Genomic DNA, 115,343 nt, shown 5'->3' with positions numbered 1-115,343 from the left:
CGTTCGATACATAGCGTCTCAATCCGATATCCGGTCTGCGGCGACAACAACGCGCTTCAAACCGACGTCAGGGCTGTCCAAACGGTGGCAACAGCCAGAATCATAAATAGAAGGCTGGCTCCAATTCTGGCCGTCGCCAGTGGTAACCGCTCCATCAACCATTTACCAGCCATGATAACCGGTATATTAGCCAGCAGCATACCAACGGTGGTGCCCATAATCACCCAGAAGGTGTCCGTATATCGCGCGGCCAGCACCACGGTTGCAACCTGGGTCTTGTCGCCGATCTCCGCCAGGAAGAACATCACTGTCGTGGCCATGAAGGCGCCCATCCCCAGGAACGCCGAATCGCCGTTGTCATCCTTGTCCGGAATCAACAACCAGAGCGCAATGGCCACGAAGCTGGTAGCCAGGATCCAGGGTAGCCAGGCTTGCGGAATCCACTCTGCGATCCAGGCACCCAACAGCGCTGACAAGGCATGGTTCAGCAGGGTGGCGACAAGTATGCCAAGAATGATGGGCGCACGCTTGGCGTAACGGGCAACCAGGAAGAGAGAGAGTAGTTGGGTCTTGTCGCCGATCTCCGCAATGGCGACCGCAAACGTTGAAGCGAGAAAAGCGTCCATGAAAAGCTCCGGGGCGGACATTCAGACATGAGACAGCCCACCTTCCGCCCTGGGAGGTGAAACTGCCTCAGGTCTTGCCAATTTCACCAATGTACCGGTGAAACATGATAGCCACGGAGATTGAGCCCCAAGTATGTTGACTACCATCCGCCCCTGGAAACGGGTTCCGTTGCGGAGGCTACTCCCCTGAAGAGTGCCGAAATGTTAATCAATACCTGGGCGGATGGCAACTATACGCGCATTTTCCACACTGGAATGGCCGCCATCGCCACGAATACAGCCACCAGCCACCAGGCTGAATGAAATGCCCCAATGGTGGGGATGCCGCCACTGTGGTCACCAAATTCAATGGTCAGGGCCACGATATTGACGCCAAAGGCCCCACCCAGCTGGCGGGTAAAGTTAATGGTGCTCGAACCGGCACCGAGTTGCTCCGGCGCCAGTGGATTCAGGGCACCCGTTGAGAGGGCTGGCAGCATGAAGCCGATACCGATTCGCCCCAACACGGTCCATAGCGCCAGCCAGCCGAAGGCGAGCTCAATGTCCGATACCGCAAACAACATGGCAGACATGGCGAACAGGACAATGCCGAATATCACCAGCTTACGGGCGCTCAGGCGGTCCGCCAGTCTCCCGGCCAATGGAAAGGTCATGCCCAGCACAATGCCTGCTGGCAACATCAGCAAACCGGCTTCGGTGGCGGTGAATTCCAGGGCCGTCTGCACAAACAGGGGTACCAGGTAGGTGGAGCCAAACAAGGCGAGCCCCAACGCCATGGCGCCCACGTTGGCGTAAACGAAGGCCGGATTGCGTAGAAGCTCTATGTTCACCAATGGGTGTCGGGCGCGTCGCTCACGAATCACAAACAGCACCAGGGCGATGACCGCAACAGCGCCCTCGATGGCAATTCGTGCTTCCTGTCCCGCCAGTTCCTGAAGCCGGTTGAGGGTGTCCAGCGACAGACCGATGGCAGCGCCCAGGAGCACCAACCCAGGAAAGTCAAAACGGTAGGGAGCCGGGCGGGAGACCGGCAGCGGCAGAAAGCGCCATGCCATAAACACCCCGGTCAGGGTGACGGGCACGGGGGCGAACATCACATAGCGCCAGTCCAACTGATCCACCAGGAAGCCCCCGAGAACCGGGCCCAGGGCTGGAGCGAGAATCACACCCATGCCGTAGATACCCATGGCCTGCCCACGACGGTTGCGGGGGAAAATCCGGAACACCAGATACATACCCATCGGCTGCATGAGCCCCGCCATGGCACCCTGGCCAATGCGGGCGGCAATCAACTGTTCCGGGGAGGTGGCAAAACCACCAAGGAGGGAGATCACCGTGAACAGGAACATGGCCGTCGCCAGGGTCTTGCGCACGCCAAAGTGATCCAGAAGCCACGACGAGGCCAGCATGGTGGTGGTCATGGCCGCGATGAACCCGGTGGCCAGCCAGTGCACCTGGCCCTGCCGAATACCGAATTCCAGCATGATGTCGTGCAGGGCAACATTGACCACGGTTGCGCTGAGCACCGTTGCCATGGTGCCCAGCATGACCGTGGCAACCGCCAGCCAACGCCAGCGTTCGCCGTAACGGGCCCTTAACCCCTCAACCGTGTTATCACTCAGACCAAGACCCCTTCAGGCCGAGATATCGACCGCACACCATTACCGTTGCCGCTCCGCATTCTCCAGTATCCTGTGGAACACCTTGACGGCACCTTCGATGTCCCGGTCGCTAATACCCTCCAGCATCTCTTCACGCAGGCGGGCCGCACGCTCGGTCAGGACGTTCATGAATTCGGTCCCGTCCTTGGTAAGGTGAAGACGGCGGGCACGACGATCATTGGGACAGGGACGGCGCTCAATCAGGCCCTGCTGTTCCAGGCTGTCCAGCAATCGCACCAGCGTCGGATTCTCAATGGCCATCAGGCGGGCGAGCTCACGCTGGGTCAGCCCTTCGCCCCCTTGTTGCAGATAGACCATGGTGGTCCAACGAGCCTGGGTGACACCCAGATCCTTAAGGCGTTCATCCAGCAATTTGCGCCAGCGACGGGTGACCCGGGCTACGGCAAAGGGAAACTGATCTCTCATGATCTGGGACTCCGGTAATGGGGTATCGACTGCTGTACTACCTGTAACGAATACCACTGCCGAAACGGTGCAGTGACGGACAACGTTACCAATAGTAAGCTAACCATTACGATAAAAACAGATATGCAAGGTGAAACAAAATTGGGGAAAACCGAGAGACGCGGCCCGATAGGCGAGAAAGACCGGCCTATCAGCCGGTCCTGTGTAGGTCTTCGTGACGCTCCTGAGCCGCTGGTGACTCGTGAAATTCCTCGTTACGGGGGTCCATTTCCGTCAGCACCGGCGAGGTCTCAGGCATGGCAGGTATGAAGTGTTCCTGCTCCGCCACCGGCACGTCTTCCGTGTGGCTGATGCGATAACTGGTGATAATCGCCAACACCACCAGGAAACCGGCGTTGCCGAAGAACAGCCCCCTGGGGCCCAATATGCCCACCAACTCGGCCATCACGATGGGGCCAATGACACTGCCCACGCCGTAACTCAGCAGCAGTGTTGCGCTGGCGGCCACAATACGATTACTTTCCATCCGGTCGTTGGTGATTGCAACCGCGATCGGATACAGCGTGGCCGAGAGGCCCGTAAACAGGCCAACCAGCAGGGTCAGTAGCCACATCCGTTCAGCCCCGAGGATGCCAACCGACACCGCCGCGGTGCCCGCTGCCACCGCCACCCAGAACATGACGCGGCGACGATCAAACCGGTCACACACCAGCCCCAGCGGCCAGGCCAGGAGCATGGCCGCCACAATGGCACTGGCCATGAAGGTGGACACCCGGCTGACCTCCAGACCCACCAGGGTGGCGTATACCGGGCCGAGCGCATAAAAAGAACCGATCATGACACCGCAGATCAGCGCACCGGAAACCCCGGTGAACGACTCACGGGCCAGGGTGAAGAATGACAGTCGCTCGGACTGCTCAATCACCGGGGCATCCATACGTGTCAACGACAATGGAATCAGCGCCAGCGTCAACAGGACAGCGGCGAGCGAAAACGGTATGAACGAAGACGGCTCACCGACGTTGATCAGCAACTGGCCACCGGCGGCGGACAGGTAGAACACAATCTGGTAAACCGCAAAAAGGGCGCCCCGGTTGGCGTTGGTGGCGCGACTGCTGAACCAGCTCTCAATCACCACCAGAACGCCGGCCACACTGAAGCCTGACAAGGCACGCAAAATGGCCCAGAACACCTCGGACACCGCCATGGGATACAGCAGGGCGCACACCGCCGCCATGGCGGCAAAGACCGCGAAAGCCCGGATATGCCCGACACGACCGATGATGAGATGGACGTAGAGCGTACCCAACACGAAGCCAATGGAGTAACACACCAGGATCCAGCCGATAATGTTCGGCGAGACCGCTTCAATACTCAGTCGCACACCCAACAGAGTCATCAGAAAGGCGTTGCCACTGACCAGCAGGACAATACTGAGGATCAGGGCTGAAAGCGAGGTGACCATTCGGGTCATCGGTCTGGCTCCGGCGTACTTTAAACAGGTTGATACAGGAATGTAATGAAACTAGCAGCAACGCCGGAACATTGCAGAGCACGAATTAGAACAGGGCGTAATTCACAAAACCACTACGCAGTTCCCGAAATCCCCAATACCGCTTGCAGCGCCGTGATGACTGGATTTAACATCATTTTACATTAAGGTGACGTAACACACGCTGGCGGCCTGAAGGGTTAACATGTGGGTAGTTTGATCGCTGCCTATTTGAACCCACGAGAGTCTCTCATCTCATGCAATCCACGCTAACCATGAGCGCCTGGTTATGAAAAAGACGGACTGGCCCATTCGATGGGATCTGTTGCTTCGCTACCGGCTGATTGAAATCATCGCCCTATGGGAAGGACGGCTCACCACCAATCATATCTGCCACAGTTTCGGCATTGGGCGACAGCAGGCTTCCAAGGATATCAACACCTACCTGCGGGAACTGGCACCGGACAATCTGGTTTACGATCGCCACCTTAAAGGCTATGTGCCATCGTCCAGTTTCCGGCCGGTGGTCACCGCCGGCAACGCCAGTGAATACCAGGATCTGCTGGCTCGCCAGGACGCCCTCAGTGACACCTTTGAATCGCTTAATATCAGCTTGCCTGACAGCACCATCGTCCGTGGCCCGGAACGGGTTGTTAAGCCGGAAGTCATGCGTGCCGCAGTTGCAGCAGCTCGCCACGGCCGGGTGATGAAGGCAGAGTATGCCTCCCTAAGCCCTGCTGGCGTTTCCCAGCGCACTCTGGAACCCCACACTCTGGTGTGTGTCGGCCAGAACTGGCACCTCCGTGCCTGGTGCGACGCCAACCGGGAATTTCGGGACTTCGCCCTCAGCCGTTTCCGCGGCAAGCCGGAAACCACCCGGCAACGCAGCCGTCACACCATCCAGCATGATGATGACTGGAACCGTCAAGTCTCACTGGTGATGATGCCTGATAGCCGTTTGAACAAGGCACAGCAGGATATTGTTGCCACCGATTACGGCATGGTCAGCAACCGGCTCGAACTCACCATTCGCGCGGCCCTTGCACCCTACGTACTGTCCCGGCTCGGCCTGGGTTCAGACAGCCAGCACCCGGACCCAATGGTCCAGCAGCTGGAACTGGCCAACGAGGAGCAGCTGGGCATTGCCGAGTCGGCTCGCGAACGGGCTATTAAAGCAGTAGCGGGGCTCTGCTAGACTGAGCGGGTGATCACAACCAACCCTTTCCTGTTCTGGCGCCTTGCCCTCGCCCTACTCATAGGCCTGCCCGCTGTCGCGGCGGGGGATTGTGGTACCGGGGTTATCCCGGTTTCCCGCATTCAGGGCACGGGCGATCATTCCTCTTTCGCCGGCCAGACCGTTTCCGTTGAAGGCATCATAACCATGGATGCTCGCCAACGAGGCGGCTTCCGCGGTTTTTATCTGCAACAAGCCGATGGCGAAACGGACAACGATCCGCAAAGCTCCGAGGCCCTGTTTGTTTACACCCATCGCACCGACGGACAGCACGGGGATAGGGTGCATGTCTCAGGGCGGGTGAAAGAGTTCCATGGCCTGACCGAGCTCACCGATATTACCTCCATCACCCGTTGCGGGAATGGCCGTCTGCCTGAGCCTGTCTCCGTCACGCTGCCGTGGCAGGATGGCGAACCTCCGGAACACCTGGAAAACATGCGGATCAACGTCGCCGGCGAGCTAACGGTGATCAATCACTATAACCTGGCCCGTTACGGTGAACTCACCCTCGCGGCAAAGCCTCAGACGATGGCCACGGAAATCCTGGAACCAGGGCCGGGCGCTCAATCGCGCCACAGGTGGCAGGCGATCAACCGACTGTTGCTGGATGACGGCCTGGGGGCGCGCAACCCGCGCCCGATTCCCTGGCCTGGGCCACAACTGTCCGCAAACAACACGGTTCGCACCGGCGACAAGGTCAGCGGGTTAACAGGCATACTGGATTTTCGGTTCGGCGCCTGGCGACTGCAGCCGCAATCAACGCCGGCGTTCAGCCCCGCCAATCCACGCGCACCAGCACCCGAGCGACCGGAGTCGGCCACGCTCAGGGTGGTCACACTCAATCTTGGCAATTTCTTCAATGGCGATGGCCGTGGCGGCGGTTTTCCGGCAGCTCGGGGGGCCCGATCCGCCACTCAGTTTGAGCAACAGAAAGCACGGCTGGTTGCCGCGCTGACGGCGCCGAACCCGGACATCATCGCTGTCACAGAAATGGAAAACGACGGCTATGACGGCGACAGCGCCATTGCCGAATTGGCCGGCGCCTTGGGTTCACACTGGCGCTACGTGGGAACAAGCGACAACACTGGCAGTGATGCCATACGCACCGATCTGCTGTACCGCAGCGACCGTGTGGTCGCGGAAGGCTCTCCCAGCCGCCTGACAACAACACCATTTGATCGTCGTGGCCGGCCACCAGTCGCTCAGGTATTCCGCCTCATTCACAGTGATCGAGCCCTGAGGGTTGTCGTTCCTCACTTGAAATCAAAGGCCTGCCGTGGCGCCAGTGGTCAGAACCGGGATCAGGACGACGGCCAGGGCTGCTACAATCACAGCCGCGAACAAGCGACCCGGGCCATTATCCGCTGGACCAATGCCCTGCCGCACCCGGATGGCCTGTCCGGCACCCTGATCACCGGGGATATGAACGCCTACGCCCGGGAGACGCCGCTGCAGCTGCTGGAATCGGCAGGCTTTATCAACGCTGTTCGTCACATCCACGGCTGCACCAACACCACCTGTAAGCACACCAGCTATAGCTATCACGGCCGTAGCGGAACCCTGGACTACAGCCTGGTCTCGAAAAGGCTGCTCCCACGGATCGTCGATGCCCGCACCTGGTCGATAAATTCCGATGAACCCCGGGCGCTGGGCTACAAGGGGCCGGTTACCGTACCCACCGGCCAGCCCTGGCGCTCATCGGACCACAACCCGGTCATCACCGACCTGTCACTCTGATTCCACCTTGCCCGCGAGCCGCAGCATCAGGGCAGGCAGGCCAAAGCCCGGCGCGGGATACGCGGTACACTGGCTCCAATCCAGTTGAAACGGAAACCGACCGTGAAAATACCCACTCCAAACTTATGGCCTGCCGCCCGCACCAGTCAGCGATGGCTGGTACAGGCAAAACGTCGTGAAACCGTGATCGATGGCCACCGCATGGTGTATCTGGAAAAAGGGACCCCTGCCGGGGACCAACCCACCGTTATACTGATGCACGGTTTTGCCGCCATGAAAGAGAACTGGGCGCTCTGGCTGCAGCGGCTGCCCGAACACTGGCACATTCTGGTTCCGGACCTGCCAGGGCTTGGAGAAAGCGAGTATCGTTCGGGCGCCGATTACGGCTACGAGGCCCAGGCGTCAAGACTGGGAGCCTGGATCGATACTCTGGCCACCAACAACCTTCACCTGGTCGGCAGCTCCATGGGGGGTGCCATTGCCACCGTCCTCGCTCACAAAATGACGCCCGCACCCGCTTCCCTGACGGTGCTGAACAGCGCCGGCATACCCGAACATACAAACGTGGACCTCGATGCCCCCTTCGAGTCCGACCGCGACGCCATTCTGATTCCCCGGGACTGGGCCGGTGTCTACCGGATGTTCAATAGCGTCGGCACTGGCAGGCCAACGGCTATGGGCGTCGCCATGACGGGGCTCCTGGGGCCGGACCTGCTGCAACGAACCGCGTCCTTGCGTCACATTTTCAACGATATGCTCGCCGACGCATTGGCACCAGCACGCTACCTTGGCCCCAACACACCTCCCCTTCAGGTCCAGTGGGGGGACCGGGACGTGATCACGCCCACACGCTGTGTGGACTGGTATCGAAAGGTGACGCCCCAGGCCGATATCCACGTGTTCCGGCGGGTAGGCCATCTTCCCATGCTGGAGAATCCCGGTCGCTCAGCCCGTAAACTGGCAGCCTTCATCGACCGCCACTCAGCGGGCGGCCAGCTCTGTTAATTGGCCTGCATATCCTGTTGACCCGTCAGCGAAGTCATGGGGTGGGAGGAACATTGCGTTCATAATCGTGGAAGAAGTTTCATCCCTGACATAACAACAACAGGAAACACGAGGAAATCCCATGCGCGCCTCAGTATCTACCACTCAGGATCTGGGCATGCCGGCCATTTACCTGCACTTGCTGGCGGAGTTGCTTAGTACCATCGGCGTCGATGAAAAAGCGCTGCTCAAGCGTGTCGGCCTGGACCCGGTGCGCCTGCAGTCAACCGATTTAAGAGTCAGTCAGTCACAGGCCAGCGAGTTCGTGACCCGAGCCATCATCGAAAGCGGCGAGCCCGGGCTCGGCATCATGCTGGCCCGGGAGCTTCGACTGCCACTGCACGGAGCCCTGGGCACCGCGGTCATGAGCAGCCGCACTCTGGCAGAGGCTCTGGACCTGATGACGCGATACCTGACCCTGCGCGCCCCGCACCTGCACGTCAAGCGCCGGCAGCAGGATGGCCAGTCTATCTACGCCATCTCGTGTGGCATTGATCTGGGCCCATTGCAGGGCTTTATCATGGACGCCATGCTGTTCGGCTGCGCGTCCATGGGCGCGCAGCTAACAGGCTCACCGGTCGCCGGCTCGTCGATTCAGCGACGCGGACCGGAACCGGCCTACTTCCATCGCTTTCGCCAGCAAATTCCCATCCCCGTGGTGTACGGCGCTGGCGAAGATGCGATTGTTATTCCCGATCCGCAGCTGGCATTGCCCATCCGCTTCTCTGACGATCAGTTGGCCGCCTCGTCGAAAGCCCAGTGTGAGGAGGCCTTACGCCTTCTAACGGAAGATGCCGGCTTTGCCTGTCGGGTCAGGCGGGTGATTGAAACCAGTCACCCGTTCCCGCCGAAACTGGCCAGGGTAGCCACAACGCTGTTTGTGTCGGAGCGCACCCTGAAACGGCGTTTACAGGCGGAAGAAGCCAGTTTTCAGCACCTGGTGGATCAGGTGCGACTGGAAAGAGCGGGGGAGTTGCTGCAGCAAACTGCCATGAACCTGAGCCAGATTGCCGACGCCCTGGGCTACGCCGACGCCGCCAACTTTACCAGGGCGTTCAAGCGCTGGACCGGACAGAGCCCCAGCCAGTACCGAAACCAGGAGTCATTGCCAACAACAACGTCGATCAAGAGAACACCAACCAGTGCGATGGCCTGAAACACTCAGTCGATGCCTATGATCTTGTGCATCTGCAGGGTCAACCGCCACTGCGGGTGGGTCAGGCAGTAATCCGTGGCTTTGCGGGTGTTACTTTGCTTGACGGGGTCAGTCTCACCCTCTGAGACAGTCGGCGACGCCATTGGCGAGAGGAAATAGTGGCTAGCGTTAATGTCGGTGAAACGCTCCGGCATCGCCAGGGGCTGAGGGTACACCACTTTCAGCTCGTCACACTGGCGCAATACCACCGGCGCGTCCGCCTTGGGGCTCACACACAACCAGTCAATACCGGACGGTGCCGGCAGTGTGCCGTTGGTTTCCACGCCCACTTCAAAGCCGGCCCGGTGAAAGGCATCCACCAGCTTGTCATCCAGTTGCAGTAGTGGCTCACCCCCCGTGCACACCACATAGGGTTGCCCAGGCGCATCCGGCCAAAGGCGACGAATATGCGCCGCCAGCGCATCCGCGGTTTCAAACTGGCCGCCGTTCTGACCATCGGTACCTACGAAGTCGGTATCGCAGAAGCTGCATACGGCATTGGCCCGGTCCTTTTCACGGCCAGTCCAGAGATTGCACTTGCTGAAGCGGCAAAACACCGCTGCCCGCCCGGCCTGGGCACCCTCACCCTGCAATGTATAGAACGCTTCCTTTACCCGATACATCAGGTTTCCACCTCATACCGCAAGGGATCAGAAACGCCGTTGGCGGCAAACGCCTCCAGGCGCTCCACGCAGGAACCACAAACGCCACAGGCCCGGTCCCGACCGTTGTAGCAGGTCCAGGTTTTGCCGTAATCGAGCCCCAACTTCAGGCCCTCGGCCAGGATGGCCCCCTTATCCGAGCCCATGAAGGGCGCTTCTATTTTCACCGGCTCATAGTTCGCCACCTGACAGACGGCGTCCATTTTCTCCACGAACTCCGGTCGACAGTCCGGATAGATCGCGTGATCGCCGCCATGGGCGCCGTACCAAACAGCAACAGCACCGGCGGTAACCGCATAGCCGGTGGCCAGCGACAACAGAATCATGTTGCGGTTGGGCACCACGGTGGCCTTCATGTTGTCTTCTTCGTAGTGCCCCTCGGGCACGTCCACTGCGTCCGTCAGGGCCGATCCGGCCATGACTTCACTGAGCGCACGAATATCGATCACCTTGTGCGGCACCGATAATTCTTCGCACACCTGGCGGGCGCATTCCAGTTCGCGAACGTGCCGCTGGCCGTAGTCAAACGACAGGGCATGAACCTTATACCCTCGGGCACGGGCAAGGTGGAGCAGGGTGAACGAATCCATTCCCCCAGAGTAGATTACAACGACGGTTTCGGTCATCAGGTCATCCCGGTTTCAGACAGCCAGCAGGGCGTCACTGGATTGTTATAGGGTCGGAGTAACATCCGTGGACACATTGTAACAGTGGAATGCGACGATGGGTTCGCGTCTGCAGTAGCGTGCGGGTAAACTCTGATGACGGCACATCAACAAAAACCAGGCGGAATGAGAACCAGAACCAGCCCAGCCTTTATTGACTTCGAGGCCTCCAGCCTCGATCTGATCGCCAGCTATCCGATCGAGGTGGGCATATGCTTGCCCGACGGCACCTTGCACAGCTGGCTGATACAACCCCATGTACTTTGGCAGGACTGGTCAGAAAGTGCCGAGCAGGTTCACGGAATCACCCGGGAAACCCTGGAAACGGAGGGTACACCGGTGTCGGAGGTTGCGGCACACCTGAACCAGCTGCTCTCGGGGCAGGTATTCTGCGATGCCTGGACGTTTGACAGCTTCTGGCTTCATCGCCTGTTTCGAGCCGCCAACACCCGCGCCGACTTTCAACTGGAATCCATTTCCATGTTGCTGGATGCCAATCAGGTAAGGCACTGGTCGGCATCGCGTCAGCAGGTTATCAAGCGTCTGGGGTTGCCCGTGCACAGGGCGGCAAACGACGCGCTTATCCTCCACAGAACCTGGGAAGAGATCCAACTGTTCGCTGCGGACGACGAACCGCTTCACGGACGCAGCCGGCAGGTCTGAGGTTTCCATCATGGAGCACAGCGCGCCGGCATGGAACTCAGCGCTGGGAACTATTTACCTTGGGGACGAGGACTTCGAGTCACCTTGAGGGCGAGGACTTCGAGGCCATCACGCAAGGTGTTCAGTGTCCAGTAGGTCACCAGCACCATCAGCGCCGCCCCAATGACGGTAAAGGAAAAATTATCACCCACCATCTGGCTGCGGGCGATGAACAGGTATACGGCGAGCGCGAGGACAAGCAGCACTTCGACTATGGCGTGTGACTGTAACCGGTTTTTTGCAGATCCGTTTTCTTCGGACATCTTACTGGGTTTCAACCTCTCATTTCTGACGATACATTGCATTGATTAGTGTGCAAATTATCGCCAAATATGGTCCGGGCGTCTGTACGAACTAGTGGCTACGAGGTTTCCACGATGCCGTCAGGAACACACTTTTCGGACGGCCAAAAAAACGCAGCCCCGAGGGCTGCGTATAAAGGAGAGATCCATACGGTACGCCACAGATAAAAGGTGGGCACCGGAGGATTGCACAACGTAAAACACGTGACAGGACAAATTATGATCGCTTCGAGGAGCCGCGTCTGTAGGGGTTTGCCGAAGCACTCTGCCCCTTGCAAAGCCATGGGCACGCGATACACTGATGACAGTACCGAAACCGATATGCTCGGCAAACGATGCCGGAAAAGGCCCATGACAATGCTTCAGAAATACCAGTATCTGATGATTGACGCGATTGCGCACCGCAAGGGTGAGGCGTGTGCGCACTCCATGGTGAACGACATCTAACGGCTTTCGGTCAGTCCCGGGAGCCTTTGGAGCGACCGGGCAAGCTTCTCCGCGAGACCCCGGTTGCCCAGAGCGCCGGGGTTTTGTTTTTGCAGCCGCAAAACGACAAGGAGAAGATCATGAAGAGACATCCGACAAAAGCAGCAAACCAGCCGGCAAGCAGCCGCACGGGGCCTATTCGGCGCCCGGAAAAGCTGCCTCTGCTGGATGCCATCTGCAAAAAACTGAACCAGCGCGTCAACCTGGACGACGAACAACGGGTGCTGGGGCTGTATGAGCGAGGCTGGATATTCAAGGGTGTTCTGGGCAATCTGAACGATGGCGAAGCACGATACGTGCGTGCTCTTGCCACTCGCTACGGTTCCTGGATCGCCCGCCAGGTTGCGTAATGGGAAACCCGATGGGCCGAACCGTCAATGCTGGCGGTTCAGTCCCTGTATCATGGCGGCATCGCCGCCGTGCACCATGGCGTAGTTGTTCACCACGTCGTGAATTTTTTCCTGGGAATAGGGTTTGACCACGTAACCGTTGGCCCCGGCACTGATTGCTTTCTGGATGCTGTCGATGGAGTCATCCGCTGTCACTAAAACAATGTGCTGATCCTTGCGCTTGGCCTTGAACTCCTCCATCAACTGATGACCGTTGCCATCCGGCAGCCCCAGGTCCAGCAAGATGATCTGGAAGACGTCAGCCTCAAAGGCAGCCCTGGCACCCGCAATGTCCGGACACTCAACCACACTGCTTGCACCTGCCGTGTAGAGCATGTCTACCAACCGCTCCCTCATGACCGGCTCGTCTTCCACCACCAATATTCTCATATCACTCATACCCCGCCTCCTGATTCTATTTTATACCCGGCCCCACAAGGCACTTCAAAGGGAATCACCGCCGGTTCGCCGGGGAATCGCCAGCGGCTCATGCTGGGCAGTGGCTGGCGCAGGTTCTCCAGTCTCGTCCAGGCGAGCCCCAGCAGTGCGGGACGAACTGGCGTTTACCCCGCCGGACCGGGTCAGAATATTACTGATACTGACGGCCGTGGTGTAGAGGGAAATCGCGATGATCAGCAGGATAGGCTGAACAAACGCCACGAACCCGGGCACTTCGCGATGACCAGCGATACTGAGCATAAGGATGATGGCCGGCCCCAACACTACAAACAGCGTCAATGCGATAAAGAACACAATACGCTCCTTGAAACGGCCCAAGTCGCGGTTACTGACCAGCCCCAGCACGAATTTTCCGATGGCCAGCCCGGCCAGTATCGCAGCCGCAATGCTCAGATCGGGCCTGAGTAGCGTCTCATAAAGCTGGCCATCCCATAACCGTTGCATGCTGATGACCAGGAACGGAAAGAGGACAAACAGAATGTCGGCGTAGGTGCCATACATCATACTCAGCGAGTGCTGTTCGCTTTGCTGGAGGTTTTCACTCATCAATCACGATTCCTGTTTTATCGGTAGCCGAAATGTCGGTTGTCATAGACGTGCCTCCCGCCCCTGCAATGCCCTGTCGATCATGTCAGCCAGGGCTTGCAGCTGGCTGTGAACGTGGTCCCAGTCACGGTCTTCAACGTTCACGCAAGCCTCCAGTTTCCCTGCCTGCCGTGTCATGTCAGGGTAGCCCATGGCGCCGGCGGTGCCTTTGATCTGATGGGCTTCCGATGCCAATCGCTGCTGATCACGACGCGCGGCTGCGGCTTCCATGGCCACTTTTCGGGACGCCAACCCATCGAGGAAGCGTTCGACCAGGTGACCAATGTCCTCATCCTCCGTCGAGTCTCTGCTCGGGCCATTGGACTCTGGGAGGAAATGGTCTAGCGTGCTCAGCAAATGCCTACTGTCGATGGGTTTGTTCAATACGCCATCGCACCCGGCCGCCATCAACGCATCGGTTTCCGACTGGTCACCGGCGGTGAAGGCAATAACTGGCCGGCGGAAGCCCGTCTGCCGCAGTAACCGGGTAGCCTCCACTCCGTCCAGACCCGGCATATGGCGGTCCATCAGCACCATCTGCACCGATTCGGACAGCGCCGTTCGGACCGCATCATCGCCACTGGCAACGGTTATGACATCCAACCCCTGGGACCCGAGCATGCGCTCCACCAGACGACGGTTGTCCTCGTTGTCCTCCGCGACCAGTATTGTGCCGCAATAGCGCCGGTGGCCATCGGATTCACTCTCCGTCCGCACCACCAGATATCTGGCCATGACTTCGTAGAAACGCTGTTTGTCGATGGGTTTGGCCAGATGGTCATTACAGCCTGCGAGGCGATAGTCTGCAATATCCTCCGCCATCACGTTTGCCGTCAACGCAATGACCGGGATATTCAGGCCAGCTTCACGAATGGCCGCCGTTGCATCCCGACCGTTCATGACCGGCATCTGTATGTCCATCAGAATCAGATCAAAGGGCTCCCTCAGCGCCAGATCCAGTGCTTCAGCGCCATTGCCGACATGGACCAGCTCAGCGCCCGTGCGACCCACCAGCAGGGACACCAGGCGACGATTCACGTCATTGTCCTCCGCCAGCAGGATACGGCCGGAAAGCCTTGGCGCAAGCACCATGGGAATGCTCCGCCGACGTTGCGACAATTCCGACGCGTCGCGCAGAAAGTGGACATCCTCCAATGGGCCGGTGGCGATGGAAAGCTCAAACTCACTGCCTTCGCCATACGTGCTGGAAACGGATATGTTGCCACCCAGCAACTCCGCCAGTCGACGGGAAATGCTCAACCCGAGACCGGTTCCTCCATATTGCCGGGCAATCGCGGCGCTACCCTGGGCGAACGGGTCAAACAGCCGGCCCAACTGTTCGGGTTTCATGCCGATGCCGGTGTCCACCACCCTGGCCACCAGGGCCTGGCGCTCACGACCACATCGAACATTCAGAGAAATAGAACCATTTTCCGTGAATTTAAGCGCATTTCCGCACAGATTGATGATGATTTGGCGAAACCGGGTCGGGTCCGTCGCAACCTTTTCGGGCAGGGGATACTCGCAGATGATATGAAATTCCAGCCCCTTTTCCCGCGCCCTGGGTGCGAAGAAAGCGCGGATTTCGTCAAGCAGTTCCGGCAAATTAACCGACACTATATCCACATCCAGCTTATTGGCGTCGATCTTCGAGTGATCCAGGATGTCGTTAATCAGGTCCAGCAAGTGACGGCCACTGCGCACCACCGTTTCCGCACTGGTGTGTTTCTCCCTCTCGGTCAGGTCGGGATCGAGCAGGGTTTCGCCATAACCGATAATCGCCGCCAACGGTGTGCGAATTTCGTGGCTCATGTTGGCCAGGAACTGGCTTTTTGCTTCGGCCGAATTGCGGGCCAGTTCTTTTTCCAGACGTTCCTGCTCCCTCTCCCGCTCGATACGCTGGCGCTGATGGCGCTCGGTGGCGTCAATGCAGGTGCCCTCAAGATGGGCGGGATCGCCATCGGGGGTATACACGGTATGTAACGAAATGGTGGCCCAGCGCTCTTCACCGGAACGGGTGTAATAGCGTGCTTCGATACCCTTGACGGTGCCTCGGGATTCCAACTGCCCAATCACCCAGCGGCGCACTCTCTCATCCGCAAAACAGGTTTCCAGGACGTCCGGGTCAAGATCCAGCAGCTCCCGGCTGCTGGTGTAGCCCATCAACCTTGCCATGGCGGGGTTGGCGGTGACGAAACGCCGGCCCAGCGACATCTGGAACACGCCCTCTATGGCGTTGTCGAACAGCGACTGGTATCGACGCAGGTTGGCCAGAGCCCGCTGGCTCCAACCCAGGGCTTCGCCCTGCACCTGTTTGATCCGGTCAGCCAGGGCAAAGGAAAACAGGATAATCTGGGCCGTCAGGCCGAACTGCGGGGCGTAGGAAGTGAACATGTTCAACGGCAGGTAGCCCATCACGGTCAGGCCATAGATACCGAAACCCACCAGCGCCAGGGTCCAGGCAAAAAAGTAGGAGCGCGCAGCCGGGTTGTAATAGCGCCACGACAGGTAACTGACCACAATCAGGATGATGCTGAGCAGGATCGACGCCAACACGATCCATTCCATCGCCGTGTGATAGGGCAGGAACAGGGATAGCACAAAGGTCGCCACAATGGCGTACAGGCAAAGCTGGATCACCTTGTCCAGGTCCGCCGACCGCTCCCGGGTTTCCAACAGGGACCGGGCCATCAACAGGCCCCAGAACCAGGTATTGATGATCTGGTAATGGAGGTATTCCTTGTGCAACAGCGCAGGACGATTCTCCAGTAGCTGGATACCGTGCACCTGCTCGGTGGCGATGAATACCGTGGCTGATACCAGATACATCACGTAGTAGATATTGCTGCGCTCGCGAACCGACACGGCAACAAACAGGTTGTAGGCGAGAATGGCCAGGATGCTGCCTAGCAGAATGCCCCGCACGGCTTCATCGACCGACACCTTCTCAATATAAGCATCGGGGTGCCACAGGGTGATCGGCAGGCGGAAAGTGTTGGTATTGGTGATGCGCAAATAAATGCGGGTTGAGCTTCCTGGTTCCAGTGACAAACGGAACGTGGGGTTGGGTACGGCCAGGTCACGCCCGGACCAGTCGCCCTCGTAGCCAGCACGGCGCTGCTCTATCAGCTCACCATCCTGGACCAGATAGAGCACCACCTCATCCACCAATGGCAGGGCGAGCTCCAGTATCCAGTCTGTAAGTGCTGCGCCAGCTCCTACCTCGACATCAAATCTGGCCCAGTATGCAGATTCCGTGTAGCCAAAGTTCAGCACACCGCCTTCGTGACGGGTGAAAGGCGCGGTATCGCCACTCAGTATATCGTTGAAATCGACGGCGTGTTCCGGGTCCTCCAGGTACCAGATACAACTACCCAGATCACGCACACTGCTGGTGGCGCTGTTCAGAACAATCTCGCCATCCTGGCATCGCTCCTGCGCCGCGGCGGAGGCCGGAATAATAATAGCCAGAACCGCAAGCGCGATGAAACGGAACCATCGGGCGTGGCATTCCCATTGCTGCAAAATGTGATCTCCGCGAGGGCAGATGCCTTTTTTATGGTTTATTGTCAGCAGTCACGCAGGTGCCGAATGAATTCAGCGGCACCCTGGCTAAACACTTTAGCGTTTTACCGACAACGACGCATCTCAGGGTCACTTGAAATGAGACATTCCTGCATTTTCACCACCGTTCCCCTGTTTGCCCTGACATTGGCCGGCTGTGGGCCAGATGATTCTTCAGACAGTAATTTCATCAACCCGGCAACCAGCGTGGCGTTGACGTTCGAAAGCTTTGATATCCAGAACGAAGATGGGCTGCCCCCCGTACTGCCTCAAACCATATTCTACGATTTTTACCGGGGCGTTGAGCCCGCTGACGGGGAGGACGACGAGGGAATAGCAACACAGCTGCGTGAGCGTCTTAATACGCTAATGGGCCTGACGCCAAGCAACGATGGTACCCGCTACACCAGTGCCCGCAATCCGATGGACTTCCTGCAACATGTCATTTCATCGAACCAGGTGGACTCATTCAACCGGGGCCGCCGACTGATGCGGGACAGCATGAACAGCGGTGACCCCGCTACCTACAACACACCGGACAAGAACGCGCAGATCCACTTTACCGAAACCGGTGGCAACAATGGAACCGAGCCTGAACCTGACCAGATCTGGGTCTATCCGCTACTGGACTGGACCAGCAACCCGCAACTGAACAAGATTTTCCGGTCCTTTCAGTTTATCGCCAGGGCGCCCGATCAGAATGACAGTTCACCGTCAGAGATTGCCAGTGCGTTCTGGAGTGGCCGCTTTGCAAATGAAAGCTTCTCGGTGAGCGGTTACAACCGGCCAGAGTTTGCGTCGCTGAGTTTTACCGGTCGCTCACTGGGCCACGGGGAACTGTTTCAGGAGTTCATCAGAAACAAATCAGACATGCTGACATTCCTGGACACATCCGGCATTACCGTTGACGGCCAGGAACCGGACTGCATTCGGGTCAGAGTGGACTATGAGGCTGCAGAAGTGCGCGTTTTTACATCCAGTGGCGAAGACCCTACCATCGAGGATGACGAAACCGGGGAAACCTCTCCCAATCCGGCACATTGCGGAAACCAGCAGAACGGCAGCGAGGCCATTTTCTACCAGTCCGTGACTATCGATGAGCGTCAGTAACCGGTATTGCCCTGCATATCCCAGTTCTTGAGGAACCCCTTCTTGCGGTCGATCATGCGCTCGTAGGTCGAGATCATGATGGCGGCATGAGGGGCTTTGGTCAGTCGGAGGGTTTCAATACGGCGCTCAAGGCGCGCCACTTCGGTACTGACCTGCTGGCAGACGTGGGACCGAACACTGTCGTGATGGTCAAGCTTGACCGGGCGCGGCTGTTCCGGCCCAGGCTGTGGCTGCGTGTGTTTATCCATGATCGTCCTCTTCCACTGAGTATCCAATGATCAATACGCCGAAACCGATGATTCCGCCCATGTTTTAGTGGCTCTTTTTGGCCGGGCTGGAAGTCCTTTTATCCTTCTGTTTCGTCGGGCTTTTCCAAAGCCTCAGTACATACTGTAGCAGGCTTTGTCCACGTTGTATGATTTGGCGTAATTCTGCACAACTGTCGGACAAAACACAATAAAAATGAATAGAGTTTCATATTTTTTGCAGCGAATACGACGCTGCTACCCAAACTACACGAACAAACCCCTGCTATAGTTCCCTTCAGATCACCATATATGCGCAGCCATTTGCCGTAACAGCCCCATTCCATCCCGGCCAGGAAGACCGCTTATGAACCAGACATCCGTTGCCGACACACTAAGGGAATACCTTTCCCTGCTGGAGCTGCTTGACGATGCGTACTGGGAGGCGAGCTCCATTCAGCACAAGGACATGCTTTACGACATCATCAGCATCTTCAGTCAGGAAGTGGCTGAGATCAACAAACTCAGCATCATGGACCACCATTACCCCTACGAAGTTATCACTGAGGGAATCCGGCGGGTGGTCCCCAAGCTGGAGCGGCTGGATGAAAGTCGGGAGGATGTGATCCAGCGAACCCAGACACTCACCGACTTCCGGGATATCCTGTCGTCAGTGCTGGGGATACTGGAGGAACAGCTGGCGACCCTTTAAGGGGTCAGGCCGCCACCAGGGGCCTGCGGTTTTCCGGTATCAACGGGAAACGGTCGCACACTGTGTAGACAAACCGCGCCAGCGCCGGCAGGTGGTGGCCAACAATGGGGATGCCGGTGTTGAGCAGGCTGACGGAAATGTCCCGGGCTGCATCGGCCCAGCACAGCTTGTTGATCAGACCAATGTGACCAAAGGCATGCCTGCTTTGCTGGCCCCAAAGCCCCACGGGGTTGCCTCCAAGCATCATGCCCGCACTGAAGCGCATGGGGATCATCATCGTGCGGTCAATCTGTAGCGAGCCAAACTGTTGGATGGAGCGCCTCACGGTCATCTCGCTGCAAATACGTTTGCCATTCCAGACCCCACCATTAAGCATCATCTGAAAGAAACGCCCCATTTCCTCGGCGGTGCCACACAGGTTGCCTGCAGGGATAACCGCCTCCTGGAAGCGGGGATCATTGGAGACTCGTTCCACGGTGCGTATATCGCCTCCCAGCGCCCGGTTCACAATCCAGGATACCGGAAAGCGAGGCGTTGGGCCGGTGGCATAGTTGCCGGCCAGCTTATCCACGTCTGCGGGTGCAATCCCATAGGTAAACCACTTCATACCCATGGGCTTGCGGAGGTGTCGGTCGATATACGCCTCAATGGTATCGCCGGTCACTTTCTCCAGTACCCGCTGCAACACAAAGCCCCCGGTGATGGCGTGGTACGCCACTTTGGCACCATCCACCTCCACCGGCTTCGCTTCACACAGCAGGCGCCAGATTTCGTCCCTGTCCCAGAGCACATCAATGGGGGTTTCCCGGGGAATAGCCGGAATGCCGCCACGGTGGGACAACACCTGGTGAATGGTAATGGTGCGCTTACCACCCCCCGCGAACTCCGGGCAGTAATACGACACCGGGTCCATTAGATTGACCAGTCCCTGTTCCGCCAGGATGTGGATTAGCAGGGCCGTGACTGCCTTGGAGGCGGAGAAATAGCAAATGGGAGTCTCGGTGGTCATCGGCACCTTCAGCGCGTCCACGGCGTCATGGGGCCCGTTGCCACTGGCATGGCCGATGGCTCGATGCAGGATCTGTTCGCCCCGGTGCCTGACCGACAGCTGTATGCCCGGATGCACTCCGGTTCGGTACAACCGCTCAACGCTGTGCCAGATGGCCTCGACAACCTCGGGGCTCACTCCGGCCAGCTCCGGTTTCTCGCCAGCCTCATCGCGGTGGGTTACTGACGCCAGGTCAGTGGGAACGGCGGAGGTGTGGAGCGCACGGCGGGCAATTCGGTTCATCGCTTGACCTTTGATTCCGGAGACTGTCTTTTCGCACATCCTGACGCTGGATATCACCCGGCACATTGGCCGGATAGCGGGCCTGGCTGCGTCAACTCATCCAGCACATCGTCTTCAGGGATTATGGGCTTCCTCGGTCAAGGGTGCCAGTACCACCTGATTGCGGCCATCGGCCTTGGCCTGATACATGGCCCTGTCGGCCGCCGCGCACAGGGTATCGGCGCTTTCACCATGGTCGGGAAATACGGAAACGCCGATACTGACGGTCAGTGCGACCGTGTTGCCATTCCCCAGAGATTGTGGGGCATCACCCACCAGCCGGCGCAGTCGTTCTGCGGTATCCAGCGCCTCGCGATAGTCCATTTCCGGCAACAGGATAACAAACTCTTCGCCGCCAAACCGACCGACACTATCCGCACTCCGCACGCTCTCTGCCAGCAATGCACTAACCGCCTTCAGCACGGCATCGCCGGCGGCGTGCCCATACAAGTCATTGATGTTCTTGAAATGGTCAAAGTCGATCCAGAGCAACGCCAAGTTTCGACCATAGCGCGTGGCACGGACAATTTCCTCATCCAGCAACCGAGCCATCTCCCGACGATTCAGCAACCCTGTCAGCGGGTCCCGGGCCGCCATCTCGGACAACTCGTTTTCAAGCGCTTTACGGTCAGAGATATCCAGCACAATCCCCTCAAGCACCAACTCACCCTCACCCTCGACACTGCGACCGCATTCCCAGACCCAGATCCGCGTTCCATCCTTGCGGACAAGGGAATACTCGATGGAAAACAGCTCCGCATTGCCGATGGCCAGGTCCACAGCTTGCAGCGTGGCCTCATCAATGCCTTCTGCGATCAGTTCGGCAAAACTGATCACTTTGTTGTTGATCAGTTCATCCGGCTCGTAGCCGGTCAACTCACGACAGCCTTTGGAGGCGGATAGCAAGGTCCAGTGCTCATCGTATAGGCACCGGTAGGCCATGCCAGGCAGGCTATCCAGTATGGTAGCCAACTGGCGCTCGCGCTGACGGGCCGTCGTCTCTGCCCGGCGGATATCGGTAATGTCCTGTCCAATAGCGATTGACCCTGCGAGTTCACCCGCTTCATTCCGCAGGCTGCGGGAGTTCCAGGACAGTTGTCGCTCACGCCCGTCGCGGGTGGTTATCCAGGTTTCGTAACCGACAACCTCACCCTCATCACGAAGGATCTCGTTCGCCCTCTCACGGATTCTGGCCCTGTTTTCCTCATCGGGATACAACAGCTGCCAGATCTCATCGGACCCGATCACTGCCTCCCTTGGATAACCGCTGATGTCTTCCGCGGCCTTGTTCCAGAGTACAACCCGGCCCTCCGGGTCCAACACGTTGATCCAGACATTGGCGCGCTCAATCACGCTTTCACGGAACTGGCTCAGTTCCCGGTTTTCCTTGCGTTGATGGCGATATAGCGACAACAACTTCCGATCATTGGTGAACTGTCGAATCAACAACAGGAAAAGCGCGAGCCCGGTCACCAGGACGAAAAGCGTGCCCTTGTAGGTTTGTATCCGGCTAAGTACGTCCGGATCGGGAAACCATTGCTGCACCAGATAGTCGGAAAACGTAATCCACAACCATCCCACCAGTATGTAGGTTCCAACAATCCACAACGAACGCCGAAGCGGTGTAGGGCGGCCTTGAAGTCTCTCCATTTGATGTTTTCCCCGGGTTCCGGCTGCTTCCCTGTCGGTGTGAACACCTCGGGCCAAAATCGAAGGCATTACACCCTGAAAATAGTCACAGACAGCGCTGCCGTCGAGGGAATAGTGCAATTGATGAGGCATAAAAAAACCCGGAGGGTGTTTCCACCGTCCGGGTTTTGCCAGGCTTTGTAAGCTTACTTCACCTGTGCGCGAGCCTCTTCAAGAATGCGGTTGAAGGTCTCGCTGGGCTGCATGATCTTGCAGACTTTCTCGGCCGGTGGGTGATAGTAACCACCGATATCGGCCGGATGGCCCTGGATCACACTCATTTCTTCCAGGATCTTGTCCTTGTTGTCTTCCAGTTGCTTCGACAGCTTGGCGAAGAAGTCCTTCAGATCCTTGTCGTCATCCTGGTTGGCCAGTTCCTCCGCCCAGTAACGGGCGAGGTGGAAGTGGCTGCCGCGGTTGTCCAGCTCACCGGTGTTGCGCGACGGCGACTGGTTGTTCTCCAGCAGGCGTTCAGTGGCTTTGTCCAGGGTCAGGCCCAGCAGGCGCGCCCGCTCGTTGTTCTGCTTTTCACCCAGTTCTTCCAGGGAAACAGCCGTGGCCAGGAACTCGCCCAGCGAGTCCCAGCGCAGGTGATTTTCCTGCAGCAGTTGCTGAACGTGCTTCGGCGCGGAACCGCCAGCACCAGTCTCGTAAAGGCCGCCGCCGTTAAGCAGGGGCACGATGGACAGCATCTTGGCACTGGTGCCCAGCTCCAGGATCGGGAACAGGTCGGTAAGGTAGTCGCGCAGGACGTTACCAGTGACGGAGATAGTATCCAGACCACGAATCAGTCGCTCCATGGTCCAGCGAATGGCACGTACGGGCGACTTGATGAGGATGTCCAGGCCGTCGGTATCGTGTTCCTTGAGATACATTTCCACTTTCTTGATCAGCTCGGCGTCGTGCGGGCGCTCATCGTCGAGCCAGAACAGGGCTGGCATGCCGGTAGCGCGGGCGCGGTTAACCGCCAACTTGACCCAATCGCGGATTGGCAGATCCTTGGTCTGGCAGGCACGCCAGATGTCGCCCTTCTCGACCTTGTGCTCGGTCAGCACGGCGCCGTCTTCAGCGATGACACGAACGATGCCGTCTTCCTTGATTTCAAAGGTCTTGTCGTGGGAGCCGTACTCTTCAGCCTTCTGCGCCATCAGGCCAACGTTCGGCACCGTGCCCATGGTGGTGGGATCAAACGCGCCGTGGGTCTTACAGAAGTTGATCACTTCCTGGTAGATGGTGGCGTAGGTGCTCTCAGGCATCACCGCTTTGGTGTCCTTGAGCTTGTTGTCCCGGGCCCACATCTTGCCGGAGTTACGGATCATCGCCGGCATGGAGGCATCAACAATGACGTCGCTGGGTACGTGCAGGTTGGTGATGCCCTTGACGGAATCTACCATGGCAATTTCCGGACGATGCTCATAGCAGGCGTGCAGGTCTTCCAGAATCTGCTCCTGCTTGGACTCCGGCAGTTGCTTGATTTTGTCCGTCACACTGGAAAGACCGTTGTTGGGGTTCACGCCCAGCTCGTCGAACAGTTCACCGTACTTGTCGAACAGTTCCTTGTAGAAGATCTTTACCGCGTGACCGAAGACGATCGGGTGGGAGATCTTCATCATCGTGGCTTTGACGTGCAGGGAGAACATCACGCCGGTCTTCTCGCAGTCTTCGATGCAATCATCGAAGAACTTGCGAAGTGCTTTGCAGCTCATGAACATGCCGTCCAGCACTTCGCCTTCCTGCAGTGCCAGTTCACTCTTGAGAACGGTCTGCTTACCCTTGGCGTTCTCAAAAACGATACGGGCGTTGGTGGCCTTGTCCAGTGTCAGAGACTGTTCGTTGGAGTAGAAATCACCGCCGCGCATGTGGGCCACGTGGGTGCGTGACGCCGGGCTCCACTCGCCCATGGTGTGGGGGTGTTTGCGGGCAAAGGCCTTGACTGCTGTGGGGGCACGACGGTCGGAGTTACCTTCACGCAGCACCGGGTTTACAGCGCTGCCCAGTACTTTGGAGTAGCGGGCATGGATTTCTTTCTCTTCGTCAGACTCAGGGTGTTCCTTGTACTCGGGAACGTTGTAACCCTGGTCATTGAGCTCCTTGATGGCAGCCCGCAGCTGGGGAATTGAGGCACTGATGTTGGGAAGCTTGATGATGTTGGCTTCCGGGTCCTTGGTGTAGTCACCCAGCTCTTTGAGGTCGTCCGGAACTTGTTGCTTTTCTTCCAGGTAATCAGGGAAGAGCGCGAGAATACGGGCAGCAAGCGAGATGTCGCTGGTGCCGAACTCGATGCCTGCGGGCTTGGCGTAAGTTTCGAGGATGGGAAGAAGTGACCGTGTCGCGAGGGCGGGGGCCTCATCGGTCAGTGTGTAAATGATCTTGGCTTTGGATGATGTCATTTTCGTCCTCAGGCTGATGGGTGAGTTCAGGACGGTCACCGCAGGGTCAGCCGTCTTGTGAACGTCTGGCTTGAGCGATGACTGATTCGGGAACTTTTGATAGACCTACTAAGATAGCATTTTTTTGCCAATTCTGGTTACGATCTTAGTATAAGAACCGACTAAAAGTTCGCTAAAAGCCGTTACAGGGTGATGAAAAGGCAGGAATTTACGAAACTTTCGGACATTTGGGTTTGGGAGTGTCGCGCTGGAGGTGGGGACAACCAAAACACGCTCAAGCACGTCCGTGTGGCGCTTGGGCTCCGCCATCCATGGCTCCGCACAGTTTTGGTTGTCCCCACCTCCAACGCTCGGCAAACTCCTTGCATGCCCGCCACGGGGCCGATACAAGATTGGATTGGCCGAAGGCGTAATCCCCGACAGCCGATCCAACGGCAAATTCACCCCTTCGGCAACAACTCCACCTCTTCCAGGCAATCACGAATCCGGTCCAACGCCTCCGGATTGCCAAGAGCATCCCGGTTGTCGGCTTTGTTGGAACCGTTGATCAGGCGCGCCACCGCCAGCTCCACTTTCTTACCGCTGCGCGTGTAGGGAATATCCGGCACCTGGATGATGTGTTTCGGTACGTGGCGGGGGCTTGCGCCCTGGCGGATGCGGGTTTTGAGGTTTTTCTGAAGGTCGTCGGTGAGGGCCTGGCCCTCTGCCGGGACCACCAGCAAGACCACTTCCACGTCACCTTCGATCTGACGACCAACAACCAGGCTGTCTTTGACTTCCGCCACGGTTTCCACCTGGCGGTAGATCTCAGCGGTACCGATTCTCACACCGCCCGGGTTAAGGGTGGCATCTGAACGGCCGTAGATGACGGCGCCGCCGTGTTCGGTGAATTCGATGAAGTCGCCGTGGGCCCAGACATCCGGGAAGGTGTTGAAGTAGGCGTCTTTATAGCGCTCGTTGCCGGGGTCGTCCCAGAAGGCGACGGGCATGGAAGGCAGCGGCTGCCGGCAGACGAGTTCGCCTCGGCCGCCACTGACGGGCTGGCCGTCGTCGCCGTAGGCCACGGCGTCAACGCCCAGGAAGCGGCACTGGATTTCGCCACGGCGCACCGGCAACAGCGGTGTGGAGCCCACGAAGCAGCCGCAGATGTCGGTGCCGCCGGCGATGGAGCCCAGCAATACGTTGGGGGCGCCGTCACTGTAGATCCAGTCATAGTCTTCCGGCAACAGGGGCGAGCCAGTGGAGAAGACGACTCTCAAGGCCGTCAGGTCCAGGTTTTTCGCCGGGGCCAGTTCAGCCTTGCGACAGCCGGCGATGAACCGTGCGCTGGTGCCGTAATGGGTGACTTTCTCGTCGGCCACCACCTGCCATAGATAGTTCAGGTCCGGGTAGCCAGGTGAGCCGTCGACGGTGATGACGGCCGCGCCAGTCAGTAGGGCAGACGCCTGCCAGTTCCACATCATCCAGCCGCAGGTGGTGAAGTACAGGAAGCGGTCGTCGGGGCCGACATCGCCATGGAGCATCAGTTCTTTGGCGTGGTTGACCAGCAGGCCAGCGTTGCCATGCACGATGCACTTGGGTTTGCCGGTGGTGCCGGAGGAATAGAGGATGTACACCGGGTGCTCCGGTGGCAACGGTGTGAAGGAGGGCGCCTGGCCCTGTCCCTCGGCAAGGGCCTCATCCCAGTGGGTGACCTTGTCGCCAGCGACGGCGGGTTCGCCTGGCAGCTGTTCGATGCTGACAACGCAGCGCAGGCTGGGCAGGCCGTCAATCAGGCCGGCGAAGTCATCCTGGCGGTTGAAGACCTTGCCGCCATAGCCGTAGCCGTTGACCACGATCAGCGCTGCCGGCTCAATCTGGCCGAAGCGATCAAGGATGGCGCCCACGCCGAAATCCGGTGACGCGGAACTCCAGACGGCGCCCAGGCTGGTGGCCGCCAACATACCCACAAGGGCCTCATAACCATTGGTGACCACACCGGCCACGCGGTCACCCTGTCGAATCCCTTTGTTGCGCAGGAAGGCTTCCAGGGCACCGGTGTCCGCTTTCAATTCAGCGTAGGTGCGGCGCAGTACCGGGCGGGTTTCGCAGTAGGCCACAACCGCTTCGCGCTCGGCGTGGTCGCCTTCCGCCAACCGCAGCAGGTTGGCCGCAAAGTTGAGTTTCATACCGGGGAACCACTCCGCGCCGGGCATATCACGTTTGCCCAGAACCGCATCGGCTGGCGTGTCGCATACCAGGCCACAGTAGTCCCATACCTTTTGCCAGAAGGTCTCTAGGTTCTCAATGGACCACCGGTGGAGGGCGTGGTAATCGGCAAACGGGCCGAAACCCTGTTGCTCCAGCCAACCCTGGAACTGGCCCATCTGGCAGTGTTTCAGTGTGTCCTGCGAAGGAGACCAGACCACTGGTGATTGTTCTGTGTTGCTCATCCGTCTCTCCTGTTGCTTACTGCATATGCCAGCCGTGACTGACCACAATGGATTGGCCAGTGAGTGCCGCCGAGGGGAAGGCCGCCAGGTGCACTGCCAGCTCGGCGACGTCTTCCAGGGTGGTGAATTTGCCATCGACGGTATTCTTCAGCATAACCTTACTGATGACCTCTTCTTCGGAAATGCCCAGCTCCTTGGCCTGCTCCGGGATCTGCTTGTCCACCAAGGGCGTTCTGACAAAACCGGGGCAGATGATGTTACTACTCACACCATGCTCGGCCCCCTCTTTCGCCACCGCCCGGCACAGGCCCAGCATGCCGTGCTTCGCCGCCACGTAGGGCGCCTTGAGGGGAGACGCTTCCAGGGAGTGGACAGACCCCATGTACAACATGGTCCCGCCCCCACTGGCGTACATCTGTTTGAGGGCTGCTCGCGTTACCAGAAACGCCCCGTCCAGATGAACATTCATCACTTTACGCCAGTCGGCAAAGGCCAGTTTATGCAATGGGTCGATATGCTGGATACCGGCGTTGGCCAGGGCCACGTCGAGGCCACCCCATTTTTCCACGATGGCGGCCACGCCTTGGTCAACCGCCTTCTCATCCGTAACGTCCATGGCCAGGGCCATGGCGGTGCCCCCTGCCTTTTCAATGGCATCAACGGCGTCCTGGGCGCTTTCCAGGGTTAGGTCGGCCACGGCCACCCGGGCGCCCTCACGGCCATATTGTTCGGCTATGGCCCGGCCAATTCCGCGCCCTGCCCCGGTGATCAGGGCTATCCGGTTTTCTAGACGCATGTTTCTCTCTCCTTAGTCGTAAGCCACGCTAGGCAGCCAGGTCGCGATTTCGGGCACCAGGAAGACAATCGCCAGAGCCACCAGCTGAATAATGATGAAGGGTATGACGCCCTTGTAGATGTCGGTCACCTTGATTTCCGGCGGCGCCACACCCTTGATGTAGAACAGTGCAAAGCCGACAGGTGGCGTCAGGAACGACGTCTGCAGGCACATGGCGAAGAGGATGGTGAACCACACCAAATCAAAGCCCAGTTGCTGAACCACCGGTGCCACCAACGGCAGGATGATCAGGGTGATCTCAACCCAATCGAGGAAGAATCCCAGCAGGAACACCCCGAACAGAATGGTCAGAACCACGCCATAGGGACCGAACGGCAGGCCGAGCAGGGCCTCTTCGATAACAGCATCACCGCCAAGGCCCCGCAGCACCACGGAAAACGCCGTTGCGCCGAGGAAAATTGCGAAGATGAAAGCGGCCGTGCGGGTGGTTTGCTGCAACGACGCATTCAGCACTTTCAGCGTCAGTCGTCGGGACATCAGAGCCAGTAGCAACGCACCCAGAGCACCAACACCAGAGGCTTCGGTGGGAGTGGCGATGCCAGCGAAAATAGAGCCCAGGACACCGAGAATCAGCGCCGCCGTGGGCAAAACCGCCTTGGCAACTTCCCAGACAATACTCCAGGACACTTTCTCCGTACCCTCGGGCACCGGAGCAATATTCGGCTGCAACATCGGACGAATCATCGCATAGCCAACGTACATCGCACCCAGCAGCAGACCGGGCAGAAACGCGCCCATAAACAGATCGCCCACAGAGGCTTCCGGGACCGCCAGTCGATCCGCCATCAGCACCAGCATGATGGACGGTGGAATCAGGATACCCAGAGTGCCGGTGGCACAGGCGGTACCGACGGCAAATCCCTTGTCGTATTTGTTCTCCATCATCACCGGCAGGGACAACATACCCAGAAGCACCACCGACGCACCGATAATGCCGGTGGTTGCGGCCAATAGTACGCCGATCACAATCACCGTCACGGCATAACCGCCACGCACGGCACCAAACAGTTTTACCATGCTGTTCATCAATCGTTCGGCAACGCCGGACTGATCCAGCATGATGCCCATGAAGATGAACATGGGCAGCGCCACCAGGGTCTCGCTGTTAACGATGCTCCAGATTCGTTCTGGCACGAGGCCCATTGATGAGGGGTAATCAAACCAGAGGTTGGCACCAAAATTCTCTACCGCAACAACACCGACCACCGTCCAGATGACGGCCGTGCCACCCAGCACCCAGGCCACCGGATAACCGGTCATCAACAATGTCCCGAACGTCAGGAACATGCCGATTACAAACAGGGTTTCAAGCTCCATCAGGACGCATCCTCTTTCTTGTTATTCCCGGACTCGACCCGGACTGGCTTTGGAAAACCGAACAGCAATGCCGTCACTTTCAGCAGGCGCGACAGTGCGGCCAAGGCGATAAGGATAAATGACAGCGCCAGGACGGCTTTCAGGAACCAACGATGTGGCAGCCCGGCCGGTGCCTGACTGGTTTCGCCCTGTTGCCAGGAACTGAAGGCGTAGGGAACCATCTCGTAAATCGCCAGCCCCAGGAAGGGCATCAGCAGGAACAGCAGGCCAAGCAGTTCAACCCAGCCCTGACCTCGCAGAGACAGCCGCTCATGGAGAACGTCCACCCGAACGTGGTCATCCACCACCAGGGTGTAGCCCAGCCCCAGCAACCAGCCGATGCCCGCCAGGTGCCACTGGACCTCTTCTAGCGTGACCGAACCCTGACCGAACGCATAACGGCCAACGACGGCCCAGATAATAACGCCAGTGACCACCACCCAGAGCCACGAAGCTCCCTTGCCGATTGCCGAGATCACGCGGTCCATCCATTGACTGACGCGGGTTGTCGGCAGCTCCGTATGGTGGTGGAGAAATTCGTCGGTGTCAGACACCGATGGCCGCACGTTCTGCGGTGAGCCTTTACCAGACACCGTCATACAACAGTTCCTCACTCAGAAAGCCGATTGTGAAACAAGGATGGCCCCGAAGGGCCATCCAGACTTGATCAGAGAATACCGACGCTCTGGCCGGCATCTCGGGGTCGGCCCCGGACCTTACAGATCCGCCGGAACATAAGCGCGGGTGTCCCACACCTTGTAGGATTCCATGAACTCCTGCTGGCTTTCATAGACGCGCTTGAAGTCGGCATCCTTGGAGGCTTCTTCCTCAAGCACTTCCTGAGTTACTTCCTTCAGCTTGAGCAGAACGTCGCGGGGGATCTGGTCGGCCTGAACGCCCTTGTCCTGGAACTCGGCCAGAACCTTGCCGTTCTTGTACTCGCCTTCTGCGAGACCACGCGTGGTCGCTGCGGTGCAAGAAGCCTCAACCAGCGCCTTCTGGGCGTCAGTCGCACGAGCCCACTCATCCTTGTTGATCAGCATATACTGAGCCGTGAACTGCTGGTGCCAGCCCGGGAACAGGTTGTACTTGACCACCTGATTGAAGCCGAGAATCTGGTCGATGGCGGGCATGGAGAATTCGGTGGCATCAATGGTGCCTTTCTCCAGTGCCTGGTAAAGCTCGCCGCCGGGCATCATGGTGACGGACGCGCCAAGCTTCTCCAGAACCTTGCCACCCAGACCGGCGAAGCGGATCTTCAGGCCTTTGTAGTCTTCCAGGGTTTCGATGGGGTCGGAGTACCAACCCGCTGTTTCAGGCCCAATGATGCCGCACAGTTGTGCGTGTACATCGAAGCCTTTATTGGCATAGGTTTCCTGCAGCATTTCATGCCCACCGCCGAAGTAATACCAGCCGATATAGGCAGGTGGCTTCATGCCGAACGGAACGGCGGCAAACAAGGGAATCGCTGGCACCTTGCCCTGATCGTAACCAATCCAGGTGTAGCCGGCGGATACCTTGCCATCGGAAACCGACTGCAGAATATCAAACGGGGGAACCAGCTTGCCGGGCTCGTAAACACGAACCTGGATGCTGCCATCGGAAGCGGTATTGAGGTTTTCAGCGACCCAGGCGGCAGGTGACCCCAGGCCAGGCAGGTTAGTAGCGAAGGCGACCGGCATTTTCCAGCGCAGGTCATCTGCGAACGCCGATCCGGTAGTCAGGGCGATCGCACCGGCGATACCGGTAAGTGCCTTGAAGAGTTTCATTGGCAAGTCTCCTAGCATTGTTGTTGTATTCGGCCAAACAGGAACGTTCCCGACGGGCCTTATCTGAGTGTAGTCAGACATCGCAGGAAACGAGACAGACAAGATGTGTTTTGGGTCCAACGATAGCGCCAGTCTTGTTTTCTGCGTTGTTCTGACGTCCTGCATCCGGGATATAGCAGGCACTGTGCCAATCACAATATTTTGTTATTTATCAAACAGATAAAAACGAGGCAAGACATCGCACATGATAGATAGTCCGGAAAACCGGACGCATATAGACATCCGTCGTAGGGGTTTGTACGGATAACAGGACAGGCGTCCTGATTTCAGGACATCTTGGCGAGTTTTTCGTAAAGCACCGAACGCGAAATACCCAGCAGTTTGGCTGCCCGGGTACGATTACCACGACTGGCGACCAACGCTTCTTCAATTGCCTGGGCTTCGGCATCGGCCAGGGTTTTAGCCAGTGGACGCACTGGCTGTGGCACCAGCGATGAGGCTGGCCGGTTGCCATTGCGGGGCAACACCTTGAAAATGGCATCGGCGTCCAGCAGACCACCGTCTTCACCCATGGTCAGGGCCCGCTCCAGCACATTGCGCAGCTCACGGATATTACCGGGCCAGTCGTAACCGCCCAAAGCTGCCACACCAGCGTCGGTGATTTCACCCCGCATCTCCAGACCGTCGCAGATTTCACCCAGCAGGGCCTCACACAGCACGCCCAGATCGGCCAGGCGGTCCCGCAACGGAGGAATAGGGATTTCCAGCACGTTCAGCCGGTAATACAGGTCCGACCGGAACTCACCTTCGGCAATCATCGCCTCCAGGTTGCGACTGGTCGCGGCAATGACCCGCACATCCACCGAGGCCACCTTGTTGGAGCCCAGAGGCTCAATCTCACCTTCCTGCAACGCCCGCAGCAGTTTTGCCTGCAACGGCAGTGGCATATCCCCGACTTCATCCAGAAACAGGGTGCCGCCGTTGGCGAGCTGGAACTTGCCTTCCCGGGTGCGGCGATCCGCCCCGGTGTAGGCTCCGGGTGCTACGCCGAAAAATTCAGCTTCCAGCAGGTTGTCTGGAATCGCAGCCACGTTCACGCCCACAAAAGGCTTGTCGGCACGGGTAGAAACGGAATGAATGGCCTGCGCCAGCACCTCCTTGCCGGTGCCGGTTTCACCCAGCAGCAGCACCGGCATGTCACGGCCGGCCGCCAACCGGGCCCGGCGCTTGACCTCCAGTGCTGCGGGGCTGGCACCCACAAAGTCGGCGAGGTTGTAGCGAGTGCCACGCGCCTTCTTGGCCAGCGCCTTACGAGCAGCCGCCAGATCCTGATGCAGGCGACGGTACTTGGCCACCAACGGCGTCAGCGGTTGCAGGTCGTCATACAGCACAAACGCCACCGCCCCCATGATGCGCCCTTCGTCGTCATAAAACGGCAGCCGGGTCACCACCAGTTGTTGCTTGCTGTGCTCCATAATGTCGAGCAGCAGGGGTTTACCGGTTTCCACCACTTCCGGCATACGACTCTGGGGAATCACCTGGCGAACAGGTTTACCGATGACGGCCCTGGGGTCTTCCAACCCGAGCAGATGGGCATAACTGTTGTTGATCCAGGTAATACGGCTTTGATGGTCAACCGCAATCGCGCCGGCACTGGCTTCCTCAAACATGGGAAACAGTGCCTCGATCAGATCCCTGGTCAGGCCACTCTTGTTATTCTCGGTAAACAGCTCTGTCATGTACCCTGTACCACCGGGTTGGATGTTATTCATGGCAATATCCAGAGCACCCGGCGAACCGGGTGCAGAGACGGAAGTATATGGCGCCCCCGGAACAGGGGCAAACAATGCCGGCCCGGAACCTGCCCGGGCCGACCGACAGGGGTGTCAGTCTGGAATCTGTACCTGATCGTCAGCGAACACGATGCGGTCGCCGGCATCCGGGGCAGGATCGATCGGGGTCAGGTTAGCCTCAGACAGAGGGGTGGCCATATCGCCACGCGGTACCGTTCTGACCACCTGACTGGGCGGCAATGCCTGCTTGTCGGCAAGGTTCGCCCACACCAGATCCAGGGCCTGGAAGAAGTAGTGATGCAGCGGCACATACCGGTCCGCAATACCCGGAAAGCCGTTGAGGACATCCAGGTGATGGGCATTGAGAATCTCGTAATACCTCAGCTTGCTGTTGCTGCCCTCAACCCGCTGGTTCAGCCCGAAATAGGGCCGCGAGGTGTGGTTGATGGGCAGGATGGCGTCGGCACGACCGGTCACAAAGACCGTTGGCTTGCCCCGCAGGTTGCCAGACGCGCGAATTTGCTCAACGCCATCAGCAATACGCTCTGACCATTCCGCGGCATCACCCGACAGCGGGCTTCCGGTCACGGCATCGGTGCCCAGGGCAAGGCTTCTCAGACACAGCAGAGCATCCAGACCGTAATCCTGCTGACTGGTGCTGGGCGATGCACTGGCACTCAGATTGGCGGGCTGGCCTTCGGCACCGTCGTACACCAGATTCACCCCGGCACTGGGGGGAATACCGTTACTCGCGGAGAACAGCGCTGCTTCCTGCGCCGCAGTGATCGGCGTGACCGCTCCGCCAGCCCCCGTAGCCGCCAGGCTGATATCACACAACCTGTCCTCAACACCGGCCTGACCGTAGGCGTTGGCATAGGTGGTGGAGATGCTCTGGGCAACCGCCAGCCCGAAATGAACCGGTGCCAGCAGGTTCTGCTCCGGCTGGATACCCACTTCCTCTTCCAGGATGCGCAGCGCATCGGAGGCGCGGTCGTCGGTGGTAGCGCCTGTCACCAGGCCCTTGTTGGCCAGTGAGTTACAGATGTTCTCCGCAATCGTGAAGTTGTTGAATGTGGCGTTCAGTGGCGCCACATCACGCACTTCCGGTGCAATGTTCGCGCAACCCTGATACACCGCCAGCGCCGTGGTGTAATCCAGCAGGCTGCGGCTGTGTTCGGCCAGTTCGGGGCCACTGCCTTGGCGGATGGTAAAGCTGGTATCCACCTGCGGATTGACGTTGGGCTCCGACACCGCCACCCCGTCGATCAGCCCCTTATCGTCAAGCTCAGCGGCACGGACCGAAGCCCCACCGCCGTTGGAAACGCTGGACGCAATCACCAGGGTATCCTTCGGCTTCACCTTGATCACTTTGCGACCATTTCCGGTTTCCTGCCCGAATTCCTCGTTCAGCACATAGAAGCCGAATTCAATCGACTGCAGTACATGCCGCCCCCAGTCAGCCTCGGGGTTGGCCTTGGAGTGAGCGTGCTTGTAGGCGAAACGGTCCGGCCAGGCGGCATCAAAATCAGCCCGCGCCTGGGCATCCAGATCGGCCCGGAACTGCACCGGCTCATCCGCCTGGGTAAGAGTACCGTCGATACGCTGGGCAGAGTTGGTGGCCAGGTTGTGGGAACCGGTTCCCGTGCCCTTGTCGGTGTAGACCACGGCGCAGCCTTTCTTCAGGCCCCATTCGCCGGCGGTACCGATTGCGCCGTATATGCCGCGGGAGCCGGACGAGGGCGCCGTTACCATACAGGCGTGCTCGGGGTCGAAACTGGCCGGAACCTGGACCATCACGGTCACCGGCACATCACTGCCATTAACCGCCATGTAGGCCAGGTATTCATTACCCGCAATCAGCCCCTCGCCACTGCTATCGACCTGGGGACCAAAGAATTCGCCGTAACCACCACCGGGCACGGTGTCCACAAGAGCCCGATAGTTGTTGTAGATGGCCAGCGTCCGGAGTTCTTCAGGCGTGGGGTTGAGCGGATCATCAAAGGCCGGTGCCGTTGCACTGGCCAGGCCGCTGGCGCCAAGGCCACCGGTCAGGAGATCATCGGTGACGCCATCATACTGAGTGGAATGGACCTCTCCCTGGATGAATCCCGGGAGCTGGTTGAACGGTTTCTTGCTGCTGCTGTCGTTGCAGGCGGTACCCGTCAGAGCCACCGCACCAATCAGCGTGTACTGAAATAGCGTTTTCATAGGTTGTTCCCTGTTGTTTTTGTTAGACATGAGAACCCGGCGTACACGAACGAAGCCGGGTACCATGACAGGGGCCATGCGTATCCTGTGCCAATACAGCAGAACGTTGATTTTCATTGCTTTTTCTTGGAATTGCACTAATTCTCAAGCACTATTTCCGGATTTCCGGACAGTGGTCAGAGGGGGAGGTGGGCGGAAATGCCCTCTACGGGCCGTCTCGCGACATTGTCCTGAAGACAGGACAGTGTCCCGTTTTCAGGACAGCGCTGAGCACCGCACAATGCATCCGTGGTCATATTCGAGACGTATAAGTCTTCGTTTCCGCCCAGATGAACGGAGAGTCCATGCACGTCAACCGCCTGCTGGCGTTGGCCGCCAGCACCTTGCTATCTGCCTGCGCCTCACACCTGAACGCGCCAGCAGAAACGGTGTCGGTCCCCGATACCGGCTTTCGCACCACAACTGGCATCACCTATTCCCCGGACAGCTGGCCTCAGGAGCTCCAGGCGGATCTTTATCTGCCAGACAGCCCCGACCCCGCACCTGCAGTACTCCTGGTGCATGGCGGTGGTTGGGAACGGCGTTCGCGGAAGGACATGACATGGATCGCAGAGCACCTCGCTGGCCGGGGCTTCGCCGTGATGAACATTGATTATCGGTTTGCACCTGAACACACCTTCCCGGCGCAACTCCACGATCTTCAGATAGCCATGAACTGGCTTCATGCCAGGGCGGGAGCCTACAACCTGGACCGGAATGCGATCAGTGCATTTGGCTTTTCTTCTGGCGCTCACCTGGTCAGCTTGTTGGCCGTGATTGCCGAAAGCCAACACACGTTGAACCAACCACACGGAGGCGCGGACGCGCGGCCGGAGGCTGTTGTTGCCGGTGGCTTGCCAGCCGACCTGCGAACCTTCGGGTCCGGAAAGCTGATCCGTCAGTTCCTGGGCGGTGATCAGCAGGACATTCCGGGTGTTTATGAGGCCGCCTCGCCGATCACCCACATTACCGCCGGCACGCCTCCGTTTTTCCTGTTCCATGGCGCCCAGGATATGCTGGTGCCTGCGGATCAGGCGCGGGATTTTCGGGCACGCCTTGCGGAGCATCACGTTGAGAGTGAACTTTACCTGATGCACCTACGAGGCCACATCACCAGTTTCCTGACGGCCGGCAATGCCGTTGAGAAAGCTACAGACTTCCTGATCCGGCACGCGGAAAAGCAGCCGAAGTGACTAAAGAGTCACAAACGGAGCAATTGTTAATGCCAGGATGACAACGATGGCCAGGCAAGCCGCCAGGGTCGTCACCGGCTTGCGGCGAAGCCGATGCCAGAATCCGCCGACCCGGCCCGCCGCCAGATCCTCCTCGTAAGCGTCACGCTGACGCTGCAGGCGCTCCTTCTGGTAGGTCTGCAGCAATTCCCGGGCTCGTTGGGCCTCCTCATTGTCGTGGACCCAGAATCCACCCATGCTGATACCCCAGCGACTGGGAGGCGTCTCGTAGTAGGACACGTTGTGCGTCTCGAACAGCTCGCGTATTTCGTCCGCCTCGTCGTCGGGGACGTGACGAAGGTTCATGAGGTGGTTGGTCATGGTAGGTCCGACACCGGTTTATGGGATACCCTTATCATCCTAGACCCTTATCCTAGCATTCCGCGGCGGCTCTCACCGCCCAGTCGATCAGGATACTCGATGCCAGACAGCGCCATTCGACGATTACTGGAGTTCGACAATCAGGTTCAGCGCGACCGCGACCAGAACCCGGTGTTCCTGCACCGGCGGGATCGCCGTTTTGCCCTGGACTGCCACAACCAGGGCGTCAGCCCGGGTCCGGATCGGTGGCTTGAACATGTCAGGCGCCTGTCCCGCCGTAGACCGACCGATGACCCGTTGAAATTCTGGCGAAGGGTGACCACAGGTTTTGCCCTGGCGGGGCTCGTTGCCGGAACGCTGGCCATGCTGGGGCTACTGTTCTACGACGGTGGCCAGCGAATCAATCTGACGGTGATCCTGGCCTTCGTGCTGCTCCAGTGCATCCTCGCTGTGGTTACCACTGTCCAGGCCTTTGCCGGCTGGCAGCCCTGGCGCTGGCTGCTGAGGAAGTTTGCGGTCGCACGCCCCTCGGGCGCCCTGCGAACACTGCAACCACTGTTAATGGCCCGTGCCGCCCATACCGGCGGACTGGTGTTTGGTGTCGCCGGACTGATAACCCTGCTGGTACTGGTGGTGATCCAGGATCTCGCCTTTGGCTGGAGCACCACCCTGAATACCGGCACCGACAGCTACTACCGCATGCTATCCGCCATCGCCACACCCTGGCAGCATCTGTGGCCTGCGGCGATGCCGGACCGCGAACTGGTGGATGCCACCCGGTTCTTCCGCAGCCAGTCTTCCACAACGACCGATCCGGGCCTCTGGGGGAGTTGGTGGCCGTTCGTGGCAATGGTCTGGATGATCTATGTCGTCCTGCCCCGGCTCGCTCTGCTGGTGGTGGCGATCGTTCATCCCCAAATACGCGCGCGTAAGGCGCTCCGAGCCCATCATGGCTGGGTCGCCCTCCAGTACCGCATGGAGACACCCACCGTGGACACGGGCAACCTCCACAACGACTCCGCCGACCAACCGGATACGACAACGTCTGCGAAATTGCAGCCTATCCCCAGGGCCCAGGCTATTATTCGCTGGGCGGAAGCCGGCAGGCCAGCGCTGCCGCAAACGATCATCGCAGGAGACCAGGAGCCCCTCGCCGCCGGCGGTAGCGCCTCGCTCGAGCACGACCATCACATCATCGAACTGGCAAACCAACGACTGACCAGTGCTCTCACTCCAGCGGCAATCATCGTCACCCGCAGTTGGGAACCACCCACCGGTGAGCTTGCGGATTTTCTACAACAGGCTCGCGAAACATGGCCAAGGCAGACCACCATTGCGCTGGTACCGATGGCAGCTCAACCAGACCAGTCGCCACCGGACCATCAACTCAGCCAGTGGCTGCGGTTTGCGGAGCGTACGGAGGATGAGAGGATGGTGGTCAGCACGCCGATGACAACACCGCCGGATATCCTTATGCACCGCGCACTGCAGGACCAGGACGAATAATGAAAACCCCCGTGTTTGCCGTGGTCGGCCACCCCAACAAGGGCAAATCCAGCATTGTGGCCACGCTGTCCCAGAACGACGCCATTGCCATCGCGCTGGAGCCTGGAACCACCCGTAAACATCAGGCCTATCCGTTGGCTGTCGACGGCAAGACACTGTACACACTGGTGGACACGCCGGGGTTCCAACGCCCCCGGCGTGTACTGGAATGGCTTGAAGCCCACAGCGTGTCTGCCTCTGACCGGGCCGAAACCGTCGAGGCCTTTGTGGTCCAACACCGCCAGGACAACGGCTTTGTCGATGAATGCGAGCTCTTGCAACCGCTCATTGAAGGCGCGGGCATCATCTACGTGGTTGACGGTTCGGTTCCCTACAGCACCCAGCATGAAGCGGAGATGACCATCCTGCGCTGGACCGGCCGGCCGAGCCTCGCCTTGATCAACAGTATTGGTGAAGACGACTACAGCGACACCTGGGCCAGGGCGCTCGGCCAGTTTTTCCAGGTTGTCCGGACCTTTGATGCGGTTCGCGCGCCCTTCGAGCAACACCTCAGCCTGTTGCGAGCCTTTGGGCAACTTGAGCCGGACTGGGAGCAGCCCCTGGACAGCGCGACGGCGTTTCTCTCGGCGCAGAGACGGCAACGCCGCACCCAAGCGGCCACACTCATCGCCCGTAGCCTGGAAGACATGATGTCCTTCCGCGAAAAACGGACACTGACTACACTCCAGACCAGCGAAATCTCCGATCACGACCTGGCCGCACAGTTGCGCAAAAGCTGGTATGACAACCAGAGAAAACGGGAACAGCACCTTCGAATTGCCATTGAGAAGCTCTACGAGCATCACCGTGTACAACGACAGGAAGCGGAACTGGAATGGCACAGTGAACACGACCTGTTCAGCGAAGACAGCCACAAAGCCTGGGGAGTAAACCGCCGCTACCTGGCCACCGCAGGCTTCGGGGCCGGTGCCGTGAGCGGGGCCGGGGTGGATGCGTTGACCCTTGGCCATTCACTGGGCGCCGGAGCCCTGGTAGGCGGGCTGATCGGTGCCGCAGGCAGCTATTTTTACGGCGACCGCCTGGCACTGCCGGTGCTCAATACCGGTGTACTGAAAAATGGGCTCAGGACCGCCACCTTCGGGCCTGTACAAGACAGCCAATTCGGCTATGTTGTATTAGGAAGGGCCGTTAATCACTGGTGGCATATCAGCCACCGAAATCATGCCGGCCGGGAACTGCTGGATCTTGAACCTGCCGATGACCATTGGCTTGAGCAACTCGACCGCAGGCAACGCCGGACCATCCATCAGGCCTTTGAACGTTGCCGGAAAAAGCGCGCCCTGGATGACAAAATGAGGATAGCCTTTATAGCCGCCATCGAGCAGTCGCTGGACGCCTACGACGATTGGCGGTTGAACCGAACCTGACGGGGATGTTTATACTGTAAGGCTGCTCCATCACACAGCGAGGGATAAGTATGAAAATTGTACGAGTTCAGGACATTATCGGCTCCGAGCGCGAAGTATCAGGGCCGGGCTGGACCAGCCGCCGCATGCTGCTGAAAAAAGACGGCATGGGCTTTTCATTCCACGAGACCATCATCCCTGCGGGCGCCGAGCTGAACCTCTGGTACAAGCATCACCTTGAAGCTGTATATTGTGTCGCCGGTAACGGCAGCATCTACGACAAGGCCACTGGCGAAACCCACGAGATTTCCGATGGCACGCTTTACGCGCTGGACAAGAACGACCCGCATACGCTGCGTGGTGGCACCGAAGACATGCGACTGATCTGTGCCTTCAACCCGCCCGTCACCGGCCGTGAAGTCCATGACGAAGACGGCGCCTATCTCCCGGACACCGGCGACAACTAAGCCCGGCCCCAGTGGCTGACGTTTCAGGCACAACAACACCGCCACCGGCAGCCAAGCTGCTCCCGGTGGCGGTGTTGCTTTGGCTGGCCGGTGTTTATCTGCGCATACCGGTATTGGTTGCACCTCCCCTGGCGCCGTTCATCAGCGACGAACTCAGCCTGTCCCAGGCTCTGACCGGTGCGCTCACCACTCTTCCAATATTGATGCTGGCTGTCGGTTCCATGCCCGGTTCCCTGGCCATCGCACGGATGGGCCCACGCAATACCCTGGCGCTGGCCATGGTGATTATGGTCATCGGTTCCGCCGGTCGCGGGCTGTCACCCGATACCATCACGCTTATGCTGGCGAGTGCCGTCATGGGCCTGGGTGTGGCCATGATGCAGCCCTCCCTGCCGGCACTCCTGCCACGCTGGCTCGAACCCAAACATCTGGCCATCGGCTCCGCTATCTACATGAACGGCATGCTGATGGGCGAATTCATCGGCGCCGGCATCACCCTCCCGGTACTGATGCCACTGATGGACGACAGCTGGCGCGCCACCCTGCTGGCCTGGTCACTGCCCGCGTTGCTGGTCGCTGCCGCTCTGTTCCTGCCCCGAAGAGAAATGGCCCGACCTGTAAAGAAACCGGCATGGCTGCCTGATTGGAAAAACCCACTGACTCTGCGAATTGGCCTGCTGCTGGGCCTGTCAGGCTCCCTGTTCTTCGGCCTTAACGCCTACATGGGCAATATCCTGGAGCAACAAGGCAACTTCGACATGCTGGCGGACGCCTTGTTCTGGTATAACTTCGCCCAGGTGATCGCCTCCCTGGTCATGCTGAAAATGGCGAGATATTGGGTAGGCCTCAAAGGCCCCATCATGGTGATGGCAACCTGCAGCATCCTGGGCACAGTGGGAACGGTCGTCTTCACTGGCTGGTGGTCAATAGCCAGCGCAACGTTTATGAGCTTCACGGCCGGCATTCTGCTGATCCTGCTGGTGGCTTTACCCCCTGTACTGGTGGAATCAAGAGAAACGGGGCGACTCTCAGCAGGAAACTTTCTGGTTGGTTACACAGTGGCGTTTTCTGTTCCCATGATCGGCGGGTTACTGGCCGATTGGGGCAACGACGCCCGATACGCCATTATCTTTATCATCGCCTATTGCGCTCTGGTTCTTCCCCTGACTTTTACCCTGGACCTGAAACGACAAAAGGGCCAACCCGAAAGTTGACCCTCTGTCTGGTGCCATTGATCTATGCTTTGCCGGGCCGCGGGGTGGGGGTATTTTTTCCTTGGAAATGGAACTCGCTTCGCTCAGACACCCATTTCTGGCGGAAAATATACCCCCACCCCACGTCCTTACCGCTGGCTTAGATGTAATAGTCCTTTAACGGGGGGAAACCGTTAAACTCTATGGCACTGTACGTCGTGGTGTAGGCACCGGTGGACAGCCAGTACATGCGGTCGCCGATGGCCAAATTCAGCGGCAACGGGTACTTGTGGTGTTCGTACATGATATCGGCGCTGTCGCAGGTTGGGCCTGCAATTACACAGTCCTCGCCTTCGCCGGATTTCTCTGTATAGATCGGGAACTTGATGGATTCATCAAGCGTTTCGATCAAGCCACCGAATTTACCAACATCGGTGAATACCCAACGGTGTAGGGCAGTACGCGATTTACGTGAAATCAGCACCACTTCACTTACCAGAACACCTGCGTTGGAAATCAGCGAGCGGCCCGGTTCGATAATAATCTCGGGCAAATCATCGCCAAAATCCTCATCCAGGAAACGCTTGATCTCTTCCGCGTAGGTTTTCAGGTCATTCGTACGGGTGATGTAGTTGGCCGGGAAGCCGCCGCCCATGTTGATCATCTTCAGTTCGATGCCGTCTTCTTCCTTCAGACGCTCGAAAATCACCTTCACCTTGCCCAGGGCGGCGTCCCACGCGCCGATTTCCCGTTGCTGGGAACCCACGTGAAAAGAGACGCCGTAAGGCACCAGGCCCAGATCGCGGGCCAGGATCAGCAAGTCCATGGCCATGTCGGTCTGGCAGCCGAACTTGCGGGACAGCGGCCAGTCAGCGGTCAGGGTGCCTTCGGTCAGGATGCGAACATACACTTTCGAGCCCGGAGCCGCCTTCGCGATGTTGCGCAGGTCCGCTTCCGAATCCGTCGCGTACAGGCGAACACCTCGCTCGTAGAAGGTGCGGATATCCTTGGCCTTCTTGATGGTGTTGCCGTAACTGATGCGGTCGCCCGTCACACCCAGGCCCATGACCTTGTCGAGTTCGTACACCGACGCGATATCAAAGCTGGCGCCCTTGTCCCGCAACATCGTCAGAACCTGCGGGGCAGGGTTGGCCTTCACCGCATAGTAGACGTTGGCATAGGGAAAGCCTTCCACCAGTTCATCGTACTGGCGGTTGATGGTCGCGGTATCAATCACGACGCAGGGCGTGTCCTTGGTATCGGCAAATGCCTTGATACGGGCAAAGGTCTCGGCGTCGTAGTAGTCAGTGATGATGGCGTTGGTGGATTCGGTCATGGATAGGGTTTCCCTCCAAAGGGCAAACGGGTCGTTCAAACAACATAGGTACCGATCCGGTACCCGTCAATCGCGCGATCATCGGTTCTTTTCCGGGGGCGTGATATGAGCATATCTACCCATAACCACCGTCTGGCCCGTTTGCCTTCAGCTCACACTGCGACTGGCCACAACGGCGCCGGCCCGGTGGGGCCGTTCGGGTCTTCGGGCTCGGCCTGGCGCTGCAGGTAATCCAGAATCGCAGTTTTCAGATCACTACCCTGACCGAGTCCCTGATTGCCGAATAGCCGATTGAACTCAAGCACGTAGGGATACCCCTCCACCAGGGCAATATCAAACCCCGCGTGATCCACCTCCAGCTCCCGCGCAAGGCGCAGTGCCAGATCGGTTACCACGGAAGGCACTGGCCCCCGGTCGATGCGCCCACCCTGCGACACGTTATTGTAGAACCCCTGGTCCGCCTGGGTTCGCCAGTAGGCGGATACCACGTTGTCCCCGACAATCACTACCCGCACATCCCGATCAATCGGCAGGTATTCCTGGGCATAAAGAACATGGGTCCGCTCGCAATAACGCTGCCAGTCGGCTTTGTTTTCGATTAACCACACACCTTCGCCCATGCTGGCTTTGGGCAGCTTGGCCACGAAGGGCACGACCATGGCATCCCACACCGCCTGCTGTTCCTCCGGGCCATTGGCTTCAATCAGAGTCCACGGAGTGTGTTCAGGTGCGACCGCCTGGAAAGCCCGGGTCATTTCCACCTTGTCGTGGCCGATGCGATAGCTGGCGACACTGGGGAAAACGCGACATTTCAGGCCGTGAACGAGGGCATTCAGCTGCCAGTATTCCGGGAACAGCACCCAGTCTGCGTCTTTAAGCAGTTCTTTATGGGCCAGGAATTGTTCGGGCTTGAGGGTTTTGGTATTCGGGAAGCCGAGGGTGCGGAATATGTCGAAGGAGACCAGTTTCATTTGGGTTGGGTGCGTGGTTGGGTTGGTCGCATTTTATACAGGTTTGGGTTGGGTGCAATGTTTATTCTTTGCTTTGGCTTTGGGTTGGACTGGGGGTTTAGGGGAGGGGCATGGGGGTGTTTTATTTTTCAAATGAAAATGAACTCGCTTCGCTCAGACACCATTTTCTTTATTGAAAAATAAAACACCCCCATACCCTTAGTTAACGCCAGTTGTCGCGCCGATTTACTGTGGTTTTGACTGGGTTTACCTGAGAGCTTTTTACCGCTAGTACGGTGTCCGCACGCATACATTCGAAATCAAAGCGCAGTTAAATTCCAGCTTTCCGTAACGACATCACCCTTTGCCAATAGAGCGGGGAGGTGGGGGTATTTTTCCGCCAGGAATGGGTGTCTGAGCGCAGCGAGTTCCATTCCCAAGGAAAAATACCCCCACCTCCCCGATCCCCACAAAGGCCTCAGTCCTACCCAAAGCCAAAGGTAAAGAATCAACGAACAGGACGCTTCTTAGTCCCCTGACTCGCATCTGCCGTCAGGGGATCTTCCGGCCAGGGGTGCTTGGGATACCGACCGCGCATGTCCTTGCGGACCTCCGGATAGGCGTTCTGCCAGAAGCTTGCCAGGCCGGCCGTGACAGCCAGAGGGCGCTGGGCTGGGGACAGCAGGTGGATCACCACCGGCACTTGGCCTCCGGCAACCGTAGGAGTTTTGGTCCAGCCGAAGAGGGCCTGGAGCTTGGCCGCCAATACCGGGCCGTTTTCTGCGGTGTAATCCAGCGCCACGGACTGGCCGGTTGGGATCGTCAGGCGGGGAGGAGCCAGCTCTTCCAGTGCCTGTTGTTGCGGATACTCCAGCAGGCTGGCAAGAGCCTGGCTCAGGTTGAGTTTCTCCAGGTCACGCCAGTGGGTCATCCCTGCCAGGAACGGACCAAGCCAGGTGTCCAGGTTATCTGTCAGCCAGCGCTCGCTGACCGTTGGCCATTCTCCGGGAAAGTACTCTGCCAGCAGGGTGACCCGGGCAAGCCACTGCTCCGCCGCCGGCGTCCATGGCAGGCTCCCAAGGCCCTTCTTGCGCACGGCGGCGAGCAGCCCCTGCTGCACCAGTTCCGGGGACGGGGCTGGCAAGGCTGTTTCCTCCAGCTCCAACTGCCCCAGTTTTCGGACGCGACGGGCCACCACGGTTCCGCGTCGCTCGTCCCAGACCGCCTCCTCGTACTCTTCAATGTGGCCGGACAGGTCCTGTTCCAGCACCGCTGGGGTAACCGGTGCAGCAAGATAAATCGTGGCCTCCCTGGCCTTGCCGTCCAGTTCAGCTGCAACCAGCCACTCATAGCGAGCCAGTCGGTCGTCGCTGCGAAGGGCTGCGCCGCGACCGTTGCTGAGCTGGTATCGCGGTGCTTCGCCCCGCCGTTTACGGGCAATCCGGTCCGGGTAGGCCTGTGCGAGCACGCGTCCTACCTCATCGTCAGTGGGCATTGCCTGGGGTCGTTCAAAACCTCCAGCCAGGCGGGACACCGACTTGGTGATCGATATCACCCTGGCGGTATCCACACCCTGTCGCGGGCCGCCCCCCCGCAGCATCCTGACCCGCTCCTGCATATCCGCCCCGGCTGATCGGCCCGCCAGATCCCGTTCTTCCAGCAGCGCCGCCAACTCGGCCGCGAGATAGCCATGGCCAATGTCCCGTCCGCGTAGAATCATGTGCGCCAGCCGTGGATGAACGCCCATGTCCCGCGCCGCCTTGCCATGTTCGGTAATGGCGCTGTCGGCATCCAGCATATCCAGCCACTGCAACAACGCCACAGCCTGCTGCCAGTGCGCAGCAGGGGGCGGGTCAATCCAGTCCAGCTGATCCGGCGACCGCGCGCCCCATTGCGCCAGTTCCAGCACCAGGGGTGCCAGGTCCGCTTCCTGTATTTCCGGCGGGGTGAACTCGGCCAGACCAAACTGGGCGGACTCGCTCCACAGCCGGTAACAGGCGCCAGGCTCAATACGCCCGGCCCGTCCCTTGCGCTGCTCCGCAGACGCTTTTGACACCCAGCCCGTCACCAGCCGTGTCATACCGCTGTTGGCATCAAACACCGCCCGGCGTTGTTGACCGCTGTCGATGACGACGCGTACGCCTTCAATGGTGAGACTGGATTCGGCAATAGCCGTGGCCAGAACCACTTTGCGGTAACCTTCGGGCGCCGGCGCGATGGCCCGGTCCTGCTCCTCGCTTTTCAGGTTGCCGTACAACGGCGCCACGATCACATCGTTGCCTGTCTGGTTCTGAAGCTGACGCTCAACCCGACGAATCTCGCCCGCACCGGGAAGAAACACCAGCAACGACCCACTCTGATCCGCCAGTGCCTCATGAATAACGGACACCACCTGTTGCTCGATCCGGCCATTACGCGGAATGGGGCGATACGCCACCTCCACAGGGAACGCCCGGCCGTCACTACTCAGCACCGGCACATCACCCAGCAACCGGGCGATGGGTGCGGTATCCAACGTGGCGGACATGACGATGATCCGCAGGTCCTCCCTCAAGGCCTGGCGGGCTTCCCGCACCAACGCCAGGCCCAGATCGGCCTGCAATGACCGTTCGTGAAACTCATCGAAAATCACAACGGCGTAGTCTTCCAGCGCCGGATCATTCTGGATCAACCGCGTGAGAATACCTTCGGTGACCACTTCTATCACCGTGGCAGACGTCACCTGCGTATCAAGCCGTGTGCGATAACCAACGGTCTGGCCCGGCTTCTCCCCCATCTGCCCGGCCATGTACCTTGCCGCGGACCGGGCTGCCAAACGTCTCGGCTCCAACATCAGGATCTTGCGATTCTCACGCCAGGGGGCATCCATCAAAGCCAGTGGCACCCTGGTGGTTTTACCGGCGCCCGGTGGTGCCTGTAGCAGGATGGTTGTTTGGGACTCCAGGTTGTTCAGGAGGTCCGGGATGATGTTGTTGATTGGGAGCATTTTTTTGGCTGTGTTTAGGACTGGTCGGTTTGGGGAGGGGCGTGGGTGTGTTTTATTTTTCAAATGAAAATGAACTCGCTTTGCTCGGACACCATTTTCTTTATTGAAAAATAAAACACACCCACACCCTTAGGTAACTCGTCGATTTCTCAAAAGCGTACTATGGGCCTGCTCCGGTTTGCACGAGACAGCGATGCTCATACCTCCTCAGACGCGATAACTGTGCGTTACATAAGAGTGGGGTGGTGGGATATTTTATCCGCCAGGAATGGGTGTCTGAGCACAGCGAGTTCCATTCCCAAGGAAAAATATCCCACCACCCCGCTCATGCACCCTAACGATCAGTCCTGCCAGGACATCCAGGCAAAGGCACAAAGAACGCAAACACCGCTCCAAGAGCCAGCGCCACCACCCCGATGCCAAAGGCCGTGGTCAGGGTGCCACCGGCGTCCAGCCATTGCTTGGTGAGCCAGGGGCCGGCCATCTGGGTGAAGCCGTAGACCGACACCATTGCCGCTGACAGTCGCGGCCCCTGGTGCGGATGCAGGGCCCGGCCGATGCGTTGGGTGAGCATCACCGTACCCACGAACGTGCTGCCCACCAGGGCGGCACAAACCGCCAGGCCCAAGGCACCAGGCAAGATCACTGCTGCCAGGACGCCAGCAAGCTGTACCACGAAATTCATGCGCAATGCAGGGAGATCGCCGATTTTGGCACCAAGATAGTTCCATATCGAGGGTGACAGGATCGTCGCCACAGCCGCCAGGAACCAGGCGCCATCCAGCAGCCAGTGGTCGGCCGGTAACTGGTCCTTGGCCAGCAATGGCAAGAACGTCATCGGCAGTATGTAACCGAGACCAGCCCCGGCGTAGGAGAGAAACAGGGGCACACTTGCCCGGTCAAACAGGGGCGATTTTCCCGGCGGGGTTTCGCCGTCGCTTTGCGCCCTCACCGGTACGTCCAGTCGGAGTAACCGCGCCGTGGCCCACCAGGCCAGGGGGATGGAAAGCACGACGGCAGGCCACCAGCGTTCAGTCCCCTCAAGCCAGTGGGCGCTGGAGCTGACCAGGCCACTTGATACCAAAAGGCCCAGGCCTACACCAATGTAGAGATGCCCACTGAGCGTAGCGCGGTTGCGCAGTACCAGCCATTCCAGGATCAACGCCGGCGCCTGGACAAAGACAACGCCGTTGGCGATGCCATTAAACAGGCGGGCGGTGGACATGGCCCCAAGGTGGTCAGTCTGTGTCATCGCAAGGGTGGTCAACAGGTGAACCGCGAGGGACGCCGGCAGCAGCATGCGAATGTGGCTGATGGTGTGCCAGCGGATGGCCAGCAGGGCGCCAAGCAGGTAGCCAAGGTAGTTCCAGGTGGCCACCGCAGCACCCTGCCCGGCAGTGATCTGGCCATCGCCCACCAGATACGGCAATAGCGGCGTGTAGATGAAACGGCCCAGGCCGTGGGTGACCAGCAACAGAATGGCACCCGCTACCACGACCAGATAAAGATCCCGCGGCGGTGTGCAGGAAGGGTGGGAATTTGGCATCACAGAACCCCTGGGGAAAGCCGGTAGGCAGTCTAAGTCAGTGGGAGCAGGAAGTCAGCCGAGTCAAAGCGAGGAGCGCAGGGTCATGACTGGGACGCTCGCGGATGATTTTCCCGAGCCCACTCGTAGATCTCACGATAGGCCTCAACCAGGTCTTCCGGCTTGTGGGGAGGCTGAAGCACGGCGGTCATTTCGCCGTCCGGGTTGATCAGTGTGAAATGCCCGCTGTGTTCCACCAACCGTTCGCCATCCACCTGACGTTGGGAGAAAACCGCGTTCATGCTTCTGGCGAGCTCTCTCAGTGTCTCAATGTCGCCAGTCAGGCCGTGAAAGTCGTCGCCGAAAAAGCCCACATAGTCTTTCAGTCTCTGGGGCGTATCGTGTTCCGGGTCGGCGGAAATCAACAGGAACTCCGGCTGCGGTAGCTCCTCCGGTAGCATTTTGTCGGTTTTGCGCAGGGTCGCCATGGCAGCGGGGCAGATGTCCGGGCAATTGGTATAGCCAACGAAAGCAAACGTCCATTTGCCCTTCAGGCTGTCCCGGGTGACCGTTTCGCCCTGTTCGTTAAGCAGCTCGAACTCTGCAAGTTTACGACTGTTTTCGTACACGTAGGCGTTGATACTGCTGAGTTCCGGCGGGGGTGAAGGCTGGTCATTTCCGACCAGCAACACCTGCCGTCCAACCACCAGCCCGAAGATCAGCACGACAACCAACAGCAGCAGGATCAGCGTCAGGCGAATCGAACGGTCCATGAAATCTCCGGTAAATCAGCATTCAGAAAAACACAAAGTGGTCGACCAGCAGCACCACAAACAGGGCCATCAGATAGGTGATGGAATATTTGAAGGTGTTGAGCGCAACACGACGGTCATCACCTCTGAGCAACCGTACGGCATACTGTAGGAAACGCAGGCCGAGGGCCAGTGCACCCACCAGATAGATAACGCCAGACATACCGGTGACAAACGGCAGCAGGCTGACAGCAAGCAGCATCAGGGTGTACAGGAGTATATGTAACTCTGTGTACTTGTTGCCATGGGTGACTGGCAGCATGGGAATACCGGCCTTGGCGTATTCTTCCTTGCGATGGATGGCCAGTGCCCAGAAATGCGGTGGCGTCCAGGCGAAGATGATCAGCACCAGCAACAGGGCGTGGCCTTCCACCTGCCCGGTCACCGCGGTCCAGCCCAGCAAAGGCGGCATCGCGCCGGCCAGGCCACCGATAACGATGTTCTGCGGGGTCATACGCTTGAGAAACAGGGTGTAGACGCCCGCATACCCCACCAGTGACGCCAGGGTCAGCCAGGCTGTCAGCGCATTCACCTGCCACACCAGGATGACCATGCCGGCAACCGCCAGCACCGTTGCGAACAGCAGTGCGTCCAGCGGCGAGATTTTCCCGGTGGCGACGGGTCGTTTGCGGGTACGGGCCATGACCGTGTCGATTTTCTGATCCACCACATGATTGACCACGGCTGCCGCGCCCGCCAGCAGGGCGATGCCCAGGTTACCGTAGAGCATAACCTCCCAACCCGGCACGCCCGGTGTGGCCAGTAGCATGCCTATGACTGAGGTGAGGATCATCATCGCCACCACAGTGGGCTTGGTCAGCTCCAGAAAATCCCGCCAGGAAATGCCCGCGGCAGCGGACTCGTTGGTCGTTCCCTGCGCCGGCAGTGCCTTTACGTGCTCGCTCATGCCGTCACCTCTCGCTCGATTGTTGTTGTAGGTTCTGTTTTCGCTGCCTCTGGCAGGGCCTGTTGATGAAATCGCCAGAGCAGATTGATCACTGCCAGCAAAAGCCCTGCGCCCATTGCGTTGTGCGCCACCGCCACTGACAGAGGTATATGAAACACGATGTTGGCCAGGCCCAGCGCAATCTGCGCAATCAGGGCCACGGCCACCAGCTGCACATGCCACGCCAGTGGTGTTCGCTTTGTTCTGCGCCACAGTAATGCCAGAAAAACCGTGAAGTACGCAAGCACTATCATCGCTCCCAGCCGGTGACTGACATGGATGGCGACACGACCGTCAGCCGTTAGCTGCCCACCCAGGTAATTCGGCCCCACATGCTGGGTGACATCGAACCCATGCTGGAAGTCCATATCAGCCGGCCACCATTCACCCTGGCAGGTGGGCAGGTCGGTACAGGCCACAGCAGCGTAATTGGCCGCTGTCCAGGCCCCCAGGGCAATTTGCATAACAACCAGCGCCAGACCACCGTATAGCCACGGCCGGAAACGGCGCAACCCGGGGGGCCGGCCTGCGCCGGGTGATTCCCCTTCAGGTTGCGGTCTACGGCGCAGGCGAAGCGTGAGCAGTGTCAGCAGGCTCAGGGTGGTAAAGCCCCCTAACAGGTGCAGGGCAACCACCTGCGGCCAGAGCTTCAGGGTCACTGTCCACATGCCGAAGGCGCCCTGGAGCAGAATGAAGGCAGCAATAAACAGTGGCAACCGAAGCGGCACGCCGTCACGACGATGACGGAACGCGTAGGCCGCCAGGCCAAACACCACCAGCCCCAGCGTGCCGGCGGCGTATCGGTGGATCATTTCAGGCCAGCCTTTTTCCACGTCGACGGGCGTGTCGGGAAAGCGCGCATTGGCGATGGCCATCCGCGACTCATCATGGGGCACCGTCAGAAACCCGTAACAACCGGGCCAGTCCGGACATCCAAGGCCCGCGTCCACCAATCGGGTCCAGGCCCCAAGCATGATGACGACCACCGCTAGCAGGGTGGCCAGTAGCGACCAGCGCGCCATGAGGTGGGCCGGGCGGGAAAGACGGGGTTGGGTGGTGTTCAACGGGGCATCTCCGGTTACTGATGGTCAGCCGATCTGTGACAGCTTCAACAGGTGTTTCAGATCCTTCAGCATATCCTTTCCCGTGTGTTCGGTGCCGTAGTGCATGATCACGTTACCAAAGGGGTCCACCAGCAGAATCCGTGGCTGGTGCTCCGGGTTGATGCCGGACGGCCATTTCGGAGCGCGGCCCTCCAGGATACTCAGCCGTTCCATGGAGCTGTATTCGTCGCTCCAGCGAGCCGAAAGATCGTCAGGGATAGTGCCGAGCCAGGCCGAACGATTTACCCGGTTAGCATTCTTGCCCAGGGCAATATTGACCTGGCGCGCCAGATACAGAAGCTCTTCACACTCCGAGGCGCATTGCTCGGAAACCACCACCATCATCCATTCGGCGTCGGGTTCGTCAGGGCCAAAGCGGTCGACAAGCGGGTTGCCGCTGGCTCCCTGAAGCTGCATTTGAGCCAGGGGCGCCGGCGGCTGGATCAGCTCGCCATTATTGCTATTGCCGGCAGGATTCAGCCAGCCGGTGTAGTACATGATAGTGGCAAAAATCATCGGGCCGAAACCGATGGCAAACAGTAAAAGGGCGGTTCGCCTGCCGCGGCGTACCTGCTCTGGAGAGACGTTGTCGTCCGGGTCTTTCTGGTCCATGCGCTCAGCCGTTGTCATTGTGATTACGGACTCCTGTTTTGCGATAGCTCGCTACGACCGTCAATATAACCAGCGCGATGGCCAGTGAAAACCATTGCACCGCATATCCATAATGGGTTTGTGGCCCCATCCGGTCTGGAGCCCAGTCGGCGCGGTAGGCGCCAGGTTGCTCCGGCCCGGAAAGCCTGAGTACCAGGCTGGCAACATCATTCTCAATTTCCCGAGCCTGCCCGTGGGACAGCGACTGTGTTCGCTTCGGCCAGCCCGCTTTGTCAGATGGCACGGACTTGAGCACCGGGGGTTCCGGAAACTCACTCAACCGCCCCTTCACACTAAGCTCTCCGGACGGATAACTGACATCGGGCAGTTGATCACGTCGCCGGGGAGCTTGTACCCAACCGCGATTCACAACCACCGGGCGGCCCTGAACCGGGTGGAACAGGGTCAGTACCTCATAGCCCGGCGCGCCATCGCGTGTGCGGTTATCGAGGAGCCAGGATACCTCGCTGTAACGGCCGGACAGTGTCACCGGTTGCCCGGCTTCGAGGCCGGCCGCCAGATGTTGCGACCAGCTCAGGTTCCCGGCCTGTTGCTGCCACTGTTCAAGCTGGGCCTGTTTCTCTCCTGCTCGCTCCAGCTGCCAGATCCCCAGGCCTAACAGTACCGGCAGAAAGAAGCCGGCGAACACCAACAGGCGCCAATCGAAGTGCCATTGGCGACGAGAACGATCGGTTGGATCAGACATGCTCTGCTATAGTGGGCTCTGGATCTACATTCCCGTTTACAGGATTTCCCATGCTGAAGATTCTCATTGTCGTACTCATGCTGGCCGTTCTGGTGAGCCTGTTCAGCGGTCTGTTCTTCCTGATCCGGGATGGCGGGAAAACGAACCGTGTCCTGAATTCCCTGGCGTTGCGGGTCGCCCTCAGCGTACTGCTGCTGGCAGTCATTCTGATTTCGGTATGGCAAGGGGGCCTGACCCTGAATCCGACCCCCTGACGCGCGTCGTCAGAGCACGTAAACGAAGACGAACAGCCCGAGCCAGACCACATCCACGAAGTGCCAGTACCACGCCGACGCCTCGAAACCAAAGTGGTAATCGCCGGTGAAATGGCCTTTGTGTATGCGGATCAACATGATCGTGAGCATCAGGGTACCCAGTATCACATGGGCGCCGTGAAACCCGGTCAGCATGAAGAAGGTGCTGCCATAAATGCCGGACTGCAGGGTCAGGTTCAGATCCTGATAGGCGTGAGCGTATTCATAGCCCTGGACACACACAAAGATCAGCGCCAGCGCAATGGTGGCGCTCAGCCAGAGTTTGACCTTCTTGCGGTTGTCTTCCTTGAGGGCATGGTGCGCAACCGTAACCGTAAAGGACGACGTCACCAGCAGAATGGTGTTGATCAGTGGCAAACCCCAGGGGCCGATAATGCCTTCCGGTGCCGGGTAAGCGTCGGGGTCAGGATTGTTGATCAGCGGCCATGTCGCCTGGAAACCTTCCCAGAGGATATTGGAACTGCCACGGTCGCCTTCACCGCCAAGCCAGGGCACCGCGAACATCCGGGTGTAGAACAGGGCACCGAAGAAAGCCGCGAAGAACATGACCTCGGAAAAAATGAACCAGCTCATACCCCAGCGGAAGGAACGATCCATCTGTGGGCTGTACAGGCCTGACCGGCTTTCCTTGATGACGGTCCCGAACCATCCAAACAGCATGTAGGCCATGATCAGGGAACCGATCAAGAACATCACCCAGGAGCCGGTGGTGCTCTCACCCTGCTGGCCGTTCACCATAATGGCCGCCGCGCCGTAGAGGGTAACCCCCAGCCCGACGGTGGCGACAATCGGCCACTTGCTCTGTTCCGGAACGTAGTACGTCTGGTTTTCCGCCATGACAATCTCCGATGGCTTATCCGTTATCGTTTGTTGTTGTGGGCGACAGTCAGCCTCTGTTTCACTTCACTTCCGGCGGCGTGGCAAAGGTGTGGTAGGGCGCCGGAGAGGGCACTGTCCACTCAAGGCCTTCGGCACCGTCCCACGGCTGGGCAGAGGCCTTTTCACCGCCTTTGACGCACTTGACCACAATCACCAGGAACAGGATCTGACTGGCACCAAACATGAATGCGCCAATGCTGGACACCATGTTGAAGTCGGCAAACTGCAGCGCGTAATCCGGAATACGCCGCGGCATACCCGCCAAACCGAGGAAGTGCATCGGGAAGAAGGCCAGGTTCATACCGATGAACGACAGCCAGAAATGCGTCTTGCCCAGTGTTTCGTCGTACATATGGCCGGTCCACTTGGGCAGCCAGAAATACGCCGAGGCAAAGATGCCGAAGATGGCGCCCGGTACCAGTACGTAGTGGAAGTGTGCTACCACGAAGTAGGTATCGTGATACTGGAAGTCAGCCGGTGCAATGGCCAGCATCAGGCCGGAGAAACCGCCGATGGTAAACAGGATGACGAAGGCGACCGCAAACAGCATCGGCGCCTCGAAGGTCAGTGACCCCCGGAACATGGTCGCCACCCAGTTGAACACCTTCACGCCCGTGGGCACGGCAATCAGCATGGTCGCATACATGAAGAACAGCTGACCGGCGATGGGAATGCCGACAGTGAACATATGGTGAGCCCAGACCACAAACGACAGCAGGGCGATGGCGCCCACCGCATATACCATCGACGCGTAGCCAAACAACGGCTTGCGGGAGAACGCCGGAATAATGTGGGACACCGCCCCGAACGCAGGCAGGATCATGATGTAGACCTCGGGGTGCCCGAAGAACCAGAACACATGCTGGAACAGTACCGGGTCACCACCGCCGGAGGCATCAAAGAAGCTGGTGCCGAAGTTGATGTCCATCAGCATCATGGTGACGACGCCGGCCAGCACCGGCATAACGGCAATCAACAGGAACGCCGTAATCAGCCAGGTCCAGACGAACAGGGGCATCTTCATCAGCGTCATGCCTGGTGCCCGCATGTTCAGGATAGTGGCGATCACGTTGATAGCACCCATGATCGACGACACACCCATGATGTGAACGGCGAAGATAAAGAACGTGGTGCTCGGTGGGCCATAGGTCGTCGACAATGGCGCGTAGAAGGTCCAGCCAAAGTTGGGCGCCCCCCCTTCCATAAACAGCGTGGACACCAGAATCAGGAACGCGCAGGGCAGGAGCCAGAAGCTCCAGTTGTTCATTCGCGGCAGCGCCATGTCCGGGGCACCCACCATCAATGGAATCATCCAGTTCGCCAGGCCAACGAAGGCCGGCATCACCGCACCAAACACCATGATAAGACCGTGCATGGTGGTCATCTGGTTAAAGAATTCCGGCTCAACAATCTGCAGGCCTGGCTGGAACAGTTCCGCCCGGATCACCATGGCCATGGTTCCGCCGAGCAGGAACATCGCAAAACTGAATATCAGGTACATGGACCCGATATCTTTGTGGTTGGTCGTCAGCAGCCACCGAGAAAAGCCCTTTGCGGGGCCGTGGTGATGATCGTCCTGGGCGTGGGTATCTGCAACCGCACTCATGAAAAACCCCCGTTACCGCCGTATATTCAGGCTGGTGATGTCATTAATCTGGCGTCATTGGATAGGGTGGACTGGAGCCTTCGCTCCACCCCACCCGGTTCATCATTCCTGATTCTTGTACTCGAAGACTTCTTTTGGCGTCACCATTTCACCGGTGTCATTACCCCAGGCATTCCGCTCATAGGTGATGACCGCTGCGAGGTCGACTTCGCTCAGCTGACCGCCAAACGCTTGCATGGCGGTGCCGGAAACGCCGTTTACAACAATATCCATATGCGCCTGCATGTCTTCGGTCACGACTTTACTGCCCTTCAGAGCCGGGAATGCTGGCGGCGCACCGCTACCGTCCGCCTGGTGGCAGGCAGCACACGCGCTGGCATAGGCTTTTTCGCCACGTGCCATCAGCTCTTCCAGGGTCCAGTCTTTCTCGGTCAGCTCACGCTCACGCTGGGCCGCCTCCTTCTGCTCAGCCACCCAGGCATCGTATTCGTCCTGAGGCACCGCCTTGACCACCACAGGCATGAAACCGTGTTTTACGCCACACAGCTCGGTGCATTGACCACGATAGATACCGGGCTCGTCGACCCTGGTCCAGGTTTCATTCACAAAGCCGGGAATGGCGTCCTTTTTCACGCCGAAGGCAGGCACCCACCAGGAGTGGATAACATCATTGGCGGTGACCAACAGGCGGATTTTCGCTCCAACAGGCACTACCATCGGGTTGTCTACTTCCAACAGGTAGTTCTCGGTTTTCTCGGTGCGGTTGTAGATTTCGTCATCGCTGGTGGTGATATTGGAAAAGTACCCAAAATCATCCTCTATGTAGTCGTATTTCCAGCGCCACTGATAGCCGGTAACCTTGATGTCTACGTCAGCTTCGCTGGTGTCGTACATGTCCACAAGCGTTGCAGTGGCAGGAATCGCCATTACCACCAGAATCACGAGGGGAATGATGGTCCAGAGAATCTCGACCAGGGTATTCTCGTGAAAGTTTGCCGGTTTTCGGCCCGGGGACTTGCGATGGGCGAAGATGGACCAGAACATGACCCCAAACACCACGATGCCGATGACAACGCAGATCCAGAGGATCGTCATGTGAAGGCTGAAGATTTCATTGCTGGTACCGGTGACCCCGGGACTCATGTTCAGCGTCCAGTCCGCCATGGACAACGCTGGCGTCATAAGCCCGCCCAAGAGGACACCTGCCCGCTTAGCGTGCACGCGCATAATACTGTGTCTCCACAGAGTGTTATTCTTGTCGGATTTTGCGTCCAATCCCCCTGTTCCAGACAGTGCTCGCACACACTATCCAGGTCAGGGTGGAAGTCTGCTATGGATAATACACAACCCAGTATAGACACAGATCAAAAAAATGCGAAAGTCCGTCCACCCATAAATGTACTAAAGAAGGAAAGCCTCTCATTCCCATAGAACCCGCTCCGCAACTCGCCACCACCGACCGCAGGCTCTGGGCGCTGGCCTGGCCACTGATGCTCACCAATCTCACTGTGCCGCTGCTGGGGCTTGTGGATACGGCCGTGCTGGGACACCTCGATACACCGGAATATCTGGGGGCTGTCGCGGTGGGCGCAAACCTGTTCAGCATACTCTACTGGACCTTTGGCTTTATGCGCATGGGCACGACGGGGCTGGCTGCCCAGGCCTGGGGCAAGCGCGATGAGTTTGCGCAGATTGCCCTGCTGCTACGCTCCGTGTTGCTGGCTATCGGTATCGGCCTGTTGCTGATTCTGTTCCATCAGCCGTTGATCAAACTGGGCCTGACTCTGATGAACCCCAGTGAACGTGTTGCCGCGCTGGCAGCAGAGTACGCCAGCATCCGTATCTGGAGCGCGCCGGCCGTGCTCTGCCAATACACGCTGGTGGGCTGGCTGATAGGCACCCAGTACGCGCGGGGCCCCATGGTCATGCTGATTGTGGCCAACGGGCTCAACATTGTTCTCGATGTGCTCTTTGTGACCGGTTTTGGCTGGAACAGCCGGGGCGTTGCCATGGCCACCGTGATGGCAGAGTACTCGGCGGCCGCCATCGGGTTCTACATGGTGCTGAAACGCATGCCGGACGGCCAGGGGTTTGAGCGGGCGCTGTTCGGGCAACTGCGGGACTACCTCAGAATATTACAGGTCAACCGGTACATCATGGTGCGCACCATTGCCCTGCTTCTGGTGCTGGCCTTCTTCACCGCACAGGGTGCGCGACAGGGCGACACCATACTGGCCGCCAACGCGGTGCTGATTACCTTTCTACTGATCATTTCCAACGGCCTTGACGGCTTTGCCAATGCCGCCGAGGCACTGATTGGTGAAGCGGTGGGAAGAAACAATCGGCGCCAGTTCAAAAACGTCTTTCGGGTGGCATTCCGGTGGTCGTTGTGGGGTTCCGTGCTGTTTACCGTCGCCTTTGTTCTTGGCGGGCGCTTCCTCATCGGCTTGCTGACCGGTATCGAGGAAGTGCGCGCAACCGCCTGGGACTATCTGCCCTGGCTGTGGATGCTGCCGCTGGCCTCGGTGTGGGGCTTCCTTCTGGATGGCGTGTTTATCGGCGCAACCCGCACACGGGACATGCAGAACACCATGCTGTTTTCGGCGCTGGTGGTCTTCCTCCCGGTCTGGTGGCTGACGACCGGGTGGGGTAATCATGGACTGTGGTTCTCGCTGATCTGCCTGATGCTGGCACGGGCAATTTCCATGGGTTGGCTGTTTTTGAGCCATTCGCGGCACGATCGCTGGTTTTCAGAACAGTGAAGAAGCTTGAAGCCAATCCATGGACAACACGTTCAGGTTTAATGCACACACCACAGCAGCCTGTTAAATCTCGTCTACACTTGTGAGAAAAGGCAGGCATGTTGCGGTAGCCAGCCGCTTCCCCATGCCCCTGACGATCCCATGCGTATAACGGGAGGCGCCTTGCGACCCCATTCCGTTCAGAGACCGGCATCTCCTGAAATGACACCAAAGGTAGTTCTCGACATCATTGATCAGGCCCGACGGCAGGAAGCCCGTTCCGGCACCTTTCTCAAGCAGATGCGGGAAAGGGCGTCGTCGCTGCCTGCCACCATCACCATTGACGGTTACCAACCGGCGACCTGCCTGTTCCAGTTTGCCATTGAGTACATCGAAATGGCGCCACGACTGATTGAGTGCGTGGAAGCCTGTGCGAGAGAAGCCGGCAAGGCCGAGTTGTTTGCGCCTTTTGTAGAGGCTGCCATCGGTTATTTTACTCAACCGTCGGTTCTTCTGGTACGTTATGATGGCCTTGACGGGCTTCTGATACGAGCCTATCTCTGCCACCGCCTGATGGAGGAAATGTACGAGAACAACCGCTCCACCCGCGCCAGCGAACTGGTCGACGTGGAGGCAACACGGGCAAATCTGCTGGCGCATCAGTTGATCGGCGAACCGTTCGCCAACGAACTGGACCAGTCCATCACCGTCACCGTGTTGCAGATTGCCGGCTCACCGGACTATTACGAACTGAACCTGGACCCGTTCGTAGAACAGACAAGGAACGTTGCATGGGACTGGATGAGACACTATTGGGAAAACCTGCTGGTCCGTAACCACATACGCTTGTCGTTAGGAGCGGGTCTTTAGAAAATACGGATGAACAACATTGATGTACAAGCTGACCGTTACCCTGTTTCTGTTGCTAGCAGGCTCTCTCTGCAACGGCGCCGAGACCAACACCGTACCTCTTCAACTGACCGATAACCTGTCAGGAAAGCCGGTCGCCAATGCCGTGGTGATTCTGGAAAACGGCCTCTCGGAATCCCCCGTAGAAGCTGAGATTGTCCAAAAAAATCGCAACTTTCACCCCCATACGTTGATCATACCCAAGAATTCCAGAGTGGATTTTCCCAACCAGGACAACACTCAGCACCACGTCTACTCATTCTCACCCGCCAAGGCATTCAACATTGAGCTATACGCCGGACGTCCGACGGAACCGGTTGTCTTCGACAAGACCGGTGTGGTGGAAATTGGCTGCAACATCCATGACCACATGCAGGCGTTTATTCTGGTCACCGACAGCGCACCCTCCGGCCGAACCGATGAACAGGGCCGTTTGACGGTTGAGATTCCGCCGTCGGCAGACGATGGGTCCGGTAAGATTGAGCTCCAGATATGGCACCCCCGATTGACAGACAACACCCGTATGGCCCGATTCACCGTTGAGCAACCCTACCCTGCATCACTCGAACTGTCGGTGGAATTGTCCCCGGAACCCGCGAGTGATGACAGGCTGGATGGCCTGCAAGAACGTTTCCGGGAGCTTTGATGGCGGTCGCTAGCCGAATAGGGTTTCGTGGACGTTTGGTGACCGTCATGGTCACCATGGTGGCCATCGTCAGCCTGAGCATCGGTGCACTGTTGATGCTTTACCTGTTCGAGGATGAAAAGGCACGTGCACTTGAGCAATTGAGTCTCGGCGAGCAAGTGGCAGAGGAGGTGCTTGAGCGCCGCACCAGCCTGATTCTTTCCCGGCTGGACGTTGTGATCCGTGATTTTGGCTTTCGCTCTGCCGTCGCCAGCGGAGATCGCGCCACCACAGACAGTGCGCTGACCAATCAGGCCCGAAGGGTGAATGCCGATTTTGCCGTCTTGCTTGGCAGCGACGGGCATATCCTTGCCGACACCGATGGGCTGCCCGATGCGTTTGCCAATAGCCCGCTGGTTACAGAAATGCTCTCCAAGGCGCGACAAACAGGCTTTGCCAGCCAGATGAGCGTTTTCGGTGCGGACGGCTTTGAACTGCTCACCATTCCGGTGGAAGCACCTGGATTAAGGGCATGGCTGATTGCCGGTTTTAACCTCAACAATGATCTTACCGACATTATCGGTCGACTAAGCGGAACCGAGGTGTTGTTCAGGGCCTCCTCTGTTGAGGAAGGCAGTTATCAGATTCTTACCGACCCGGGTTCCATCAACGCATCGAGGCTGGATGAACTGAACAATGCCATGGCCAGGACGTCCGGCGAGGACCAGTTTCTTGAGAGTACACATTACTTCACCCGCATCATAAGCCTGACCGGGGACGAAACGCCGGCCCTGCAGCTGCTGCTCTTAATCAACCGTGAGGCCCGTCTCAGCAACTACTATGAGCGTGCTGTGGAAATTCTTACGCTGGTCAGTGCCGTTCTGGTGCTGGCTGCCCTGATTGCGCTCATTATCGCTCGCAACATGGGGCAACCAGTCCTGCAACTGGCGGACTATGCCAAGGCCATCGGCGATGGCCACACGCCCGCACCTCCCCGTATCCGCGCCGGCGGTGAACTGGCCGAATTACGCAGGGCGCTCGGCGACATGCTGAGCAAACTGCGGGACCGCGAGGAGCAGATACACTACGCCGCCAGCCACGATGAAATTACCGGGCTACCCAATCGAAACGCCTTCCTGTCGCGCCTGCGGGAGCAATTCGACAACCACCGCCCCTGCAGCCTGATGGGCCTGCGCCTCAATGATATTTCTGACGTCAATGACACTCTGGGCCTCGAGTTCGGGGACAAGGTTTTACAGGCGGTGTCGGCCAGGTTGGAGGAAGCACTGCCCGGCAGCTCAGCACTGGCAAGGACCGGAGGCGCCGAATTCCTGATGATGACTGGTCTCCAGCCGCAATCCGAGCTCGATAAACTTGCCACCAGGATCAGCGAAATCGTGGAATCGCCGTTGTTCATCGACAACACTCCGTTCTCCCTTCGCTGCACCATGGTTACGCTGCAGCTACCCCAGGACGCCATCGATACCGACCAGGTTCGCAGGCGCCTGAACCTCACGTTCGAACAGGCACAAAAAAGCCGGCTGCCCGTAACCCATTATCAGCCAGGGCAGGATGAGAACCACCTGAGGGAACTTCAGCTGATCTCTGATCTGCACCACGCCATTGCCAGCAACGGATTGCATATGAACTACCAGCCCAAACTTGATATGGCGTCTGCCGGCTTTCATCAGGCCGAAGCACTGGTGCGCTGGATTCACCCGGACCTGGGGTTCATCTCGCCGGAAGAATTCATTTTCCTGGCGGAGCAATCCGGCCAGATCACCGAACTGACCCGACACATCCTCCGCCGTGTTGCCAACGATGCTGGCAAGTGGCACGCCGCGGGCCTGAATATTGGTGTTGCCATCAACCTGTCGGCGCTCGACCTGACCCGCCCGGAACTCGCCAAGGAAGTTGCCGAGGCGTTCTCCCAATGGCAGTTACCCATGTCCAGTATCACTCTGGAGGTAACCGAGAGCGCCCTGATGGAGGAACCCGAAACGGCCTTTGAAACCCTGCGGCGCTTACGCCAACTCGGTGTCACACTGTCGGTGGACGACTTTGGCACGGGCTATTCCTCGCTGTCGCAATTGCGCAACCTGCCGGTGCAGGAACTCAAGATCGACAAATCCTTCGTCCTGCGCCTGAATACCGAACCCCAGGACCAGCTCATCGTGCGCTCCACCATAGATATGGCCCATGGCCTGGGGTTGCGGGTTGTCGCGGAAGGAATCGAGAACGCCGAAAGCTGGGCGCTGTTGCGGGACTGGGGCTGCGAGATCGGGCAGGGGTACTTTCTCAGCCGCCCCGTCGCCGCTGGCGACCTGAAGGAGACAGAACAGTCGCTGACGGACCGTCAGCAGGAACTCAGATACGCAGGAGAAACCACGTCATGACACGCTTGGCCAGGGTACTAGGCACCGGTTTACTGGCATTAACGGCATCGGCGAACCTGTTCGCAGACACGGGCAGCAGACTCTGGGCCACCGGTGGGGTAACGTCCATCGGGGGTGCCGCCGGGGGCGGTCTGTCACCCTGGGCCCTGCTTGGCGGTTATGCCAGCGATGAAGAGTGGGGGGGCACGCTGACCCTGTCCCGCGCCGAAACCGACGACTATACCCTGTCGGTGGTCGGGACAGGCGTCACCTGGAACAATCGTGTTGAGCTCACGCTGGCACGCCAGACTCTGGACCTGGATAGCCTGGTGTTCACCCTGAAAAACGGCTTTGGCCTTGAAGAGGACGAACTGGTACAGGACGTTTTCGGGCTCAAAGTGAGACTCGCCGGCGACGCCCTCTACAGCCCCTGGGGGCAATGGTCAGCTGGGCTTCTGCACAAACGCAACCGCGAGTTTACCGTACCCGACGCCATCGGCGCCAAAGATGACAGCGGCACCGATATCTACGTCGGAGGCAGCAAACTCTTCTTCGCGGCGGTGATGGATCGCAATCTGCTGGTCAATGCCACCGTTCGCGGGACCAAGGCCAACCAGGGCGGCCTTCTGGGTTTCGGTGGCGACCGTAACGACAGCTACGAGGCGATGTTTGAAGGCAGTGTCGGGTTGTTTGTGACCCGCCAGTGGCTGGTGGGTACCGAATACCGCCAGAAACCGGACAACCTGGGTTTCGCCACCGAGGACGACTGGTGGGATGTTTTCGTAGCCTGGGTACCCGACCGTCGCTTGTCGGTCACGGCCGCCCTGGTCAATCTTGGTGACGTTGCCACTCTGGAAGACCAGCGCGGTGCCTACCTGTCACTGCAGGCCAGTTTCTGACAACCCGGGAGGATACTATGAAACATTCCGTCATCATCATGGTTCTGCTGCCCCTGCTGGTCCTCTCCGGTTGCCAGTCCATGGTTGAATCCAGTCAACAGAATACTTCTCTCTATCAGCAGCTTGGGGAGCGTTCCGGCATTGCCGATATCGTCGAAGACCTGCTCTACCGGATTGTCGAAGACGAGCGTATCAACGATCAGTTTCGTGGCATTGACGTGCGCCAGTTCCACACCAACCTGACGGACCAACTCTGCGAACTCAGTGGTGGGCCGTGCACCTATTCCGGGCGCGGAATGCGCGAAAGCCACGCCGATATGAACGTGACGGACACCCAATTCAATGCCCTGGCCGAGAACCTCATCCTGGCCATGGAAGAGAACGGCATACCCACGGGTGCGCAGAACCAACTGATCAAAAAACTGGTGCCGCTGTACCCCCAGATCCGCAACCTTTGAGCCGGGCGACAAACCGGTTAAGCTTGCCCGCTGACCAATAAACCTTTCCTGACGGGAGAATAAACCTTGCTCGACAACGCGGATCTGGGAAAACTGATTGTTCGACTGACCCTGGGCGGACTATTGCTGTTTCATGGCATCGCCAAGCTGTTCCATGGCGTGGGCTTCATCGAAGGCCAACTGGCCAGCCATGGGATTCCCGCCTTTTTCGCGTGGGGCGTGTTCATTGGTGAGTTGCTGGCACCATTAATGGTGATCCTGGGCTACCAGACCCGTATCGGCGCCTTACTCATCGCCTTCAACATGCTGGTGGCCATAGCGCTGGTACACAGCCATGAACTGATGACATTGGGCAATCACGGCGGCTGGGCACTGGAGCTGCAGGGTTTCTTCCTGTTCATCGCGGTAGCCGTTATTTTTCTCGGCCCCGGCCGCTACAAGCTGAAAAACTGACGTTAGGAACCGGCGATGGCCTCTGCGCCCGACTCCCGGAATACCATCACCTGGTTACGCCCTGCGCCCTTAGCGGCATACAGGGCCTCATCGGCCCTGCCGATGAGGTCCTCGGGGCGGCTGCCCGGTTCCGGCAGGATGGTGGCCACCCCGGCGCTCACCGACAGGTTCAATGGGCTGCTGTGGTCACCAACGTAAACCGATGTACCCGCCACAGCCACCCGCAAGCGTTCAGCCACATTGGCGGCCCCGGCCTCCGGCGTCGCCGGCAGGAGCACACTGAATTCCTCGCCGCCGTATCGCGCCAGCAAATCTCCTGAGCGCTGGATTTCGGCGGCGCAGACCCACGCGACACTGACCAGGCAATCATCCCCCGCCAGATGGCCAAAGTTGTCGTTCACCCGTTTGAAGTAATCAATATCCAACAGGACCAGGCTCAGGGGATGTCCCTGGCGCAGGGCACGGTGCCATTCTGCCTCCAGTTTTTCGTCAAACTGGCGACGATTGGCAACCCCGGTCAAGCCATCAGTAATGGAAACCGCCTTGAGTTGCTCATTGACTTGCTCCAGCTCTTCCGTACGCGCCTGAACGCGGGCTTCCAACGTCTGGTTGGCTTGCAGCTGGATGTCCAGGGCATGGTCCTGGGCCTCAATCCTGAGGCGGCGCTCAAGGTTGATTCTGTACGCCAGGGCAAACGACATCAAAATGACCTCCAGCGCCACACCCGTCTGGGGTGCAAGCTCTGTTACCGTGCTGGTAGGAATAAGGCCGATTTTACTGATCGACATAACCAGATGCCCGAGCAGTAACGGGGTCCATGCCACCACGTAGAACCCCGCCAATGCCTGGCCCTTGCGCCAGACGACCAGGCCAAGAATCCAGGTAAGGGGAGTGATTACCGCCGCGAATACGCTGATGATGGCTGTAGAGCTCTGGTAAGACCCGAAAAGGCCGTAGACAAGACTGCACCCACTGACCAATGCCACCAATTGCAACACGCGGTAGGACACCCGGCTGTAATTTCGGACGGCGAGAAAGTTCAGTGCAAACATCACCGCAAACAGAATGTTGGCCGATATGGCCGGGGCCGTGAAGTAACGGTTCAGAATCGGCAAATCCGGCCAAAGCCACTGGAACACCAGGCCGTTGAAGTTCAGCAACACCAGTGCAGAAGCAACCACGGTCAACACGTACCACAGATAGGCCTGTTGACGGACGATGACGAATACAAACAGGTTGTACAGGGCCATGGCAATCATGATGCCCAGGAAAACCGCCTGCCAGCCGTAGTCCAGTTGCTCACGCGCCAGAAAGTCCGCCGACTCGATAACCTGGGCCGGGATCTGCACCGCCCCCTCACTCTGAACACGGACATACGCTGTGGTGGGGTCACTGTTCGAAGGTACCGGAAAAACAAAGTTGCGGTGGTAAATCGGGCGGGAGCCGAACTTGCGACTGTCCCCGGTGACATGGCGTTCCACCTGCTCGCCCCCGATATACCAGTAGACCCGCACATCGTCCAACAGGGGATAGCCGATTTCCAGCACCCGGTTAACCGGCTCAGCAGGCACCTCAACTCGTAGCCAATAGGTGCTTTTGGTGAAGCCAAAATTCAGGGTTTGTTTACGGGCAACTGGTTGCCATTGCGCTTCCGCCAGGCCACGGATATCCTCCACATCCGTCTCCGGCCCCGATGCTTCAAACCAGGCAAACGATGCCCTTTCACCGTAGGCAGGGCCCGCGGCCATGGTCAGCGCCAGCAACAGTATCCGCACCAGTCGGCAAACTGAAAAAGTGCTCATAGTGGCCGTGTTACCCGGAACAGGAAAACTCAACTAAACTGTCGATGCCAACAGTCAGTCCCAATGCCTCCTTGCGTTTACTTCTTACCAGTCTAGACGTTTACTGGGAGTAAGTCCGCCTCAAAAATGCGTAGCAATCAACTACGTATGGAGAAACACGATGACCGATAAGAAATCAGAGCTACGCCCTGGCCGCTACCGCCACTACAAAGGCAGGGACTATGACGTTATCGGCGTGGCCCGCCACAGCGAAACCGAGGAACCGATGGTCGTTTATCGCTGCCTGTACGGCGACTACAGCCTATGGGTACGACCATTGGCGATGTTTCAGGAAACCGTGGAAGTCGCTGGCGAGGACGTTCCCCGGTTTACCTACGTGGCTGACGACCACACGTAAACACGATTTTTGACTGCAGCACGCGTTTCCGGCACATTAGCGCGCTTTCCTGAACCGCCCCACCTCCGGGGCGCTGAAAGCCATCCCCGACATCCCGGAGTCTGCCATGAATGCCGTTGTTGCTGCGGTAGCGATCATGCTCGTACTGAGCCTGTGCCGCATCCACGTTGTTGTTGCCCTGATTATCGGTGCCGTTGCCGGCGGCCTGATCAGCGGCTTGTCACTGGACGCCACCATTGCCGCGTTTAACGAGGGCCTGGGAGGCGGCGCAACCGTTGCCCTGTCCTACGCCACCCTCGGTGCCTTCGCCGTTGCCATCGGCAAATCCGGCCTGGCCCATGCCCTGGCGGACAAAGCCCTGAACCTGGTGGGCCGGCAGGATAACGGCAAAGCCGCTGGCGGCATCCGCCTGCTGATCGTTGGCCTGCTACTGGCCATTGCCATGTCGTCCCAGAATATCCTGCCCATTCACATTGCGTTTATTCCTCTGGTTGTACCGCCACTGCTGTATGTGATGGCCAAACTGAACATGGACCGCCGCCTGGTGGCCTGCGTGCTCACGTTCGGCCTGATCACACCCTACATGTTCCTGCCTGTGGGTTTCGGAGGGATATACCTCAATGAAATACTGCTGGCGAACGTGGGTGACAACGGCATCGACGCCACTGATCTCAATGTCATGTCCGCCATGGCCTTGCCAGCACTCGGCATGCTCTGTGGACTTCTCGTTGCCGTCTTTTTCAGCTACCGCGGCGACCGACACTACAATCTGGACGCCATTGCCCGCACCGAACGGGTGGATGTGACCTACAACGGCGGCACGCTGCTGATGGCCCTGGTCGCTATCGTGGCGGCGTTCGTGGTTCAACTGTGGTTGGGTTCGATGATCCTCGGGGCGCTGGCTGGCTTTGTACTGTTCAACCTGTCCGGGGTGGTGAAATGGAAAGAAGCCGACGACCTGTTCACCGAAGGCATGAAAATGCTGGCAATGATCGGCTTCATCATGATCGCCGCCTCCGGCTTTGCGGAAGTCATGCGCGAAACCGGTGACATCGCCACTCTGGTGGAGGGCTCCGTCTCTGCCATCGGCGACAACAAAGCTCTGGCCGCCCTGCTGATGCTGGTCGTCGGCCTGCTAATCACCATGGGCATCGGCTCATCCTTCTCCACCATCCCCATCATCGCCGCCCTCTACGTGCCGCTGGCCCTGGAACTGGGCTTCAGCCCCCTGGCCATCGTGGCCCTGGTCGGCACCGCCGGCGCGCTGGGCGATGCCGGCTCCCCGGCCTCGGATTCCACCCTCGGCCCTACCGCTGGCCTCAACGTCGACGGCCAGCACAACCACATCTGGGATACGGTGGTGCCGACGTTCCTGCACTACAACCTGCCGTTGTTGGGCTTTGGGTGGTTGGCGGCTATGGTTCTTTAGGCTTTTGGAGTTTGCCCTCCTTTTCTAGCCTGGTTGGTGTGGGGGCTGCGAGGGGGCAGGGGGTGCTTTCTGCCGGGAAAAAGGTGTCTGAGCGCAGCGAGTTCTTTTTCCCAGAAGAAAGCACCACGACGCCGTCCAGGCCTCCAAAACCAGCAGGCTACAACAGGAAGGCAAACTCCAAAGCCTCAATCATCCTTGGAAGAAAAGAACACCACCTGCTTAACGGTATGATCATCTTCGTTGCCGAGCTTGTTCACCCGGGTTTCCAGTTCGGGATTGGTCGGCTCCGGGGTATCAGACACCGCATCCGTGAAACCGCAGGCCACGCACTCGCGAACCTGATCATCGTCGTCGGTGGTAAACATCATGATTTTGTCCATCTCCGCACAGCGGGGACAGACAGCGCCGGCGATAAAACGTTTGGGGGTCGCCATGGTTAGAACTCCAACAATTCCAGAACCCGGCCAGCCACAACACTGACCGGGTGATATCGGCTTAAGCCGCGTCTTCGGTGATACCCGTCTGTTTCAGCAGGGCGCCCACCTCCGGTTCACGGCCACGGAACGCCTTGAACAGTTCCATCGGTTCCTGGGAACCGCCTTTTTCAAGGATGTTCTTCAGGAACGCCTTGCCGGTTTGCGGATCGAAGATACCCTTCTCCTCGAACAGCGAAAACGCATCCGCCGCCAGCACCTCGGCCCATTTGTAGCTGTAATAACCCGCGGCGTAGCCACCCGCAAAAATGTGGGAGAAGCTGTTGGGGAAGCGGTTGAATGACGGTGCTTCCACCACCGCAATCTCGCTACGCACCTTGCGGTGCATATCCAGCGGGTTAGTGGGGGCATCCAGGGTGAATTCCGCGTGCAGGCGGAAGTCAAACAGCGAAAACTCCAGCTGACGCACCATCGCCATGCCGGACTGGAAGTTCTTGGCCGCCAGCAGCTTTTGCAGCAGGTCGTCCGGCAGCGGCTCACCGGTTTCATGGTGCGAGGCGATCAGGGCCAGGGACTCGGGGTTCCAGCACCAGTTTTCCAGGAACTGGCTGGGCAGCTCGACGGCGTCCCAGGCAACGCCATTGATTCCGGATACGTCCAGCACATCCACCTGGGTGAGCATGTGGTGCAGGCCGTGCCCGAACTCGTGGAACAGCGTGGTGACCTCATCGTGGGTCAGCAGTGACGGCTTGCCGTTCACCGGCGGCGTGAAGTTACAGGTCAGGAAGGCCACCGGCAGTTGCAATTGGCCGCGCAGGTTTCGCCAGCGTACCCGGCAGTCCGCCATCCAGGCGCCGCCACGCTTGCCTTGGCGAGCGTACAGGTCAAGGTAAAACCAGGCCAGGGGCTCGCCATTGCGGCTGATGCAATAGGCGGTCGCGTCCGGGTGCCAGGTTTCCACGTCTGGTTTGGCTTCAATCTGCACGTCGAACAGCTTCTCGGCCACGGCAAACAGGCCCGGGACCACCTTGTCCACCGGGAACCATGGGCGCAGGGTTTCCGGGGAAATGTCGTAGCGTTCCTGGCGCAGTTTTTCACTGTAGTAGCCGATGTCCCACGCCTGCAGGTCCTCAACACCGTGGGTGTCCCTGGCGAAGGCCTTCAGCTCGGCAAACTCCCGCTCGGCAATGGGTTTGGACTTGGCCGCCAGCTGGTTCAGGAAGTCCAGCACTTCGTCCACATTGCGGGCCATCTTGGTGGCCAGGGAGCGCTCGGCGTAATTGTCGAATCCGAGCAACTGAGCCATAGCGTGACGACGCTTGAGGATTTCCGCCATCACTGGCGTGTTGTCCCAGGTGCCTGCATCCGGGCCCATGTCGGACGCTCGGGTCACAAAGGCTTCGTAGACCTCACGGCGTAGGTCGCGGTTGTCACCGTAGGTCATCACGGGGTAAAAACTGGGAAAATCCAGGGTGATCACATAGCCGTCCAGATCCTTCTGTTGTGCTGCCTGCCTGGCGCCATCGAGTGCGCTCTCAGGAACACCCGCCAGCTCTTCCACATCGGTGATGTGCTTGAACCAGTGTTGGGTGGCATCCAGAACATTGTCGCTGAAACGGTTGGAGAGCTCCGACAGCTCCATCGACAGATTGGCGTACTGCTCTTTCTTTTCCTGGGGCAGATCGACGCCACCGAGGTGGAAGTCCCGCAGGGTGTTGTCCACGGATTTACGCTGTGCCTCGCTGAGTTCATTGTACTGGTCGCTTGCTGCCAGCTTCTTGTAAGCCTCGCAGAGCTCAGCATTCTGGCTCAGCTCGGTGCTGTACTCGGTGAGCTTTTCCAGGCAGTTCTTGTACACTTTGCGCAGGTCGTCGCTGTTCATCACACCGTTCAGGTGGGAAATCACCGACCAGGCTCTTTCCAGCCGGTCTTCGGTTGCCTGCATCGGTTGCGCCAGGGTTTCCCAGGTGGGTTCGTCCTGCTGCGCCAGTTGTGAGATTTTCACGCGGTTCTCGCTGAGAATCTGGTCGATTGCCGGTTCCATGTGCTCGGTGCGAACATGGTCAAACTTGGGCAACAGGTCGTCGGTCAATAACGGGTTATTCATAAGTCCCCTTCTCAGCTCCGGGTGTCTGATGTAATTTGAAGTAACTCCAACGCTTGGGGAGTCTCTGGGTGAGGCCTTTCCAAAACTGTGCGGAGCCATGGATGGCGGAGCTCAAGCGCCACATGGATGTGCCTGAGCGTGTTTTGGAAAGGCCTCACCCAGAGACTCCTTCCCCACAAGCAATAATCCATTTCAAGAGTATATGTAATGTCGAATGTACGAACACACAAGGGTAACACGCCACAATTTGGAGAACGCGCCTGGATTGACCCAAGCGCAGTAGTCATCGGGGATGTCCAGACCGGGGATGACGTCTCTATCTGGCCGATGACCGTGGTGCGCGGCGACATGCACAAGATTCGCATCGGCAACCGCTGCAGCATTCAGGATGGGTCGGTGCTGCACATCACTCATGCCAGTGATTATAACCCCGGTGGCTATCCACTTCAGATCGGGGATGACGTGACCGTTGGCCACAAGGCGCTGCTGCACGGCTGCACCATTGGTAATCGGGTGCTGGTAGGTATGGGTTGCATCATCATGGACGGCGCCGTGGTGGAGGACGAGGTGATTGTCGCTGCTGGCTGCCTGGTGCCGCCGGGCAAAACCCTGGAGTCCGGTTACCTGTACGTTGGGTCACCCTGCAAACAGGCCCGGGCGTTGTCGGATCAGGAAAAGACCTTCTTCAAGTATACCGCGGCCAATTACGTCAAACTCAAGGACGACTATCTCAATGAGGTTTAGTGGAGAGATCCGCCATTGAAGCGACTGTTACTCACCACCATCCTGCTGAACGTTCTGTTTCTGGCGTTGCTGCTGCCTCACTATTCCCAAATGCCCTGGTTGGCTGCGGAAACCCTGTTGATATGTGGACTGTTCGCTCTTCTACCTGAAAGCACGGGGAAGCGTGTCGGAGCGGCAACTGTTGGCGCTCTCTTTGGCCTGCTCGCCTTCTTTGCACTGAGTGATGTTCTGGTTCGCCACAGCATCGGACGACCTTTCAATCTCTATCTCGAGTTGGGACTTGCCGGTTCGGTGTTTAACCTGTTGCAGAGCAACCTGGGCGTGACGCTGTCGCTGGTGCTGATCGTCATGGCCCTGACTGTCTTCGTGGGGTTGGGCATCTGCGTGAGCCGGTTGCTCCGGCAGGTTGATGCAAACCGTTCCCGCGCCGCGGCAAGGGCTGTTGCGTCTCTGGGCATCGTCGCCATCGGGGTAACGTTCTTACCGCAACCATTCGTAGGCCTGACGGCAGCCCGGGCAGCCACTCAGCAAGTTGAACTGGCCGCTGATACCTATCAGTCAACGGCCTCTTTCCAACAACACTTGATGGATAACCCGGGCGCGAGCCAATCCAGGCCACTGCAAGCGCTTGCTCAAACCGATGTGATCCTGGGGTTCATTGAGTCCTACGGCATATCATCCGTCACCGACCCGCGTTACGGGCGCCTGATCCAGCCTCGCCTCCAGCAAATGGAGCAGGTGCTGGCGAACGCCGGCCTGCATATGGTCACGGGCCGCCTGCAATCCCCCGTTCAGGGTGGTCAATCCTGGCTGGCGCATACCACGCTGCTCAGCGGCCAATGGATCGATACCCAACTCGATTACGACACTTTCCTGGCCAGTGACTATCCCACACTGATTGACGATATGGGCGCGACTGGCCATGATTCCGTGGCTGTTATGCCCGCCATTACCCGCGAGTGGCCGGAGGGTCTTGCGTTCGGCTACAACCGCATCTATCACTCCACCTCCATGGGCTATCGTGGACCCGCCCTGAACTGGGTCACCATGCCGGATCAGTACACCTGGTCATGGTTCCAACGCCAGATTCGGGAGCGCGCCGATCATACCCCTGTGTTCGCTGAAGTGGCACTGATCAGCAGCCACGCGCCATGGGTCCCCATACTCCCGGTTCTGGACGATTGGGACAGCATTGGCGATGGAGAAATCTTTAACCGCTGGAAAGATGCCGGCGAAGCACCCGCAAGCCTGTGGCGGGACCCCGAGCGCGTACGCGATCACTACGCCCGCTCGCTGGATTATGCGCTGAACGTGGCCACCGAGTACGCCAAACGTCATGTGGATAACAAGACCCTGCTGGTGCTGACAGGTGACCATCAGGCGGCCCCTTTGATCACAGGCGACAACGCCAGCCGCGACGTCGTTGTTCATGTGATCAGCGCCGACCCCACAATGCTGGCACCGTTTGTTGGAAGCGGTGATCAGGAAGGCTTACGCGGATTCCGTTGGGGCGCGCACCCTCACTCGGGTCAACCGGGGCCTTCAATGGCCAGTTTCCGGCCCTTCCTTCATCAGGCTTTCAGCCCGTCTCTCATCCCGGTAAAAATTTCTGCTGCAGACACTATTGAAAAATAAGCGACCGATCCTACATTCGAAAATAGCAGAAGTTCACGGAAAACCATCCGGCTGGCGCCACCGGTATGGAGCTGTTCCGCGAGCGAAGCTGACATCAACGTGTGATTTCAGATTCGTAGGAGGGGTTTCATATGACCAACATTACTCGCTGGAATCCGGTCAACGAGTTCGAAGACCTGATTAACCGCTACAACCGCTACTTCGGCCTTGCCCGTGGCAATGGCGAGCGTGAGGGTAAAGACCTGTTCAGCCGCAGCGACTGGGCACCGGCGGTGGATATCCGGGAAACACCGGAAGCGTTCCGCATTGAGGCGGAACTGCCGGGCATGTCAAAGGATGATGTAAAAGTCACCGTGCAGGATGGCGTGTTGAGCATCCAGGGTGAGCGCAAGCAAGAGGAAGAAACCAACGACAGCAAGCACCATCGCGTGGAGCGAATCTATGGCAGCTTCCTGCGCCGGTTCACCCTGCCGGAGAATGTGGATGAGAACAGTATCCGGGCCAACTTCAAGGATGGCATCCTGTCGCTGACGTTAACCAAGGCCGAGCCGGCCGAACCCAAAGCTATTGAGGTGGACGTCCAGTAAACCGGCGGGCCGTCAATGGTAGAGCCGGGGCTCAGCTCCCGGCCTCTGCCGTTGTTTTTGCGCCGGCTTTGCGAAGTGTCTCAGCGTAAGCGGTGCTACGACGGTGCCGCGACACCAGGTCCAGGATAGTCTCACCATTTTCATCAACTGCGTTGAGATCCCGCCCCGCTTCCACAAAGAAACCGACGAAACGGTCAAAGTCTTCGGCAATCATGGCCTGGTAGGCCTTGATCAGGGCATTGAAGTCAGGATTGATGTTGCTGTCGTAGGGCGTAATGGCCAGGAAGCTCTTTACCCGCTCATCGCTCCATTCCTCACCAATCACTTTCGGTTTGTCAGGTCCGCTCATAATCTCTCTGGCCTTTTCGTTACAGCTTTTTACAGCAAATAGTTACGACAAATGTGTTTGCGTTGGGCTGCACAGTATAAAGATCTAAAAGCGCCGGGGTTATATAAATTCACTATGAGGAGCTTCCCGGCAGGCATATGCGAACTTCACGGGTTAATTTCCACCGGTAACTGATCCGTCTCCACGCTGTCGTCGCATTGCGGGTTGCGGATGGCGATCTCCACTCTTCGGTTCTTGGCCCGGTTCTCCGGGCTGTCGTTGGGCGCCAGCGGGTTGGTTTCCGCCCGGCCCGCCGCGACAACCCGCTCCGCCGGCACCTGACGATTCAGCACCAGCTCGTGAACCACCGACACGGCACGCGCGGCAGACAGGTCCCAGTTAGAGCGATAGCGGCCACTGGCTATCGGGCGGTCATCCGTGTAACCCGCCACCAGAACGTCACCGGTGCAACCAGACAACACCTCTACCACGCGCTCGATGATCGGCACCATTCCCGGCTTGATCGCCGCTTCTCCGGAGCGGAACGTGGCTTCCTCCGAAAACCGGATCACCACCCGGCTTTCATCGTAGTTGACGCTCAATGCCTCCGAAGCCACTTCCGGTTCAAGCTCTTCGATCATTCGGCTGGCCAGATCGATCACACCCGCCGGAATTTTGGTCGGGGCATCCCCCTCCGCGCGTTCATCAATAAATTCGGGCTCGTCGGTCGCCGTCTCCATTGGCTCCGGCAGGGAAACCGTATCCGACTCAATCAATGTCAGCGGCGAGCCCCCCACCGCATCGCCGAGCACCTGGTTGCTGCCGAAGGCCACCGCCATGGAATTGGCCATAGCACGGTATTTTTCAACATCCATTTCGGCGAAGGACAGCAACAGGATAAAAAAGGTCAGCAGCAGGGTGGCCAGATCGGCAAAGGTGACGATCCAGGCCGGGGAGCCACGACCATGCTTCTTCTTTTTGACGGGCTGGCGGACCACCAAAACCTACGCCTCCCGCTCCGGCGCAAGACCGTTGCGCTGCTCCGGCGTTACGAAGGACGACAGCAGTTCGGTCATCACCCGGGGATTCTCGCCGCGCATGATAGTACGCATCGACGTGGTGATCAGTACCTGGTTACGTGCCTCATCTTCGGCCTTGAGCTGCAGCTTGTCGGCCAGGGGCAGGGCGATCAGCTGGGCGATGAAGGCGCCATAGAGCGTGGTCAGCAGGGCGATCGCCATGGCCGGGCCAATGGAGGACGGATCGTCGAGGGTGTTGAGCATCTGCACCAGGCCAACCAGCGTACCCAGCATACCGATGGCCGGAGCGGATTCACCAATACCACGAAATACCCTTTCGGAGACTTCGTAACGCTCAGCCGTCTGTTGGGTTTCCTGGGCCAGAGCTTCTTCAACCAGCTCCGGTGGGTGGCCGTCCACGCACAGATTGATGGCCTTTTGCAGAAACTCGTTTTTGGTGGGGTGGTTTTCCAGGCCCAAGATACCTTCCTTGCGAACGACAAGAGCCAATGTGCCAACTTCGCGGATCAACTCCGCCGGCCGTTCTACGCGGTCCTTGAATGCCGCTGAAAACGCCAGCCTGAAAGCACTCATCACCGAAGGCAGACGAAACTTGATCAGGGTAACGGCAAACGTGCCACCCAGCACAATCGCCAACCCCGGAAGGTTGAAAAAGGTCAGTATCGACGCGTTAGCCAGCATCGCAAGCACGACAATCAGTACGCCTGCCACCAGCCCGACAAGGGTGAGTATATCCATCAGAGACCTTAAATCAGCGATTAATCAGCGATCTTCGGGAACCGTTTGCACCTGCGAAGCATAGCCCATTCATCCGGGTTGGGCTCAGTCGTTTCGCAATTCTTCAATCACCGGACGGGTGTCCGGAGTTTTTCCACGCCATATCCGGAACGACTCCGCCGCCTGTTCCACCAGCATGCCCAGGCCATCGAACACCCGGGTGGCTCCCTGGTCCAGAGCCCACTGGTTGAAGGTGGTGGTCTGCAGAGAATACATCATGTCGTAGATCACCGTGTCGGCACCGATCACACTTGTGGAAACCGGCGGCAAATCTCCCTGCAGGCTGGCACTGGTGCCGTTGATGATAACGTCGAAAGCGTCGGCCGGCTGTTCGAATCCGCAGGCCTCCAGGTGCGTATCGCCGGCCACGGATTCAAAGAAACTGACCAGCCCCTCGGCTTTTGCCAGGGTGCGGTTGGCAATCGTCAGGGCAGCGGGCTCTTCAGCAAGAATCGGCCCCAGAACACCACGAACGGCCCCGCCTGCGCCCAACACCAGCAGGCGTTTACCCGCCAGGCGAACGCCATGGTTGACCATCAGGTCGGTAACCAATCCTTTGCCATCAGTGTTATCGGCGGTAAGTGAGCCTTTACTGTCTTTGTAGAGTGTGTTCGCCGCACCCGCTCGCTCGGCGCGCTGGGTCCGCAGGTCCGCCAACTGCCAGGCCTGCTCCTTGAAAGGCACGGTGATATTCAACCCTTTGCCACCGCGTTCAAAAAAGCCTTTTACGGTATTCGCGAAATCGTCTTCCGGCGCCTGTATGGCCGTGTATTCCAGCTGCTCGCCGGTCTGGCGGGCAAACAGGCTATGAATGCGGGGGGATTTGCTGTGACTGATCGGATTGCCAACCACCGCATACAGATCATTGTGCATCAGCGCTCTCCAGCCAGTCCCGCCCGGTAAGAAAGTAGTCCGTCAGCCGCGCTTCCTCCGATCCGGGCTCCGGCACGAAGTCGTACTCCCAGCGCACCAGCGGAGGCAGCGACATCAGGATGGATTCGGTACGGCCACCGGACTGCAGGCCAAACAGGGTGCCCCGGTCGTACACCAGGTTGAACTCCACGTAGCGGCCGCGGCGGTACAGCTGGAAATCGCGCTCGCGATCGCCCCACACCATGGCTTTTCGTCGCTCGATAATGGGCTCATAGGCATCGATGAAGCTGTCCCCGACTGACTGCATCAAGGCAAAATCACGGCTGAAATCCCCGGTGTTGTGGTCGTCAAAAAACAACCCTCCCACGCCCCGCGGCTCGTCCCGGTGTTTGAGGTAGAAATAGTTGTCACACCAGTGCTTGTACTCACGATACAGTTGGTCGCCGAAAGGATCACAAGCGGCTTTCGCAACCCGGTGCCAATGGACGCAATCCTCGTCGAAGCCGTAATAGGGCGTAAGGTCATAACCCCCGCCAAACCAATAGACCGGCTCTGCATCCTCGGGGGTCGCAACAAAAAACCGGACGTTGGCGTGGGACGTGGGTACGTAGGGGTTCGAAGGGTGCATGACCAGAGACACCCCCATGGCTTGCCAGGGCGCACCCGCCAGGTGGGGTCTATGCGCGGTGGCTGACGCAGGCATGGTCTCGCCCATCACATGGGAGAAGTTTACACCGCCTTTCTCGAACACCTCGCCATCGGTGATCACCCGGCTGATGCCACCTCCGCCCTCGGGCCGGTCCCAGGCATCGGTTTCAAAAACGCCCTTGCCATCGACCGCAGCCAGCCGTTCGCAGATTCGATCCTGCAGGCCAAGCAGGTATTGTTTCACGGCATTGGTGTCGGGGTGCTGGACAGGGTGCTGAGACATGGGAACTCCTAGCGCAGTTGCTTTCCGCTGACGATATCGATGATACGGCTGGGTTGACGATTACCGCCCAAATCTCCTGGCACCAGCCAATCCAGTTGGCCCTCGAAGTAACGACGTACCTGCCAGGAGGAACGGGCCGGCTGGCGTCCTGCCGGATTACAGGAGGTTGAAACCAGGGGAAAGCCGACCGCCTCGCACAAGGCGCGCACAACAGGGTGGTCACTGACCCTGACAGCGATGGAGCTGTGATGCCCCCGAACCTGTTGTGGGATTTGCTTGCGGATATCCGGCAGAAGACAGGTAACCGGGCCAGGCCAATGACTCATCGCCTGGCGCTGCTGCTCCTTCGGCAATGGGTCCAACAGGAACCGTATCTGATCAACAGACGCCGCCACAAGGATCAGTCCCTTCTCCATGGGACGCTGCTTGAGCGACAGGACCCGTTCAACGGCGTCCTGATCCCAGGGGTCACAACCCAGCCCCCAGACGGCTTCCGTGGGATAGGCAATGACCCCGCCACCAAGGACGGTGCGGCGGGCGCAATGAAGGTGCCAGTCGGACAAAGGTTGCTGTGGTAATTTCATGAAATCTTCAAGTCTGTAAACGTGGCTCAGCCAATCCGTTGAAACCCTCCCGGCGCAGAATCCACCAATCCCTGTAACTCCAAGAGAAGCAGCGACTGCATCAACTGATCGGCGGGAAGACCGGTCACTGAACACAAATCATCGGTTGACTGCGGATCATACCCTAAAGCCTCCAGCACCGCGATTTCCCGGGAGTCCAGGCCTTCGGTCGCTGGCCTTTTCATGATCACCGAAGAGGAATCGCCCTCGTTCTGACTGGTCCACCAGCCGCCGAGTTCCTCGCAGATATCGTCCACGGTTTCCACCAGCTTCGCACCCTGGCGTATCAGGTGATGGCAGCCCCGTGCCAAAGGATTGTGGACCGAGCCCGGAATCGCAAATACCTCCCGCCCCTGTTCCAGCGCCAGTCGGGCGGTGATCAGGGAGCCGCTTTTGAGTCCCGCCTCCACCACCAGGATACCTCGACTAAGGCCGCTGATAATCCGGTTTCGGCGAGGGAAATGGCCCGCCTTGGCGGAGGTGCCCGGCGGGTATTCGGAGACAATCACTCCCTCTCCGGCGATGCGCTCACTGAGCGTGCGGTGGCGGTAGGGGTAGGGCTTATCCACACCATTGCCAATCACGGCAACGGTCGGGAAGCCGGCATCCAGGGCGCCGGCATGGGCGGCGCCGTCCACCCCCAGTGCCAACCCGCTGGTAACCAGCAAGCCTTTTTGGCCGAGCGCCGCGGCAAAGGAACGGGCATGTTCCAGCCCGGCCCGGGTGGCGTTGCGGCTACCCACAATACCGATCTGCTCGCGCCCCAGCAGGGAGCGATCACCGCGCACATAGAGGACCAATGGCCCGTCGTGAATATGCCTGAGAGGCTCGGGGTAGTCGGCATCGGCGATGGTCAGGATAGCCGTGCCGGTCCGCAGGCAATCCCGGTATATGCCGTCGGCGCTGGCGATCACAGGGTGAGCGCTGTCCTGGCGGCGCCATGCCTGGAGAGCATCGATCGTTTCCGCCGCCAAACCCAGTGCTTTCAGAGTGGCGGCATTATGGGTCAGGAGTTGCTGAAAATCCGGAATCTGTTCGAGGATCGCCTGCTGGCGACGGGCTCCGAATTTCGGCAGACAGGACAGGAATATCCAGAACCCGTGTTCCGACTGGAACAGGTTCCGGGCAGACAGGGTGTCGGTAGAGAGTGACATGGCATCCTTCCGTGGATCAGGGTTGGGTAATGGGGGCTTGCCTTCCTGGCAGGCCGAGGGTGAATTATGCCATAAAAAAAGGAGCCGGCGATGCGGCTCCCTTATCTACGGACGTCTTACGCTGTGGTCCGCTCAGGGATTGGTCACCTTGTCACCAACCGACAACGGACGGGTCGCCTGCAGGATCAGGCCGTAGCTCATTTTCTCGTAGGTCTGGAACACCATCATCAGCCCGGCACGCTCGGAGGGCAGCTCAATGGTTTCATTGGTGACCGGATCCCGAACCAGATTGCCACTCTTCAGCACGGCCATGACATTGCCCGGCTTCAGACCTTCCCGTTCACCGCGGTTGATAGCCACCACGTCAAACTGCCCGATCTGGCTGACACCACCATCGACCGAGATCATCTGGGCCTCGATGTCACTGTCGGGAGAGCTGGGCACAAAACTGGTGGTGATGCGACGCTCTTCGCCAACCAGCAGACGGTCCCCGATGCGCACTTCCTCATTGGACTGCTTCAGTCGGAGTGTCAGAACGTCTTTATTCTCGGCAATGACTTCGCCGCGGGCAATACTCCGGGCCTCAAGGCCAAGGAACTCGCCGGTTTCCGGATCGCGGAATTCCTTGCTGCGGCGGAAGACGCCCACATTGTCAGCCGGCTTCTCACCACGGGCGTAAATCCGATCACCCGCGCCGGTAATTATCCGACCGTCCTCGCCTTCCAGCACGTAAGGCGCGCCATTGAGTGCCTCAACGTCAACAATACGCGTGTCGGTCAGGAAACTGCTGATCGCATCCAGGGGAATCGCGGGAATCGGCGTATCGATGGGCTCGGAACGCACTTTTGGTGAAAGCTTCACCACCCGATCACTGGAAACCTTGGTAACACGCGGCTTGCCGTCAATATAGACCAGCGCCAGCTCGTCACCCGGATAGATCAGGTGTGGGTTTGCAACCTGTGGATTCACGTGCCAGATTTCCGGCCAGTACCAGGGGTTATTCAGGAAGCGGGCGGAAATATCCCACAGGGTGTCACCCTTCACGACAGTGTAACGCTCGGGATGATCGGACCTCAGTTCCGGGGCGGCGTGGGCCCAGGAGGTTAGCAGCAGCATGCTTGCTGCCAGAGCGTACAGCAGTTTCCTCATTGTTTAAGTCCTTGATCGCGTGCCTTGAATCGATAGATTCTGTTCTTGGTAAGCAGCCGGTACTCTGCCTTTTATACCACTACTATAGAAGATGTCTCGCAAATTGTGATGTTATCTTTTGTTCTTCCAGTAAATTCTACGCTATGGTCGAAAGCTTTTGACTATCAACTGATCAGTTTGTACTCAATGAGCGAGTTGAGGGATAATAGCACCATAAACGGCAAAAACCCGTTGAAACCGGCTCTTTCATCCCGATCATAATAGTCACGGGATGGAAAAATGCGCAGTACGCTGTCGCATTTCGGAGACAGTATTCACACCGTTACAAAAGATAACGGTGAAAGCCAGAATCAGACACCAAAAGTACGAGCGCCATGATACTAGATATTCTCGAATACCCGGACCCCCGCTTGCGCACCCTTGCCAAGCCAGTGGACGAGGTAACAGACGAGACCCGCAAGCTGATCGACGACATGTTCGAGACCATGTACGATGCGCCCGGCATTGGCCTGGCAGCCACCCAGGTCAATGTACACAAGCAGATCATCGTCATGGATCTGTCCGAAGACAAAAGTGAACCGCGGGTATTCATCAATCCGGAAGTGGAAGTGCTTGATGGCGAGCTTGAGGAGATGCAGGAAGGCTGCCTGTCGGTACCGGGTTTCTACGAGGACGTCTCCCGTATCGAACACTGCATGATCAGGGCTATTGGCCGTGACGGCAAACCCTTTGAGCTGGAAGCCCGTGGCCTGTTGGCGGTATGTATCCAGCATGAGATGGATCACCTCAACGGCAAGCTGTTTGTGGACTACCTGAGTTCACTGAAGCGCACCCGTATTCGCAAGAAACTGGAAAAGCTTCACAAGAAAAGCGCCTGAAGCCGCCAAAACAGCGTAAATCGGGACCGGGTGAAAACCCGGTCTTTTCGTATTCAACGGACCAGGAAGCGATACCCGTGCGACTTGTTTTTGCCGGCACCCCCGAATTCGCAGCCACCGCGCTGAAGGCACTGCTCACGACCCATCATCAGGTGGTTGGCGTTTACTCCCAACCCGACCGGCCCGCTGGCCGTGGCCGCAAACTGACACCCAGCCCGGTCAAACAGGTGGCGGTTGAGGCGGGCATTCCCGTGTTTCAACCAGAGTCCCTGAAATCGCCCGAAGCGCAGGAACAGCTCCGCAGTCTTAACGCAGACGTGATGATCGTCGCTGCCTACGGACTGATTCTGCCGCAGGCGGTGCTGGACCTCCCTCGTCACGGCTGCCTGAACATCCATGCCTCGTTACTGCCTCGCTGGCGCGGTGCCGCGCCTATTCAGCGCGCTATCGCCGCGGGTGACCGGGAAACCGGTATTACCATCATGCAGATGGACGCTGGCCTCGACACCGGCGCAATGTTGCTGAAAGCCATTACCCCAATCGAAGACGCGGATACCGGCGGCAGCCTTCACGACCGTCTGGCTGGCCTGGGTGGCGAAGCCATCGTCAAGTCGCTGGAGCAGCTTGAGAAAGGCGAACTGCAGGGCGAAGTCCAGGACGAGGCTAGGGCTTGCTATGCCCGTAAACTCAGCAAGGAAGAAGGGCATATCGACTGGACCCGGGATGCCCCCGCCATCAGCCGGCTGATTCGTGCCTTTAATCCCTGGCCGGGCACCTACACCGACCTGGACGATCTGCGCATCCGCATTCATCAGGCGGAGATTCTGGACGACACCAGCGACAAACATCCCGGCACGGTGATTCGCCGCGACCGCGAGGGCATCGACATTGCCTGCGGCCTGGAATCCCTGAGGATCACCCGTTTGCAGTTGTCCGGCTCGCGGCCACAATCGGTGAACGACCTGATCAACGGCGGCAAGGACATACTGATGCCCGGCCAGGAGCTGAACTGAATGAGCCAGCAGGGCCAGCCACTGCGGGCGGTTGCTGCCCGGGTTTTGCAATCCGTTGAGAACGGCCAGTCGCTGTCCCAATGCCTGCCCCACGCCATGGGTGATGTGGCAGACAACGAACGACCACCACTACAGGCACTGTGCTACGGCACCTGTCGCTGGTTTCACCGGCTCGATGGCGAGTTACAGGCGCGCCTGAAAAAACCGCTGCGCAAATCCGACCGGGTGGTCCACCACTTGATGCTGGTGGCACTGTTCCAGCTTCGCTTCAGTCAGCAGGCCACCTACGCGATTCTGAATGAAACCGTGGAAGCCTGCCGCGCCCTCGACAAACCACATCTGACAGGGCTGGTGAACGGCGTTCTGCGGGCTGCGGAGCGGGAAGGGGAGCCGCCCATTGCCGACGAAATCGGTCGTTTCAGCCACCCTCCCTGGATGCTTGAAAAACTGCGCCATAACTGGCCTCACGACTGGCAGGCTATTCTCGAAGCCAACAACACCCAGGCCCCCATGACCCTGCGGGTGAACGCCCTGCGCTTCAGCCGCGACGACTACCTGCAATTACTGTCCGATGCCGGTATCGATGCCAACGCAACCGTGTTTGCGCCCCACGGCATCCAATTGGCCGCCCCGGTGCCGGTGGATCTTCTGCCCTGGTTTTCCGAAGGCGCGGTCAGTGTGCAGGATGAAGCAGCCCAGCTCTGCACCACCCTGATGGACCTGGCGCCCGGCCAACGGGTGTTGGATGCCTGTGCCGCACCGGGAGGCAAAACCTGCGCTATCCTTGAAAGCTGCGGACAACTGGAAGAAGTGGTCGCTATCGACGAATCCGCTGATCGACTGCCACGGGTGCAGGAAAACCTGGAACGGCTGGATCTCGTGGCGACACTGAAACAGGCCGATGCCGCAGATATTGACCAGTGGTGGGACCGGAAGCCGTTCGATCGCATCCTGCTGGACGTTCCCTGCAGCGCCACCGGCGTGATTCGCCGCCATCCGGACATCAAGTTGCTGCGCCGTGAATCAGACATTGTCCCGCTCGCCAGCATTCAGCTGGGTCTGCTGGAGTCGATGTGGCAAGTGCTCGCACCCGGAGGGCGCCTGGTCTATGCCACCTGTTCGGTGTTTCCGCAGGAGAATCACCGTATAATTCGTCGATTCCTGAAGCAGCAGGACGACGCTGCCCTGGTGGAGCCCGATGTCCTTTGGGGGCGCGATATGGAAACCGGCCGCCAGATGCTGCCTGTTCCCGAAAGCCACGATGGATTTTTCTACGCTGTGCTGGAGAAACCCGAACCATGAAAATCCTGATTCTCGGTGCCGGCCAGGTGGGCGGGACCTTGGCAGAAAACCTCGCCAACGAAGCCAACGACATCACCGTGATCGACAGTGACAGTACCCGCCTGCGGGAGCTTCAGGATCGACTGGACATTCGGACTGTCCAGGGCATGGCCTCCTTTCCCACGGTTCTGCGCCAGGCGGGCGCTGAAGATGGTGACATGGTCATCGCCGTGACCAACAGTGACGAGGTCAACATGGTGGCCTGCCAGGTCTCCAAGTTGCTCTACAAAACCCCGACAACCATCTGCCGGGTCAGGGCCAACGCCTACCTGGCAAAACCAGAACTGTTCTACCAGCGGGATCAGAAAAAGGATCTGGACAGCCTGCGGGGTTTCCCCATCGATGTTCTGATCAGCCCGGAGCACCTGGTCACCAAGCACATTACACGACTGATCGAATACCCCGGCGCGCTGCAAGTACTGGAGTTTTCCAAGGGGCTTGTTCAGTTGGTCGCCATTCGGGCGACGGAAGGCGGCCCACTGGTTGGCCACGAGTTGTCGTACCTGCGTAGCCATATGCCCAAAATCGAAACACGGGTCGCCGCCATTTTCAGGAAAGACCGGGCGATCATGCCTCAGGGGGATACGGTGATTGAAGACGGCGACGAGGTCTTCTTCATCGCTGCCTCCGACCATATTCGCTCGGTCATGAGCGAGTTGCAGCCACTGGAAAAACCCTACAAGCGCATCTTCATCTGTGGGGGTGGTAACATTGGCCAGCGCCTGGCCCATACTCTCGAATCCCGCTACCAGGTGAAACTTCTGGAACGGGACCACGAACGTTGCGTGATGCTGTCCGAGAACCTTCGCAAAACCGTGGTACTGGAGGGCAACGCCGCCAACAAGGACATTCTGCTGGAAGAGAACATCGAAAATACCGATGTTTTCTGTGCAGTCACCAACGATGACGAAGCCAACATCATGGCGTCACTGCTGGCCAAGCGCCTGGGCGCCCGCAAGGTACTGACCCTGATCAACAACCCGGACTACGTTGACCTGATCCAGGGCGGCGACATTGATGTCGCTATTTCGCCCCAGCAAACCACCATTGGCAGCCTGCTTACCCACATTCGCCGCGGGGACGTAGTAAACGTTCACTCACTCCGTAGGGGCGCTGCCGAGGCCATTGAGGCCATCGCCCATGGCGACCACCGGTCCTCCCGGGTAGTGGGTAAGCGGCTTGACGAAATCAACCTGCCGGAAGGCACCACCATCGGCGCCATCGTCCGCCACAGCGAAGTCCTCATTGCCCACGACCACCTGCGGGTACAGCCGGATGACCACGTCATCCTGTTCCTGGTGGACAAGTCGCGGATACGGGATGTGGAGAAACTGTTCCAGGTGGGACTGACGTTCTTCTAGCGCAAAATCAATCTTCTGAACCCAACTTAGAAATACGCGATTGGCAAGCGTATAATGCCCCTTTTTTCCGGAGTGCCCCGGCCAGATGCCCGGGCACCACACACAGACTGACCAGCAGGCAAACGTCGTGACAGACAAGGCAACTTCCGCAAACACGCCGGACATCAAAACCTTCCAGGGCCTGATCCTCGCCCTGCAGAACTTCTGGGCGCAGCACGGCTGCGTGGTCCTCCAGCCACTGGACATGGAAGTGGGTGCCGGCACCTTCCACCCGGCCACCTTCCTGCGCTCCATCGGTCCGGAAACCTGGAACGCCGCCTACGTTCAGCCCAGCCGCCGCCCCACCGATGGCCGCTACGGGGAGAACCCCAACCGCCTGCAACACTACTACCAGTTCCAGGTGGTGCTGAAACCGTCCCCGGACAACATTCAGGAACTGTACCTGGATTCCCTGAAGGCTCTTGGGCTGGACCCACTGGTCCACGATATCCGTTTTGTTGAGGACAACTGGGAATCACCCACCCTCGGCGCCTGGGGCCTGGGTTGGGAAATCTGGCTGAACGGCATGGAAGTAACCCAGTTCACCTACTTCCAGCAGGTGGGTGGCCTGGAATGCTATCCGGTCACCGGCGAGCTCACCTACGGGCTTGAGCGCATTGCCATGTACCTGCAGGGCGTGGACAGCGTCTACGACCTGGTCTGGACCGAAGGCCCGGATGGTGTGGTCACCTACGGCGACGTGTTCCATCAGCAGGAGGTGGAGATGTCCACCTACAACTTCGAGCACGCCGACACCGAATTCCTGTTTCACAGCTTCGATGTGCACGAACGCGAGAGCGCGCGCCTGATCGAAGCCGGCCTGGCATTGCCCGCCTATGAGCAGGTGCTCAAGGCTTCACACACTTTCAATCTGCTTGACGCCCGCCACGCCATCTCCGTGACCGAGCGCCAACGTTTTATCCTGCGGGTTCGCACCCTGGCCCGGGCCGTTGCCCAGGCGTATTTCGACAGCCGCCGCAAGCTTGGCTTCCCGCTGGCACCGGATGCCCTGCGCAAAGAGGTACTGGCAGCGACCGAGGCCGCCGCCGAAAAGGCGAATGGCAAGAAGGGTAAGAAAGCGAAAAAAGCTCAGCAGGAACAGGGGAACGCATAATCATGGCAAAACAGGATTTTCTGGTCGAACTGGGCACTGAAGAGCTGCCTCCCAAGGCCCTCAAGCCACTGTCGGACGCGTTTACCCGTGGCATTACCAATGGCCTGGAAGAGGCCGGTATTCGGTTCGGCAAGGTGGAAGCCTTTGCTGCACCACGCCGGCTTGCCGTCAGGGTACGGGACCTGGAAGACGCTCAGCCGGACAAACCGGTGGAAAAACGCGGCCCGGCCGTGAAAGCTGCGTTCGACGATTCCGGCAACCCCACCCGGGCACTGACCGGCTTCGCCACCTCCCTGGGCGTGACACCGGACCAGCTTGATACGATGGAAACTGACAAGGGCGCCTGGGTGGTCTATCGCACCATCGAGAAAGGCCGTCCCACCGTTGAACTGATGCCGGAACTGGTAGACCAGTCCCTGGCCGCACTGCCGATTCCAAAACGCATGCGCTGGGGCGCGCACAGAACCGAGTTCGTGCGTCCGGTGCACTGGGCCATCCTGCTGTTCGGCAACAAGGTGATCGACACCCCGATCATGGGGCTGACTCCGGGTAACAAAACCCGCGGTCACCGTTTCCACTGCCCGAAATCATTGATCGTGCCCACGCCCGGCGACTACGAAGTGGTGCTGCGCCAGGAAGGGTATGTGATCGCTGACTTCGCCGAACGCCGCGAGCAGATCCGTGACGGCGTCACCGCCATTGCCAGGAAGGAAGCGGGCGGCCAGGCGGTTATCAATGAAGACCTGCTGGACGAAGTCACCGCCCTCAACGAGTGGCCCGTGCCGCTCATGGGCCGTTTCGAGGAACGCTTCCTGGAAGTTCCCGCCGAGGCACTGATTTCCTCCATGAAGGAGCACCAGAAGTACTTTCACGTGGTTTCCGCCGACGGCCGGATGCTGCCGCTGTTCATCACCGTTGCCAACCTAGAAAGCAAGGACCCACAACAGGTCGTTTCCGGCAATGAGAAGGTTATCCGCCCACGCCTGTCCGATGCGGCTTTCTTCTATGACACTGACCGCAAGACCCGGCTGGAAGACCGCATCGACCAACTCAAGCCGATCGTGTTCCAGGACAAGCTGGGCAGCATTTACGACAAGTCCGTGCGGGTGGCCGCACTGGCGAAGAAGATCGCCGACGCCATTGGCAGCGATCCCGTTCTGGCTGAGCGCGCCGCCATGCTCGCCAAGACCGACCTGGTCACCGAGATGGTGCTGGAATTCACTGACCTGCAGGGCATCATGGGCCAGTACTACGCCGCCAACGACGGCGAGAACGAAGACGTGGCCAGCGCCCTGAACGAGCAGTACATGCCCCGCTTTGCCGGTGACGACCTGCCCGCAACACTGACGGGCTGCGCCGTGGCCATTGCCGACCGCATCGATTCCCTGGTGGGGCTGTTCGGCATTAACCAGCCACCGTCCGGTACCCGTGACCCGTTCGGGCTGCGTCGAGCCTCACTGGGCGTATTGCGCATCATCATCGAGCGGGAGCTGCCGCTGGACCTGCAAACCCTGTGCGAGTGGGCGGTAGAGGAACACAACAGCATCACCGAACCGAATGTGGCCAACACAGTGGTGGACTATATGCTCGAGCGGTTCCGTGCGCATTATGAAGAGCAGGGCATCAGTGCCGAAGTCTACCTCGCCGTGCACGCCCGCCGTCCAACACGCCCGCTGGACTTTGACCGCCGGGTGAAAGCCGTGGAAGCCTTCCGCCAGCTACCGGAAGCCCTGGCCCTGGCCGGCGCCAACAAACGGGTGTCCAACATCCTTACCAAGCAGGGTGGCGACAGCATTGGTGAAAGCATCGACAGTGAGTTGTTGCAGGACAAGGCGGAAATAACACTGGCCGACCAAATCCGCCAGCAAGCCGACAAGGCATTGCCACTGTTTGAAAAAGGCGATTACGCGACGGCCTTGAGCTCTCTCGCCAGCCTGCGGGAGCCGGTGGATAACTTCTTTGATGAAGTCATGGTGATGGCTGACGACGAGGCCGTGCGTAATAACCGCCTGGCCATGCTCAACCTGCTGCGTAACCTGTTCCTGCGGGTGGCGGATATCTCGGTATTACCCACTGCCAGTGGGCAGTGAAAATCATACGGGGGCTGGTAAAAAACCAGCCAATCCGTATAATACCGGCCGTTGATCGGCGTGTGGCGCAGCTTGGTAGCGCACTTCGTTCGGGACGAAGGGGTCGCAGGTTCGAATCCTGCCACGCCGACCATTTTCCCGCATCTCAGTCCCTTCTTTAACGACGAAATACTCCCCTTTAAGCGACTCTTTTCTTTCAATTGACATAAAGCTTTCACATTGGACATGTACAACGGTGCTCTCATCCCAACGGAGCAGCAGTAATGTCCGACCAATCCTCCCTTTTGGTAGAGAAGCTCTGGCGACTCAAACGTCGCATCGACAAGGGCCAGTGCCCGAGCGTCGACTTTGTCCATCTCAACGTCTTACTGAGAGAGCCCAACTACCGCAATGACGTTCTGATGCGTGTGGAAGCCAATGGCACGCCAGAGCTTCAGGCGCTGGCACGCGAGATCATGGCCAACGATGATGGCCGTCCGCTGATGGCCAAGTCCTCGAACCAGAAACTTCAGGCCAGTCCCGTCACGCCGCAAAAAAGACGCGGTTGGTTTGCCCGTCACGCGCTGGTACTGGTTCCCGTCATTGGCACGGTTGTCGCCACGGTCGCCGGTTTTACCGCATTTGAGAATCGCAACGTGCGTATCAGCGCCGACATTACCACAGACACCGTCTGGGAAAGCGGTCATCGATACACCCTTGAAAACACCGTGTTTGTGGAAGGCGCGAACCTGACCATTGAACCCGGCGTAACCATAGAGGGCGAACCCGGTTCCGCCCTGGTTGTCACGTCCAGTGCCAAACTGTTTGCCCGCGGCAGCCGTAACCAACCGGTGGTCTTTACCAGTAGCAAGGAACCCGGAGCACGGGCTCGCGGTGACTGGGGTGGCGTTGTGCTTCTTGGAAAGGCACCGGTGAACGAGCCGAACGCCCGCATTGAAGGCGTACCTGAAAACGACACCCGTGGGCAATTCGGTGGCAGCGACACGCAGCATAGTTGCGGCGTGGTGCAGTACACCCGCATTGAATTTGCCGGTTTCGAGGTCTATCAGAACAACGAGCTGAACGGCTTAACCCTGGGTGGCTGTGGCTCCAACACCATCATCCAGAACGTGCAGGTTCACCGTGCTCTGGACGACGGTATCGAAATGTTCGGTGGCACCGTCGACCTGAAAAACATCCTGGTGACCGGTGCTGCCGATGACAGCATCGACTGGGACTGGGGCTGGCGAGGCAGGGTACAGTTTGCCATTATTCAGCAGTACCGGGATGTCGGCGATAACGCCTTTGAGGGCGACAACAACGGTTCCAGCCACTCGGCCGTGCCACGGTCCGAACCCACATTCTACAACGTCACCCTTTATGGCAGCGGCCGTTCCGCCAAAGAACACCGCGCTATTATGCTAAGAGAGGGATCCGGCGGCCACTTCCACAATATGATCATCGACAGTTACGCCATTGAGGCCCTGGATACCAGGGATGAGGTCACCGCGCTGGTGGGCATGAATGCCCTGACGTTCAGCCACAACCTGCTTGCCAACAACGGTAGGTTAGGCAACCTCACCATTGTTAACGAAACCGATGATGACGATTTCGGCTTCAACGAAGAGCTGTGGATACGCAGCCCCGAACTGCAGAACACCGTTCAGGTTGAAACCGGCTTGCAACCCTCTGTCACCAGCGAGTCGTCGCCGCATTTCCGCCCCAGAAGCTCAGTGCGCGCCATGACTGCCAAGCGGCCTCCGAAAGCCGAATTCTTTGATGAGTCGGCGATGTACCAGGGCGCTGTTAACCCCAGGGCCACATCGACCTGGCTGGATGACTGGACGGCATTTCCGGAATCCTGACGAGCTTACCAATGCCTGGGAGGGTGGCTACCTCCACAAAGGAATGCAGAGGTCTGAACTTTTCTGTACCCTGCGCGGCTCTTCGCGAAAGGAACAACCATGACCTCCCAGACAAACTCCCTGGCTACCGATGAACGGCCGGGCGCTTTCTCCGATAGCGACCCGATCGTTCTGACGCTTACGATTGGCTTCATCCTGCTGTTCGTTGGTGCTTCCATTATTGACAGCAGCGCCGTCGCCACAGCGATTGGCGCCGGATTCACCTGGACGGCAAAGTACCTGGGGTCGTTCTTCCAACTACTCCTGCTGGCAACCTTTTTCATCGCACTTGGAACAGCGGTCAGCAAGGCCGGCAATGCACGGATTGGTGGCCTGGACCGGCCGGAAATCAGCCGTTTTCGCTGGCTTTCAATGATCATGTGTACATTGCTGGCCGGTGGAGGGGTGTTTTTCGCCGCCGGGGAACCGGTCTATCACTTTATGGTAACACCACCGGCGTTTGATACCGAAGCCGGAACGGCTGCGGCCACCGCTCCCGCCATGGCGCAGTCGTTTACTCACTGGGGCTTCCTTGCCTGGGCCGTGCTCGGCTCGCTGACCGCACTGGTTCTCAGCAGGGCTCACTATGATCAGGGCAAACCGCTGCAGCCGCGAACCCTATTGTATCCGGTGTTTGGTGAGAACGCTGTTCAAGGCAAGCTGGGTGGGGTGATTGACGCCCTTTGCGTCATTGCCGTGGTGGCGGGAACCGTCGGCCCTATCGGTTTCCTGGCAACCCAGGTGAGTTTCGGGCTGCACGAGCTGTTTGGCATCACCGATGGCTATGGCACCCAGCTCGCGGTACTGATCATTCTGGCCGGGGTGTACATGACCTCCGCCATGACCGGCCTGCACAAGGGTATTCAGTTGCTCAGCCGGTTCAACGTGCTCCTCGCCCTGGCCATCGCCGCGGTGATTTTCCTGTTCGGTCCCACACTGTTTCTGGCCAACACCTTTACCCAGTCATTCGGCGAGTACCTGACGTCTTTCATGGCAATGTCGACGATGACCGCTGAAACGGCGCCGGACTGGTGGATGAAATGGTGGACGGTGTTTTTCTTCGCCTGGTTTATTGGTTACACGCCTTTGATGGCAGTGTTTGTGTCGCGAATTTCCCGCGGACGCACGGTTCGTGAAATGATCCTCGCGGTTGCCGTATTGGCACCTATTGCCACCACAATCTGGTTTACGCTGCTGGGTGGCTCGGGAATCTATCACCAGCTGGCCGGCACCTTTGACCTGACCGAAGCGTTGAACAATTTCCGTTTTGACGTCGCCACACTGACCGTGGCCCAGGCGCTGCCAGGAGGCACCTGGATGGCCGCCGCGATACTGCTGCTCACCACCATTTTTGTCGCCACCACCGGCGACTCCATGAGCTATTCCATTGCCATGGTGGGTGCGGGCCATGATGAGCCAAATCCTTGGATCCGGGTATTCTGGGGCGGTGCTATGGCGATGATGGCCGCCATTCTGCTGTATATGGGTTCAGGGCAGATTGGCGTGCTTCAGCAGTTCATTGTGATAACCGCCATACCGGTCTCCTTTGTCATACTGCCATCGCTATGGACAGGGCCGAAAGCGGCTATGGCCATGGCCCGTGATCAGGGGCTTGCCTGACCATCATCACCAGTTCGATGCTGCTGTTCCCAGAGCCTGGCGTAATGCCCCTTCTGGCCCAGCAGCTCGACGTGGTTGCCACTCTCGACAATGCAGCCGCCGTCCATCACCAGAATGGTATCCGCATCGCGCGTCGTCGACAGCCGATGAGCGATAACCAGGGAGGTGCGCTGGCGGCTGACTTCCTTCAAGGCCCCCAGAATCGCCTGTTCAGACAGCGAATCCAGAGAAGATGTGGCTTCGTCCAGAATCAATAACGGTGGGTTCTTGAGAAGTACCCGGGCAATGGCGACCCGCTGTTTCTCGCCGCCGGAAAGTTTAAGCCCCCGCTCACCAACCTGTGTGTTATAGCCATCGGGCAGGCTGTGGATAAACTGTTCCAGGTGCGCCATTCGGGCTGCCCGGTACACCTCTTCCTCGCTGGCATCAGGCCGACCGTAAGCCAGGTTCCGAAAAAGTGTGTCGTTGAACAGCACCGTATCCTGGGGCACCACGCCAATGGCGGAACGCAGGCTGTCCTGGGTGACCTCACGGATATCCTGACCATCGATGGTGATACTGCCCCGGTTCACATCGTAAAACCGGAAAAGCAGGCGGGCGAGGGTCGATTTCCCCGCGCCGCTGGCGCCCACGACGGCTACGGTGTGCCCAGCGGGAATTGAGAAACTTACGTTCCGGAGGATCTGACGGTTGGGGCGATAACCAAAGTGAACCTGGTCGAAACAAACCTCGCCTTTTTCCACCACCAACGCTTTGGCGTTCGGCGCGTCCTCAATGACCGGTTCGTCGCCGAGCAACCCGAACAACCGTTCCACATTCACCAGCGCCTGGCGGATCTCCCGATACACGAACCCCAGTGCATTGAGCGGTATAAACAGCTGTAACAGGTAGGCATTAATCATGGTGAAATCCCCCAGGGTGATCTCACCACTGGCGACTTCCTGCACTGCCATGGCCATGATGACGATCATCGCCACACCGATGATCAGGGCCTGGCCCGAGTTCAGGGCGGCCAGCGACAGCCGGTTTTTGAGCCGTGCCTGTTCCCAGTCATCCAGGTCCTTGTCGTAGAGCTCTGCCTCGAAGCGTTCGTTATTGAAATACTTTACGGTCTCGTAGTTGAGCAGGCTGTCGACTGCGCGGGAATTGGACTGGTTGTCCCGGGCATTGGCTTCGCGCACGTATTTCGTGCGCCACTCGGTCACCTTGATGGAAAACACCACATACACCACCACCGCTACCAGGATCGCCAGCACATAGCCCACGTTGAACACCACGAAGAGAATACCGGCCACCATCAGGATTTCGAGGAGGGTGGGGACAATGTTGAAGAGGGTGAAACGCAGCAGGAAGCTAATGCCGTTGGTGCCCCGTTCAATGTCCCGGGCCAGTCCGCCGGTTTTCCGGTCCAGGTGAAAGGACAGCTCCCGGTTGTGCAGATGTTCGAAAACCCTCAGTGACACTCGTCGCATGGCCCGTTCCGCGACTCGGGCGAACACCGCGTCCCGCAATTCGCTGAACAGGGTGCTGCCAAATCGGAGCAGGCCGTAGGCGACGACCAGTATGACCGGTATCCACAGCAGTACCTCGCCGCCCTGATTTTCGTCCAGGTAGTCGACGATGTATTTCAAGGCGACCGGTGTGGCGACCGTGGCCAGTTTGGAGAAGATCAGGAACCCCAGTGCCAGCATGACTCGACCACGGAATTCCGCCAGATAGGGCCATAGGCCGGCGATGACTTTCCAGTCGGGTTTGTGGTTGGCGGGGTACTCGTTGTCAGCGTAGGCGCGCACTCGGGTTTCCCTTCAATCACGGAGTAGTCGAGCGCACGAGATGGGACTTGTCTGCCAGGACACGCTGTAGATACGTCCCTGTACGCTCGACAAAAGCCATCCATGGCTTTTGACGGTCCTGGCAGACAAGTCCCACCCCGCACGCTCTTACGTAGCTGTATGATAGGTTCTAATACGAGTAAAAACCGTATTGTTATCGGAGTTTACAGTACCCCTTATCCTGGAGGCACACCATCAACACCCGTCATCGGAAGGCTCTGAAACTGGTTGTCGATTTTATCAGCCCTTACAAAAGGGCTGTTACCGGCGCTCTCGTGGCTCTGGTTATTACAGCCGGCATCACACTTGCCCTGGGTCAGGGCTTACGGATTCTGGTGGACCAGGGCCTTGCCACCCAGTCTCCCGCGATGTTGTCCAAAGCAGTCGGTCTGTTTTTTGTGCTGGTGATCGGACTGGCTATCGGCTCCTTTGCCCGCTTTTATCTTGTGTCCTGGATTGGCGAAAGGGTGGTGGCGGATATTCGAAAGCAGGTGTTTAACCATCTGATCGACCTTCACCCTGGTTTCTACGAGAAAAACCGAAGCCTGGAAATACAGTCGCGGTTTACCGCTGATACAACAGTGCTGCAATCCGTCATCGGCTCCACGGTCTCCATCGCGCTGCGCAACACCCTGATGCTGGTGGGCGGTCTGATCCTGCTCTTCATAACCAATGCCAAACTTGCCGGTATCATCATCCTCGGCTTCCCACTGGTGATCATTCCCATCCTGATCTATGGTCGCCGTGTGCGGCAGCTGTCCAGGCTGAGCCAGGACCGGGTCGCGGAAGTGGGCAGCTACGTGGGGGAGAACCTCACCCAGATCAAGACGGTGCAGGCGTTCAACCATCAGCCTCATGACCGCCGGTTTTTCTCACAGGTGGCGGAAAATGCCTTCGAGATTGCCCGTGTGAGGATTCGCCAGCGGGCCTGGCTGACCACCATCGCCATTACCCTGGTTATGGGTGCCATTGGCGTGGTGATCTGGATTGGCGGGCTGGATGTGATCTCAGGTCGTACCAGCCCGGGCGAGCTGGCGGCATTTGTATTCTACAGCCTGTTGGTGGGACTGGCCGCCGGCGCCATCAGTGAAGTGATTGGTGAGTTGCAGCGCGCAGCCGGGGCAGCGGCGCGGATTTTCGAGCTGCTGCAGACACCCAGTGAAATCCTCAGTGGGGCAAACGCCACCCAGGCTCTGCCCGACCCCCTTCGCGGCGACATCGAGATCAGCAATCTGACCTTTTCCTATCCGGCCCGTCGCGATATCGAGGTTCTGCAAAGCCTTTCACTTCACATCCAGGCAGGCGAAACCGTGGCCCTGGTTGGTCCCTCCGGGGCTGGAAAGTCTACGTTGTTCGATCTGCTCTTGAGGTTCTATGACCCCGACACGGGGCGGATTCTTATCGACGGCGTTGACAGTCGTAAGTTAGCGCTTACAGACCTGCGCCAATGCTTTGCGCTGGTGCCACAGAACCCCGCGCTGTTTCACGGCACCATTGCCGATAACATCCGCTACGCTCGACCGGAGGCCAGCGACACTGCCATGGTGGAGGCCGCCAGGATTGCCCATGCCGATGAGTTTATCCGCAAACTGCCAAAAGGCTATGAAACGCCACTGGGCGATACGGGTCTCGGGCTATCGGGGGGGCAGAAGCAGCGGCTGGCGATTGCCCGCGCACTGCTTGCGGATGCGCCTATACTGTTATTGGATGAGGCGACCAGCGCACTGGATGCAGAAAGCGAACACCTGATCCAGCAAGCCATGCCGGGACTGATGTCCAACCGCACGACATTGGTCATCGCACACCGGTTGGCCACCGTCAGGCACGCCGATCGTATCATTGTGATGGACGCCGGAATTATTCAGGATATCGGCAACCACGATGAACTTGTCGAACGGAATCCGCTGTACCGGAGACTTGCGGAACTTCAGTTCCGGGAGGACATTGGCGGCCGCAGTACGTAGAAACAACAGGGCCGGGTTTTCAAACCGGGCCATCATTTCGTGTATGCTGACAGTACCAAACCGAATTCGAGGAGAGGCAAAGTGACGAACAAAGAATTGCAGGCACTCAAAGAACGTTATGTCGCGGCCGGTGCTGCCAGCCCCAACGAGCAGTTTGCCGACCATGCGACCAATGCCGAGCTCTGGGATGCCGATGGCAAGCGTATGATCGACTTCGCCGGCGGCATTGGTGTACTGAATATCGGCCATCGTCACCCCAAAGTGGTTGAAGCGGTGAAGGCGCAGTTGGACAAGCTGATGCACACCTGCCAGACCGTCATGCCCTATGAGGGCTATGTGAAGCTGGCGCAGAAGCTCAGTGAAGTGGTTCCGGTAAAGGGCCACGCCAAGGTCATGCTGGCCAACTCCGGCGCAGAAGCCCTGGAAAACGCCATGAAGATCGCCCGCGCGGCGACCGGCAAAACCAATGTGATCTGCTTTGACGGCGGTTATCACGGCCGTACCTTCTACACCATGGCCATGAACGGCAAAGCCGCTCCTTATCAGACCGATTTCGGCCCAATGCCGGGCACCGTCTTTCGCGCCCCCTATCCGGTTCCCTATCACGGTGTCAGTGAGGATGAAGCGCTCCGTGGCCTGAAGATGGCCATGAAGGCCGATTCACCCGCCAGTGACACCGCCGCCATCGTGATTGAGCCGGTATTGGGTGAGGGTGGTTTCTACGCCGCACCAGCCAGCTTCCTCAAAGAGATCCGCAAGATCTGCGATGAGAACGGCATCCTGATGATCGCGGATGAGGTTCAGAGCGGCTTCGGCCGGACTGGCAAGATGTTCGCCATCGAACACAGCGGTGTTGAGCCCGACATGATGACCATGGCCAAGAGTATGGCCGATGGCATGCCGATCTCAGCCATTGTCGGTACCGACAAGGTTATGGACTCGTCCGGCCCGAACTCCCTCGGCGGCACCTACACTGGCAGCCCGACGGCCTGTGCGGCAGCCCTGGCAGTATTTGACGTGTTCAAGGAAGAAGACATTCTGGGCAAGAGTCAGCGCCTGGGTGACACCCTGCGCAAACGCTTTGATCAGTGGCAGGAACAGTTCCCCCACGTGGACAACGTGCGCAACCTCGGGCCCATGGCTGCGATTGAACTGGTCACCGACAAAATCAGCAAGGAACCGCGGGCAGACCTGGCGGCGGCCGTTACCAAGAAAGCCAAGGAAAACGGCCTGATCCTGCTGAGCTGCGGCATGTACGGCAATACCTTGCGTTTCCTGATGCCGGTCACCATCGAGGACAATATTCTTGAGGAAGGCCTGGCGATCGTTGAGCAGGCACTGAAAGAGGTGGGCTAACACCTTCTGGCAGGGTCATTAACACACCTGCCGCTGTATACCGGAACGCTGGTCAGTGTGAAGCTGACCAGCGTTTTTTTTATGGGCTCTATCCGTTCTAGATCAACTTCCTGATTTCCTTCCACAAGCGCCGATAGGCATCGGCAGCTGCGGATGACCGATCCATCAGTTCCACCGGCTGGCCACTCTCACCCATCTTCTCCACCACACTGGCATTGGGAATCAGCGCGTTCAGCCCATTCTCGAGGCGCTGTTTGCGATGGATCACCATCTCGCGATGCAGATTCTTGCGGCGGTCGACGATGGAGAAAAACGGGTGCAGACGACCGGGTTTGAGTTTCTTGTCCCTGGCGAAGGACTGGAGCTGTTGCCAGCTATTCAGAGCGAGCCAGGTCGGAACCACCGGCACGAACACGCCATCGGCGGTTTTCAACACCTGCTCGGACAACCGCGACATCGAGGGCGGGCAATCCAGTACGACCAGGCTGGTTTCCTCCGATAGCGGCGCCAGCCAGTTTTTGAGGGTATTGGCGCTGTCGTCCTTATCCAGCCGGACATCAAGGTTGCGAAAACTGTTATGGGCCGGGATAAAATCGAGGTCAGGGTAGGCGCTGGCCCGAATGAATTTGCCGATGGGGGTCTTGCCATCCATCAGTGCAGCCAGTTTCCGACCCTTGATCTCGTCGGTTCCCGCCAGGTACCAGCTGGCCGCGCCCTGAGGGTCGAGATCCCATAGCAGGGTGGGAATGCCAGCCTGGCTGGCCAGGTAGGCAATGTTTACAGCCGCAGCGGTTTTACCGACACCGCCTTTAAGGCTGTAAAACGCAATGATCTTCATGCTTCCTCCTAAAGCCCCGTCAAAACACCGGCTGCAAGCTTAACCGATCCCACTGGCAGGCGTGTTTCAGTTTAGTGACACGTATTCAGAAGCTACGTAAATATTGCAACTCCTCCCCCTGACTACTCCCCGCAAACTGCCTGAAAGGATGTTTTGGCTAACGATTGAACACTTCATGTTGACGATGGACATCCACAACTGCCGTCAACAGCCGGCAGTGGCCATTGGATCGTCTCCACAACAAATACAAGACAGGAGCACACAATGATCTCCATACAACGCCTGGTAACCGGTGTCAGTCTCGGCCTGACACTTGCGTTGCCCATTAATACCGCCCACGCCGGTACCTTTGTCCATCTGTTCGAATGGAAGTGGAGCGATGTCGCCACCGAATGTGAACAGTTTCTTGGGCCCAAGGGTTACAGCGCCGTTCAGGTGTCACCGCCGCAGGAACACATTCAGGGCAGCGCCTGGTGGACGCGCTATCAACCGGTCAGCTACCAGCTCCAGAGCCGCAGTGGTAACGCCAACCAGTTCGCTAACATGGTTTCGCGCTGCAACGCGGCCGGAGTGGATGTTTACGTGGATGCAGTGATCAACCATACCGCCAATGGTACGGGAACCGGCACCGCCGGGTCCTATTACAGCAGCGATTCCCTGACCTATCCTATCTACAGTGGCAATGATTTCCACGCCGAATGCAGTATCAACGGCTCGGATTACAGTTCGGATGCCTGGCGCGTTCGCAATTGCCGACTCGTCGGCTTACCGGACCTGGATACCGGAAGCGGCTACGTGCGCGACACTCTGGCCGGCTATCTCAATCAGCTCACGTCGCTGGGTGTGAAGGGTATACGGGTGGATGCCGCCAAACATATGTCGCCCGGTGATATCGGCGCCGTCATCAATCAGGCCGGCGGCCCGCTGTACGTATTCCAGGAGGTGATCGACCTGGGTGGCGAAGCCGTCAGTGCCACTGAGTACACGGGTACGTCAGACGTCACCGAGTTCCGCTACAGCGCGTCCATCGGCAACGTCTTCAAGAACCAGCAACTGGCCAACCTCAACGCCTTTGGTGAGAGCTGGGGCTTCCTGTCCGGCGGTGATGCCGTTGTATTCACCGACAACCATGACAACCAACGTGGCCACGGTGCCGGTGGCAGCAATGTGTTGACCTACAAGGATGGTGATCTCTACAACCTGGCCAACGTGTTCATGCTGGGCTGGCCTTATGGCTACCCCAAGGTAATGTCGAGCTACGCATTTTCCAACGGTGACCAGGGCCCTCCAGCCCAAAACGTCTACCAGAACGGCACTGCTCAGTGCGGGTCCGCCTGGGTATGCGAACATCGCTGGGACTCCATTGCCAACATGGTTGCCTTCCGGGCTGAGACCGACGGCCAGGGCGTGAACAGCTGGTGGGACAATGGCAATAACCAGATTGCCTTTAGTCGGGGCAATAAGGGGTTCGTCGCCATCAACCGTGAAGGCAGCACACTGTCACGGACTTTCAGCACCGGGCTGGCCGATGGAAACTATCGCAATGTGGCTGGCAACGGTGCCTGCGTAACGGTGCAGAATGGCCAGGTGGCACTGACGGTACCGGCGATGGAGGCAGCGGCACTTCATAGCGGTGCCCCCTGTGACGGAAGCGATCCCAATCCGCCAACAGCAGGGACGGCATCCGTCACCTTCCAGTGCCAGAACGGCACTACCACCATGGGGCAAAGTGTGTACGTTACCGGCAACAACAATGCTTTAGGTAACTGGTCACCTGCCGATGCGGTAAAACTGGATCCAACAGCCTACCCAACCTGGAGTGGGTCGATCAATCTACCAGCGGAGACCTCCATCGAGTGGAAATGCCTGAAGCGCAGCGAAACCGATCCCAGCGCCCAGCAGCAGTGGCAGTCAGGGGATAATAACCTGGTACAGACCGCAGGTGAGGGCACCAGCAGTTCCACTTCCGGTTCTTTCTGAAGCGCACCTGCCACTACCACACCAACTGAAACGGCCCGCGTTAGCGGGCCGGTACCGCCGACCTCGGTTACTCACACTCACGGTTTCATCGTATACTGCCTGACGACTTTTTCGGTATGCTGGATTCCACCGGCATCACTTCCCCGAACGATCAGGCTGATTTATGACCGACCCGGAAATCCAATCTCCACCGACCCACAAGCCAAGGCCCTGGGTTGATCTACTCGTGAGTATCATCATTCCCTCCGTCATTCTGATGAAGTTGAGCGGGGATGAATATTTGGGCAGTGTCATGGCCCTGGTCATCGGGCTTGCGTTCCCCCTTGGATGGGGACTGTTCGAGTTGGTGCGCTATCGCAAGTACAACTTTATTGCGGTGCTCGGCATTGTCAGCGTCGGTTTGACCGGCGGTATCGGCCTGATGGAGCTGGATGCCGGCTGGCTGGCGATCAAGGAAGCGGCTGTTCCCGCCGTCATCGGTATTGCCGTGCTCGTTTCAACCCGTACACGCTATCCGCTGGTTAGAACGCTGCTGTACAACCCGTCCGTGCTGAACGTGGACAAGATTCAGGCGGTGCTGAAAGAAAACGGAAGTGAGGAAGAGTTCGAGGCCCGCCTGCTCAAGGCCAGCTATTTCTTCAGCCTGACCTTTCTGTTCTCCTCCATCATGAATTTCGTGCTGGCCAAGTGGATTGTCACCAGCCCGTCCGGAACCCAGGCGTTCAATGAAGAACTGGGCAGGATGACCCTAGTGAGTTATCCCATGATCGCTATTCCCTCGATGATCATGATGATCGCCATTTTCTACTACCTCTGGCGTTCCATTCGCCGGCTCACCGGCTACACCCTTGAGGATGTTATGGCGCCGCACCTTGCGGCCCAGCACGACAACAAGTCGTCTGACACATCCACAGGTAACGGTAGCTGACGCCAGTCAGAAATACTGAATTCCTCTAAACAACTGAATTATAAATAAAAAAGGCGACCATCAGGTCGCCTTTTTCGTATCCCCGGACAACCCGGGTCCGATCAAAAACCCGCCGTGATCACACGTCCAGGTTGGTCACTTCAAGCGCATTACTCTGGATGAACAGGCGCCGTGGCTCGACGTCATCGCCCATCAGGGTGGTGAAGATCTGGTCCGCCGCAATGGCGTCCTCGATGGTGACCTTCATCATGCGACGAGTCTCCGGATCCATGGTGGTTTCCCACAACTGCTCCGGGTTCATCTCACCCAGCCCCTTATAGCGCTGGATGTTCAGGCCGCGTTGGGCTTCCTTCATCAGCCATTCCAGAGCGCCCTCGAATGACAGCACCGCCTGCTTGCGCTCGCCACGCTGGATATAAGCGCCGTCTTCGATCAAGCCGTCCAGTGTCTCACCCATCCTCGCGATGGCCGCGTAAGAGGACGACTCGAAGAACTCATGGCTGAACACGTGGTTATGGGGAATCCCGTGCACATAAATCACCACCTTCGGCAGGTAGAGATTGCGCTCGGTGTCCTTTTCCACCGAGAAGGTGTACTTGGTGCCGGTGCGAGTATCCAGCTGAAGGCCGTCACCCAGGCGAGCCACCCAACGAGCCACTTCTGCCTCTTCTTTGAGGTGTTCCGGCTTCAGGGTCACGTTATCCAGCATTTGTTGGAGTACCTTGGCCGGGTAGGCCCGGGACAGACGATCAATCATCGCCATCACCGCCTGGTAGTCCTTCACCATGGTTTCCAGAGCGGAATCCTTGATAGCCGGCGCTTCCGGATTGACATAGAGCTGGGCGCCTTCCAGGGCGGTCTGTGTCAGGTACGCTTCCTTGGCTTTCTCGTCTTTCAGGTACTGCTCCTGCTTACCACGCTTGACCTTGTACAGCGGTGGCATGGCAATGAACACATGGCCACGCTCAATAATTTCACGCATCTGACGGAACAGGAAGGTGAGTAGCAGCGTACGGATGTGGGAACCGTCCACGTCCGCATCGGTCATGATAATCAGGGAGTGGTAGCGGAGTTTTTCCGGATTGAATTCCTCTCGCCCGATGCCGCAGCCCAGCGCAGTAATGAGCGTACCCACTTCCGCCGAGGACAACATCTTGTCGAAGCGGGCCTTCTCCACGTTCAGGATCTTACCCTTGAGTGGCAGGATGGCCTGTGTCTTCCGATCGCGCCCCTGTTTGGCACTACCACCGGCGGAATCACCCTCCACTATGAACAGTTCGGAAAGAGCGGGGTCTTTTTCCTGACAGTCCGCCAACTTGCCCGGCAGACCGGCAATGTCCAGCGCCCCCTTGCGGCGCGTCATGTCACGGGCCTTGCGGGCCGCTTCACGGGCGCGGGCCGCTTCAATCATCTTGTTGACGATCAGCTTGGCCTCGTTGGGCTGCTCCTGCAGGAAGTCCGCAAAGGATTGATACAACTCCTGCTCAACCGCGGTTTTGACCTCGGAAGAAACCAGCTTGTCCTTGGTCTGGGACGAGAACTTGGGGTCAGGAACCTTCACGCTGATAATAGCCGTCAGACCTTCCCGAGCGTCATCACCGGACGTGCTGACCTTGGCCTTTTTGCCCAGGCCTTCGTGCTCAATATAGTTGTTGAGCGAACGGGTCAGGGCCGCACGGAACCCAGCGAGGTGGGTACCACCGTCGCGCTGCGGGATGTTGTTGGTAAACGTGTAGATATTTTCCTGGAAGGCATCGTTCCACTGCATGGCCACTTCCACCGCAATACCGTCTTCACGTTCCTTGATGAAATGAAACACGCGGTTGATCGGTGTCTTGTTGGAGTTCAGGTGCTCAACAAAGGCACGCAGGCCACCCTCGTATTCGAATACCTCTTCCTTGCCACTACGCTCATCCTGCAGGCGGATACGCACACCGCTGTTCAGGAACGCCAGCTCCCGCAGGCGTTTGGCCAAAATATCCCAGTGGAATTCAATGCTGGTAAACGTATCCGGGGATGGAATGAAGTGAACCTTCGTACCACTGGCGTCGGTGTCGCCAACCACATCGAGCGGCGCTTTTGGTACGCCGTTGTTGTAGGTTTGCTCGTAAACCTTGCCATCACGTCGAATGGTCAACGTAAGGGAGGAGGAGAGGGCGTTTACCACCGACACCCCAACACCGTGAAGCCCGCCTGAGACCTTGTAGCTGTTGTCATCAAACTTACCACCGGCATGGAGAACCGTCATGATAACTTCCGCAGCGGAGACACCTTCTTCCTTGTGAAGGTCGACCGGAATACCACGGCCGTTATCCCTGACCGTGACCGATTCGTCCGGATGGATGATCACCCCGATTTCAGAACAGTGCCCAGCCAACGCCTCGTCAATGGAGTTGTCCACCAACTCAAAGACCATGTGATGCAGGCCCGTGCCATCATCAGTGTCACCGATATACATGCCGGGCCGCTTCCGAACGGCATCCAGTCCTTTCAATACCTTGATGCTTGAGGAGTTGTAGTTCGATTCACTCATTAGGGTACTCCTGAAGGGTGATTTCCCGGCGTGAAGCCATTGCCGCTGTTATTTTAGAGCGATGAAAGTGGATCATCCGGGTTCCTGTTCTTTCGTCAATTTGCCATGTTCCACGTGGAACAATCTGTATTCCGGCATGGTGTGCCGCCATAACTCATCCGGCCTGGGCGCCTCTATCGATGTCACAAACACCTGACATCGTAATTCGTAGAGCTTTTGGGCAAGCATGGCCCTGTGGACGACATCCAGCTCTGCATTGATATCGTCCAGCAAAAAGGTAACCTGCTTTCCAAGATCGCTTAGCACCATGCCTTGCGCGATCTTCATCAAAATGACCAACGTCTTTTGCTGGCCCCGGGAGAAGGTCTCCGCCACCGGCCTTCCCTGGTATCGCAAGCGGATGTCAGCCCGATTGGGACCGTACAGGGTATGGCCCATTTTCTGTTCTTGCTCCCGGTGGGAACGTAGTACCTCGACCAGGGGTTGGCTGGCGTCCCAGCCAACGTAATAGTCCAGCTTGAGCCCATCAACCCAGGGGGCGTCTATCTCACCGAGTAAACTGTAAAAAGCCTTGGTAAAGAGCCGAAAGGTTTCGTTCCGGGCTTGCGTCAATCGCTCTGCCAACTCCGTGTACTGGGAATCCCAGACCTTCATCAGAGCGTCATCTATCCTACCATTTCTCAGGATCTGATTCCGCTGTGACGTCACTCTTTGACACTGCTGCCACAACGAAGCAAACGAAGGTTCCACGTGGAACACTGCCCAATCGAGAAACTGCCGGCGTTTTCCGGGTCCGCCGGCAACAATATCAAACACCCCCGGATCGATAACCGAGACGGGCAGATGCCGGGCAAGCGAAGACAGGTTACGAACTGCTTCCCCATCCACTCTAAGCGTGGTTTCTTTAGCGGTCACATCCCTGGAGATGCCCACACGATGGTTAAGCTCTCCAACTGATGATTGTTCCCCTCCCGACATTCCCTGATCCAGGCCACCGAACACCGTCAGTTTGTGTTGGCCGTGGCTAACCACCGCCTGATGTCTACTTACCCGGAATGAGCGGCCAAGCCCCAGGTAGCCAATGGCTTCCAGAACGCTGGTTTTTCCACTGCCGTTGGCGCCATATAACAAATTAATGGAAGGTGAGAAACTGACCGGCGCAGGCGAGAGATTGCGGAAATGTTCCGATTGAAGTTTAACAAGCGCCATAGGTCACGATAGGTTATTAACCAGCAGGAGACGGGGACAAAAAAGGCAGCGTGCCTTACCGACAACGCTGCCCCAGTGTACAAAACCTCGCGGGTGAACGCGATTAATGCAGCATGTTCAACCGCTCGTCCATGAAGACATCCATTTCCGGCGCCAGTATGTGAACGTAACGGTCGAAATACAGGAACTGCTTCAACAAGAGCGCAAACTCTCTTGGAAAATGCAGCCCGTGGCCCTCACCAATCCGTACCATATCCATCAGGATGTTGTTCACGTCATCCTCAGCTTGTTCAGCCTGATACGGCACTTCATCCGGCACCATGGTGTCCATTTGCTGGTAAAGGCGCCGCAGGTCGGCTGCCAGTTCAGCCACCTGAACCTTTTGATGGGTGATACCGATACGAATCATCGCGTCGGCCATGCCTTCAAAATTGCCGACCATGACCGTTGAAATAAAATCGCTGACGGCCTGCCAGGTATCCGGACGGATGCGACCGACAATACCGAAATCAATAAAACCAACCCGGCCGTCTTTCAACACCATCAGATTGCCCGCATGAACATCGGCGTGGAAAAACTCACACTGGGTGAGGCTGGAAAACCAGGTGTTCATTGCCGTAATCAGCGTGCGCTCCGGATCCCGCGCGTAACCCCGGATGCTTTCAAGATCCGTCAGAGGTACACCGTGGAAACGCTCCATGGTAAGAATGCGACGAGTACTGCAGCTTTCGTAGACCCGTGGCACGGTAGCATCTTCATTGTGGGTGTTATGGAGAAATTCCCGGAACACCTTAAGGTTGTTCGCTTCCTTGATGAAGTCGCACTCCTCCAGCATGGTGCGCTGGATTTCCTCCACGATTCCGGACAACGAAGTCCAGGATAGTTTGGGCGCCAGGGTCTCCAGAATTTTCGCGGACAGGTACAGGAAATTGAGATCCGTCAGCAGAATGTTTTCCACACCCGGCTTTTGCACCTTGATCACCACATCCTCACCAGTAACCAGCTTTGCGGCGTGAACCTGTGCAATCGATGCCGACGCCAAAGCCACCGGGTCAATGTCAGAGTATACGTCTTCGATTGGTCGGCCCAGTTCGTCCCGGATAATTTTCCGGATCACACTGAATGGCAGGCTTGGGGTACGGTCCAGACAGTATTGGAATTCCTCCACGTATTCCTTGGGGAAAAACGTGGGGGAGCTGGCAATAAACTGGCCGAGCTTGATGTAGGTGGCACCCAGGGATTCAAACGTCTGCCTGAGCAACCGCGGCGCGGGCGGTCGATCTCCCCGCACCCAATTCACTCCAGCGCGTCCCAACACCGATACGGTCTGACCGATTCGAAAGGCACCCTTGAGGCTGTTCGTCACCGTTCCCATGACTCTCTTCCTTACTGATCCGGTAAATATCTGGCGGCCACAACCAATCCGGCGGACCTACAGCCGCATCGGCATGACGACATAGAGGCAGCGATTGTCGTTCTCGGCCTCAATCAACGCACTGCTATTGGGATTCGCCAGGGTTATCTTGACCTGATCTTCATCCAGCGCGTTCATCACATCTACCAGGTAGCCTACATTAAAGCCAATCTGTAGTGATTCGCCCTGATACTCGACCGGCAGCGCGTCTTCGGCCTGTTCCTGATCCGGGTTGTTGGCAAATACCTGCAACTCGTTGGGCGCCAGGTTCAGGCGTACGCCACGGATGTTTTCATGGGATAGAATGCCGGCGCGCTGGAGTGTGTTCTTGAGGGTAGCGCGATCCGCCAGGACAACTTTATCCCCACCGCGGGGAATTACCCGGTTATAGTCCGGGAACTTGCCTTCGATCAACTTCGAGGTAAAGGTATAGGAGCCTACCGTCGCGCGCAGATGATTGTCTCCGATCACCAGGGTCACCGGGGTTTCCACATCATCCAGCAAGCGCGCCAGTTCCAGCACACCCTTACGCGGCACGATCACCTGGCGGGGTTCCGGGCAGCCGGTGGGCAAATCAAAATGCGCCATGGCCAGGCGATGGCCATCAGTAGCCACGGTGCGAACGTGATCCTTGTCGACTTCCAGCAACAGCCCGTTCAGGTAATAGCGAACATCCTGTTGAGCCATTGCAAAAGCAGTGGCGTCGAACATTCGGCTGAGTTCTTTCTGGGGCAGTTCCAGGCCGAAACTTTCCGCATCATCCTCAACGTTGGGAAAATGCTCCGCCGGCAAGGTCGACAGCGTAAAGTGGCTGGCGCCACAACGCAGATGCAGGCGGTCGCCCTCCAACGCCAACTCGATAGGCGCCTCATCACCCAACGCCCGGCAAATATCAGACAGTTTCCGCGCCGGAACTGTAATGCGGCCTGGCTGGTCAACGTGCACCGGTGACACCCGGCCCACCAGTTCCACTTCCATATTGGTACCAGTCAGCGTGAGGGTATTATCCTCGGCCACCAGCAACACGTTGGAGAGAACGGGCATTGTCTGTTTTCGCTCCACCACACCGGCAATGGACTGAAGGGGGGTGAGCAGAGATTCTCGGCTGATCGTCAGTTTCATGGCACTCAGCATTCTTTTATTGGAAGGTGAATGTGTATTGGCTGCCGCTAACCCGGTCAGGTTGTCAGTAGCCGCATAAAGTTCTGATAATCCTCTCGGATGCCAGGATCCGTTTCCTGCAGCTCTACAATCTTTTTGCAGGCATGCAATACCGTGGTGTGATCACGGCCACCAAACGCATCGCCAATTTCCGGCAGGCTGTGATTGGTCAATTCCTTGGCCAGGGACATGGCAACCTGTCTTGGCCGGGTCACAGTGCGGGTACGCCGTTTTGACAACAAATCGGCCACCTTGATCTTGTAGTACTCCGCCACCGTGCGCTGGATATTATCGATGCTGACCTGCTTTTCATGCAGCGCCAACAGATCCTTGAGGCTTTCCCGGATAAACGGCGGGGTGATCTCCGAACCAGTGAAGTGAGCATTCGCTATCACTAGGCGCAGCGCCCCTTCTAGTTCACGAACGTTCGATCGAATTTTTTGCGCGATAAAAAACGCCGCCTCGCTGCTGAGTTTGACGTTCACCTGCTCCGCCTTTTTCATCAGGATGGCGACCCTGGTCTCCAGCTCCGGTGGCTCTACCATCACGGTCAGGCCCCAGCCGAAACGGGATTTAAGGCGCTCTTCCATATCCACAATTTCTTTCGGAAAGCGGTCACAGGTCACAATAACCTGCTGTCCGCCTTCCAGTAACGCATTGAAAGTGTGGAAGAATTCTTCCTGAGAGCGCTCCTTGCGGGCGAAAAACTGAATATCGTCTATCAACAATGCGTCCACAGAGCGGTAATAGCGCTTGAACTCATTGATGGCGTTTAACTGAAGTGCCTTCACCATATCCGCCACAAAACGCTCGGAGCGAAGATAGGCCACCTTGGCTCTCGGGTTGCGCCGTACAATGTCATTACCAATGGCATGCATCAGGTGGGTCTTACCCAGACCCACACCACCATACAAAAACAGTGGGTTATAAGCTCCACCAGGGTTCTCCGCCACCTGCATCGAGGCCGCCCGGGCCAACTGGTTCGATTTACCCTCCACAAACGTGTCAAAGGTAAAGCCTTCGTTCAGGAAACTCTGGTGCTTGATGTCACCCTCAACCTGAACCGAACGTCGTTCGCTGGTGCTCTTGGCCTTCACCGAAGGCGTGGTCACTGTGGCCGCAACGCCTTTCTCTTCTTCCGTTACCCGGCTACCCGCTTCCTCCTGTTCGGCGGCCACACCACTGACCGCGTTCTCGGAACGGACCACCAGGTCAGATGACCGTGGCGCGGAACCCACCTTCATATCAATCCGAGGTGCCTGGCCACCGTGCAGATCCTTCAGGACTTCTTCAATTCTTCTGAGGTATTTTTCGTTCACCCAGTCCATGACGAACCGATTGGGTGCGAACAGCATCAACTGACCCTCGCGGTGATCCGACTGCAAGGGTCTAAGCCAGGTGTTGAATTGCTGGGCGGGAAACTCGTCCCGGAGTACTTCCAGACACTGATGCCATATGTTGTTCGGCACGACAGTCTTGCCTCCGATGCCTCAGAAATTTCTCGTCACGGATCTCCATGACCCGACGAAAGAGATGACCAAGGATTCTAACCTGAGGGCCTCCCGAGTGAAAGAGCCAAACGCATTTAATAAACAGCCTGTGGAAATTTATTTTCTTTTATTTCAATTTTTTACAGACTTACCTACAGGCTTGTGTACAGAAATATCGTGCAGAAAAAGTTACCCACAGACCTGTGTGTACAAAGCGCTCTCAACCCTGTGGACGACACCCCGATGTTCGGTGGATAAATCGCGATCTGAGCAAACCTCCAACTTACCCACATTTCCTGCCTCGGATATACACAGGCCTCATCCCCACTTCTCAACCACTTTATGAACCATCCAATCCACTGTTTCCAAATCAATTCCATCGGTTTTCCACAGAAAAAGGCCTGCCTAATAACAGTAATAATAATCCTTAAAGAGAATACAAAAAGACCTAATGAATTTATTACCTGAACCGTGAATCAGCGGAGATGGAAATAACCCGACACTGGTCTCGAATAACCATTGAATTCCACCGCCACATTGCATAGAATGCCGCTCCTGTTTTGGCTGTTCATTTTCCAGCCAACGATTGAATTTCCAACATCTGTAATGTGAGACCGACACCATGAAAAGAACGTTTCAACCAAGCGTACTGAAGCGTAAGCGCGTTCACGGTTTCCGTGCCCGCATGGCAACCGCCAACGGCCGTAAGGTAATTTCCCGTCGTCGCGCCAAGGGCCGTGCCCGTCTGTCTGCATAGACATTGACCGCCTGATGAAGGCTTTGACCTTTCCAAAATCGTCCCGGCTGCTCAAGCCATCCGATTACGGCAAAGTCTTCGATGACGTACAGCTAAGGGTTCCGCACCGACATTTCCTGATCCTGGCCACACCCAATACTCTGGGGCACGCCAGGATTGGGTTGGTGTTTTCAAAGAAGAATCTCAAACTGGCTGTACAACGAAACCGCGTTAAACGCCGGGTTCGGGAAACCTTCAGGCACGAACGGGAATACCCTGCCCTGGACATCGTGGTTCTTGGACGGCGAGGATTGACGGAGCTTGATAATGCCGCGCTCAATGCTACCCTGACGGAGCTCTGGGCACGCCTCAGGAAGAAAAACCGCCAGCTCCAGAAACCAACCACATCGGAACTTTCCGGTACCGGCAAAGGAACGGGTTAATGCGCAAACTGCTGCTCCTGCCCATCCGAGTCTACCAGTACGCGATCAGCCCGATGATGGCCAGTCATTGCCGTCACTACCCCACTTGTTCCCAATACGCTGTCGAAGCCATCACCGCCCACGGCGCCATTAGAGGCCTTTTTCTTTCGGTCAAACGTCTAATGAGGTGTCATCCATGGGCAAAAGGCGGGTATGATCCCGTTCCGGGCACTGACGTTCGCACTGAGGTAGTACCTTCCATCTGCTGCGGGCCGGCCAGCCAAACCCATAACGCTAACCAGACCAAACAGTAAGTTTATGGATATTCAACGCATTGTATTATTTGCCGGCCTTGCCATTGTCAGTTACATGATGGTGCTTGCCTGGAATGAAGACTATAACCAGCCGCAGACCCAACCCGCTACGGAACAGGCCAGTACCAGTACCCAGCCTGCATCGACGGATGACATGACTCTCCCGAGCGAGAGCGCCAGTGGCCCGGATACCTCAAGCGAAGAATTCACCACTCCGGAAGGCGACGGCCAGACAATCTCGGCCTCGGAGACATCCTCCGTTTCTGCCAGTGATCAACTCATCACCGTGCGTACCGATGTCTACGAGCTCAAGATCGACCGTGTAGGCGGTAATCTGATTGAGAGTTCCCTACTCCAGCACGACCGGTCCCTGGACAGTGAAGAATCACTGAGGGTGTTGACCAATACCAGCAAGCGCACCTACATCATGGAAAGCGGGCTGATTGGCCGCGATGGCATCGACAGCAAACGCAATGGCAGTGCTCCGGTTTACAACGCGTCTGCGTCAGAATACGAACTGCAGGAAGGCGAGAATACACTGACGGTCGATCTCACCTTCACCACGGACAACAATGTCGAAGTCACCAAACAGTATCTGTTTAGCCGTGACAGCTATGAGATTGATGTTCGTTATCAGATCAACAACCAGTCCGATAGCGTCTGGCAGGCAAACATGACGGGCAAGATTGTCCGTGATCAGGCACCGGACCCAACCGCACAGAACAGCCTGGGCATACGTGCTTTCCTGGGCATGGTGGTCAGTTCGCCAGAAGATCCTTACGAGAAGTTCGATTTTGACGATCTCTCCGAGAACCCGATCAACCAATCAGTGACCAATGGCTGGTTGGCCTTCCTCCAGCATTACTTCCTGGCGGCCTGGGTGCCCGAACGTGATCAGCCGGCCCAGTTCCAGTCCACTCGTCGTGGCCCGCTCTATGTCATGGGCTTTGTGTATCCCGCGACCGTCGTGGAGCCGGGTCAAACCAGCGAAGTGTCCGCCAAGGCCTATGTCGGTCCCAAGATCATTGAGCGCCTTGAGAACGTTGCCCCGAACCTCGACCGGACGGTTGATTTCGGCTTCCTGTTCTTCATTGCCCTGCCATTGTTCATTATTCTCGACTGGTTCCACGGGCTGGTTGGCAACTGGGGTGTGGCTATCATCCTGCTGACAGTGCTGGTCAAGGCGGTGTTCTTCAAACTGTCGGCGACCAGTTACCGGTCCATGGCAAGAATGCGAGCGGTAGCTCCCCAGCTGACACGGTTGAAAGAACTGTATGGCGACGATCGCCAGCGCATGTCCCAGGAAATGATGGCGTTGTACAAACGGGAGAAGATAAACCCGTTGGGTGGCTGCCTGCCGATACTGGTACAGATGCCGGTCTTTATATCCCTGTACTGGGTGCTGTTTGAAAGTGTCCAGTTGAGACATGCTCCCTTCATGCTGTGGATCCAGGATCTGTCGGTCATGGACCCCTATTTCATCCTGCCTATCCTGATGGGTGCCAGCATGATGTTGCAGATGAGTCTGAACCCGACACCACCGGACCCGATGCAGGCGAAGATCATGAAGCTGATGCCGCTGATCTTTACCGTGTTCTTCCTCTGGTTCCCGGCAGGTCTGGTTCTGTACTGGTTGGTCAACAACATCCTGTCCATCAGCCAGCAGTGGTACATTACCCGCAAGATTGAAGCAGAAGTTGCGGCCAAGAAGAGCTGACCGGTCATCCAACGGTTCCAGTGATTGCGGAGGCTCCTTTTGGGAGCCTCTGTTATTTCAGGGGGCCCAAGGGGCAAGGGGAAAGTAACGATGTTTTATGCCACCGATACCATTGCAGCAATTGCCACGGCCCCGGGCCAGTCCGGGGTGGGTATTGTTCGGGTATCTGGCCCGCAGGCAACGGCCATTGCGTGCCAGATGCTGGGGTTCGAGCCCAGGCCGCGTTACGCACACTATGGGCCGTTCCTGGACACTCGGGGGGAACTGATCGACGAAGGTATCGGGCTGTATTTTCCCAATCCCCATTCGTTTACCGGCGAGGATGTGTTTGAGCTCCAGGGCCACGGTGGCACCGTTATTCTGGACCTGCTGTTGAGAACGGTGTGCGAACTTGGGGCTCGCCTGGCCCGGCCCGGAGAATTTTCAGAACGGGCTTTCCTGAACGACAAACTGGACCTGACCCAGGCCGAGGCTATCGCCGACCTGATTGAAAGCAGTTCGGAGCAGGCAGCGCGCTGTGCGGTGCGTTCCCTGCAAGGCGTATTCTCCCGCAGAATTGACGCCCTGGTTGAGGCTGTTACCCACCTACGGATATATGTCGAGGCTGCGATCGATTTCCCGGAAGAGGAAATCGATTTCCTGGCTGACGGCAAAGTGGCGAACGACCTGCAGCTCATTATCCAGGACCTGGATGTTATCCTTGAGGAAGCCCAGCAAGGCACCATTCTAAGAGATGGTATGAAGGTGGTGATTGCCGGGCGTCCCAATGCTGGCAAGTCCAGTCTGCTCAATGCCCTGGCGGGACGGGAGGCGGCCATTGTGACCGCAGTTGAAGGCACCACCCGGGATGTGTTGCGCGAACACATCCACATTGATGGCATGCCCCTGCACATCATCGATACCGCCGGCCTGCGGGACAGCCCCGACGAAGTGGAACAGATCGGGATTGCCAGGGCCTGGGACGAGATTCGTCAGGCCGACCGTATATTATTGATGGTAGATGCCACCACCACACCGGAAACCGAACCCCATCAACTGTGGCCAGACTTTATCGACCAGTTACCACCCGGCGCGCCCCTGACCGTCATCCGCAACAAGGTGGACCTGACTGGCGAACCAGCGGGCATCGAGCAACTGGACGCCAGTGCCGCGCCGGTGGTGCGCATTGCGGCAAAGTCAGCGGACGGTCTGGAAGTGCTGCGCGATCATCTGAAGCAGTGCATGGGATTTGCCAGTACCACCGAAGGCGGCTTTATCGCCCGGCGTCGTCACCTGGATGCCCTTGAGCGGGCCCGCGTTTCCCTGCTGCAGGGCGAGGACCAGTTACAGGGCTATGGAGCCGGTGAACTGTTGGCAGAGGACCTTCGTGCTGCCCAGGATTCTTTGGGGGAAATCACTGGTGTAATGACACCTGATGACTTACTGGGGAAAATCTTCAGCAGTTTTTGCATCGGCAAATAAGCCTCAAAAGAAACGGTTTGAACCTGCCTTCTTCCGTGTAAAACTAGTCGCTTCATCGACTGCTGAAAACGGCTAGTGAGTGTAGATGTATCGTCCGTATTCCTGTCTTCTGATTTTGCTCTTTCTAAGCGGATGCGCAAGCGTCGACGGTGATCGCTTGTCCAAGGCGTCGTCGGATTTGCTGCAACGAACCGGGCAGGTGATGAAGAAGATCGTTAACCCGCAAACGCCGAATTCCTACCAACGGGAACAGCGGGCGTTGTTTGACCAGCCGTACATCGACCCGCTGACGGAATACCTTGCGGAGCACCGCGACGATCCATCCCGCGCTTCCGTACTACATAACGTGGAACGGGAAAGGGATCTGCGTTGTGAAGCCATTGCAGAAGAGTACGCCAATGAGCCGGCTACTAACGCGATGCTTCAGCGCTATCAAGCCGGCTACCGTTACTCATGCCCGGACCAGGTTGCCGCCTTTGCGGAGCGGGTGAAGCGGCAGCCGTCGACACCGGAACCCGAACCTCGTGCTGAGCCGGAGCCAGCCACGGTAGACGTTGCCGATGAAAGCGGCGTTTCCGACCAGGCCCTGAGTGACTGCTACCTGTTGATGGCCATTCGCAATTACAGTGAAGCCAGAGAGGCCTGCCAGGGTCCGGCTGACAACGGCGACGTGCGCGCGCAGTCCAATATGGCCATTATTTTCCATGCCTTTGAAGACTACGCCAGTGCACGGGTATGGGCCGAAAAGGCGGCGCCTGCCTCTGGTGAAGCCGCGTTTCTGTTGGGCCAGATGTACGCCACCGGACGTGGTGTCGGGCAGGATATGGATCAGGCCGTTTATTGGTACACTGAGGCTGCCAAGCGGGGCCACAAGCAAGCACAGGCAGCGCTGGACCGGCATCTGGAAGACCTCCCTGCCGGAGACACCTGACTCACTGCCCGAGGATATCCGTAATGCCGGGGATACTTCCCAGCCGCCTGACTCGTCGGAAAACCCCGTCCTCACGCCAATCCATCATGTGGATGCTGGGTTTGTTATTGCTGGTGTTTGTTGTCGGAATGCTTCTGTTATCCAGCCTGAATCTCAGTTACTCACGGGATGCCCTCTCCGAGCTTCGGAGGCAACAGATCAATGAGGTGGTGGGTGCAGGACTGTCGCGCATCAATGCCCGTCAATCCGCTTTGGCAAGCTACACCATTACCCTCGCCAACGTTGGTGAGAGTTTCCACGAGATGGTCGAGAGTGGGATGTCCGGTCGTGCTCTGTCTATAGTGCGTGGGAGCCTGGAGCACACCTTGAACGCCCATTTGCAGGATTTCGAGGGAGCGGCGGGTGCCGGGCTCTGGTTTGAGCCGGGCGTGTTGTCAGAAACAGGCACCAGCTATATGCCCTACTTTTTGCAGGGTAGCGACGACAACACACTGACAAGGCTGGATACTGAATCCCGTTTTGACCACTATCGCAACGCTCCCTGGTTCGGTCGCACATTGGAACAGGAGTGGACGGCCGATTCCGACAATTCCGGACACGTGTACTGGTCGCCGGTGTATTTCGATCTCAATACTGAACGCGCGGTGCTGACGCTCGCCAGTCCTATGTACGATCGTGACGGCAACCTGTTGGGCATGGCTACAACTGCTTGGGGCGCTGACCAGATCATTGATGTTGTCAGTCGCATCACCGTCACCCAACACAGTTTCGCGTTCCTGAATGACCGCAACAATCGCAATCTATCGAGCCTCAGTCAGGGGAAAGACACCCGCAGGGAGCAGGCCCTGATTGATGCCATCCTGGCGCTGGATCTTGGTGCTGATGTTGACTCAGCACGGTCCTTGGGCGAGGTCGGGGAACTGACCACTCGAGGCCTCTCAGCGGGCAATGAAGACTATGAGCTTTACTATGCCGCCACCGCTGGGGGCATGGTGTACGGGGCCGGCGTTCCGCGAAATGAGATCAATGCCGTGCTGCTGCCGATGGAGCGCACCAATTACCGGATTCTGGTCGGTACCGTCTCGGCGATGCTGATCCTGAGCCTGTATCTGTTGTACCGGATTATCCAGCTGATTCGTGAATTGCAGGCGTCCTATACCGACGACCTTACCGGTCTCCCGAACCGTGTCCGTTTGTTGCGGGATCTCCAGAACCGCCAGGCAGCCGCGTTGCTGATCATCAATCTGGACCGCTTCAACCAGATCAACAGCTTGTTCGGTAATGTCTGTGGCGACCATGTGCTTTTGGCGGTTGCCACACGATTGACCGCGTTCAGCCGCGATCATAACCGCGAAATTTTTCGGGTATACCGTCTTCCCGGTGACGAATTTGCTGTCCTGGCACCGGCAATGGCGCCGGAAGTGGCTCACCAGCTTGCTGTCCAGGTCCGGCATCTGGTTACTGGCGACCGGGTGTATTGGCAGGAACAGCGCCTGACGGTGGATGTCAGTATCGGTATCGCGCTTCGCAATAGCCGGAAGCCGGAAGATGCCGCCGATCAGTTGGTCAGCCAGGCAAAAGTGGCGGTATTACAGGCCCGGGAAACAGGACGCCATCATCTGTTGTATGACCCGGCCGTAGGGGTTGAGGAAAACTACGAAAACAATCTGTACTGGGCCAATCGCCTGAAAGAAGCCATTGACCATGATCGCCTGGTGCCGTGGTTTCAGCCTATCCAGGATAACCAGAGCGGCCGTATCTCCAAGTACGAGTGCCTGGTGAGGATGGTGGAGCCGGATGGCAGCGTGATCAGTGCTGGCCGCTTTATGGACATCGCCAATAAACTTCGGCTGAACCGACGAATCACCGAACTGATGATCGAGAAATGTTTTGCCTGTTTTACCGGGCGCGACGACGAGTTTTCGATCAACCTCTCCTACGGTGACATTACCGAGCCGGAGACCGTCGCCCAAATCCTCTCCGCTATCGAAACCTCAGGCATTGGTGATCGCGTTATCTTCGAGATCCTGGAATCGGATGGTATTACCAACTACGACGACATCCGCACGTTCATCGAACAGGTCAAACCCTATGGTTGCCGTATTGCCATCGACGATTTCGGCACTGGCTACTCCAATTTTTCCCACCTGC

Annotated in this window: 98 protein-coding genes and 1 tRNA gene (2 of these 99 cut by a window edge); 46 read left to right on the top strand and 53 right to left on the bottom strand. The window is 58.2% G+C overall.

Going from position 1 to position 115,343, the window contains the following annotated elements:
- From ACTRWH_RS00985 to ACTRWH_RS00965, 5 genes are all read right to left on the bottom strand, one after another.
- Nucleotides 1-12, bottom strand: the start of a protein-coding gene (locus ACTRWH_RS00985) for a L,D-transpeptidase family protein (RefSeq protein WP_199480506.1). Its footprint begins 1,056 nt before the window's first position; only the first 12 of its 1,068 coding nucleotides appear in the window; it begins with the start codon at nucleotides 10-12; the stop codon falls past the left edge of the window.
- 44 nt (nucleotides 13-56) lie between these two features.
- On the bottom strand, nucleotides 57-626 hold the full coding sequence (locus ACTRWH_RS00980) for a TMEM165/GDT1 family protein (protein ID WP_036207659.1): 570 nt from the start codon (nucleotides 624-626) through the stop codon (nucleotides 57-59).
- Between the two features lie 230 nt (nucleotides 627-856).
- The gene (locus ACTRWH_RS00975) at nucleotides 857-2,248 is read right to left on the bottom strand and encodes a DHA2 family efflux MFS transporter permease subunit (RefSeq protein ID WP_036207660.1); all 1,392 of its coding nucleotides are present in this window, start codon (nucleotides 2,246-2,248) and stop codon (nucleotides 857-859) included.
- A 39-nt stretch (nucleotides 2,249-2,287) separates the two neighbouring features.
- The gene (locus tag ACTRWH_RS00970) at nucleotides 2,288-2,713 is read right to left on the bottom strand and encodes a MarR family transcriptional regulator (protein WP_036207661.1); all 426 of its coding nucleotides are present in this window, start codon (nucleotides 2,711-2,713) and stop codon (nucleotides 2,288-2,290) included.
- 190 nt (nucleotides 2,714-2,903) lie between these two features.
- Entirely contained in the window at nucleotides 2,904-4,187 is a 1,284-nt protein-coding gene (locus tag ACTRWH_RS00965) for an MFS transporter (protein ID WP_075196356.1), read from the bottom strand.
- A 307-nt stretch (nucleotides 4,188-4,494) separates the two neighbouring features.
- On the opposite strand from ACTRWH_RS00965, the gene ACTRWH_RS00960 reads away from it, so the two are divergent.
- From ACTRWH_RS00960 to ACTRWH_RS00945, 4 genes are all read left to right on the top strand, one after another.
- Nucleotides 4,495-5,400 carry a BrxR family helix-turn-helix transcriptional regulator gene (locus ACTRWH_RS00960; RefSeq protein WP_036207665.1) on the top strand — a complete coding sequence of 302 codons (906 nt, stop codon included), beginning with the start codon at nucleotides 4,495-4,497 and terminating at the stop codon, nucleotides 5,398-5,400.
- 9 nt (nucleotides 5,401-5,409) lie between these two features.
- Nucleotides 5,410-7,176 (top strand): ExeM/NucH family extracellular endonuclease, encoded by a 1,767-nt coding sequence (locus ACTRWH_RS00955; protein ID WP_462825771.1) that lies wholly within the window; start codon nucleotides 5,410-5,412, stop codon nucleotides 7,174-7,176.
- Nucleotides 7,177-7,278: 102 nt separating this feature from the next.
- The gene (locus tag ACTRWH_RS00950; RefSeq protein ID WP_462825770.1) at nucleotides 7,279-8,181 is read left to right on the top strand and encodes an alpha/beta fold hydrolase; all 903 of its coding nucleotides are present in this window, start codon (nucleotides 7,279-7,281) and stop codon (nucleotides 8,179-8,181) included.
- 121 nt (nucleotides 8,182-8,302) lie between these two features.
- Nucleotides 8,303-9,376: an AraC family transcriptional regulator gene (locus tag ACTRWH_RS00945; RefSeq protein ID WP_036207671.1), complete on the top strand. Its 1,074-nt coding sequence runs from the start codon at nucleotides 8,303-8,305 to the stop codon at nucleotides 9,374-9,376.
- Nucleotides 9,377-9,381: 5 nt separating this feature from the next.
- Here the strand turns inward: ACTRWH_RS00945 and queE are convergent, their stop codons facing one another.
- Nucleotides 9,382-10,038, bottom strand: a complete 657-nt coding sequence (gene queE / locus ACTRWH_RS00940) for a 7-carboxy-7-deazaguanine synthase (protein ID WP_085678146.1) — start codon at nucleotides 10,036-10,038, stop codon at nucleotides 9,382-9,384.
- Nucleotides 10,038-10,703 (bottom strand): 7-cyano-7-deazaguanine synthase QueC, encoded by a 666-nt coding sequence (gene queC / locus ACTRWH_RS00935; RefSeq protein WP_036207677.1) that lies wholly within the window; start codon nucleotides 10,701-10,703, stop codon nucleotides 10,038-10,040. The genes queE and queC overlap by 1 nt, the downstream gene beginning before the upstream one ends.
- A 165-nt stretch (nucleotides 10,704-10,868) precedes the next feature.
- Between queC and ACTRWH_RS00930 the strand changes: the two genes are divergently transcribed.
- Nucleotides 10,869-11,405, top strand: a complete 537-nt coding sequence (locus ACTRWH_RS00930; RefSeq protein WP_036207679.1) for a 3'-5' exonuclease — start codon at nucleotides 10,869-10,871, stop codon at nucleotides 11,403-11,405.
- A 50-nt stretch (nucleotides 11,406-11,455) separates the two neighbouring features.
- Here the strand turns inward: ACTRWH_RS00930 and ACTRWH_RS00925 are convergent, their stop codons facing one another.
- Nucleotides 11,456-11,707: a hypothetical protein gene (locus ACTRWH_RS00925; RefSeq protein ID WP_036207682.1), complete on the bottom strand. Its 252-nt coding sequence runs from the start codon at nucleotides 11,705-11,707 to the stop codon at nucleotides 11,456-11,458.
- A 605-nt stretch (nucleotides 11,708-12,312) separates the two neighbouring features.
- Between ACTRWH_RS00925 and ACTRWH_RS00920 the strand changes: the two genes are divergently transcribed.
- On the top strand, nucleotides 12,313-12,582 hold the full coding sequence (locus ACTRWH_RS00920; RefSeq protein ID WP_036207831.1) for a hypothetical protein: 270 nt from the start codon (nucleotides 12,313-12,315) through the stop codon (nucleotides 12,580-12,582).
- Nucleotides 12,583-12,606: 24 nt separating this feature from the next.
- Here the strand turns inward: ACTRWH_RS00920 and ACTRWH_RS00915 are convergent, their stop codons facing one another.
- From ACTRWH_RS00915 to ACTRWH_RS00905, 3 genes are read right to left on the bottom strand one after another with little or no spacing between them, the layout of a single operon-like run.
- A complete protein-coding gene (locus tag ACTRWH_RS00915) occupies nucleotides 12,607-13,020 on the bottom strand; it encodes a response regulator (protein WP_036207689.1) in 414 nt (137 codons plus the stop codon).
- Between the two features lie 45 nt (nucleotides 13,021-13,065).
- Nucleotides 13,066-13,626 carry a hypothetical protein gene (locus tag ACTRWH_RS00910; RefSeq protein WP_036207692.1) on the bottom strand — a complete coding sequence of 187 codons (561 nt, stop codon included), beginning with the start codon at nucleotides 13,624-13,626 and terminating at the stop codon, nucleotides 13,066-13,068.
- A 42-nt stretch (nucleotides 13,627-13,668) separates the two neighbouring features.
- A complete protein-coding gene (locus tag ACTRWH_RS00905) occupies nucleotides 13,669-17,190 on the bottom strand; it encodes a response regulator (protein ID WP_305936329.1) in 3,522 nt (1,173 codons plus the stop codon).
- A gap of 138 nt (nucleotides 17,191-17,328) precedes the next feature.
- On the opposite strand from ACTRWH_RS00905, the gene ACTRWH_RS00900 reads away from it, so the two are divergent.
- A complete protein-coding gene (locus ACTRWH_RS00900) occupies nucleotides 17,329-18,339 on the top strand; it encodes a hypothetical protein (RefSeq protein ID WP_462825769.1) in 1,011 nt (336 codons plus the stop codon).
- On the opposite strand, the gene ACTRWH_RS00895 is transcribed toward ACTRWH_RS00900, so the two are convergent.
- Complete coding sequence (locus ACTRWH_RS00895; RefSeq protein WP_036207701.1) at nucleotides 18,333-18,587, bottom strand: hypothetical protein; 255 nt, start codon at nucleotides 18,585-18,587, stop codon at nucleotides 18,333-18,335. The two genes, ACTRWH_RS00900 and ACTRWH_RS00895, sit on opposite strands and share 7 nt — an antisense overlap.
- Before the next feature lie 364 nt (nucleotides 18,588-18,951).
- On the opposite strand from ACTRWH_RS00895, the gene ACTRWH_RS00890 reads away from it, so the two are divergent.
- Nucleotides 18,952-19,296 (top strand): hypothetical protein, encoded by a 345-nt coding sequence (locus ACTRWH_RS00890; protein ID WP_036207704.1) that lies wholly within the window; start codon nucleotides 18,952-18,954, stop codon nucleotides 19,294-19,296.
- Between the two features lie 4 nt (nucleotides 19,297-19,300).
- Here ACTRWH_RS00890 and ACTRWH_RS00885 read toward each other — a convergent pair whose 3' ends face one another.
- The 10 genes from ACTRWH_RS00885 to ACTRWH_RS00840 form a co-directional block, all read right to left on the bottom strand.
- Nucleotides 19,301-20,587: a serine hydrolase domain-containing protein gene (locus tag ACTRWH_RS00885; protein WP_085678152.1), complete on the bottom strand. Its 1,287-nt coding sequence runs from the start codon at nucleotides 20,585-20,587 to the stop codon at nucleotides 19,301-19,303.
- Between the two features lie 114 nt (nucleotides 20,588-20,701).
- The gene (locus ACTRWH_RS00880; RefSeq protein ID WP_126810898.1) at nucleotides 20,702-22,276 is read right to left on the bottom strand and encodes a sensor domain-containing diguanylate cyclase; all 1,575 of its coding nucleotides are present in this window, start codon (nucleotides 22,274-22,276) and stop codon (nucleotides 20,702-20,704) included.
- A gap of 185 nt (nucleotides 22,277-22,461) precedes the next feature.
- Nucleotides 22,462-24,705, bottom strand: coding sequence for an NADP-dependent isocitrate dehydrogenase (locus ACTRWH_RS00875; protein WP_085678157.1), 2,244 nt, complete (start codon nucleotides 24,703-24,705; stop codon nucleotides 22,462-22,464).
- A 440-nt stretch (nucleotides 24,706-25,145) separates the two neighbouring features.
- The gene (locus tag ACTRWH_RS00870; RefSeq protein ID WP_462825768.1) at nucleotides 25,146-27,137 is read right to left on the bottom strand and encodes an acetoacetate--CoA ligase; all 1,992 of its coding nucleotides are present in this window, start codon (nucleotides 27,135-27,137) and stop codon (nucleotides 25,146-25,148) included.
- 16 nt (nucleotides 27,138-27,153) lie between these two features.
- Nucleotides 27,154-27,933: a 3-hydroxybutyrate dehydrogenase gene (locus tag ACTRWH_RS00865; RefSeq protein WP_041332767.1), complete on the bottom strand. Its 780-nt coding sequence runs from the start codon at nucleotides 27,931-27,933 to the stop codon at nucleotides 27,154-27,156.
- A gap of 12 nt (nucleotides 27,934-27,945) precedes the next feature.
- Nucleotides 27,946-29,310, bottom strand: a complete 1,365-nt coding sequence (locus ACTRWH_RS00860) for a TRAP transporter large permease (protein WP_288352132.1) — start codon at nucleotides 29,308-29,310, stop codon at nucleotides 27,946-27,948.
- Nucleotides 29,310-29,948: a TRAP transporter small permease subunit gene (locus ACTRWH_RS00855; protein ID WP_462825767.1), complete on the bottom strand. Its 639-nt coding sequence runs from the start codon at nucleotides 29,946-29,948 to the stop codon at nucleotides 29,310-29,312. The genes ACTRWH_RS00860 and ACTRWH_RS00855 overlap by 1 nt, the downstream gene beginning before the upstream one ends.
- A gap of 117 nt (nucleotides 29,949-30,065) precedes the next feature.
- Nucleotides 30,066-31,118 (bottom strand): TRAP transporter substrate-binding protein, encoded by a 1,053-nt coding sequence (locus ACTRWH_RS00850; protein WP_041332765.1) that lies wholly within the window; start codon nucleotides 31,116-31,118, stop codon nucleotides 30,066-30,068.
- 326 nt (nucleotides 31,119-31,444) lie between these two features.
- On the bottom strand, nucleotides 31,445-32,890 hold the full coding sequence (locus ACTRWH_RS00845) for a sigma-54 interaction domain-containing protein (RefSeq protein ID WP_227517830.1): 1,446 nt from the start codon (nucleotides 32,888-32,890) through the stop codon (nucleotides 31,445-31,447).
- A gap of 114 nt (nucleotides 32,891-33,004) precedes the next feature.
- Entirely contained in the window at nucleotides 33,005-35,119 is a 2,115-nt protein-coding gene (locus tag ACTRWH_RS00840) for a 3-hydroxybutyrate oligomer hydrolase family protein (protein ID WP_462825766.1), read from the bottom strand.
- A 344-nt stretch (nucleotides 35,120-35,463) separates the two neighbouring features.
- Here ACTRWH_RS00840 and ACTRWH_RS00835 point away from each other — a divergent pair, with 344 nt between their 5' ends.
- Nucleotides 35,464-36,351, top strand: coding sequence for an alpha/beta hydrolase fold domain-containing protein (locus ACTRWH_RS00835; protein ID WP_462825765.1), 888 nt, complete (start codon nucleotides 35,464-35,466; stop codon nucleotides 36,349-36,351).
- Here ACTRWH_RS00835 and ACTRWH_RS00830 read toward each other — a convergent pair whose 3' ends face one another.
- A complete protein-coding gene (locus ACTRWH_RS00830) occupies nucleotides 36,352-36,711 on the bottom strand; it encodes a DUF6164 family protein (protein ID WP_036207734.1) in 360 nt (119 codons plus the stop codon).
- A 99-nt stretch (nucleotides 36,712-36,810) separates the two neighbouring features.
- Here ACTRWH_RS00830 and ACTRWH_RS00825 point away from each other — a divergent pair, with 99 nt between their 5' ends.
- From ACTRWH_RS00825 to ACTRWH_RS00810, 4 genes are read left to right on the top strand one after another with little or no spacing between them, the layout of a single operon-like run.
- Entirely contained in the window at nucleotides 36,811-38,217 is a 1,407-nt protein-coding gene (locus tag ACTRWH_RS00825; RefSeq protein ID WP_462825764.1) for a DUF2868 domain-containing protein, read from the top strand.
- Complete coding sequence (locus ACTRWH_RS00820) at nucleotides 38,214-39,644, top strand: GTPase/DUF3482 domain-containing protein (RefSeq protein ID WP_143743875.1); 1,431 nt, start codon at nucleotides 38,214-38,216, stop codon at nucleotides 39,642-39,644. The genes ACTRWH_RS00825 and ACTRWH_RS00820 overlap by 4 nt, the downstream gene beginning before the upstream one ends.
- Before the next feature lie 50 nt (nucleotides 39,645-39,694).
- The gene (locus tag ACTRWH_RS00815) at nucleotides 39,695-40,090 is read left to right on the top strand and encodes an ectoine synthase (RefSeq protein ID WP_007155480.1); all 396 of its coding nucleotides are present in this window, start codon (nucleotides 39,695-39,697) and stop codon (nucleotides 40,088-40,090) included.
- 11 nt (nucleotides 40,091-40,101) lie between these two features.
- Nucleotides 40,102-41,304 carry an MFS transporter gene (locus tag ACTRWH_RS00810; RefSeq protein WP_085678174.1) on the top strand — a complete coding sequence of 401 codons (1,203 nt, stop codon included), beginning with the start codon at nucleotides 40,102-40,104 and terminating at the stop codon, nucleotides 41,302-41,304.
- Nucleotides 41,305-41,443: 139 nt separating this feature from the next.
- On the opposite strand, the gene ACTRWH_RS00805 is transcribed toward ACTRWH_RS00810, so the two are convergent.
- The 9 genes from ACTRWH_RS00805 to ACTRWH_RS00765 form a co-directional block, all read right to left on the bottom strand.
- On the bottom strand, nucleotides 41,444-42,619 hold the full coding sequence (locus tag ACTRWH_RS00805; RefSeq protein ID WP_126810903.1) for a type III PLP-dependent enzyme: 1,176 nt from the start codon (nucleotides 42,617-42,619) through the stop codon (nucleotides 41,444-41,446).
- Between the two features lie 152 nt (nucleotides 42,620-42,771).
- Nucleotides 42,772-43,590 (bottom strand): ATP-grasp domain-containing protein, encoded by an 819-nt coding sequence (locus ACTRWH_RS00800; protein WP_126810904.1) that lies wholly within the window; start codon nucleotides 43,588-43,590, stop codon nucleotides 42,772-42,774.
- 487 nt (nucleotides 43,591-44,077) lie between these two features.
- A complete protein-coding gene (gene hrpB / locus ACTRWH_RS00795; protein ID WP_462825763.1) occupies nucleotides 44,078-46,555 on the bottom strand; it encodes an ATP-dependent helicase HrpB in 2,478 nt (825 codons plus the stop codon).
- A 334-nt stretch (nucleotides 46,556-46,889) separates the two neighbouring features.
- Complete coding sequence (locus tag ACTRWH_RS00790) at nucleotides 46,890-48,101, bottom strand: YbfB/YjiJ family MFS transporter (RefSeq protein WP_462825762.1); 1,212 nt, start codon at nucleotides 48,099-48,101, stop codon at nucleotides 46,890-46,892.
- Nucleotides 48,102-48,184: 83 nt separating this feature from the next.
- Nucleotides 48,185-48,853 (bottom strand): SCO family protein, encoded by a 669-nt coding sequence (locus tag ACTRWH_RS00785; RefSeq protein WP_036207792.1) that lies wholly within the window; start codon nucleotides 48,851-48,853, stop codon nucleotides 48,185-48,187.
- Between the two features lie 22 nt (nucleotides 48,854-48,875).
- Nucleotides 48,876-49,799, bottom strand: coding sequence for a heme o synthase (cyoE, locus tag ACTRWH_RS00780; RefSeq protein WP_036207795.1), 924 nt, complete (start codon nucleotides 49,797-49,799; stop codon nucleotides 48,876-48,878).
- Entirely contained in the window at nucleotides 49,796-50,902 is a 1,107-nt protein-coding gene (locus tag ACTRWH_RS00775) for a COX15/CtaA family protein (RefSeq protein WP_462825761.1), read from the bottom strand. The genes cyoE and ACTRWH_RS00775 overlap by 4 nt, the downstream gene beginning before the upstream one ends.
- Nucleotides 50,903-50,926: 24 nt before the next feature.
- A complete protein-coding gene (locus ACTRWH_RS00770) occupies nucleotides 50,927-51,571 on the bottom strand; it encodes a hypothetical protein (RefSeq protein WP_051946976.1) in 645 nt (214 codons plus the stop codon).
- Complete coding sequence (locus ACTRWH_RS00765; protein ID WP_036207804.1) at nucleotides 51,558-52,298, bottom strand: SURF1 family protein; 741 nt, start codon at nucleotides 52,296-52,298, stop codon at nucleotides 51,558-51,560. Before ACTRWH_RS00765 ends, ACTRWH_RS00770 begins: the two co-directional genes overlap by 14 nt.
- Nucleotides 52,299-52,348: 50 nt before the next feature.
- Here ACTRWH_RS00765 and ACTRWH_RS00760 point away from each other — a divergent pair, with 50 nt between their 5' ends.
- A complete protein-coding gene (locus ACTRWH_RS00760; RefSeq protein WP_007152938.1) occupies nucleotides 52,349-52,552 on the top strand; it encodes a twin transmembrane helix small protein in 204 nt (67 codons plus the stop codon).
- Between the two features lie 9 nt (nucleotides 52,553-52,561).
- On the opposite strand, the gene ACTRWH_RS00755 is transcribed toward ACTRWH_RS00760, so the two are convergent.
- The 3 genes from ACTRWH_RS00755 to coxB form a co-directional block, all read right to left on the bottom strand.
- Nucleotides 52,562-53,449, bottom strand: coding sequence for a cytochrome c oxidase subunit 3 (locus ACTRWH_RS00755; RefSeq protein ID WP_075196380.1), 888 nt, complete (start codon nucleotides 53,447-53,449; stop codon nucleotides 52,562-52,564).
- Between the two features lie 61 nt (nucleotides 53,450-53,510).
- A complete protein-coding gene (gene ctaD, locus ACTRWH_RS00750; protein WP_075196381.1) occupies nucleotides 53,511-55,097 on the bottom strand; it encodes a cytochrome c oxidase subunit I in 1,587 nt (528 codons plus the stop codon).
- Nucleotides 55,098-55,199: 102 nt separating this feature from the next.
- The gene (gene coxB, locus ACTRWH_RS00745; protein ID WP_075196382.1) at nucleotides 55,200-56,324 is read right to left on the bottom strand and encodes a cytochrome c oxidase subunit II; all 1,125 of its coding nucleotides are present in this window, start codon (nucleotides 56,322-56,324) and stop codon (nucleotides 55,200-55,202) included.
- A 263-nt stretch (nucleotides 56,325-56,587) separates the two neighbouring features.
- On the opposite strand from coxB, the gene ACTRWH_RS00740 reads away from it, so the two are divergent.
- From ACTRWH_RS00740 to ACTRWH_RS00710, 7 genes are all read left to right on the top strand, one after another.
- A complete protein-coding gene (locus tag ACTRWH_RS00740) occupies nucleotides 56,588-57,859 on the top strand; it encodes an MATE family efflux transporter (RefSeq protein ID WP_197061327.1) in 1,272 nt (423 codons plus the stop codon).
- Nucleotides 57,860-58,060: 201 nt separating this feature from the next.
- Entirely contained in the window at nucleotides 58,061-58,708 is a 648-nt protein-coding gene (locus ACTRWH_RS00735) for a hypothetical protein (RefSeq protein ID WP_036207815.1), read from the top strand.
- Between the two features lie 22 nt (nucleotides 58,709-58,730).
- A complete protein-coding gene (locus tag ACTRWH_RS00730; RefSeq protein WP_041332744.1) occupies nucleotides 58,731-59,393 on the top strand; it encodes a methylamine utilization protein in 663 nt (220 codons plus the stop codon).
- Nucleotides 59,393-61,768: an EAL domain-containing protein gene (locus tag ACTRWH_RS00725; protein WP_462825760.1), complete on the top strand. Its 2,376-nt coding sequence runs from the start codon at nucleotides 59,393-59,395 to the stop codon at nucleotides 61,766-61,768. Before ACTRWH_RS00730 ends, ACTRWH_RS00725 begins: the two co-directional genes overlap by 1 nt.
- On the top strand, nucleotides 61,765-62,646 hold the full coding sequence (locus ACTRWH_RS00720; RefSeq protein WP_036211837.1) for a DUF3034 family protein: 882 nt from the start codon (nucleotides 61,765-61,767) through the stop codon (nucleotides 62,644-62,646). The genes ACTRWH_RS00725 and ACTRWH_RS00720 overlap by 4 nt, the downstream gene beginning before the upstream one ends.
- A 17-nt stretch (nucleotides 62,647-62,663) precedes the next feature.
- Entirely contained in the window at nucleotides 62,664-63,104 is a 441-nt protein-coding gene (locus tag ACTRWH_RS00715; RefSeq protein WP_036211834.1) for a group I truncated hemoglobin, read from the top strand.
- A gap of 66 nt (nucleotides 63,105-63,170) precedes the next feature.
- On the top strand, nucleotides 63,171-63,557 hold the full coding sequence (locus ACTRWH_RS00710; RefSeq protein WP_036211832.1) for a DoxX family protein: 387 nt from the start codon (nucleotides 63,171-63,173) through the stop codon (nucleotides 63,555-63,557).
- 2 nt (nucleotides 63,558-63,559) lie between these two features.
- On the opposite strand, the gene ACTRWH_RS00705 is transcribed toward ACTRWH_RS00710, so the two are convergent.
- Nucleotides 63,560-65,359: a sensor domain-containing diguanylate cyclase gene (locus tag ACTRWH_RS00705; RefSeq protein WP_421859056.1), complete on the bottom strand. Its 1,800-nt coding sequence runs from the start codon at nucleotides 65,357-65,359 to the stop codon at nucleotides 63,560-63,562.
- Nucleotides 65,360-65,519: 160 nt separating this feature from the next.
- Here ACTRWH_RS00705 and ACTRWH_RS00700 point away from each other — a divergent pair, with 160 nt between their 5' ends.
- Both ACTRWH_RS00700 and ACTRWH_RS00695 read left to right on the top strand, forming a co-directional pair.
- Nucleotides 65,520-65,756, top strand: a complete 237-nt coding sequence (locus tag ACTRWH_RS00700; RefSeq protein WP_041332743.1) for a DUF1653 domain-containing protein — start codon at nucleotides 65,520-65,522, stop codon at nucleotides 65,754-65,756.
- Between the two features lie 106 nt (nucleotides 65,757-65,862).
- On the top strand, nucleotides 65,863-67,185 hold the full coding sequence (locus ACTRWH_RS00695) for a Na+/H+ antiporter family protein (RefSeq protein ID WP_041332741.1): 1,323 nt from the start codon (nucleotides 65,863-65,865) through the stop codon (nucleotides 67,183-67,185).
- A 185-nt stretch (nucleotides 67,186-67,370) separates the two neighbouring features.
- On the opposite strand, the gene ACTRWH_RS00690 is transcribed toward ACTRWH_RS00695, so the two are convergent.
- Both ACTRWH_RS00690 and prlC read right to left on the bottom strand, forming a co-directional pair.
- Nucleotides 67,371-67,619, bottom strand: a complete 249-nt coding sequence (locus ACTRWH_RS00690; RefSeq protein WP_007152953.1) for a YheV family putative zinc ribbon protein — start codon at nucleotides 67,617-67,619, stop codon at nucleotides 67,371-67,373.
- A gap of 61 nt (nucleotides 67,620-67,680) precedes the next feature.
- On the bottom strand, nucleotides 67,681-69,726 hold the full coding sequence (gene prlC, locus ACTRWH_RS00685; protein WP_462825759.1) for an oligopeptidase A: 2,046 nt from the start codon (nucleotides 69,724-69,726) through the stop codon (nucleotides 67,681-67,683).
- 207 nt (nucleotides 69,727-69,933) lie between these two features.
- Here prlC and ACTRWH_RS00680 point away from each other — a divergent pair, with 207 nt between their 5' ends.
- From ACTRWH_RS00680 to ACTRWH_RS00670, 3 genes are all read left to right on the top strand, one after another.
- Nucleotides 69,934-70,470 carry a gamma carbonic anhydrase family protein gene (locus ACTRWH_RS00680; protein ID WP_041332737.1) on the top strand — a complete coding sequence of 179 codons (537 nt, stop codon included), beginning with the start codon at nucleotides 69,934-69,936 and terminating at the stop codon, nucleotides 70,468-70,470.
- Between the two features lie 15 nt (nucleotides 70,471-70,485).
- The gene (locus tag ACTRWH_RS00675; RefSeq protein WP_462825758.1) at nucleotides 70,486-72,105 is read left to right on the top strand and encodes an alkaline phosphatase family protein; all 1,620 of its coding nucleotides are present in this window, start codon (nucleotides 70,486-70,488) and stop codon (nucleotides 72,103-72,105) included.
- 131 nt (nucleotides 72,106-72,236) lie between these two features.
- Complete coding sequence (locus tag ACTRWH_RS00670) at nucleotides 72,237-72,692, top strand: Hsp20/alpha crystallin family protein (RefSeq protein WP_085678214.1); 456 nt, start codon at nucleotides 72,237-72,239, stop codon at nucleotides 72,690-72,692.
- Nucleotides 72,693-72,723: 31 nt separating this feature from the next.
- Here the strand turns inward: ACTRWH_RS00670 and ACTRWH_RS00665 are convergent, their stop codons facing one another.
- The 8 genes from ACTRWH_RS00665 to ACTRWH_RS00630 all read right to left on the bottom strand — a co-directional run bounded on the left by ACTRWH_RS00665 (nucleotide 72,724) and on the right by ACTRWH_RS00630 (nucleotide 79,567).
- Nucleotides 72,724-73,041: a PA4642 family protein gene (locus ACTRWH_RS00665; RefSeq protein ID WP_007152958.1), complete on the bottom strand. Its 318-nt coding sequence runs from the start codon at nucleotides 73,039-73,041 to the stop codon at nucleotides 72,724-72,726.
- A 146-nt stretch (nucleotides 73,042-73,187) separates the two neighbouring features.
- Entirely contained in the window at nucleotides 73,188-74,021 is an 834-nt protein-coding gene (locus ACTRWH_RS00660; protein WP_075196390.1) for a flagellar motor protein MotB, read from the bottom strand.
- A gap of 3 nt (nucleotides 74,022-74,024) precedes the next feature.
- Nucleotides 74,025-74,798 (bottom strand): MotA/TolQ/ExbB proton channel family protein, encoded by a 774-nt coding sequence (locus ACTRWH_RS00655; RefSeq protein ID WP_075196391.1) that lies wholly within the window; start codon nucleotides 74,796-74,798, stop codon nucleotides 74,025-74,027.
- A gap of 84 nt (nucleotides 74,799-74,882) precedes the next feature.
- Nucleotides 74,883-75,710 (bottom strand): shikimate dehydrogenase, encoded by an 828-nt coding sequence (gene aroE, locus ACTRWH_RS00650; protein WP_041332733.1) that lies wholly within the window; start codon nucleotides 75,708-75,710, stop codon nucleotides 74,883-74,885.
- Entirely contained in the window at nucleotides 75,700-76,641 is a 942-nt protein-coding gene (hemF, locus tag ACTRWH_RS00645) for an oxygen-dependent coproporphyrinogen oxidase (RefSeq protein WP_075196392.1), read from the bottom strand. Before hemF ends, aroE begins: the two co-directional genes overlap by 11 nt.
- Nucleotides 76,642-76,649: 8 nt before the next feature.
- The gene (gene tsaC, locus ACTRWH_RS00640) at nucleotides 76,650-77,225 is read right to left on the bottom strand and encodes an L-threonylcarbamoyladenylate synthase type 1 TsaC (protein ID WP_075196393.1); all 576 of its coding nucleotides are present in this window, start codon (nucleotides 77,223-77,225) and stop codon (nucleotides 76,650-76,652) included.
- A gap of 26 nt (nucleotides 77,226-77,251) precedes the next feature.
- Nucleotides 77,252-78,418, bottom strand: coding sequence for a DNA-processing protein DprA (dprA, locus tag ACTRWH_RS00635; RefSeq protein WP_091643237.1), 1,167 nt, complete (start codon nucleotides 78,416-78,418; stop codon nucleotides 77,252-77,254).
- Nucleotides 78,419-78,550: 132 nt separating this feature from the next.
- A complete protein-coding gene (locus tag ACTRWH_RS00630) occupies nucleotides 78,551-79,567 on the bottom strand; it encodes a LysM peptidoglycan-binding domain-containing protein (protein ID WP_075196395.1) in 1,017 nt (338 codons plus the stop codon).
- Nucleotides 79,568-79,941: 374 nt separating this feature from the next.
- On the opposite strand from ACTRWH_RS00630, the gene def reads away from it, so the two are divergent.
- From def to ACTRWH_RS00585, 9 genes are all read left to right on the top strand, one after another.
- Entirely contained in the window at nucleotides 79,942-80,445 is a 504-nt protein-coding gene (def, locus tag ACTRWH_RS00625) for a peptide deformylase (RefSeq protein WP_036211796.1), read from the top strand.
- 77 nt (nucleotides 80,446-80,522) lie between these two features.
- On the top strand, nucleotides 80,523-81,458 hold the full coding sequence (fmt, locus tag ACTRWH_RS00620; RefSeq protein WP_036211793.1) for a methionyl-tRNA formyltransferase: 936 nt from the start codon (nucleotides 80,523-80,525) through the stop codon (nucleotides 81,456-81,458).
- A complete protein-coding gene (gene rsmB / locus ACTRWH_RS00615; protein ID WP_036211791.1) occupies nucleotides 81,459-82,760 on the top strand; it encodes a 16S rRNA (cytosine(967)-C(5))-methyltransferase RsmB in 1,302 nt (433 codons plus the stop codon).
- On the top strand, nucleotides 82,757-84,160 hold the full coding sequence (trkA, locus tag ACTRWH_RS00610; RefSeq protein WP_036211787.1) for a Trk system potassium transporter TrkA: 1,404 nt from the start codon (nucleotides 82,757-82,759) through the stop codon (nucleotides 84,158-84,160). Before rsmB ends, trkA begins: the two co-directional genes overlap by 4 nt.
- A 127-nt stretch (nucleotides 84,161-84,287) precedes the next feature.
- The gene (gene glyQ / locus ACTRWH_RS00605; RefSeq protein WP_036212087.1) at nucleotides 84,288-85,313 is read left to right on the top strand and encodes a glycine--tRNA ligase subunit alpha; all 1,026 of its coding nucleotides are present in this window, start codon (nucleotides 84,288-84,290) and stop codon (nucleotides 85,311-85,313) included.
- A gap of 2 nt (nucleotides 85,314-85,315) precedes the next feature.
- On the top strand, nucleotides 85,316-87,403 hold the full coding sequence (gene glyS, locus ACTRWH_RS00600) for a glycine--tRNA ligase subunit beta (RefSeq protein WP_462825757.1): 2,088 nt from the start codon (nucleotides 85,316-85,318) through the stop codon (nucleotides 87,401-87,403).
- Between the two features lie 56 nt (nucleotides 87,404-87,459).
- Nucleotides 87,460-87,536, top strand: a tRNA-Pro gene (locus tag ACTRWH_RS00595).
- A 130-nt stretch (nucleotides 87,537-87,666) separates the two neighbouring features.
- Entirely contained in the window at nucleotides 87,667-89,247 is a 1,581-nt protein-coding gene (locus ACTRWH_RS00590) for a hypothetical protein (RefSeq protein WP_075196398.1), read from the top strand.
- 99 nt (nucleotides 89,248-89,346) lie between these two features.
- Nucleotides 89,347-90,906 carry a BCCT family transporter gene (locus ACTRWH_RS00585; protein WP_462825756.1) on the top strand — a complete coding sequence of 520 codons (1,560 nt, stop codon included), beginning with the start codon at nucleotides 89,347-89,349 and terminating at the stop codon, nucleotides 90,904-90,906.
- On the opposite strand, the gene ACTRWH_RS00580 is transcribed toward ACTRWH_RS00585, so the two are convergent.
- Nucleotides 90,891-92,699, bottom strand: a complete 1,809-nt coding sequence (locus ACTRWH_RS00580) for an ABCB family ABC transporter ATP-binding protein/permease (protein ID WP_228210632.1) — start codon at nucleotides 92,697-92,699, stop codon at nucleotides 90,891-90,893. The genes ACTRWH_RS00585 and ACTRWH_RS00580 overlap by 16 nt on opposite strands.
- A gap of 257 nt (nucleotides 92,700-92,956) precedes the next feature.
- Between ACTRWH_RS00580 and ACTRWH_RS00575 the strand changes: the two genes are divergently transcribed.
- Both ACTRWH_RS00575 and gabT read left to right on the top strand, forming a co-directional pair.
- Entirely contained in the window at nucleotides 92,957-94,702 is a 1,746-nt protein-coding gene (locus ACTRWH_RS00575) for an ABC transporter transmembrane domain-containing protein (RefSeq protein WP_041332720.1), read from the top strand.
- A gap of 81 nt (nucleotides 94,703-94,783) precedes the next feature.
- Nucleotides 94,784-96,058 (top strand): 4-aminobutyrate--2-oxoglutarate transaminase, encoded by a 1,275-nt coding sequence (gene gabT / locus ACTRWH_RS00570; RefSeq protein ID WP_136633219.1) that lies wholly within the window; start codon nucleotides 94,784-94,786, stop codon nucleotides 96,056-96,058.
- Between the two features lie 97 nt (nucleotides 96,059-96,155).
- Here gabT and ACTRWH_RS00565 read toward each other — a convergent pair whose 3' ends face one another.
- The gene (locus ACTRWH_RS00565) at nucleotides 96,156-96,896 is read right to left on the bottom strand and encodes a ParA family protein (protein WP_136633221.1); all 741 of its coding nucleotides are present in this window, start codon (nucleotides 96,894-96,896) and stop codon (nucleotides 96,156-96,158) included.
- A 264-nt stretch (nucleotides 96,897-97,160) separates the two neighbouring features.
- Here ACTRWH_RS00565 and ACTRWH_RS00560 point away from each other — a divergent pair, with 264 nt between their 5' ends.
- Together ACTRWH_RS00560 and ACTRWH_RS00555 are read left to right on the top strand one after the other, a co-directional pair.
- On the top strand, nucleotides 97,161-98,876 hold the full coding sequence (locus ACTRWH_RS00560; RefSeq protein WP_051947098.1) for a carbohydrate-binding module family 20 domain-containing protein: 1,716 nt from the start codon (nucleotides 97,161-97,163) through the stop codon (nucleotides 98,874-98,876).
- A 163-nt stretch (nucleotides 98,877-99,039) separates the two neighbouring features.
- On the top strand, nucleotides 99,040-99,804 hold the full coding sequence (locus tag ACTRWH_RS00555; RefSeq protein WP_075196403.1) for a VC0807 family protein: 765 nt from the start codon (nucleotides 99,040-99,042) through the stop codon (nucleotides 99,802-99,804).
- A gap of 118 nt (nucleotides 99,805-99,922) precedes the next feature.
- Here ACTRWH_RS00555 and gyrB read toward each other — a convergent pair whose 3' ends face one another.
- From gyrB to dnaA, 5 genes are all read right to left on the bottom strand, one after another.
- Entirely contained in the window at nucleotides 99,923-102,337 is a 2,415-nt protein-coding gene (gyrB, locus tag ACTRWH_RS00550) for a DNA topoisomerase (ATP-hydrolyzing) subunit B (RefSeq protein WP_036211765.1), read from the bottom strand.
- A 72-nt stretch (nucleotides 102,338-102,409) separates the two neighbouring features.
- The gene (recF, locus tag ACTRWH_RS00545) at nucleotides 102,410-103,546 is read right to left on the bottom strand and encodes a DNA replication/repair protein RecF (RefSeq protein WP_136633761.1); all 1,137 of its coding nucleotides are present in this window, start codon (nucleotides 103,544-103,546) and stop codon (nucleotides 102,410-102,412) included.
- 103 nt (nucleotides 103,547-103,649) lie between these two features.
- Nucleotides 103,650-104,921 carry an ABC1 kinase family protein gene (locus ACTRWH_RS00540; protein ID WP_036211759.1) on the bottom strand — a complete coding sequence of 424 codons (1,272 nt, stop codon included), beginning with the start codon at nucleotides 104,919-104,921 and terminating at the stop codon, nucleotides 103,650-103,652.
- Nucleotides 104,922-104,978: 57 nt separating this feature from the next.
- The gene (gene dnaN, locus ACTRWH_RS00535; RefSeq protein WP_036211756.1) at nucleotides 104,979-106,082 is read right to left on the bottom strand and encodes a DNA polymerase III subunit beta; all 1,104 of its coding nucleotides are present in this window, start codon (nucleotides 106,080-106,082) and stop codon (nucleotides 104,979-104,981) included.
- Between the two features lie 56 nt (nucleotides 106,083-106,138).
- Nucleotides 106,139-107,590 (bottom strand): chromosomal replication initiator protein DnaA, encoded by a 1,452-nt coding sequence (gene dnaA / locus ACTRWH_RS00530; RefSeq protein WP_036211752.1) that lies wholly within the window; start codon nucleotides 107,588-107,590, stop codon nucleotides 106,139-106,141.
- 643 nt (nucleotides 107,591-108,233) lie between these two features.
- Here dnaA and rpmH point away from each other — a divergent pair.
- The 7 genes from rpmH to ACTRWH_RS00495 all read left to right on the top strand — a co-directional run.
- Complete coding sequence (gene rpmH / locus ACTRWH_RS00525; protein ID WP_008172542.1) at nucleotides 108,234-108,368, top strand: 50S ribosomal protein L34; 135 nt, start codon at nucleotides 108,234-108,236, stop codon at nucleotides 108,366-108,368.
- Nucleotides 108,369-108,382: 14 nt separating this feature from the next.
- Complete coding sequence (gene rnpA / locus ACTRWH_RS00520) at nucleotides 108,383-108,790, top strand: ribonuclease P protein component (RefSeq protein WP_036211748.1); 408 nt, start codon at nucleotides 108,383-108,385, stop codon at nucleotides 108,788-108,790.
- The gene (gene yidD, locus ACTRWH_RS00515) at nucleotides 108,790-109,083 is read left to right on the top strand and encodes a membrane protein insertion efficiency factor YidD (RefSeq protein ID WP_036211745.1); all 294 of its coding nucleotides are present in this window, start codon (nucleotides 108,790-108,792) and stop codon (nucleotides 109,081-109,083) included. Before rnpA ends, yidD begins: the two co-directional genes overlap by 1 nt.
- A 4-nt stretch (nucleotides 109,084-109,087) precedes the next feature.
- Nucleotides 109,088-110,800 (top strand): membrane protein insertase YidC, encoded by a 1,713-nt coding sequence (gene yidC, locus ACTRWH_RS00510; protein WP_091643224.1) that lies wholly within the window; start codon nucleotides 109,088-109,090, stop codon nucleotides 110,798-110,800.
- Nucleotides 110,801-110,890: 90 nt separating this feature from the next.
- On the top strand, nucleotides 110,891-112,261 hold the full coding sequence (mnmE, locus tag ACTRWH_RS00505; RefSeq protein WP_199480521.1) for a tRNA uridine-5-carboxymethylaminomethyl(34) synthesis GTPase MnmE: 1,371 nt from the start codon (nucleotides 110,891-110,893) through the stop codon (nucleotides 112,259-112,261).
- Between the two features lie 157 nt (nucleotides 112,262-112,418).
- Complete coding sequence (locus ACTRWH_RS00500; protein ID WP_379866140.1) at nucleotides 112,419-113,192, top strand: tetratricopeptide repeat protein; 774 nt, start codon at nucleotides 112,419-112,421, stop codon at nucleotides 113,190-113,192.
- Between the two features lie 23 nt (nucleotides 113,193-113,215).
- Nucleotides 113,216-115,343, top strand: the 5' portion of a protein-coding gene (locus tag ACTRWH_RS00495; protein ID WP_379866138.1) for a bifunctional diguanylate cyclase/phosphodiesterase. Its footprint extends 242 nt past the window's final position; 2,128 of the gene's 2,370 nt are visible here — the first part of the coding sequence; the start codon lies at nucleotides 113,216-113,218; its stop codon lies off the right edge, out of view.

This window comes from Marinobacter sp. G5_S1_61_S3 (assembly GCF_054968585.1).
Note: the sequence above shows the minus strand (reverse complement) of the source record. Positions and strands in the feature narration are given on the sequence as shown.

Excerpts from the sequence above, each read along its gene's own strand:
- ACTRWH_RS00730 (WP_041332744.1), top strand. The coding sequence starts at position 58,731 with ATGTACAAGCTGACCGTTACCCTGTTTCTGTTGCTAGCAGGCTCTCTC.
- ACTRWH_RS00695 (WP_041332741.1), top strand. The coding sequence starts at position 65,863 with ATGAATGCCGTTGTTGCTGCGGTAGCGATCATGCTCGTACTGAGCCTG.
- ACTRWH_RS00875 (WP_085678157.1), bottom strand. The coding sequence starts at position 24,705 with ATGACATCATCCAAAGCCAAGATCATTTACACACTGACCGATGAGGCC.
- ACTRWH_RS00705 (WP_421859056.1), bottom strand. The coding sequence starts at position 65,359 with ATGAGCACTTTTTCAGTTTGCCGACTGGTGCGGATACTGTTGCTGGCG.
- mnmE (WP_199480521.1), top strand. The coding sequence starts at position 110,891 with ATGTTTTATGCCACCGATACCATTGCAGCAATTGCCACGGCCCCGGGC.
- ACTRWH_RS00885 (WP_085678152.1), bottom strand. The coding sequence starts at position 20,587 with ATGAACCGAATTGCCCGCCGTGCGCTCCACACCTCCGCCGTTCCCACT.
- ACTRWH_RS00760 (WP_007152938.1), top strand. The coding sequence starts at position 52,349 with ATGCTGAAGATTCTCATTGTCGTACTCATGCTGGCCGTTCTGGTGAGC.
- ACTRWH_RS00890 (WP_036207704.1), top strand. The coding sequence starts at position 18,952 with ATGAACCAGACATCCGTTGCCGACACACTAAGGGAATACCTTTCCCTG.
- tsaC (WP_075196393.1), bottom strand. The coding sequence starts at position 77,225 with ATGAAATTACCACAGCAACCTTTGTCCGACTGGCACCTTCATTGCGCC.
- ACTRWH_RS00840 (WP_462825766.1), bottom strand. The coding sequence starts at position 35,119 with ATGAAAACGCTATTTCAGTACACGCTGATTGGTGCGGTGGCTCTGACG.
- ACTRWH_RS00585 (WP_462825756.1), top strand. The coding sequence starts at position 89,347 with ATGACCTCCCAGACAAACTCCCTGGCTACCGATGAACGGCCGGGCGCT.
- ACTRWH_RS00960 (WP_036207665.1), top strand. The coding sequence starts at position 4,495 with ATGAAAAAGACGGACTGGCCCATTCGATGGGATCTGTTGCTTCGCTAC.
- ACTRWH_RS00655 (WP_075196391.1), bottom strand. The coding sequence starts at position 74,798 with ATGGATATACTCACCCTTGTCGGGCTGGTGGCAGGCGTACTGATTGTC.
- ACTRWH_RS00740 (WP_197061327.1), top strand. The coding sequence starts at position 56,588 with ATGCTCACCAATCTCACTGTGCCGCTGCTGGGGCTTGTGGATACGGCC.
- dprA (WP_091643237.1), bottom strand. The coding sequence starts at position 78,418 with ATGTCACTCTCTACCGACACCCTGTCTGCCCGGAACCTGTTCCAGTCG.
- yidD (WP_036211745.1), top strand. The coding sequence starts at position 108,790 with ATGCGCAAACTGCTGCTCCTGCCCATCCGAGTCTACCAGTACGCGATC.
- ACTRWH_RS00555 (WP_075196403.1), top strand. The coding sequence starts at position 99,040 with ATGACCGACCCGGAAATCCAATCTCCACCGACCCACAAGCCAAGGCCC.
- yidC (WP_091643224.1), top strand. The coding sequence starts at position 109,088 with ATGGATATTCAACGCATTGTATTATTTGCCGGCCTTGCCATTGTCAGT.
- queE (WP_085678146.1), bottom strand. The coding sequence starts at position 10,038 with ATGTATCGGGTAAAGGAAGCGTTCTATACATTGCAGGGTGAGGGTGCC.
- ACTRWH_RS00800 (WP_126810904.1), bottom strand. The coding sequence starts at position 43,590 with ATGAAACTGGTCTCCTTCGACATATTCCGCACCCTCGGCTTCCCGAAT.
- ACTRWH_RS00715 (WP_036211834.1), top strand. The coding sequence starts at position 62,664 with ATGAAACATTCCGTCATCATCATGGTTCTGCTGCCCCTGCTGGTCCTC.
- cyoE (WP_036207795.1), bottom strand. The coding sequence starts at position 49,799 with ATGAGCGAGCACGTAAAGGCACTGCCGGCGCAGGGAACGACCAACGAG.
- ACTRWH_RS00735 (WP_036207815.1), top strand. The coding sequence starts at position 58,061 with ATGACACCAAAGGTAGTTCTCGACATCATTGATCAGGCCCGACGGCAG.
- ACTRWH_RS00785 (WP_036207792.1), bottom strand. The coding sequence starts at position 48,853 with ATGGACCGTTCGATTCGCCTGACGCTGATCCTGCTGCTGTTGGTTGTC.
- ACTRWH_RS00680 (WP_041332737.1), top strand. The coding sequence starts at position 69,934 with ATGTCGAATGTACGAACACACAAGGGTAACACGCCACAATTTGGAGAA.
- ACTRWH_RS00560 (WP_051947098.1), top strand. The coding sequence starts at position 97,161 with ATGATCTCCATACAACGCCTGGTAACCGGTGTCAGTCTCGGCCTGACA.
- rsmB (WP_036211791.1), top strand. The coding sequence starts at position 81,459 with ATGAGCCAGCAGGGCCAGCCACTGCGGGCGGTTGCTGCCCGGGTTTTG.
- ACTRWH_RS00720 (WP_036211837.1), top strand. The coding sequence starts at position 61,765 with ATGACACGCTTGGCCAGGGTACTAGGCACCGGTTTACTGGCATTAACG.
- hrpB (WP_462825763.1), bottom strand. The coding sequence starts at position 46,555 with ATGCTCCCAATCAACAACATCATCCCGGACCTCCTGAACAACCTGGAG.
- ACTRWH_RS00690 (WP_007152953.1), bottom strand. The coding sequence starts at position 67,619 with ATGGCGACCCCCAAACGTTTTATCGCCGGCGCTGTCTGTCCCCGCTGT.
- ACTRWH_RS00865 (WP_041332767.1), bottom strand. The coding sequence starts at position 27,933 with ATGCGTCTAGAAAACCGGATAGCCCTGATCACCGGGGCAGGGCGCGGA.
- recF (WP_136633761.1), bottom strand. The coding sequence starts at position 103,546 with ATGGCGCTTGTTAAACTTCAATCGGAACATTTCCGCAATCTCTCGCCT.
- ACTRWH_RS00945 (WP_036207671.1), top strand. The coding sequence starts at position 8,303 with ATGCGCGCCTCAGTATCTACCACTCAGGATCTGGGCATGCCGGCCATT.
- ACTRWH_RS00900 (WP_462825769.1), top strand. The coding sequence starts at position 17,329 with ATGAGACATTCCTGCATTTTCACCACCGTTCCCCTGTTTGCCCTGACA.
- prlC (WP_462825759.1), bottom strand. The coding sequence starts at position 69,726 with ATGAATAACCCGTTATTGACCGACGACCTGTTGCCCAAGTTTGACCAT.
- ACTRWH_RS00880 (WP_126810898.1), bottom strand. The coding sequence starts at position 22,276 with ATGGAGAGACTTCAAGGCCGCCCTACACCGCTTCGGCGTTCGTTGTGG.
- ACTRWH_RS00700 (WP_041332743.1), top strand. The coding sequence starts at position 65,520 with ATGACCGATAAGAAATCAGAGCTACGCCCTGGCCGCTACCGCCACTAC.
- ACTRWH_RS00805 (WP_126810903.1), bottom strand. The coding sequence starts at position 42,619 with ATGACCGAATCCACCAACGCCATCATCACTGACTACTACGACGCCGAG.
- ACTRWH_RS00790 (WP_462825762.1), bottom strand. The coding sequence starts at position 48,101 with ATGCCAAATTCCCACCCTTCCTGCACACCGCCGCGGGATCTTTATCTG.
- dnaN (WP_036211756.1), bottom strand. The coding sequence starts at position 106,082 with ATGAAACTGACGATCAGCCGAGAATCTCTGCTCACCCCCCTTCAGTCC.
- ACTRWH_RS00590 (WP_075196398.1), top strand. The coding sequence starts at position 87,667 with ATGTCCGACCAATCCTCCCTTTTGGTAGAGAAGCTCTGGCGACTCAAA.
- ACTRWH_RS00825 (WP_462825764.1), top strand. The coding sequence starts at position 36,811 with ATGCCAGACAGCGCCATTCGACGATTACTGGAGTTCGACAATCAGGTT.
- ACTRWH_RS00770 (WP_051946976.1), bottom strand. The coding sequence starts at position 51,571 with ATGACAACGGCTGAGCGCATGGACCAGAAAGACCCGGACGACAACGTC.
- ACTRWH_RS00830 (WP_036207734.1), bottom strand. The coding sequence starts at position 36,711 with ATGACCAACCACCTCATGAACCTTCGTCACGTCCCCGACGACGAGGCG.
- ACTRWH_RS00910 (WP_036207692.1), bottom strand. The coding sequence starts at position 13,626 with ATGAGTGAAAACCTCCAGCAAAGCGAACAGCACTCGCTGAGTATGATG.
- ACTRWH_RS00970 (WP_036207661.1), bottom strand. The coding sequence starts at position 2,713 with ATGAGAGATCAGTTTCCCTTTGCCGTAGCCCGGGTCACCCGTCGCTGG.
- ACTRWH_RS00665 (WP_007152958.1), bottom strand. The coding sequence starts at position 73,041 with ATGAGCGGACCTGACAAACCGAAAGTGATTGGTGAGGAATGGAGCGAT.
- glyS (WP_462825757.1), top strand. The coding sequence starts at position 85,316 with ATGGCAAAACAGGATTTTCTGGTCGAACTGGGCACTGAAGAGCTGCCT.
- ctaD (WP_075196381.1), bottom strand. The coding sequence starts at position 55,097 with ATGAGTGCGGTTGCAGATACCCACGCCCAGGACGATCATCACCACGGC.
- ACTRWH_RS00980 (WP_036207659.1), bottom strand. The coding sequence starts at position 626 with ATGGACGCTTTTCTCGCTTCAACGTTTGCGGTCGCCATTGCGGAGATC.
- trkA (WP_036211787.1), top strand. The coding sequence starts at position 82,757 with ATGAAAATCCTGATTCTCGGTGCCGGCCAGGTGGGCGGGACCTTGGCA.
- ACTRWH_RS00920 (WP_036207831.1), top strand. The coding sequence starts at position 12,313 with ATGAAGAGACATCCGACAAAAGCAGCAAACCAGCCGGCAAGCAGCCGC.
- ACTRWH_RS00765 (WP_036207804.1), bottom strand. The coding sequence starts at position 52,298 with ATGTCTGATCCAACCGATCGTTCTCGTCGCCAATGGCACTTCGATTGG.
- coxB (WP_075196382.1), bottom strand. The coding sequence starts at position 56,324 with ATGCGCGTGCACGCTAAGCGGGCAGGTGTCCTCTTGGGCGGGCTTATG.
- ACTRWH_RS00755 (WP_075196380.1), bottom strand. The coding sequence starts at position 53,449 with ATGGCGGAAAACCAGACGTACTACGTTCCGGAACAGAGCAAGTGGCCG.
- hemF (WP_075196392.1), bottom strand. The coding sequence starts at position 76,641 with ATGTCTCAGCACCCTGTCCAGCACCCCGACACCAATGCCGTGAAACAA.
- ACTRWH_RS00860 (WP_288352132.1), bottom strand. The coding sequence starts at position 29,310 with ATGGAGCTTGAAACCCTGTTTGTAATCGGCATGTTCCTGACGTTCGGG.
- ACTRWH_RS00850 (WP_041332765.1), bottom strand. The coding sequence starts at position 31,118 with ATGAAACTCTTCAAGGCACTTACCGGTATCGCCGGTGCGATCGCCCTG.
- ACTRWH_RS00925 (WP_036207682.1), bottom strand. The coding sequence starts at position 11,707 with ATGTCCGAAGAAAACGGATCTGCAAAAAACCGGTTACAGTCACACGCC.
- ACTRWH_RS00930 (WP_036207679.1), top strand. The coding sequence starts at position 10,869 with ATGAGAACCAGAACCAGCCCAGCCTTTATTGACTTCGAGGCCTCCAGC.
- ACTRWH_RS00855 (WP_462825767.1), bottom strand. The coding sequence starts at position 29,948 with ATGACGGTGTCTGGTAAAGGCTCACCGCAGAACGTGCGGCCATCGGTG.
- rpmH (WP_008172542.1), top strand. The coding sequence starts at position 108,234 with ATGAAAAGAACGTTTCAACCAAGCGTACTGAAGCGTAAGCGCGTTCAC.
- ACTRWH_RS00670 (WP_085678214.1), top strand. The coding sequence starts at position 72,237 with ATGACCAACATTACTCGCTGGAATCCGGTCAACGAGTTCGAAGACCTG.
- ACTRWH_RS00915 (WP_036207689.1), bottom strand. The coding sequence starts at position 13,020 with ATGAGTGATATGAGAATATTGGTGGTGGAAGACGAGCCGGTCATGAGG.
- rnpA (WP_036211748.1), top strand. The coding sequence starts at position 108,383 with ATGAAGGCTTTGACCTTTCCAAAATCGTCCCGGCTGCTCAAGCCATCC.
- ACTRWH_RS00965 (WP_075196356.1), bottom strand. The coding sequence starts at position 4,187 with ATGACCCGAATGGTCACCTCGCTTTCAGCCCTGATCCTCAGTATTGTC.
- ACTRWH_RS00630 (WP_075196395.1), bottom strand. The coding sequence starts at position 79,567 with ATGAGGAAACTGCTGTACGCTCTGGCAGCAAGCATGCTGCTGCTAACC.
- def (WP_036211796.1), top strand. The coding sequence starts at position 79,942 with ATGATACTAGATATTCTCGAATACCCGGACCCCCGCTTGCGCACCCTT.
- aroE (WP_041332733.1), bottom strand. The coding sequence starts at position 75,710 with ATGCACAATGATCTGTATGCGGTGGTTGGCAATCCGATCAGTCACAGC.
- ACTRWH_RS00835 (WP_462825765.1), top strand. The coding sequence starts at position 35,464 with ATGCACGTCAACCGCCTGCTGGCGTTGGCCGCCAGCACCTTGCTATCT.
- ACTRWH_RS00815 (WP_007155480.1), top strand. The coding sequence starts at position 39,695 with ATGAAAATTGTACGAGTTCAGGACATTATCGGCTCCGAGCGCGAAGTA.
- ACTRWH_RS00725 (WP_462825760.1), top strand. The coding sequence starts at position 59,393 with ATGGCGGTCGCTAGCCGAATAGGGTTTCGTGGACGTTTGGTGACCGTC.
- ACTRWH_RS00895 (WP_036207701.1), bottom strand. The coding sequence starts at position 18,587 with ATGGATAAACACACGCAGCCACAGCCTGGGCCGGAACAGCCGCGCCCG.
- queC (WP_036207677.1), bottom strand. The coding sequence starts at position 10,703 with ATGACCGAAACCGTCGTTGTAATCTACTCTGGGGGAATGGATTCGTTC.
- ACTRWH_RS00870 (WP_462825768.1), bottom strand. The coding sequence starts at position 27,137 with ATGAGCAACACAGAACAATCACCAGTGGTCTGGTCTCCTTCGCAGGAC.
- ACTRWH_RS00540 (WP_036211759.1), bottom strand. The coding sequence starts at position 104,921 with ATGGGAACGGTGACGAACAGCCTCAAGGGTGCCTTTCGAATCGGTCAG.
- ACTRWH_RS00565 (WP_136633221.1), bottom strand. The coding sequence starts at position 96,896 with ATGAAGATCATTGCGTTTTACAGCCTTAAAGGCGGTGTCGGTAAAACC.
- ACTRWH_RS00845 (WP_227517830.1), bottom strand. The coding sequence starts at position 32,890 with ATGAATAACATCCAACCCGGTGGTACAGGGTACATGACAGAGCTGTTT.
- gyrB (WP_036211765.1), bottom strand. The coding sequence starts at position 102,337 with ATGAGTGAATCGAACTACAACTCCTCAAGCATCAAGGTATTGAAAGGA.